Below are 115,343 nucleotides of genomic sequence, written 5' to 3' on the forward strand. Positions count from 1 at the left end.
CATCACTTTGCGCTACGCCTTTTCCTTTCTCATACATAACACCTAGGTTGCACTGAGCGCGCGCATTACCCTGCTCCGCCGCCAACTGGTAATACTCAACCGCTTTCATCACTTTGCGCTACGCCTTGACCATATTCATACATGAGACCCAAGTAGCACCGACCGCGCGCATCTCCCTGCTCTGCGGCCAGCTGGTAATACCTTCAACCGCTTTTCATCACTTTGCGCTACGCCTATTCCTTTGCCTCATACATAACACCTAGGTTGCACTGAGCGCGCGCATTTCCCTGCCCTGCGGCCAACTGGTAATACTCAACCGCTTTCATCACTTTGCGCTACGCCTTTTCCTCGTTCATACATAACACCCAAGTTGCACTGACCGAGCGCATTTCCTGCCCTGCGGCCAACTGGTAATACTTAACCGCTTTCATCACTTTGCGCTACGCCTTGACCATTTTCATACATGAGACCCGTTAAGTAGCACTGACCGCGCGCATCTCCCTGTTTCTGCGGCCTGCTGGTAATACTCAACCGCTTTCATCACTTGCGCTACCCTTACCATTTATATACACATAAGACCCAGGTTGCACTGACCGCGCGCATCTCCCTGCCCTGCGGCCAACTGGTAATACTTAACCGCTTTCATCACTTTGCGGCTACGCCTTTTCCTCGCTCATACATAACACCCAAGTTGCACTGACCGAGCGCATTTCCTGCTCTGCAGCCAAGTGGTAATACTCAACCGCTTTCATCACTTTGCGCTACGCCTTGACCATTTTCATACATGAGACCCAAGTAGCACTGACCGCGCGCATCTCCCTGCTCTGCGGCCTGCTGGTAATACTCAACCGCTTTCATCACTTTGCGCTACGCCTTTTCCTCGCTCATACATAACACCCAAGTTGCACTGACCGAGCGCATTTCCCTGCCCTGCGGCCAACTGGTAATACTTAACCGCTTTCTCATCACTTTGCGCTACGCCTTTTCCTCGCTTATACATAACACCCAAGTTGCACTGACCGAGCGCATTTCCCTGCTCTGCGGCCAAGTGGTAATATTCAACCGCTTTCTCATCACTTTGCGCTACGCCTTGACCATTTATATACATAAGACCCAGGTTGCACTGAGCATCTGCATCTCCTCTCTGAGCTTTTTCAATCAGTGCTTGAGTCTCTGGGGTTAATTCGGGGTTCTGTTCTAACATCAATATTCCTTTTAAACTGCTTAACCCCGTAAACATCATGATTGGGGCTGAATGCCCTTATTAAACGATATTTTGTGATGACTGACAATGGGATAGATTTTAATCAGTAAGTGTAGGTTGTCTGTACTAAGAGGGAATGCTTTCACGTAGTTTGGGCACAAGCGTGAAAATCGAAGAAGTCTCTGACCCCCACCTCAAATTTGGAAATCTTGTTATTGATACTTCGCTTCGTTAGGCTAGGGCTAAGAACAAATTTCTTTTGTATCAGCATCGAAGTTATTTGTCGCCATAAATGGCGACCTACATAAAATCGTGGCGTAAAGCCACTCCCACAATACTATTTGTGCGAAATCGCTGACACTCACCTGAAGCTTAGAGCTGCATTATCAGCATCGAAGTTATTTGTCGCCATAAACGGCGACCTCATAAGGTTGTGGCGTAAAGCAGCTTTCACAAACCGCTCCACATTGGCATCCACAAAAACAAAGATATATGGAAACATCAACTATGTGTCTCTCAATCTTGGATTGATTGAGCCGTAGTGCTCAAGCATGTAATCTATAAATAAGCGCAATCTGTACGGCATATTAACGCGGTCGTGATAGAGCATCATTAACCTTCTTGACTGACCCGCCCAATCACTAACCAATTGAATCATCAGGTTCTGGTCTATCTGATGTTGCGCTATAAAGCGGGGAATAAAACCGATACCCAGACCGTCCCTGACGGCTTGTGAAACCACGTTCAAGTCGTCCGCTTCCAGACGAATCATTGTACTGGGAGTATAGCTATACTGCTCTCCACTTTGCTGATTGTGTAACTTCCAGACTCGCACCGGATTACTAAGGATCACTGGCAAATCAAGTAACTGTTTGGGGTGCACTATGTCGCTATTGAATGCCATGTCCGGACTGGCACAAATTATGGATTCCACGGACCCCAGTGGCCTAGCTATCCAATCCTGGGGAAAATGCTCGCTAGCCCGAAATGCAATGTCGATATGCTCCCCCTCGATATCGATATTTCTGTTCGACAGTGATAACTCAATTTTAATTCCGGGATACGCATGTAAAAAGGCACTAAAGATATGGGCAAGCTGGTGTTGAGCGAGGTTGCTTGGAGCGGATATGCGAATGCAGCCGTGTGCTTCGTGCCTTTGCGCCGATAAGGCATCACTGATGTCTTGTAACTCACTTAGCAAAGGCCCACAGCGCTTGGCATACTGTGCCCCGCTACCAGTCAATGTTACACGATGAGCATCGCGGTTTAGCAGCCTCAGTCCGAGGGTATTTTCCAGCTGTTTGATTCGCCTACTCAGAGTTGAAACAGGCATGTTCAGGCTTTGCGCCGCCTGACTAAAGCTGCCGTGTTGTGTCACAACCCAGAACAAGCGCATATCATCTAGTGAATAGTTATTTTTCATTAATGGAATTTAAAGTCTCAAAAAACGGTATTTTTTACCTTAAATGGAAAATATAAACTAGCAGCTCAATAAGTCAATGAAAAGTAAGGATATATGAGTACACCAATTCGAACCACAGTGATGATGCTGATCTGCGTATTTTGTTGGGGCAGTGTTTTTCCCGTTGCCAAAGACATTTTGCTGCACATGTCCGGACTTTCGATGTCAATCTGGCGCTTTGCTATCGCGCTGATCAGCCTGTTTATTTTTATTCGTCTGGCCCGAATGCGCATGATACCTCTATCGTTAAGCAGGTATCTCATACTTGGCGTTATAGGTGTGATAGGCGTGGGCGGTCTGAATTTGGCGTTGTTCTCGGGACTGTCTCATACCTCGGCAACCAATGGCGCGTTAATCATGGCACTCAGTCCCATAGTAACGACCCTGATGGCTGCGTTACTGAACAAAACACTGATAGCCCGAGTTCAGCTTTTGCAGCTGATGGTCGCTTTTGGCGGTGTATTGCTGGTTGTGGTAAACGGTGACCTGAGGAGCCTTTTGAACTTACAGCTTAATCATGGAGATATCACTATTATGCTGGGCATGCTTGCTTGGTCAGGTTATACCGTGTGTGGTTCCAAGGTATCGAGCTGGCTGCCGCCGCTGGAATTTTCTTTGCTTACCATGGCTGCTGGTCTAATTGGGCTATCTGTTGCAAGTGGGTTTCAGGCAAAAGTACACCCAGTAAAAGAGCTGATTGCACTACCCTGGCCGTTATTGATGAGCATGCTGTACATAGGTGTGTTTGGCACTGTTGTTGGATATTTGTGTTGGAACAATGGAGTGAAGACACTTGGTTCTGCCAATGCCTCTTTGTACTTTAATTTAGTGCCAGTGTTCGCAGCTCTGGTTTCTTTGCTGATGGGGCAAAGTGTAACAGGGATTCAACTGGCAGGTATGTTGATTGTATTAACTGGCCTGACACTACCATTGATGATAAAGCAGGTGACAAGAAACCGAGCCGTAACTTTACCTTTTAAAAGTTGAGTGAATATATTAAACGCAAGTGAATAAGACACTTGCGTATTCATTCAGAATTATTTCATACCATATTTACAGCGCACCACTCAAATTTGAAGTTGCCTTATCAGCATTGATTCAGATAGTAACGGGTGTTATTTGATACTTCGCTTCGTCAGGCTAGGATTGGAACAAATTTCTTTTGTATCAGCATCAAAGTTATTAGTCGCCATAAATGGCGACCTACGTAAAATCGTGGCGTAAAGCCTCCCACAACGCTATTCGCACTGTGATGTAGGAGGCATAACTTGGCGCTAAATACTTTCCTCATAATCCAACACTTTCGCGTCATTGGCTTTGTTAAGCAGGCCTCGGCTTTGTGATAGGAAGTGTTTCGCGCTTTCTGAGAAATACTGTTTGGCTTGTGAGAAAGATTGCATTAGACCTTCTTTATCGCCTTGTTGTAGCTTGGTCAATGTCTGCTCAAAGGTATCTTGATAGCTTGCCAATAACCCTTCTACATCATTAAATTGCGCGAGCATAATATCTGAATAAAGTTCAGGGGATTGCGCAAATAGTCGCCCAACCATCATCAGCTCTAATTGGTAGATAGGCGATGAGCAGCTCCTTAGCTCTTTTAATGAATGGCACTGCTTAGATAAGAACTGACCGTATACAAACGTAGTTAAGTGGCGCATTACCTGAATGATCTGCATGGATTGGTCGTGTTTTTTAGCGTCCATCGGTACCAACTGGCTGCCCCAGATCTTTAGTTGCTTGATTAATCCTTCGCATTGCTTTGGCATACGTCCTTCGCACACCACGACAGTTTGCTTAACCCAGTGAGATATATCTGGACCAAACATAGGGTGTAGACCGACCACAGGGCCGTTGTGCTTGTTCATTAGTACTTTGAGCGGGGCTTGCTTCACAGAGGTAATATCTGCAAGAATACAATCATCAGGTAGCGCTGGTAACTCGTTAACGACTTGCTCTAGCGCGTTAATTGGTACGCTCACCAGCACCAATTTTGCATCACTCAGTAGCTCAGTAGCCTGTGATTGATTGTCTTTGTCTAAAATGCGTACTTCGTAGCCTGAGCGTCTAAACTGTTTCGCAAACAATTTACCCATGGCACCTTGGCCGCCGACAATAACGACCGGCGACATTTTTGGTGCAGCACAGGCGAGTTCACTTTGCTGGTTTTCGTAGGCTTCTCGCATCATGCGACGCAGAATATCTTCGACTAAATCAGGGTTTACCCCTTTGGCATCAGCTTCTGCGCGCCGGGCTTTGATCAGCTCAGCTTCGCGCTTCGGCACATGTAGCGGTGCGCCCTTTTGCTGTTTTATTTTTCCAACCTGTTCGGTCAATGCTTTGCGCTTTGCAAGTAGCGCGACAAGCTCGCTATCGCAATCATCTATTGCAACGCGTATTGCTTCTAAATCGTTAGCCCCATTCATGATGTAAACTTATATATACAGTAGTAAATTAAATAATACACCGAGTCTAACAAGAAGTACGCCGCTTTAAAAGTAAGCAACCATGAAAATATCGTGACAAGACGCCTGATATGTCAGTGAGTATTCACAGAATGGAAATAATGAGAGGGATAAAACCAAAACAGGCCGCATAAAGCGGCCTGTTTTATCTGCATTTGATAAATGCGACGTATTAGTTAAGTTTCTCTTTAATACGTGCAGATTTACCAGAACGCTCACGTAGGTAGTAAAGCTTAGCGCGACGAACCGCACCACGACGCTTAACTGCTACGCTGCTGATAAGAGGGCTGTGCGTTTGGAATACACGCTCAACACCTTCACCGCTTGAAATCTTACGAACAGTGAAAGATGAGTGTAGACCACGGTTACGCTTAGCGATTACAACACCTTCAAAGGCCTGTAGACGCTCTTTGTTACCTTCTTTTACGCGTACCTGTACAACTACTGTATCACCAGCGCCGAACGCAGGTACGTCTTGCTTAAGCTGTTCAGCTTCAAGCTCTTTAATAATATTTTGGTTTACTTTTGCCATTTTATTTCTCACATTCCTAGGTGTAACTGTCTTCTAGCCACAAGCTTGGCCATTCTCTTGCTGAAATTCAGCAAGTAATGCCGCCTGCTCCTCAGTCAGAGCTAGGTTACGCAACAAGTCAGGACGACGTTGCCAAGTTCTACCCAAAGACTGCTTTAAGCGCCATTTGGCTATTTCTTGGTGGTTTCCGCTGAGTAATACAGCAGGCACCTGTTTATCATCCAATGTTTCCGGCCGAGTATAATGAGGACAATCCAACAAGCCATCCGAAAATGAATCTTGTTCTGCTGATTGGTTATGACCTAACACACCTGGCACTAATCGTGCGACTGCATCGATTAATGTCATGGCTGGTAACTCACCACCGCTCAGTATAAAATCGCCGATGGACCACTCTTCGTCTATATAAGACTCGATGATCCGCTCATCAATACCTTCATAACGACCCGCTACTAAAATCAACTTTTCAGATTGCGCCAATTCAGTCGCACCTTGTTGATCTAGCTTTCGCCCTTGAGGGGACATATAAATTACTTTAGCGCCTGCTCCTGCTGCCGTTTTGGCATCAAGAATAGCTTTTTTAAGAGGCTCAACCATCATCAACATTCCCGGGCCACCACCATAAGGGCGGTCATCCACGGTTTTATGTTTATCAGTGGCGTAGTCTCTTGGGTTCCAACAATTAAACTCAATCAAGCCGTTTTTCACAGCTCGACCCGTTACGCCTTGCTGAGTTATCGCATCAAACATGTCGGGAAAAAGTGAAACCACTCCAACCCATAGCTTTTGCTGATCGCTCATTAAAACGCTGGATCCCAATCTACCGTAATTTTTCTCTCGTCATGATTAATATCCGAAATAACAGAATCTGTTAAAAATGGAATTAATCTTTCCGATTGGCCAAATGCATCTTTTTTGTTTGCTTTCACAACCAAAACGTCATTTGAACCAGTCTCCATCAAGTCATCAACTATGCCTAAGTCGTAGCCTTTATCGGTTACTACTGACATGCCGATGAGATCTCGCCAATAAAACTCCCCTTCAGGTAATTCAGGAAGCTGCTCAGCATAAACAGCGATTTCAGCATTGGTATAAGCCACTGCTTCGTCTCTGTCGTTTACCTGTGCAAATTTAGCGATATATCCCTTGTTGTGACGACGCCAGTCGCTCACTTCAAGGTTTTGCCATTTACCTTGTTGCCCTATCAACCATGGGCTGAAATCGAAGATCCCTTGGGGATCGTCAGTAAATGAATGCACCTTAAGCCAACCCTTGATGCCATAAGGAGCACCAAGCTTACCAACAACGATTGTCGAGGTTTTACTTTGACTCATGGTTACACTTACGCCTATTAAGCCGCTTTACGAGCGTCTTTAACCAGCTTCGCAACACGATCTGAAAGAGCTGCACCTTGACCTACCCAGTGATCAACACGAGATAAATCTAAACGTACTTTTTCTTCCTGACCTGCAGCGATAGGGTTAAAGAAACCTACCTTCTCGATGAAACGACCGTCACGCGAGAAACGGCTATCCGCAACCACGATTTGATAGAATGGACGCTTTTTAGCGCCGCCACGTTGCAAACGAATAGTTACCATACCGTCCTCTACATAGATTGACTGTTTTCATTAATAAGTTTGTACTTCCCATTACGGGAAGCTCGGGCATTTTACGCATTTTCACGCGCAATGCAAGTTAATTCCAAAGTTGATGCTTTATTAGACCCTGCTACAAAGTTACCGCTGAAGTTTCGCACGCCACATTCGTCCCAATAGTGGTACAAAAAATTGACTTTTTCAGCACTGCTGGAAAGTTGAGGGTCCCTGTTGTTTCATTTATAAGGAAAGCACACATATGAACCAAATGCGCAAAGCAAAACGTTCAATTAAACATCTACTTCTAGGTATACCACTCTTTTCTTTTGCGCTCGTTGCTACTTCAACACTTGCAGCAAGCAATGAAGAAATAACGGCTTGTAAACTGTTACGTTTTGGTGACTTCTCGCAGCTAGAGCAAGGTAATGCTGCAATGAGTATCACCAACGCAGAATATGTACCAAGCCAAACCCTAGATGCCGACACCGAACTCTGGACATATAAGTATAGTCGCCTATTGGGTGCACCTATACCAAAAGGAATAAACTCTTTACCTGAGCACTGTTTGGTTGAAGGCTATGCGGCACCGACGATACGTTTTCAGCTTAGGTTGCCAATGAATCAAGTTTGGAACCAACGTTTCTTACTCAATGCCTGTATGGGCTTTTGTGGCGAAGTATCCAACTACCCAACGATGGCTGGCGTTATGCGTAATTACGCGACCATGTCTCATGATGGCGGCCATACTGCTGCCGGATTCGATGGTTTGTGGGCTAAAAACAATGTGCCATTAAGGGAGGACTTTGCCTACCGAGCGAATCATGTGGTTGCTGTTGCAGCAAAGGTGGTTATTGAGCGCTTTTATAGTAAACAACTTACGTACTCATTTATATCGGGTTGTTCGAAGGGAGGTCATGCAGGGATAATGGCCGCAAAGCGTTACCCAAATGATTTTGATGGCGTGATTGCCAGAGGACCGACGATTAATTACACCAAAGTCAACCTAATTAACTGCATGGATAACGCAAAAGCTATTTTGGATGAAAACGATAACGCACTGTTCGATGCAAGCTACACTGACTTTATTTCACAGGCCGTCATGCAAGCTTGCGACCATAAAGATGGCTTAGTTGATGGATTAATAAGCGACCCAAGACGCTGCGATTTTGACCCGCAAACGCTCCTGTGCAGCAACAACACCACGGGTAAATGCCTGACACCTCGCCAAGTTAACGCAATTAAGGACATATATGCACCATCCTACGACCAACAAGGTAACGTCATTTATGGCGGCCTACCCTATGGCTCCGAGCCTGAATGGACAGGTTGGTTGTTTCCTGAAGCACCGTTTATCAAGCCTTATCACTATTATGCTGCAACCGAGTACTTAAAGTACTTGGCTTTTCCTCGAGAAAGATACAATCAAGGCAACTGGAGAGACTTTTCTTATAACAATGAGGTTGGCGAGCTTTCACTTATCTCAAGCTTTATGGACGCCGATCACCCTGATCTCACTGGATTTAAAAATAGCGGTGGCAAAATGATTGTATTACATGGATGGTCAGACGCTGCAATACCCGCATATGCAACTATTGATTGGTATAAGTCAGTTATCAACTATATGGGTAAAGACAACACCTACGACTTTGCTCGGCTATTCTTGCCACCAGGATTGGTGCATTGTGGTATCGAGGGACCTGGCGCTGAAACCTTTGATGCTATCACAGCGTTAGTGCATTGGCTTGATACAGGCATAGCACCGGATGCGCTTATGACACAAAAAGAAGATCCGCAGGGTAATATTCTTTTCACTCGCCCTGTTTACCCCTATCCACAAGAAGCCCAGTACATTGGTACAGGCGACCCTAAAAAAGCAGAAAACTTTAGGCCAATAGTGCCCAATTTTAAGAATAACTAAGTAACCTGAGGTTTGGATAAGGAATGTTCCAACTCATTGTTGCTAAAGCACAACTTAGTTTTTTCCTTGTCTAGCCAGCAAGTTTTAGGGAAAACAAGGCGAATTTACGCACCAATAGCTGGCTATTGGAAGTGAATTCAACGCAGTTAGCGCTAAAACTGGCTGCTAGAAAGGTATTAATTATCCGAAGCTCAGGTTAAGTAAACAAAAAGGCAAGCCCCATGGCTTGCCTTCACATTATACAAACTATAAAACGGTGTTAGAACTTAGGCCCACCGCCACCGAACATGCCCGGTGGCATCATGCCTTTCATGTTCTTCATCATTTTCATCATGCCGCCTTTGCCTTTCATCTTCTTCATCATCTTCTGCATTTGGGTAAATTGCTTCAGCAACTTATTAATGTCTTGCACTTGCGTACCAGAACCCGCAGCGATACGCTTTTTACGCGAGCCTTTGATGATTTCAGGACGTGCACGCTCTTTTGGCGTCATTGAGCTTATGATGGCTTCCATTTGGTTAAAGGTCTTATCGTTTACTTGACCTTTTACTGCATCTGGCAAGTTCGACATACCAGGCAGCTTTTCCATCATCGACATCATACCGCCCATGTTTTTCATCTGGCGCAGCTGCTCAGCAAAATCTTCCAGTGTAAAACCGTCGCCTTTAAAGACTTTCTCAGCCACTTTTTGGGCTTTGTCTTTATCGACTTTCATTTCGACTTCTTCAATAAGCGACAGTACATCGCCCATACCTAGAATTCGAGATGCAACACGGTCAGGGTGGAATGGCTCTAAGGCATCGGTTCTTTCACCCACACCGATAAACTTAATGGGTTTACCGGTAATATGACGAATAGACAGAGCCGCACCGCCGCGCGCATCACCATCCGTCTTAGTTAAGATAACACCGCTAAGTGGCAGCGCTTCATCAAACGCTTTTGCTGTATTTGCAGCATCCTGACCTGTCATTGAGTCAACGACAAATAAGGTTTCAATCGGATCAATCGCCGCGTGTAAATCTTTGATTTCGTCCATCATGTCTGCATCTACGTGCAAACGACCTGCGGTATCCACAAGTACCACATCAATGAACTTTTTCTTCGCGTGAGAAATAGCACCCGTTGCGATATCTACCGGCTTTTGTGAAATATCACTGGGGAAGAACTCGACGTCAACCTCTGCTGCTAGCGTTTCAAGCTGTTTGATAGCCGCTGGACGATAAACGTCAGCACTCACCACCAACACAGATTTCTTTTTGCGCTCTTTAAGGAATTTAGCCAGCTTACCAACACTGGTGGTTTTACCCGCACCTTGAAGACCTGCCATCATGACGACAGCTGGCGGCTGCGCGTTTAGGTTCAGCTCCTCGTTGGCCTCACCCATCGACTTTTCAAGTTCTTCGCGAACAATCTTGATGAAAACCTGGCCTGGGCTCAGACTCTTTGTGACTTCTACACCAACCGCGCGTTCTTTTACTTGTTTTACAAAGTCGCGCACAACCGGCAAGGCAACGTCAGCCTCAAGCAATGCCATGCGTACTTCACGGAGTGTTTCTTTAATATTGTCTTCAGTTAGTCGGCCACGGCCACTGATGTTTTTAAGCGTTTTTCCTAAACGCTCTTGGAGGTTTTCAAACATGTATCGGTTCCAAAATCTCGAAATTGTCGGGCATTATACTGATATGCGAGCCACTAATACAGTATTCAAGCCGATTGTTCTGCTTTTTACGCTTTCGTTGAACGAAAATAAGAATAAGTTAACGGATTGAAATAAAACCCTATGCAAGCGCAGAGGCTTTAAATACAATAGCTAAAAAAGGAAAGCAAAAATTAGGCACTTATTTTTATGTTGATTGTTAGCTTGTCATTAATCGCCTGTCTCTTTTACGTCATGGCCACTAGCCATGTTTTATCGCGCTTATTTGACAAACAAGGTCCAGATCAAAAGAAAACCTTAATATTAAGCACTGTCGCCATTTTGACTCATATGCTAGTGTTGGTGAATTCTGTGTTTACGCACCAAGGACAAGATCTCAGTACCGTCAACGTTGCCTTGTTAACCTGTTGGGTTATCGTTGTTTCCGTAACGACCGTATCTTTACGCTTCCCTGCAACACTATTGCTGCCTGTGGTGTATGGCTTTGCCGCCATTTTGTTATTGGCAAGCCTGTTTATTCCACACCACATTATTATGCATACAATAAACATAGATGTTGGTCTCGTTTTACATATTTCACTTTCTTTGTTGGCTTACTGCGTACTTATCATCGCCACCCTCTACGCCATTCAATTTATGTTTATTGATAAACGTCTAAAACAGCGGGATTTGGCGATTATGACCAGCCATCTACCGCCACTTATGCAAGTGGAAAGGCAGCTTTATCAACTGTTATTTGTAGGCACAGGTTTATTAACGCTGGCATTGGCATCCGGTTTTTACTTTTTAGACGGTATGTTCGCTAAAGAGACTATTCACAAAACCATTTTATCTATCGTTGCATGGCTTATCTATGTCGTCGTCGCCTTCGGGCATAGGCAGTTTGGCTGGCGCGGTAAGTCTGTGGTGATTTCAATCATAGCGGCTTCTGGCATCGTGACTTTAGGTTACTTTGGCAGTCGCTTTATACAAGAAGTGATTTTAGGCAGGTTTTAAACTTTAACTTGACTATCGTAACTCACTAACGCTTAATACTCTTTCGTAAGTAAAAAAGGGATCCACTGTTGGAAGACATATCGACCAGCGCCTTGTTTATCATACTCGGCGTGCTCATTTTGATGTCGGCTTATTTTTCTAGTTCAGAAACCGGTATCATGTCAATCAACCGTATTCGTCTACGCCATCTTGAAAAAGAAAATCACCGTGGTGCGAAGCGTGTAAGTAACCTCCTTAACCGTCCTGACAGGCTGATTGGTCTGATCCTGATTGGAAATAACCTCGTCAATATTGCCGCTGCGCAAGTGGCTACCATCATTGGATTACGCCTGTATGGCGATATGGGTATCGCAGTTGCTACTTTTGGTCTCACGCTTGTGGTTCTTATCTTCGCTGAAGTTACACCTAAGACTCTCGCGGCTTTATACCCTGAGAAAGTCGCGTTCCCAAGCTCTGTTATCCTCAAAGTATTGTTGAAGGTATTGTTCCCTTTAGTTGTGGCAACCAACTGGATCACCAATGGTATGTTGCGATTGGTCGGGATCACACCACAAGAGATTGAAGAGCACAGCCTAAGTAAAGAAGAATTAAAAACCGTGGTAAATGAGTCGAGCGCTATGTTGCCCTCAAACCACCAAAACATGCTCACTTCTATCTTAGACTTGGATCACGTGACCGTAGAAGACATTATGATCCCACGCAGTGAAATCAATGCGATAGATATCAATGACGAGTGGAAAGATATTGCTCGCCAGCTCACGAATGCGCAGCACACCCGAGTGCTACTTTACCGTGACCAAATTGATGATGCAGTTGGTTTTATTCACGCTCGTGATGCGCTACGCCTACTGACAAAAGAGCAGTTTGATAAGCCGTCACTACTACGTGCGGTAAGAGAGATTTACTATGTACCAGAGAATACCTCGCTCAATACACAGCTGATTAAATTCCAAGAAGCCAAAGAGCGTATTGGTCTTGTTGTTGATGAGTATGGTGACATTCAAGGTCTGGTTACACTCGAAGATATTCTTGAAGAAGTTGTAGGTGACTTTACCACCACGCAGACGCGTGCGCCGAGCGAAGACGTAAACATGCAGCGTGATGGCTCAGTTATGGTTGACGGCAGTGTAAACGTGCGTGACTTAAATAAGGAAATGAGTTGGGACTTACCTACCGAAGGTCCTAAAACCCTGAGTGGCCTGATTGTAGAGCACCTTGAAGATATTCCAGATGCGCCTCTTGGCTTAACGATTTCTGGTTATAAGATGGAAGTCATTGAGATAAAAGAAAACATGATCAAGATGGTGAAAATTTCTTCTAATACCAATTAGCTTAATTAAGTGGTCTATGTTGAGGCAAGAAAATCTTGTCGATAACACCGCTACCACGTCCTGCTATCGCCAAGGTACCTACATCCATATAGGCAAGGCAAAAATTTTACTATTTAACCTGAGGTTTGGATAAGGAATGTTCCAACTCATTGTTGCTAAAGCAGAACTTAGTTTTCTCCTTGTCTAGCCAGCAAGTTTTAGGGAAAACAAGGCGAATTTACGCACCAATAGCTGGCTATTGGAAGTGAATTCAACGCAGTTAGCGCTAAAACTGGCTGCTAGAAAGGCATTAATTATCCGCAGCTCAGGTTATTTAGTTGTTCTAAATGAGAAATTTTTAACGCAGTTAGCGTCAGATTTTATCCTTCAAATTGAGCAAGTATTAAGACTAATTGGTATAACTCTTAAGCAAGTAAACTCAATTGCGGTGTTGAAAGTAACACCGCAATTTCCTCAAGAAAAAATTCGCTCGAACCAGTTCTTATCTAAATCATCTTCACAGCGTTTAAGTTGAACGGCATAGCGCGCAGCTCGATGCTTTACCTTATTTGCGACTTGCATTAACCATTTCTTATTTTTATAAGTGCCACGACGATAACCGCCCCAGCCTTCATGATAATTGAGGTATTGTGCATAAGCGTCCCATTTTGACACGCCGTTTACTTTGTGAGTTTTGTATACGAACCAAGCCATAAAATCGATGGCGTCTTCAAAGTCATCGCGATCTGCACCTGAGTTTCCAGTTTCACGAATATAATCAGACCAGGTCGGAGTTTTGGCTTGAGAGTAGCCATAAGCAGAGCTCACTCTGCCAACAGGAATAAACCACAGGAAATATTCCATAGGAGGAGCCGCATCGTGACGAAAAGAGCTTTCTTGGTACATCATGCTCATCAGTACATGCTTTGGTGAGCCCCATTTTTCTTGAGCATCACGAGCATCATAATACCAATCTTCTTTTTCCTCAAAAATTTTACAAATATCATGAGGTTGTTTAGGTGGTGCAGTAGCACATCCGGATAAAACGGCGACGAGGCTAATTAAAATTAATTTTTTTTGCATTTTTTCGAAACCTAATGAACTTTTACAATTTGCATTGGTCTGAACTTATGAATGCAGCAGTTTAGCATTGTTTCATCCCTGAAATTTATTTGCGCAGCCTTATGGCTGCGCTTTTTTTTGCCTTGTGCATTATGCCCTTGAAAAATAATCGTCAAGGAAAGCCGTGAAGTCTACCGTATCCGCAGCTCTAACCGCAGCCTCATCCTCGAAAGACTGACGTGCAAATGACTTCAGCGTATCTTCATCGTAATAACCATATTTAATATCTTGATGAAGTTGCTTATATTTTTTCGCAAGTTCAATGCCCATTGAGCCTTGTTCTAAGGTACGACTCTTCAGTTGAGATAGCAACTGCCCAGAAAAAGTAAGTGCAGGCGTTTCAATTGACAACATTAATTTTTCCACCGTCGCCACATAGACTGATTGTTCAGTACTCGCATCTAACATTTTTGCGACTTTGAGTAAGTCTGTAAAAATCTCTGTGCCCCACTGTTTCACACTCACAGGCTCACCCGCTTTACTCAGTTCAAGTGCTGTGCAGCGACCTTGGTTAACCACCTGATGTAAATTCTTACCAGCGAGCTTCTGCGCTTCAAACGAAAGTTCAGGGCTTGGCTTTAACAAACAATAGGTTAAAAACACGTCTAGGAAGTGGATTTGCTCCAGACTCACACCGGTGTGCTCGAATGGGTTAACATCCAGCGCACGAATTTCGATATATTCGATACCACCACGTTCAAGTGCCTGAGTCGGCGTTTCACCAGACTTGGCATTGCGTTTTGGTCTAATTGGTGAGTAGAACTCATTTTCAATTTGTAAAATGTTGCGATTCAGCTGTTTTGGCTCTGCTGCTCGATAGTCTGGAATTTCATGATATAAGTCGGAGCGGCAACGAATGGCTTGTCGCAAGCCTTCAATATACTCATCCAGATCGTTATACATCACCTTAAGCGAGCTTTGTGCGCTATTGGTATAACCTAAATCACCCAGTCTAAGTGCGGTGCCATATTCAAGATATATGGAGCCATTTTCTAGCTTACTAAATGGCAAGTCGCTCTTTTTACCTTGCAAAAATGACGGACAAAGCGCAGGAGATGCGCCAAACAGGTAGCTTATCAGCCACATTTCACGCTTGAAGTTACGAATGAGGCCTAAATACTGCTGGGAGATAAATGATTGTTGAGGGTTATCATCTTCAGACATCACTTGCAGGCTTTGCCATACGGTCTCTGGAAACGAAATATTGAAGTGCACACCCGCAATGGCCTGCATCATACTGCCATAGCGATTTTTCAGCCCTTCACGATATAGGGTTTTCATTTTGCCGATATTAGAAGTGCCAAACTGTGCTAGGACAATATCTTCTTCATCCTCAATAAAGCACGGCATCGACAAAGGCCACAGTAACTCATCACCCATGTTAGCCAAAGTAAACTTCTGTAGATCAGAAAGTTGCGCTAATGTCTCTTGTGGGTCCTCACTCACTGGAGTGATAAATTCGAGTAGCGACTCTGAAAAATCAGTGGTGATATGACCATTGGTCAATGCATGGCCCGTCTTTTCTGGATGCGGTGTTTTCGCTATTTTTCCCGACCCTTGGATCCGCAATGCCTCACGTTCGATACCTCTTTTGATACCTTTGAAAACGCCGCGATGCGCGCCGTCAGACAATAAGTCCAGCTTAGTGTTTAAGTCTAATTGTTTCAAAAATTCTTCCTCGAACCTACAGGCCAATTTCAAGTTTATGGGGTCGAAACCAAATTATACCAAGTGTATTCATTAAATGAGTGATTTAAACCGAGCAATCAATTTAAATATGGTTACTTTTAGTATACTTAGGCCTTAATAATAACTTTGCCAACATGCTTACCACTTTCCATACAGTGATGAGCCAGCGCAATATCCGCCATCGCAAAGTAATGACTTACATTTATGCTGATTTTGCCAGCTTGGTACGCCTGATACAAATATTTAAGATCGTCTAAATTACTCGCAACCAACATCCCCTCAGCCCTTACACCCCTTGTCGTAGCTCGCTCACAGACCATTTCTTTGGTGACGCTGGGAATAGTCACTAGGTGCGAATCCGGCTTCATCGAGTCGACACACTGTAATGCAATATCGCCACCAATTAAGTCCAGTAAATCGCATTCAACTTGGTGCTGATAAAATTCGTCATAACTTATTGCCGTTACCTTAAGCTTTGACAACAATTCGTGCTCAGGCCGGGTCGAGACAGCAACTACCTTTCGACCTTCAAGCTGTGCTAGTTGAACTGCTAAATGCCCCACGCCACCGGTTGGTGCCAATACATATAGTGGACGATTATGATTCGAAAATTTATCTAGCGCTTGTTTTGCCGTAAGACCCGCAAGACAAAGACCTGCAATATCTGGATTTTCTTGCAAAGAAACCTTAATGAGCTCTGGCTCAAGCGCCACTACATAATCACTATAGGTTCCGGGGTTACTTGCAAACCCAATCATACCGATGACAAGGTCGCCTACTTTAAATTGGCTATCTGGGCCATAAACCTCAACCACCTCACCATACAGATCATATCCGAGCGGCAAAAAGGCATCTGCGCTTTTTTGCGCTGCAACATAACCAAGGCCTTGCCTGGTTTTCACTTCAATAGGATTAACGCTGGTACTGTTTACTTTTATGCGCACTTGGCCTGAACTAAGCGCTGGCAAAGAAATGGTGGTACTACACAGCTGATTGCTATCACCAAATTCGTAGATACCGTAAGTGGTTGACTTATTTATCATGTGCGGCTTTCTTAGAAGACAGTTTGTTATCTTTGTAGAATACGCGAAAGGGTAAAGAGTTTGAAGAAATTTACAGTATGGGAAAGAAAAACGCTCTTACAGTATGGCTGTAAGAGCGTTTAGCCATATTAGTGATTGAACACTATCTGGTCGTCGACAACCTCGATTTTAATGGTATCTCCAGTCACAAACTTACCTTGTAACAAGTCCTGCGCCAACGGGTTTTCAATATATTGTTGCACTGCTCGTTTTAGAGGACGAGCACCATATACCGGATCAAATCCGCTTGCAGCGATTTTATCAAGCGCGGCGTCACTGAGCTCAAGCACAAACCCTCTTTCAGTCAAGCGTTTACTTAATCTGTCTAACTGGATACTCGCAATTTCTTTAATATGTTCATTGATAAGCGGGTGAAACACCACAGTTTCATCAATGCGGTTAATAAATTCAGGTCTAAACTGACTTGCGAGCACGGCCATAACACGCTCCTTGAGTGTCGCGTAGTCGTTATTTCCTGCTTGCTCTTGAATGACATCCGACCCTAAGTTCGAGGTCATGATGATCACCGCATTTTTAAAATCAACCGTGCGACCTTGACCATCAGTCAAGCGACCATCGTCCAAGACCTGCAATAAGATATTAAATACATCTGGATGCGCTTTTTCCACTTCATCAAGCAAAATCACAGAATAAGGACGACGCCTTACCGCTTCTGTCAAATAGCCGCCTTCCTCGTAGCCAACATAGCCAGGAGGTGCACCAACCAAGCGCGCAACTGAGTGTTTTTCCATAAACTCGGACATATCAATGCGCACCATGGCGTCTTCTGTATCAAACATAAAGTTGGCTAACGCTTTGGTCAGCTCCGTTTTACCGACCCCTGTTGGACCTAAGAACAAAAACGAACCAATTGGGCGATTTGGGTCTGCAAGCCCGGCTCGCGAGCGACGGATAGCGTTGGCAACCGCATTAACGGCTTCGTCTTGACCAATCACTTTTTTGTGAAGCTCGTCTTCCATTTGCAGTAACTTTTCACGCTCACCTTGAAGCATTTTTGCGACTGGGATCCCAGTCCAGCGCGATAAAATTTCTGCAATTTCATCTTCACCGACCTGATTTTTTAAAAGACTCATTTCCTGCATTTCAGCCTGAGAAGCAAGGTCTAGTTTTCGCTCAAGCTCAGGGATCCGACCATATTGTAGTTCGGACATACGTTGCAAGTCACTTGCTCGACGCGCGACTTCTAGATCTAAACGCGCTTGCTCAAGCTCAGCCTTAATCACTTGTGTGCCTTGTAGTGAGGCTTTTTCGGCATTCCACACTTCATCAAGCTCTCGATACTCAGCTTCTAATTCATTAATGAGCGTTTGCATCTCAGTGCGACGCTTTTGACTCGCTTCATCTTTCTCTTTTGCCAGCGCGTTATCTTCCAATTTTAGTTGGATAATACGGCGCTCTAGTCTGTCTAATTGCTCCGGCTTTGAGTCAATTTGCAGCCGAATTGAAGACCCTGCTTCGTCTATCAAATCGATAGCTTTATCTGGAAGCTGCCGATCTGAGATATAACGATGTGATAAATTAGCCGCAGCGACAATCGCGGGATCGGTAATATCCACTGAATGGTGCAACTCGTAACGCTCTTTTAAGCCACGTAGAATCGCGATGGTGTCCTCTACGGTTGGCTCTGCAACAAATACTTTTTGGAAACGACGCTCAAGTGCCGCATCCTTTTCAATATACTGACGATATTCATCGAGCGTGGTCGCCCCCACACAGTGAAGCTCACCACGAGCAAGTGCGGGTTTTAGCATGTTACCTGCATCCATTGCACCGTCGGTCTTGCCAGCCCCTACCATAGTATGGATTTCATCAATAAAGAGAATAACTTGACCTTCTTCTTTAGCCAGCTCGTTCAATACCGACTTTAGGCGCTCTTCAAATTCACCACGGTATTTGGCTCCTGCCACCAATGCTCCCATATCCAGCGATAGTACGCGCTTACTTTTCAAACCTTCAGGAACTTCACCGTTGATAATACGCTGCGCGAGCCCCTCAACGATGGCGGTTTTACCAACGCCCGGTTCACCGATAAGTACAGGGTTGTTTTTAGTACGGCGCTGTAGCACTTGAATAGTGCGGCGAATTTCGTCGTCACGGCCAATAACAGGATCAAGCTTACCTTGCTCAGCACGCTCAGTGAGATCGATGGTAAATTTCTCAAGAGCTTGGCGAGTGTCTTCAGCATTAGGGTCATCCACTTTTTGACCCCCTCGAATAGCCTTAATGGCTTGCTCGATCTTTGGCTGGGTGATGTTAAGCGCTTTGAAAATCTCGCCTAATGGGCCTTTATCTTCGCACGCAGCAAAAACAAATAACTCGCTGGAGATATATTTATCTTTACGCTTTTGTGCATATTTATCACACAGATTGATCAGTGAAATAAGGTTATTTGAAAGCTGTACATCACCACCTACACCTTCTACTTTAAATAGCTTTTCAATGGCTTGTGACAACTTAGTATTAAGCTCGTCGGCGCTCACACCTGCTTGTGCTAATAATGCGCGCACACTCGAGCCGCTCTGTTGGAGCAAAGCATACATTAAATGAACAGGTTCAATAAATTGGTGATCGCGCCCAAGCGCTAATGACTGCGCATCAGAAAGCGCAGCTTGGAACTTGCTTGTAAATCTATCTAAACGCATGATTTATTTACCCATATAAAATATCGAATTACCTTATTTATGGGTATTAACTGAACGAAGATCAAGCGTAAAAGTAATAATTTACCCTGATTATTTGCGCCAAATCAAAGTTGCCATACGGCCCGTTGTTTTGTCTCTACGATAGGAAAAATACTGCTCGGACATAGTTACTGTACAGTGTTTATCGCCGTAAAAATTTTTTACACCTTGCTCGCGTAGTAACGATTGTGCAAGCTCGAAAATATCCGCAAGATATTTACCGTCTTTTTTGGCAACAAATGCCGTATTTCGTTGCGCCTCAAAAGCCTCTACTACGTCTTCGCCCACCTCGAATGCTCTAGGCCCAATCGCAGGGCCAAACCATACACAGATCTCTTCAGGTGCACAGTTAAACTTAGCCAGTGTTTGCGAGATAATTCCAGCCGCAAGAGGCTTCCAACCACCATGGATAGCGGCCACCTCTTCACCATCTTTTGATGCAAGCAGAATGGGTAAGCAGTCTGCTGTCATGATAGCCAGTGGTGTTTGACGCAATCGAGTGTATAAGGCATCGGCTTGATGGACCTGTGCGATTTCAAACTGCTCGTCGACCACCACCACTTCTGCGCCATGTACTTGCTCAAGCCATACAATCGGGTTGGCCACATAACCATGTAAAATTCGACGGTTTTCGGCTACATGTTCAGCATTATCACCAACATGAAAGGCTAGATTGAAGCTATCATACGGCGGCGCTGAAACACCGCCCTTACGCGTTGTTGATAATGTCCCAACGAATTGGGTTAATGGCCACTGAGCAAGTTGCATCTTATAACGTTAAATCCGGGTTTTCTTTGGTATCTTCTCTGAGCGCTGCCACCAACTTAATCATATCTTCAGGCACAGGCGCTTCCCATGTCATCTTCTCGCCAGTAATAGGGTGAGCGATACTCAATTTTATAGCATGCAATGCCTGACGTTTAAACTCTCTTAATTGTTCGGTTAATCCTTGAGTCGCATTTCTTGGTGGACGAGGACGGCCGCCATAGAGCTGATCGCCAATTAGTGGGTGATTTAAATACGCCATGTGTACACGAATTTGGTGCGTTCTACCGGTTTCTAGGCGCAGGCGCAATCGCGTGTGTGCTCTGAACTTTTCAGCAACACGGTAATGAGTGATAGCTGGCTTACCCATCTCATGTACTGCCATATGTGTACGCTTGGTTGCGTGACGACCGATTGGCTTTTCAATCATGCCACCTGCGGTCATCGTGCCATTACAGACAGCTTCGTATTCACGTGTGAAGTTTTCACGCGCTTGCAGATTCTTCACCAAGTGCGTTTGTGCTTGAATAGTTTTCGCTACGACCATTAGACCAGTCGTGTCTTTGTCTAGACGGTGTACGATACCAGCACGAGGCACGTTAATGATTTCTGGGTGATGGTGCAGTAGAGCATTTAACACAGTGCCATCTGGGTTACCGGCACCGGGGTGAACCACCAGCCCCATCGGCTTGTTTATCACAAGAATATCATCATCTTCGTAAACAATGTCTAACTCTATATCTTGCGCTTCGTATTCACGTTGTGCTTCGATAACCGTCTCGATAGCGACACTTTCACCACCAAGTAACTTTTCACGAGGGGTGTTGAATACTTCACCATCTACGGTGACTTTATCTTCAAGGATCCAAGTTTTTATTCTTGAACGAGAAAAATCCGGGAACAATTGCGCCAATATTTGGTCTAGACGTTTACCACCGAGTTCGACTGGAACCTCCGCTTGGAGGGAAATTTGCTCTGACATCTGAAACTTTACCTAATTTACCAGTGCAAGCCGTGCTCGACTGGGTTAGAATCGTATTAATGCATAGTTTACTCGGTTTTGCCGAGTTGGCCTAGCCGAAGAAAACAAAGGTAGTAAAATAAAATGATTAAAAACTTAAGGACACACGCCTTTAGGCTGGCGTTAGCCGCGTCTGTTTTGGGTTTGGCAGCCTGTTCATCCGCACCAGAACAAGAAGATATTGAACGCGTACCAAACAAATCCGCCCAAGCGCTTTATGAAGATGCTAAACAAACATTAGATTCAGGTTTATATGCCCGTGCCATTGAATTATTGGGCGCGATTAATGCTCGTTACCCGTTTGGCCCTTATGCAAGACAAGTTCAAATGGACTTAGTCTATGCATATTATCAAACAGGTAACACTGACCAAGCTCTTGCCACTATTGATCGTTTTATTCGCTTAAATCCAAATCATAAAGATCTAGACTACATGTACTACATGCGAGGCCTGGTAAGTATTAAAGCTGACGAAAACGCATTCCAAGAATATTTTGGTGTCGACAGAGCCGACCGCGATGCCAATCGCACCCGCGTTGCTTTTCAGGATTTAACCACGTTAGTTAAAAACTATCCAAACAGTCCGTATGCACCAGAGGCTAAAAAACGCTTAGTATGGTTACTAAACAAAATGGCTCGTTACGAACTGAGAGTCGCTGAATATTACTTCGAGCGTGAAGCATATCTTGCCGCAGCAAACCGTGGTAAATATGTAGTAGAGCACTACTCTCAAAGTAGTTATCTGACCCAAGCTTTTGACATTATGGAAAAAAGCTACCGCAAACTCGGCCTGCCAGACCTTGCAGATAACGTGAAAAAAGCCAAATCGGTTAACGCACGTAACAAATAAATAGAGTGCTAAGTCACGATATCACCGATGTCGTGACTTCTCTCCCAGCAGTACTCGCCTTCAAGCATCCTACAGCAGTAAAAAATACTTGTTTTCTGTACATAGACATCAGCCGTCAGCGTGTTTTATTTGATTCTAGTTGAATAAGGAAGGAACTAGGCTGCCCATAATAGAAGGTAAGCAGCCTTAAAAGGTAAGCATTTGACTTAACAGCGTATTAAATCGCTTCTTCGTCCTCTTCACCTGTACGGATCCGAACCACACGCTCAACATCGGTCACAAAGATTTTACCGTCACCAATTTTGCCCGTTTGCGCAGTTTTTAGGATAACTTCAATGGCTCTGTCAACGTCTTCATCTGCGGTAACAATATCAAGCTTTACTTTAGGCAAGAAATCTACCATATATTCAGCACCGCGATATAACTCAGTATGACCTTTCTGACGACCAAAACCTTTTACTTCACATACCGTCATACCTGTGATCCCCACATCCGAAAGCGCTTCTCGGACATCATCAAGTTTAAACGGTTTAATTATTGCTTCTATTTTCTTCATGACTATCTCGATTCCTTTGGTATAGCGTCGATTTTAGACAATCCGCTTGCCCAAGGCAAACAAAGACATTGAAAGTTGAGGTGATTTCACGCAATAATATTAATCATAAATTATTACTTTTTGGTTGTGAGGCGGTAATGAAACAATCAGCAGGATTCAATCTACTAGAACTGATGATAACCATCGCTATATTGGCTATCGTATTGGCCATTTCATTTAGCTTTGATGGCAACCTGCTGCAACGCAACCGAGCAGAGTCCTTCTTACAAGAATTACAGCGCAATATCGCTTTTGCTCGTGTAAAAGCAACCGCCGCAGACGAAATTGTCATTCTCTGCCCGGCCCCACCAGCAAATATTCAAGCTAGAACCGCATTTACTTGCCAAGATAATTGGGCAACGAACAGAATTAGCGTGTTTGTTGACAGAGATAAAAATGGCACATTTAGTAATGGTGATACTATCCATCGTACGATGGAGGTCGTAGACGATAACGACAGTATGGTATTCTCTGGTGACAATCGTCTGAGGTTTGATTCAAGTGGACTCTTGAGTGGTTCAAGCGCTGGTAATTTTACCTATTGCCCAGGCAGTGACGACAACAATCAGCAATTGAGTGTTTCAACTGCCGGCACAGCATTATACCGAGGGAATACGACAGATACCTGTGAATAGCCACAAAAATACTAATATCTCGAAGTGCCAATCTTGCCTTTAATATATAAACGACTAGGCTTAAAGAAAATATAATACGAGGCAAAGGATATGCATCGTCACATGGGTTTTTCCCTATTGGAATCTTTAGTATGTTTGGCGATTATCACCATCGTCAGTTTATTTTCTCTTCCCAGTCTTACGGCTTTATTTCAGTTTGATAAACCAAAAATGAAACTTGAAGCATTACGGCGAGCCATCAATTTTGCTCGTATTCAGGCTGTTGCAAGCGGTGCAACCGTTACTTTATGCCCACTGAAAAACAATCGCTGCGACGACAAAGAGTGGCACACTCAGTTAACGGTTTTTATCGACTACCGCCCCCAAGGTGAGTTTTCAGGCGATGATTATAAATTAGCGGTTGTGGACTCAGTAGACTCAGGTGACAAACTCACCTACCCAAGAAACGCCATTATATTTCGCCGCTTTGGCCATCTCGCGGGACTCTATAACGGTACTTTTGTCTATTGTAACGCAAGTTCTACCGTGGGGTTGTCGTTGTCAGTTAGCTACACTGGGAGAAGCACTCTAAAAGATACTGATGAGTGTCAAAAGTAAATAACCTAAGCTTCGGATAATTAATGCCTTTCTAGCAGCCAGTTTTTGCGCTAACAGCGTTGAATTCACTTCCAATAGCCCGCTATTGGTACGTAAATTCGCCTTGCCTACAGGATGTAGGTACCTTAGCGAGAGCAGGACGCGGAAGCGGTGTTAATCCCAAAACTTTCTGGCTAGATAAGGAAATAATTTAATGTAATATTAAAAACAATGAATTAGCTCATTCCTTATCCAAACCTCAGGTTAAATAACCTAAGCTCGGGGATAGTTAGTATGAATACAAAGGGGAGTTAGCTACTCCCCCCGAAAATTAACGTTCCCAGCACCTATCTATAGCGTCTTGATCCGTTGTCCCAGTCACACCACGAACCCCAAGTTCATCAATAGTTAAAGCTGGGCACTGTTCATCGCCTCGAACCGGCCCTGCTGCGGCTGTTGCAACGATTCTAAAGGTATCTGCAGTAACGTTTTCAAGTGTTACATTGAAATAACCATTTTCTGTTGCCGTCGCTACACCGATTGCCGCTAGATTATCGCTGTAAACTCTATTATCAACAAAAAACTGCTCTTGCTTATTCGCGGCGTCAAGTAACAAAGTCATGGCATCAGCCCTTGCCCCTCTTCTCACATACTCAGTGTAATTAGGGTACGCAATCGCAGAGAGAATACCGATGATCACCACCACTATCATTACTTCAATTAAGGTAAACCCTCTTTCGACTAAACAACCTGCGGAGTTATTTCTATTCATCTTTCCCTTTCTCATCGCTATCTTCTCTCTTATAGATATAAAGCTGTTTAGTCTTTATCTTTGTACTTTTGGTTGTGAATATTTCGACCGGCTCTTTAGAAGGTACTGGTTCACTAGGAATACTCGGTGGTGCAAAAGGAGTACTTGCATCAGGTCCTGCTTCAATCCCAGGACCTGGAATATACACAATATTGTCTCTTACTATGATCGAGGGCTTATCTGGTAAGTCTTGTGATGTAATATAGGTTTTTCCTGTTCCATAGTGTAGGTGAAACATATAGAGCTGCCCCTTACCGCCTGTGAGCGTACATTGCTGAGTAGTCTGGTCTGCTGGGGTAAATGACGTAAAATAAGCGACCCCACCAATCACTGTTGATTCTGCTAGCGACTTTTCTCCACCAGACAATTGATACTTCCAACCTTTAAATTGAGCCAGCTTAGCCTCTTCTTTAACGAATTTTTCCAAGTCATTTACCGCATTACCAAAAGGATCATCTTTCATTTCCATTAAATCGCTGATTACTATCGGTTCCGGGATATCCTCAACAAAGGATTTTGTCTTGGTATTCATATCCCTAACCATAAAGAGATAATCCGTTACGCTTGAATCTATTGGCTTTGCGCGATTTCCGCTCCCTATTACAATGGCATCAAACGGCGTATCTTTTCTATCCATTCGATAATCATCTTTTCCTGTGCCAAAGATAGTTTTCGTTACTTGGCTATAGAAGGTTCTTGCTATCGTAGGTTTATAGAAAAAACGTCTATCCTGATCAGCGGCTGTACTACCCAGTTGTGCAAGCTCAAAGTGTGTCCACGGCTCCGTAGGATCATTAGGGTTTGGTCCAGGCATATCTATTCGCCATATACTGCCTGCGGTATCCGCTAAATATATTCGGTCGCTAAAGCCATCGTAGTCCGAATCCGTCAATGCAGGTTGCGCAACGATGCTATGCTCCCCCTTAAACGCATCTCCAGTAAGCGACCAAACGATATCAGCATTGTTTGACATGATATCGACCATGTAAATACCAACACCTTTGTTATTCTCATCGACTGAGCGCGATACATTATCCTTGTTGGTGTTATAACCTGCAGCAAAAATCAATACGGGTCTATTCTTTTGCTTTTCAATAAAGCTGACGACAGGCTTAGACCACGTTTGTCCCAAATCTTTAAACTTATTTGAATCACCAGAAATAGGCCCACCCCAAAGTAATGATGGCGAATCAGGGTTAGTGATATCGAAACCATAGTACTTGTTTCCACCACGGCGCATACCAACAAAGGCCCACACCTTGTCACCAGACTCTACTTTTCGGTTTTTATTGATATCATGAAAATAGACAGTAATTGGGCCATCCATGCCATATAACTTGGTTTCTGCTTTTTCCGTTTTCACTGGGTTTAAGATAGATAAAAGCGACTTCGGAATAAATGCCCAACTTTCGCTTACACTGTTACCATTGTCTTTGAACATGTGTAACACACCAGCATTGGTGCCTACTAAGATGCGAACGTCACCATTCCCATAGTCAATTGATGCTGGCTTTGAATGAAGCGGATCTGCAAATATATCGGCTCTTCTATCCGAAGAAAAACCATCTCCATCGTCATCATCTACATCTTTGCCAATTACCCAGTTGAAGACTTCTTGTAACTGGCTTTTACTGGCACCACTTAGGCCCATCGCATCCGCTAATTGTGTTCGGCCACCGTATGCACTCTCTGCATTATCATAAGTAAATTCAACTAACGAGCCGCCGTCAAAATCCGACAGCACTTTTCTCGTTAGTTGATTTTCCAAAGCGTAGTTAACACCACCCTTTTCAATATTATTGCCATCCTTCGAGCCTCCAGCTGACCAAAAGGTGGTAATACTGTTTGAGATTGCGCCTTTTTCATCTATCGCGGGGGTACCTTCTTGGCCCACCACTTTTTTATTTTCAAATTTTAATTTTTTAAGGTTACCGCGCCAGCGAGTATGAGTTTCCGGCTTAAACTGAGTGTAGTATAAAGCGTTTCCAGTTTGTGTCGGGTCTTGTGCGTTGGCAGACACGGTTGGTGAACTAAAGCTTGCACTCACATTTCTGATATTGGTAATCGTGGTTTTGAGCACGTCCGACAAGTCGTTTGCGGTATGCGCATGAAGATATTGCCCACCACCTTGCGTCGCGGTTTCTTTAAGCAGATCTATGCCTGTACCCGACATACCATTACCAAAACCAATCGTGAAGACCCGTGCAAAATCGTGTTCATCAGGTGTAGAAGGATATAAGTCAACTTTAACTTGAGACGTACCGCGCATTGTTTTAGCTAATGCGGGTAAATAATTTTTAGTGACACCAGAACCTTCATTTATATCAAAGTAATTGGGATAAGAGCCATAGACTGAAAAATATTCATTCACTATGCTATTGTTTGAGCTAGTGTCACTGGTTGGATCTCCATCTGTCATTAAAATTAAATTAATTGAGGTATCGCAGCGTTCATCCGCGCCACGGGCTGGAGTAAACGCGGAGATATAATTACCACGACGCTCTATACTCTTATCTCTATCGTTTCCACCGTTTTCGCCCCAGTAGACATCTCCACCTTTAAGGTAGTTATACAACTCCCATAAGGTTTCAGATAACGGCGTTGAGCCAGACGCTGGTAATGCATTTATTTTTTCTACAATGTCATCACTACTACTACCAATACCATTTAATATATAACCGCCACTTGAAGAATATAGGCGAGATAAACCAAATTGGATATCTGCGTTGTCTCTCACCAGTTTACGCATCGCGTTTTGCGCAACTTTGAGGCGGCTATCAGCACAGCCCTGTACAGCTTGATTGTACTGATTTGCTTGATAACAGTTACTACCGTTAAAGCACTCTGTTTCTCGGTATCCATAACGTGTTTCATAACGCCAGCCAGTCCACACGCGATATGAGTAACGCTCATAACACGCCTTACCATTTTGTGAGTCCCACGCCATACTGCCCGATGTATCAAATAACATTAATACTCTGGGCTGCTCACGGGTAGAGACATTATGTTTAACGTAAAGCTCGATATCTTCGGCCTGAGCGATTTGTGTCAACGCGGACCAAGTAATTAAAATACAAAATAACTTTTTCATAATTTATATCCGAAGAAGTCTATAATTAATTTGAAACACTGACTATTTCTTGCCCAATACCCATCACAATAGTTACATTGTGACGACCTCTATCGCCGTAATCCACCGTCGCCTGGACTTCCGTCATGTTACAGACGAATCCATCCGTGTAATCAAATTGCCGAGGACAAAATAACTCAAGCTCTCCATTGTTTAAGTTCGTTACGGTCGCTTGTAAGCCATTGGGTGTTTGTACTGTTGCCCCATCGTCTGCTAGCTGCTGCCGTGAGCGTAAAAACACATTATTGGGGGCTCGCTGCTCTTGTCGTATTAATCTCTGCATTTCACCAAACAGTAAGCTCTCGGCTTCTTCTCGTTCCATCACCGCATGCGTCATTTTAATATCCAAGGTACTTGTGCTCATTAAAGTCACTGCAACCGCCATAACAGCAACCACCATCACCATCGCCATGATCAGCACTACACCTCGTTGCTTTACATTTCCCATGCTGAGCCTCCCATGTTGTACATCGAAATCGTGGTTGAGAAAACCGTTCTGCGAACCGCATCTGTATAAGTTAGCTCTCGACGAGCAGGATCATTACCAAGATAATATGTTCGCTTTTGCACCCCGAAATCTGCATCAGGCTGTAATACTCTAACTAAAACAAACAGCTGCAAAGACAAAATGCCTCGTGTTCCGCTCCAATCAGCCTCAGACATATTCGCAGTATGCCTGTATCTGTCTACGCGGCCGTCATAGTCGGTATCTAAACCAAACACAAACCGTATCTGTTCAACACCTTCAATCACTAGCTCATCAACCATTCCACCGCTAATTAATAGCCTCTTCCGCCTCAACACTGGAACAGTAATCGTACGATTATTAATAACTTGCTCTTCTTCACTCACATAGTAAACATGATGGCTATAGGGCCATAATGTGGCATTTACACTTGGCATATCGACAATGCTATTACCAGCAATAAACTCTGCTTGCTCCTGCTGTGCAATAAAATAGTACCTAGTCTTCTGTACCTCCCCTGCATTCGGAACTAATCCCGTGATACCTACAGGGTTACCTTCAAGAAATTTCATTTGCAACACCTCAGACTGAGGCACAGCTCGAGAGATACACCCTAGTGCTGATGCACCATTTGTGACTGTTGCCCATATAGGCCTAAAATTTGTTGGGTCATTGTTAGGGAAACTTCCGTTGTTAGGTCCGCCAGAACAATCGTTCCCGGGGTTTGCCGGTGCACTTTGATTAGTAGCAGTGAAACCCTTGTCGTAAAAAGTTCCCCAGAAACCTACTTGCTCAATATCACGGCGCATTATTGATAGAGCCAAGCGACCCTTTTCTTGTAACTCTCCAATTTGCATCGTGTCATTGGTGGTCGCCTTCATACCTATGTATGTTGCTATAACACCTGCCAATAACATTACACCAATGAACATGGCGATCATTATTTCTAATAAAGTAAACCCTAACATCCTTTTCATGGCACACTCCTAATTAAGACAAATGTGTCCATAACTACTGCTCTGCGTCTATCATCAACCGTGCCACAATCTCCCGCGGGATTATTCGCAAGGGCAGTCATGGCTTGACGACCTCGCCAAGTGACAATGACCTGTACATTTACCCCTGATGTATCACCGGCAACGGAGGTGGGGTTAATACACACTACCGCGTTATCCAATGAGCCTGTATTTTCCCTTGCTCTTATCGCTTGACGCCAATTAGCAATATCTGTTTTCGCAAGCGTTTCTGCATTACAGCGCTGTGTATAACACGTGGTGTTTGCCTGTACGTCTTCGGTACTATTAAAGTCAACATCGTAAAGTGTGGTTATATTTGCCGCATCATTACTACGAATACGATGCATAATGTCACTGGCAAGCTCGACCGCTGCTGCTCGCTGCATAGAATCAAAACTTGCCTGCTTAGCTTTTGCTTGTAATGCCACAGCACCAAGCAGCCCAAAGCTTAAAATCATAAACGCAATAAGCACTTCTAACAGTGTGAAGCCATGTTGCTTTAGCGAAATATGCATATCTCAACCAGAATTCAATTGTCCTAGCTTCAGTGTAAGCAGTCGTCTTTGAAACTCAATTCGGGATAGTATGAAAGGTCTATTGAGGCGATAAACGGTTTATTCACCGCTTAGCTTAACACTCAAAATAATGTTTTTAGTTGGGTGTAAGCTCTACGGCTAACTTCATAGCGATTGGGCAGCGACTTGAGGCAAACATAGTGCTTTTGTTCATGTAGTTCTAAAGCTGAAATTTCTGTTCGCTTAACTAATGTACTGCGATGGATTTGAATAAAATGTGTTGGAAACTTATCTAACAGTGACTTGAGTGACATGTCAATTAATGCTTGTAGGCCGGAATTCAAGGTTACTCGCGTATATTTTTCATCCGCCTCGGCAACAATAACATCCGAAACCTGAACGTAACGCAACTCACTGCCAACGTAATAGCTTAGCGTCTCCATACTCGGAAAGATAGTAGTCAATAAAGCATCAAGCTTATCACTATCTAGTGGCTTCACTAGATAACCATTGGCGTGCAGTTCAAATGCTTCTAACGCATATTCCGGATGCGCCGTTAGAAACACGATTTTCATCCTCGGAAATTGCAGGCGTAATTGACTCGCAAGCTCAACACCTGACTGACCCGGCATCGAAATATCAAGAAAAATTAGCTGTACAGGCTCCTGATTTAGTAGCGCTTCCACACCGTCAGCGCAGTCAACTTCACCGATACAACGAAAGCTTGCGTGCTTTTGCATTAATCGTTTAACGCGAGCTCTTGCCAACGGCTCATCATCCACAATAAGGTAAGATATTACTGTTTTCATAGCGGTAGCGAAAAACTGACGGTATAGCTATCTTGACTGGCTTCGGTTTTAAAATCAATTGGCTGATTGTAGTGTAAAGCCAAGCGGCGTCTGATGTTACTTATCCCAATGCCATGCCCTTGGTGCGTCGGCTTTAATTTTGCGTCATAGCTGTTAAAAATTACCACCGTTAAGGTGCGTTTACTACAGTGAATATGAATACGAATATCCGCTCCATTTGGGTTTGGCTCTACCCCATGGCTAACCGCGTTCTCCACCAATGGCTGTAATATCAACGCAGGGATCAAAACATTTCCCAAGACATTGTCTAATTCCCACTCTACCCTCAAACGCTCTGCAAAGCGCCACTGCTCAAGTGCTAAATACGCTTTGCATAAAGATATTTCACTTTCCAGCGGAACAATATTTTGTGTGGACATCGCAGCGCGAGATAAATCGGCAAGGGCTAATGCTGACTTTTCTGCTGCACTTGGATCGATATGAGTCAATTCGGCCACGGTATTGAGTGAGTTATATAAAAAGTGCGGCCGAATTCTCGCATGTAACGCTTCAAGTTCCGCTTGAGATAGCGCTTTCACCTTACGAATATTATCGGTAAAGATAGCTAAGAAATGCGCGAAAAGCGTGATAATGCAAAGACATATTGCGATGTTACGCCATAAGCTCAATTCAATTTTTGCCTCATCAATCCAACCGAGCAGTGTAAAACCATAGGGAAAAGCCGTACTAGTAACAACAGTACAAAGCACGAAGACAGAAATGAGAATACCTGCTTCAACTAGATCTGAGCGCTTCTCAACAGCGTGGCGCACAATCGCTATCACGGCAAGTGATAAAAAGGCGGTGAAATGAATAAATAAGCTAGTTAACCCAAGGGATTGCCAAAACGCAGTCGCGGAAATCAACGTATATAAAAAGGCTAGGATTTGCGAGGCAACTAGCAATGCTAGCACACCTCGCTCACTCAATAGTGCAGACAACAACCTGATACGCGGTGTCATCGTGCTAACTCTCTTATCTGAGTTCTACAGGTACGGCAAACACGACATTTTCTTCTTGTCCTGGGTTCTCAACTACCGTTTTCCCACCAAGTTCTTTAAGTCGAGAGATAACCTGTTGAACCAACACTTCAGGTGCAGATGCGCCGGCAGTTACACCTACCTTTGCAACCCCATCGAACCAAGTTTCTTCGATGGAAGAGGCATCATCGATAAGAAATGCTTTAGTTCCCATTTTATCCGCAAGTTCTCTTAAACGGTTAGAGTTAGAACTATTTTTCGCACCCACCACAAGCAATAAATCAACTTTGTCCGCTAAGTCGCGAACCGCATCTTGGCGGTTTTGCGTAGCATAGCAGATATCATCTTTTCGAGGACCACTGATGTTCGGAAACTTGCTACGCAGTGCGTCAATTACATCCGCAGTATCATCTACCGATAATGTTGTTTGACTGCAATAGAACACATTGTCAGCATCTTTCACTTCGAGTGCTGCTACATCCTCTGGTTTTTCAACGAGATAAATACCACCATTCGGATTGTCATACTGACCCATAGTACCCTCAACTTCAGGGTGCCCATGGTGCCCAATCAAAATACACTCTGTACCTCTGCGGCTAGCACGCGTCACTTCCATATGCACCTTTGTCACTAACGGACAAGTTGCATCAAAGACTTTTAACTCTCGGCGCTTCGCTTCATTACGTACTTGCTGAGAAACACCATGCGCGCTGAAAATAACAATACTGTCGTCTGGCACTTCATTTAGCTCTTCAACGAATACCGCACCACGAGACTTCAGACCATCAACAACATATTTGTTATGAACAACTTCATGGCGAACGTAAATAGGCGCTTCGAAAATATCGAGTGCACGCTCAACAATGCTAATCGCTCTATCTACACCTGCACAGAATCCTCTCGGGTTTGCCAGCAAGATATCCATTAGTTATTTACCTCAAGAATTTCAACTTCAAACGTTACTTTTTGGCCTGCAAGCGGGTGATTGAAATCGACAGTTACCGAGTCGCCAGCTACTTCTCGGATCAATCCAGGTAAGTCAGTACCATCTGGTTGCGTAAATGCAATGATGCTACCTACTTGAGCGGGGGTTTCTGCGCCAAATTTGCTTCTATCAACATAGTAGATATTGTCAGGATTTGGTTGTCCAAACGCGTCTTCTGGCTCTAGCTCAAAAGATTTCTCATCGCCCGCTTTTAATCCAAGCAAACACTTTTCAAAATTTTCCGTCAGGCTGCCATCACCCATAAACAACTTAGCGGGTTTATTATGAACTTTGGTAGAATCTGCTGCTGAACCGTCTGATAACTTGATTGAAAAATGGAACAAGACTTCAGACTTTGCTCCAATTAGTTGCTCACTCACGCATTTTTCTCCTGTGGTTTATCGCCACTGGTAAAGGCATCGAAAATTAATAGGGCAGCACCGCCGACAATGGCCATGTCTGCGACATTAAACGCTGGATAGTGCCAATCCTGATAATAGAAATGTAGGAAGTCAATCACATAACCATGAATAATGCGGTCGTATAAATTTCCTACCGCACCACCTAATACCAGCGCATAAGCTAATCCCAACTTCCAATTTGATGCTGGCAATTTACGAAGCCAAAAAATCAATAAAGTGCTAATAGCAACGGCAATGCCACTTAAAAAGTAACGCTGCCAGCCACCAGCTTCACTTAAGAAGCTAAAAGCCGCACCATAGTTATGCATATAGGTGAGATTGAATATAGGCAAAATATCAATGGACTCATAGAGTTCCATTTCAGCCATAACCAGTGCTTTGGTGAAATAGTCTACTGCAAAAAGCAGTAGACTAAGCCACAACCACACCAGACCACTTTTCTGTGTAGTTTGTGTCACGTTTTACTCCTAGGCGAATTGACGCTGCTCGCCGTCACCTTCAACGTTACTAATACAACGGCCACAGATATCTGCATGTTGCTCATTCTTACCTACGTCGTCCGTATAGTGCCAACAACGATCACATTTTTTAGCCGATGTTGCCGCTACACTAATGTATAAACCATCAATTTCTGATGAAATTGCATTTTCTGGTTTGTTGTTGACTACTTCTACCGTTGCTTTCGAAGTTAGTAAAACGAAGCGCAATTCGTCGCCAATGGCATTGAGCTGCTCAGCTAAGTCACCGCCAGTATATAGCGTTACTTCAGCCTGTAGCGTCGCACCGATCACTTCTTCTTTACGTGCATTCTCGAGTACACGGTTTACTTCATCACGTACCGCAAGTAGGTTTTGCCAGTACTCGTTATCTAACGAGCCTTCTGTCGCCCCTTCAATTGCATCATACCAAGTATCCGTGAATACAAACTGGCCACGCTCACCTGGTAATACTTCCCAGATTTCTTGTGCAGTAAAGCTCATGATTGGCGCCATCCAACGTGTCATCGCTTCGGCGATATGATAAAGCGCTGATTGACAAGAACGACGGGCATGGCTATCACTTTTCGCCGTGTACTGACGGTCTTTAATCACGTCTAGATAGAACGAGCCCAATTCACCAGTACAGAAATTCATAAGCTTCTGTGTTACTTGAAGCATTTGATACTTGTCGTACGCTGTTTTGATCTCAGTTTGTAGCTGTGCAGCACGCGCAACAATCCAGCGATCTAGCTCAACCATATCTTCAATTGCTACTAAATTCGTTTTTGGATCAAAGCCGCTTAGGTTCGCAAGTAGATAACGACTTGTGTTACGAATACGACGATAACGGTCAGCTGAGCGCTTAAAGATTTCATCAGACACAGTCATTTCGGCCGTATAATCGGTAGAAGCTACCCATAAACGTAAAATATCTGCACCTAGTTTGTTCATGATGTCTTGCGGCGAGATCACGTTGCCTAATGACTTAGACATCTTGTGGCCTTTTTCATCGACCGTGAAGCCGTGCGTTAACACTTGCTTATAAGGTGCATGACCATTGATAGCAACTGAAGTCATCATTGATGACATAAACCAACCACGGTGCTGATCCGAGCCTTCAAGGTAAAGATCTGCAGGACCTGTTAAATCTTCGCGTGCATCAACAACACACGCATGCGTTACACCTGAGTCAAACCATACGTCTAGCGTATCTTGTACTTTTACGTACTGTTGAGCATCTGCTTCACTTAATAGCGCGCTAGGCTCTAAGTCGTACCACGCCTGAATACCCTTTTCTTCCACTAATTTAGCAACGGCTTCAATAAGGGCTTCCGTTTCAGGATGTAGGCTACCGGTGTCTTTATCGACAAATAATGCGATTGGTACACCCCAAGTACGCTGACGTGAAATACACCAGTCAGGGCGACCTTCAACCATGTTTGCGATGCGGCTTTCACCCCACTCTGGTAACCACTCTGTCTTTTTGATTTCATTCAGTGAATCAGCACGTAGGTTAGCCTGATCCATGCTGACGAACCATTGTGGCGTCGCACGGAAAATAATAGGAGTTTTGTGACGCCAGCAATGCGGATAACTATGCGTTAGCGCCTTATGACGGAACAATACGCCTTTCTCAGTTAATAACTCAATGATGCTGTCATTTGCTTTAAATACGTGCTGACCTGCAAAAATCGGTGTATCTGGTAGATAAACACCATTTGCACCAACAGGGTTTGCAACTTCTAGACCGTAAGCCTGACCCGCTGCAAAGTCTTCTTGACCGTGACCAGGTGCTGTGTGAACGATACCAGTACCTGAGTCTGTTGTTACATGCTCACCTAAAATAACAGGCACATCGAAATCTAAGAATGGGTGTGCAACGTGCAGATTCTCAAGCGCAGCGCCTTTCGTGTAACCTAGTACGTGGAAGTGCTTAAATCCAAAACGATCAACAGCGTCTTTTACTAATTCAGAACCAAGCACAATACGCTGCTCTTGACCTTCATCTTCGATTTGTACCAGCGCATACTCTAGCGCGCCGTGTACTGCCACAGCGCGGTTTGCTGGTAATGTCCAAGGCGTTGTAGTCCAAATTGCGGTACTTACTTCGCCCTTGCCTTCATGGCCTTCGGCCAAGCCAAACGCACCAATGATTGCCGCTTGATCAGCAAACACAAATTTTACGTCGATTGCTGGCGATTGTTTGTCTTGGTATTCAACTTCCGCTTCAGCAAGCGCTGAACCACAATCCGTACACCAGTGAACTGGCTTTGCACCTTTGTGCAGGTGACCATTTTTGATGATACGACCAAGCACACGAATAGCATTGGCTTCAAAATCAAAGTTCATGGTTAAGTATGGCTTATCCCAGTCACCTAACACACCAAGGCGTTTGAAATCTGTTTTTTGGCCATCAACTTGCTTTTTAGCATAGTCGCGGCACTTTTCACGGAATTCAGCAGCCGATACTTTCTTACCTGGTTTGCCTACTTTCTTTTCCACCTGTAGCTCAATTGGAAGACCATGACAGTCCCAACCAGGTACGTAAGGTGCATCAAAATCAGAAAGCGTTTTTGACTTAATAATAATATCTTTTAGGATTTTGTTTACTGAGTGACCTAGGTGAATATCACCATTTGCATACGGAGGACCGTCATGCAAAATAAATGGCTTTTTACCTTTTTTCGCAATGCGAATTTGACCGTATAGGTCTTCTTCATACCATTTTTTCAGCATCTTTGGTTCGCGTTGCGCCAAATTACCACGCATCGGAAACTCAGTTTCCGGTAGATTTAAAGTATGTTTGTAGTCGCTCATTTATCCTACTTTCCGTATCGGCTACGTTAAAGAAAAACACTGTTTTGCATTGCTAACATCACGACTGATTTGTTCTGTTAACTGCGACAATGTTTCGAATTTTTGCTCATCGCGAAGCTTTTCAATTAGCTCCACTTTCATAAACTGACCGTAGATGGTCTCATTAAAATTAAACAGATGCACCTCTAAAAGGGCTTTCATTCCGTTTAGGGTTGGCTTAGTGCCAACATTCGCTACACCATAATGTGTTTTGTGATTCACAGTCGCTTTGACCGCATACACACCGCGCACAGGGCTCACTTGGCGTTTTAAGGCAATATTTGCAGTATGGAAACCAAGCTCTCTGCCTTTCTTCCAACCGTGAATAACACGGCCTGAAATGGCATAGGTATGGCCCAACATATCATGTGCTTGACGTAAATCACCAGCCGCAAGTGCCGTGCGGATCAACGTGCTACTTACACGACAATCTTGCTTGCGAAAACTTGCCGTGTCTTTTACTTGCATACCTAGCGGTTCGCCTACTTGCTTTAACATTGCAAAATCACCAGCACGTTCACGGCCAAAACGAAAATCATCGCCGACCGTGAGCGCCTTGGTTCCAAGCTTTGTCACTAGGACTTCTTTGATAAACTGCTCTGCATCTTGCGAGGCAAATTTGCGATTAAAGTTGACGCAAATGACCCGCTCTATGCCAAGCTCTTGCAACAGGACTAGCTTATCACGTAATCGCGTCAGCCTAGCCGGTGCTTTATCTTTGGCAAAAAACTCCAAGGGCTGCGGCTCAAATAACATCACTGTGCTTGGAAGTTGATAGTGTTTTGCGTCGCTAATTAGCCCCTTCAAAACCTCTACATGTCCAAGATGAACCCCGTCAAAGTTTCCAATCGTCAACACACAACCAAAATGATGTGGTCGAATATTATGGATCCCTCGGATTAGTTGCATAGTGCCGTGCCTTTGTGCAGCAAATATCAAAGAGCCCGATTATACCCAAGTTGCTTAAAAATGCGAATCAAGCATCTCGGATTGTGCTCAATCTTACCCCTAGTATAAATAGTAAACTAAAATAGCTCACCATTGCGGTTACTAATAATCCGCAAAGTAATAGCACCTGCTCCATCAGTCCCCACTCTAGCCATTCAAAGCGGGCGCCGAGAAAGTATACGCATGCTGCCATCATGGCCGCTGAAATAAAGCATTTGGCAGTAAAACCAAGAGAAAATGCGCTTAGCTGATACACACCTTGATGTGACAGCTGACGATAAAGTAAAAACGCATTACAAGACGCCGACAATGAAGTTGCCAATGCTAGGCCTAGATAACCAATAAACGGCGCTAAGATAAGATTGAAAACCATATTGAGTGCCATGGTAATAATACCAATACGAACAGGCGTTTTGGTATCTTGTCTGGCGTAAAAGCCCGGCGCCAGTACTTTTATCAACATAAAGCTTAACAAGCCAACGGAATATGCGGCTACCCCTAAGCTTACCTTATTTATATTGTCTGCATTTTGAGAAACAAACTCACCGTGTCCAAACAATACTGAAATAATAAGTGGGCTTGTCACCATCAGCCCTAGCATCGCTGGTAATCCCAAGAAGATGACAAAACGTACACCCCAATCTAGAGTTTTCTGAAAGTCTTCACTTTTTTCTCCTGCGTGTAATTTAGAAAGTGCAGGCAGTATCACGGTCGCAATACCGATACCAAATAGGCCGAGTGGAAATTCAATTAATCTGTCTGAATAATAAAGCCAAGCAATCGATCCCGTCACGAGAAAAGAGGCAATGACGGTATCCAGTAGTAAGTTAATTTGGCTAACAGAAACACCAAATAATGCTGGGATCATCAGAGTTCTTACTTTGGTTATTTCAGGGCTCCGCCATGCAAATTGAGGGCGACTCAAGACTTTTAAGCGCAACAAGAATGGGATCTGGAATAATAGTTGAACAATACCACCAATAAATACACCGAGTGCTAGAGCGTACGCACCTTGTGCAAATTTATCATGGAGAAAAATAGCGCAGCCAATAATCGACACGTTGAGTAAAACTGGCGTAAAGGCCGCTGCGGCAAAGCGATTATAAACATTCAGTACCGCCCCACTAAGTGCAACTAATGAAACAAAAAGTAAGTAAGGAAAGGTGAGCTTTAATAGTGCGCTTGCAAGCACAAATTTTTCGGCATCTGCACCACCTTGCCACCAGTCGAGAAACCAGCTTGTGCCAAATAATGCAGCGATCACAGGCGAGCCTATCACCCCTAAAATAGTAACAATAAGCAATACGGTCCCGAGTGTCCCAGCGGCTTGTGCAACGAATAACCTTACTCTATCGTCTCCATGCTTTTCTTTAATTTCTGAAAGTACAGGAACAAACGCCTGAGCAAACGCGCCTTCTGCAAATAACCTACGTAAAAAATTAGGGATCCGGTTGGCGAATAAAAAGACATCGGCGGCCAATCCTGCGCCCAATAGGTTTGCCACGACGGCATCTCGAACGAGGCCCAGAACCCGCGAAATCATAGTCATGGCACTGACAATCATACCCGATTTAAATAACCCTTTTGCCACCTTAACTCCTAAATTCAGTGAATCGCGGCAGATTATGCCACAGTCGTTGTGCATTTAGCACTAGGCGTGCCCTGTCAGCTTTGATACAATACGCGCCATTAACCTTGGTAGGCCTGTTTCACCTTGTGAAATTTGACTGTTTACTTTGGTTCAGACCTGAGATTTTCAAGGCACTTTGTGAAGCTACGCTTTACAATTTATTAGTGCAACTTGGGATATTACGGGTTTACTTGCCTGCTATAAAAGTAAAAATGTCGCATAGCAACGTTTTGATTTGTACAGGTTAAGAATTGAGAATAGCCCAAGTCGAGTCTTGGGTGTTGAACATTAGGCCGCGCTTGTTAATTTATATTGACTTTTGCGATTAAAACAGGCATATTCCTCGGCCTTTAAATTAAGCTTATTTTAAGATTGTTAGGAGCAAACCTTGGCTAACATCAAGTCTGCAAAAAAACGCGCTATCACTAGCGAAAAGCGTCGTAAGCACAACGCAAGCCGTCGTTCAATGATGCGTACATACTTCAAAAAAGTAATCGCTGCAATTGAAGCTGGTGATAAAGAAGCTGCAACTCAAGCATTCGCTGTTGCTGCACCTATCCTAGACCGTTACGCAACTAAAGGTCTAATCCACAAAAACAAAGCTGCTCGTCATAAGAGCCGTTTAGTTGCTAAGATCAAAGCACTTTAATTTGTTGCTGGATTGAAAAAACCGACATTATGTCGGTTTTTTTATGTCTGTAATTTATATACTTTGGTATCAAAAGATAAAATCAATGCCGTTTTAAACCAATTCTAAATCTGGGTAAAACTTCTTCAGCATAGCCGCGATTTTCTTTGGCGAAAATGGCTTAACAACAAAACCTTTAGCACCTCGCTCAATAGCATCTTTAACATTGTCTACCGTTGAGTGTGCCGACACCATAACGACATTAATATTCGGGTTTATTTCATTTAGAGTTGCAATTAACTCTTTACCATCACCATCGGGCAGCTCAATATCTAAAAAGACAATATCAAAATGTTGCTCTTCACATGATTTTACACACTGCGTTGCAGTGGAGGCTTCTCTTACATGATCAATGCCTAAGTGCATTAAGGTTTGATGTAAAAAGCTGCGAACTGTCCCTACATCATCGACGATTAAAATAGAGATATTTTGATCCATAGTCCTTTCCCGTAGGCTGTAGTGTAAAAATAAGCTATTATACTTAGCATAGAAGCATTATAGAGACCTGCAACTAAAAGGCTACTTAAAGCATGGCAAAACCATCAAAAAAACAATCGCTTTTAGGTCAAGTACAGTCCAATCAAAAGAAACGCACTAGTACAACAAAAAACCGTCGACCATCGCCACAACAAATTGCAGCGATAAAGGCTCAACAAACCGCGCAAGCACGGCAAACAAATACACCTCAAACACAAGCAGCTACAGATAACGATAAACCCAAGGGTAAAGGTAAGTGGATAGTGTTTGCTGTGATTGGTGTTTTATTTATTATCCTGCCAAAACCACAACTGATTACTTATGAAAAATTAGGCCTTGTGGCTAGTAGTGTATATTGGTCTGGTCTTCCTGGTATAGATCCTGTGCTATTCGATTCAAACTTACATCCAAAGCCTGCGCTTGAGCGCAATACACTATATTTATGCCACGATTTGAAAAATCCTGACTCCTGTCAGAAGTACCAAATCGTTAAGCAAGAAGGGTTTATTGCAGCCATGATGAAGCTGCTCCAAGGCTAAAGCGAAAAAGCAACGAAAATGCCTCTCTATTGGGGCATTTAAACCTTATACGCATATGTGAAACGCATTTACGAAAGGCCGAGCACCTCACAAGCAATTAATGAAAAGCGCGAGCCTTAATTGTCATCGCTGCTAGTAATTCACTTCTATCGATTAACCTACCAGCAATAACATGTACCACTTCACCCTCTTTCTCTACTATACCCTTTATTTCTAATAGCTGTGCGCCCATATAGGCTTGCTTTTGTGCTCGAGCAGTACCAGACCACACAATTACATTGATGTTGCCTGTTTCATCTTCTAAAGTAAAAAAGGTCACGCCTTTTGCGGTACCCGGGGCTTGCTTTCCTGTCACCAGCCCTATCACTGTTACTAACGATTTATGCGGTCGATAAAGCAGTTCATTGGCCTTAACCGTTCGGTGTATAAGCTTTTCTTGCTCAAGTTGCTTGATTGGGTGAGTGCGTAAAGAAACCTTAGTGCTATTGTAATCTTCCTGTAAGTTTTCAAACTCTGTGGCGCTAAAGTGACTATATTGCGACTCTTTCTCTTCAATATCGCTGAATAGTGGCAAGGTTTTACTTTGATCTGCAAGTGACCACCTAGCCGCATAACGGCTATCTACAAAGTGATGTAAAGCATCCGCGGAAATCAGCTTTTCAATAGTGCTATTAGTAATACCAGCTTGCTGTAACTGCACGATATTCCCAAACCCCTCTTGAGGTCTGCATTGTAATAATTGCAGTGCTTCTTCTTCACTTAACCCTTTTATAAGCCGAAGTCCTAAGCGGATCGCAAACGTTGCTTGTCTTGGCTCTTGTACGACTTGATGTTCGTAATCGGACTGGTTAACACAGATAGGTAAAATGCTAACCTCATGCCTTGATGCATCTTGCAACAGCTGTGAAGCCGAATAAAACCCCATTGGAAAGCTATTGAGTAGAGCGGTATAAAACATTGCGGGGTAGTAGTATTTCAACCACGCAGAGGCATAAGCCAGCACTGCAAAAGAAGCTGAGTGACTTTCAGGAAAACCATATTCACCAAAGCCGCAGATCTGCTCAAAAATCCGCTCAGCAAATTGTGCTTCATAGCCCCGATCCAGCATGCCTCGAATAAGCTTTTCTCTAAACTGCATTAGCTCCCCGGTTTTTTTCCATGACGCCATGGCTCGGCGTAGGCTATCCGCTTCTCCTCCAGTGAACCCAGCAGCAACCATAGCCAGTTTTATCACTTGTTCCTGGAAAATAGGAACCCCCATTGTCCTCTCTAATACCGATTTAACCGCTTCGGATGGATAAGTCACTTGCTCTTCACCATCCCGTCGCTTTAAAAATGGATGCACCATATCCCCTTGAATAGGGCCGGGACGTACAATCGCTATTTGGATCACTAAGTCGTAGTAATTCGCGGGTTTCAGCCTTGGCAACATACTCATTTGTGCACGAGACTCTACTTGAAACACGCCAACACTATCCCCTTTTTGCAACATCTTATAGACCAAAGGGTCGTCTTGCATACGAGTCAATTGGGCAAGATCCAGATTTCGCTTCGTATGCGCTGCAATATAGCCAAAACACTTACGGATAGCGCTTAGCATACCCAAGGCCAAGATATCGACTTTGAGTAACTTAAGGGTTTCAAGGTCATCTTTATCCCATTGAATAATGGTGCGCTCTGGCATAGCTGCATTTTCTACGGGCACTAATTCATGTAATGGACTTTCTGAGATAACAAAACCACCAACATGCTGCGATAAATGCCTTGGAAACCCCATAATGTCATTAACCAACTGAATAAAATGCTGACCTTTTAATGAGTTTGGCTCTAACCCTAACTCCACTAATTGGGCCTGCCAGTTAAGCCCTTTATCACGGCGGTTGAGGTGCTTAATAAAGTACTCTATTTGCGCCATTTCAATGCCCAAGGCTTTGCCAACATCACGCATGGCACTTTTTAAACGATACGTGATCACCGTTGCTGCTAATGCTGCGCGTTTACGACCATATTTTTTGTAGATATATTGGATCACCTCTTCACGACGTTGGTGTTCAAAATCCACATCTATATCGGGTGGCTCATTACGCTCTTTACTAATAAAACGCTCGAACAATACACCCACTTGCCGAGGGTCAACCGCGGTTATCTCTAAGCAATAACAGACCACAGAGTTAGCGGCTGAGCCTCGCCCTTGGTATAAGATTTGATGCTGTTTGGCATACATCACAATGTCATGAATAGTGATAAAGAAAAACGGATAATCAAGCGCTTCGATAAGCGCTAGCTCTTTATCAATAATGGCTTCTATATCTGGCGGCACGCCATCAGGAAAGCGAACTTGTTTACCCTTTTCGACCAACGCGCGTAAATAAGTCATTGGAGTAAAACCTTTAGGCACTAACTCCTGAGGATATTGATAATGCAATGAGTCTAAATTAAATACACATCGCTTCGCGATATTGGCACTTTCTTCAAGAAAGGTAGGTGAAAACAACTTATTAAGCTTAGAGATAGATCTAAGTGCCGACTCGCTATTGCTAATCATTTTCTCAGGGATCTCGCTTATCACACGATTCTGTCGAATGGCTGTCAGTGTATGCTGTAGCGCAAGTCTAGACGAGCAGTGCATAAGCACCCCACCAACAGCGCAAATAGGTATTTGGTAAGCTTTTGACAGTTTTACACAATGGGTAAAATAATGTACATCTTTTGCACTCAAGTTACGTCGGTAGCCAATCCATATTCTATTATGGTGATATTTACACAGCCATTGCAATGATTGAACATCTTGACTGTTTCCCTTTGGCAACCATAACAATAAGACATGCTTAAGCGACATAATATCCCACTCACTAAGCTGATATTGTCCCTTCTCCGTTCGCTGGCGAGCATTACTGATCACTCGACATAACTCTGTATAAGCGAGCTGGCAAGGACAAAGAGCAACCAACTCAATATTGTTGTACTTCAGTAAACTCCCAACTATCAGTTTTATCTTGAGTTTATGATCACGAATATAAGCATGAGCACGGACAATACCAGCCAAAGAGCATTCGTCAGTAATAGCTATTGCGCTGTAACCTAAAAAATCTGCTTGTTTGACCAACTCTTCTGGTCGCGATGCGCCAGTCAAAAATGAAAAGTTGCTCTGGCAAAAAAGCTCGGCATAAGACATTAGCTAAATACTCCATGAATATACCAATGATTATTTTGCTCTCGAAATACCCATAACCGCTGCGCTTGTTCATTTTGTACAATAAAATAATCTCGCTGGACCGGCTCACCGTCCCACCACCCCGAAGCGATACGCTCTGGACCAGAAATAATATTGACTCTTTCACATAACGGCTGTGGCTTCGGAAATAGGATAGTAGGTCTTAATTTACTCTTGAGTGTCGTGAAACGTGGCTCGTGGCTATAAGTGCTGGCCTTTTCAGGACGAGGATCGCCTGTAAGTTGTAAACCTTGCACTGCCTGCTCACCGAGCTTAGCACATAGAATAGCCCGCAGTCCTTGCGCAGACATCGCACTTTGCTGCGTTGAGAAGAGATCTTTTATTGTGGCATGCTGCGCTTCTAGTGCATCAGCTTTGAGTGAAACACTTTGTACGGGTGCATCTAAGGTTATGGATTCTAGCTTGAGGTTTAACAAGCGCTGCCAATTTGCCGCCTTATATTCAGGCTCCGCGCTGTTTAATGTGATCTCTAAAGCCTCTTTATCTCGAAGTGCTAAGGTAAAATAAAGCGTTCGAGTTACTAAGTTACGTTGCTGTAGGAATAACGCTAAACGCGATAGCAAATGCTCGATTGGCTTTTCTAACCAAGCCATTACTTCGACTTCGTAAAGTAAAGGTGCAGTAAGCTCAAAGGTTTCCACAGGTTGGTAATAGTTAAGGGTTTCCTTTAGTTTTCCAAACAAGCAGCCTACATAATGTACGAGTTCAGTATCAAAACGTTTGGCCAGTTCACTGAGTGAAAACTGCTCTAACTGCGCCACGTTTTTAACTCCGGTGCGAGCAAGCAGCTCAACCACCCGACTGTCTAGACTTGTACGTGTTAATCCTATCTTCCCCAAGTAATGACGCTTTTGGCACTGCGTTAACATAAGCGCATTGCAATGCTCTCGCGCTAAGAGCTTAGCCATTATTGTGGACTCACCCATGCCGTAATAATAACTCTTGCCAAGTTGCGCTAATTGTCCAGATATTACTTGCCAGTAACTTGGCAAATCATGATAGAGCGACAGCATAGAATCGACTTTAAGCACAAGGCCATTAGGTTCATCGATTACAATATCTGCACTTACTTGATAAAGCGTATTGGCAATTTCTAATAGCTGCTGTCTTTCTAGAAGGTCGTCGTAGGGCAAAACATGAAGCTGTGTACACAATGCACAAGCAGTCCCAAGGCCCATTCCTATTTTTATACCTCGCTGCTGCGCTGCATCATTGAGCTGCACTATCTGGTTTTTGCGGCCATCAATAATAACAACGGGTGTAACAAAATCACCGGAAACCGTTTGCTTTGTCATTCCCTCTAGTTGCAGCATAGGAAAATAGAGATATAACCACATAACTAGCTCGTTAAACGCCGCTCATAGCCTGTAAATGCAACTATATTATCGCTAACATGAGGTAGATTTGGCTTTTCAAGCTCTGGCCAATAGTGGGGGTTTTCTAGTTTAAGACTACGATGTGCCAAGTGCCCCTTGTGCTTCTTCACTATCACATCCAAGCCGCTGTGCTGTGCTTGTAAAGCCACTGAAAGCGTAAATGGTAGAGTTTGAGCGTACTGTGCTTGATGTAAAACAAATAACCTACAACCTCCCGTCTGTGCACCTAGCTGCAAACGCTTTACAGCGGCAATAGAAAGCGCTTCGTGCCAAAGTACAAGCGCACTACACGCACCACTTTTTACACACTGCTCCGCAGCCCACAGTGCTTCTTTTTCACTTGGTGGCTGCAATATCATAAATTCACTCAGGTCTAACGATAAATAATGCAATGCCGCGGCATGTATTTGTCCTGGTGGATTAATTAATACCTTCAAACGGTTATCATCCGCAAAGTGGGGCAATATCAACCTTAACTCCCCTATTCCCATTGCAGCTTTTACACCAATCACACCTTGTTGCGGCCAACCACCACACAGCACATCATCAAGTGCAGCAAAGCGAGTACTGACGACATCATGCTGCACGGCCTTTCCACGCCCACGCCAAAGCAAGTTTTTACGCTCAAGAAGATCTATATAATTCGCCATATATCACCAAACACTGTTTATACATACAGTATATTTAAATAAAGACAGATCGCAAGTAGATCGCTAGAAAAGAGACGAGTTAAAAAGTAACCATGGTTTACGCTTTAAGTTAATCGTGTTTTGCTTAGAGGATATGAGAGTTGCAATGAGTACGGCGCGTAGATAATCGTCTTAGGCCTAGTTATCTAAGACAAGAGCTAACCAACTGAGCCTGCCACTTTGCCACAACAGGCAAAGTTATGTCGACATTATTATAAGCTTATGTTGAAAAGTGAGCTGTTTGATTACGATGACAAAGGAAGGGCTAAAGTAAATGAGATTTTTGGATTTTTGGATTTTTGGATTTTTGGATTTTTGGATTTTTGGATTTTTGGATTTTTGGATTTTTGGATTTTTGGATTTTTGGATTTTTGTAAAGGAAGCTCGCTTAGAAGAGAAAATGCAAACTGGCCCAGTGGTCGGGATTCGAATCGAAGCGTCGAACCGCCGTAACCCGAGCGTGACAGGCCGTGCCCACTTCATATTGTTAATCGAGCTTAATAGGTACAACCCATAACTCATTGGTTTTATTTAATTTAATGCGCCAACACCGAATAAAAACTTTTATTTGATCACGAGTTTTGTAAAGTTTTATTTATCAGAGTTTGGAAGGCATAATATTACAGTTATCAATTATTATCTGAATTCGGGTATACTTACTGCAAAATTAAATTATCACTTATAATATTTGGCAAGTTTTTGACTAATATTTTTTCAATCGTTTAAATATTTTACGACTAGCTTTTACCAATTTTCCAACTTTTTTCTTTCTCGGTGAATATACTGGCAACGGTTTTGAATAGTCCAACACCACAGCTTGCGCCATTAAATCTAAATCATTGTTTTGCATATACCATTTCTTCTCAAAACGATAAAAACCCAAAACACCATTATTAACCAAATAGCAGTCAGTTAACTGTCTAAGTTCCCTGATTACTTGTGAGCCACCAGTACCTCCCTTATTCGCACTATTATGCATTAATTGTGTATTAGTATTAAGTAATTGAGCAGCAATAATACTATCTTTTTCACCATACAAACCAATTCTTTGTAAATCCAACATATGGGCCGCTGCCATTATATCACCCATCACATGAGGCTCAGCAAGATAATCACAAGCAGCAGTCAAAGCGTTGGCAAAATCATCTATTTGTAGTTGATCATCAAATAAACTTGAATATCGTGCAGCCTGACGAAAAAAGCCAACATCAGCACGGGCATAAGCTTGATAGTTTTCAGCAACATTCCCCTCACTTTCGCGTCCCGAGCGCTGAAATGCCCCCGTAAATTGCATTTGGCGGATAAACTTACACAGGTCTGTTTGAGCCGCAACCAATTGAACAATATCTTGTCGGAACTCATCAGGGTACTTACCCACCAAGCGAATAATATCTCCAGACAAACGACCTTGGCGAATACCATGATCTAATGGATGATTAGGCCTAAAAACTTCTACACCATACGCTTTTATTTTGTCATTAGGTTTTAGCAAATAAGGCCGACCAAAATGAAACTTAATCAAATCCAGTAACGTTCGAACAAACTCCCATTCAGTCTTAGCTCTGCCCGTTTGTTCAGCGTAGAGTTTCATCTTCTGCAATTGTTCAGGGCTATAACGACTGGTAACGGTCACTGCATTGCGATCAGGCTCTATTGAATGGAACTCATACAAATAGCCAGAGCCGAATGTACGACGGAAAAACAGCTCAAAATCAGTCTTATTAATATTACCAATTTGTTCTGTCAATTGCGGATGAGCCTGCTCAATTAAATGCAACTCAAGTCGCGACCAATTCAATTGAGTACCTAAACGCTGTGTAAGCTGTTTAAGTAATCGACTCTGTTTGACTTGGACAACAGGGCCTCTCAGCCTATACCACCAGCTAAAAATAAATAGCGATACCAGCACAATAACCAATAACACAATGGATTGATTCTCGTTCATTACAATAATATCCATAGCAAATAAAACTTAAGTGGGCCGCCTTTTACCAGAATGACCATACCACCCAACTTGCCGAATTGGTTTTTTCAACCAATATCTTACAGTGATCTCGGCTAGAAACAGCCCATATAAACCATATAAGCAACGTTTTACCAAACGAGTTTTAGCAGTGCTATGATGGGATTTATCCATCAATTCTTTAAAAATAATCTGATTAAATGCGTATTTTGCAGAGCTTTCATCCACTCTAGATAACACAATAAAATTGCTCAGAACCAAACGACGCAAGCGTTTTAGATTAGACAAGGGTGTCGCCCCCGATTGAAACTCCCCCACAGCCTGCTCAACAATAGCAATTTTATTCATAGGTTCGGCATCAATAAAAATATTAGCGAATGTAAGATAGGTATCATCACTAATAACCCCTGAATCGAATTGGTGATCAATTTTATCTAATTTAAACGCTAAATATGCTTGCGGATATTTATTAACCTTATTATGTGAATTTCGGATGCTACTCCATAGGGTTTGGCCTTTTTGCTCAATCAACACCTTACGGCAGCCTGCAAGATGGCAATCATCCGACTTAATTTTGTCCACCAACATACCCAAGCTTCCAGAAGACACTTTAATATCATCGTCACACCAACAGAAAAACAATGAGCCAGCTTGACGTGCCAATTCCACAGCAGTATTTATCGCATCAATTTTATTTGGATAATCCATACTAATGAGTAATGTAGTTAGGCCTACAATCGACTTCGATGCCAATAACCCTTGCAACAATTCAATGTAAATATCACTTTCATGCTGATGAGCAGGATGATATTGTGCAGCCACGACCAGCTGCACATCTGAGCAAATTTTCTTTTCTAGCACCAACTCGACTTCTGCAAACAAACTTTCAAGCGTTTTATACAAATCAATAAGACTATCGCTAGTAAGTAAACAAGGCACTAAAACAGTTAACTGTGCAGACTCAGCAACTCCTCCCCACTCTATTTGATAACCATTTTTCGGCGCATCATATTGATAAACTTCACCAATGACACGTCTAATTGTGTTTAACATGGCGATAACTCACCGAATAATTGTTGTTTAATAGCCTCAAGATGATGAACTTGCAAATAAGCCCATTCCATCTTAAACCAAGGAGTCACTTGCTGTTCATTAGCAGCAATAAAATCGGCGACACCATCAATATCAATATACTGATATGCAGCCACTTCATCGGTATTTGGTTTTGGCAAATCATCGCAAATAGCCCAAAACACGTGACACAACTCATGCTCATGACCAACATCCAAATATTTAGCGCGATACAAGAACTTATACAAGTATTCCACTGATGCCTCTAAGCCTAGCTCCATTTGAACACGGCACTGAGCAGAATCTTTAATAGCAACACCCACTGACGGATGAGAACAACAAGAATTAGACCAACTTCCCGGCCAAAGTGGTTTTGGCGCAGCCCTTTGTTGCAATAACAACTGCCCTTGACGATTAAAAATAAACACCGAGTAAGCTCGATGTAATTGACCTTCACCCAAATGGGCCGCCAATTTACTCTGATGACCAATAACTTGATCATTTTCATCTACTAAAAGTAACTGAGGATTAATATCACTCATATTGATATTCTCCATAATCCTGAGTATAGAGGTTCTTGATAAACACACTCACACGCTCCTCAAGCTCAACTTGAGTATTTACTTTCGATTGATTGTGTATCACTCCGACATCAACACCAAGCGGCGTCAACTCCTTGGACAATTGTTCACTATCTTCCATCTTTACCACACGATAATTGTTATCATTCAAAGCCTCTCGAATTTCTTCAGGCAAAATCGCATATTGTGGAGTTAAGTGTTTAGTATGAGGATACAAATGAGGTAACATTTTTAAAGCAAAAACATCAAAACGCACCGCCCGCAATCCAGCCAAAATATCGGCTACTGTGGTTTCTAAACTAAGTTCCATTTGCATCATGGCCAACAACATATATTGGCAATTTTGAATTTGAATTTTGCCATTATCATTACGTCTACCAGCATCGATAATTTTATCTTTATAAAAAGAAACGACCCTATCCACCGGATTTCTAACCAGTTGCAATATAGGCCAACCTTCATCGAACAGCGCCTTAAATTGGGCCAAGTCAATCTCTTCAAGAGTTTGCGCGCACGTTAAGCTGGTATACATCACCTTTTTATTGGTCACCAACAATTGCCGTTGCTTTATACTTTTAAAAAAAGCCATCACATCATCCCTTAATTTTCAATGGTATTGATCACCTGTTCAACGCCCATAGACAGCACCGACTCTTTCACTGCCACCACACCACCAAGAGCATCAATCACCAAATGATACAAGGCATCAATGTTTTCCATTCTCAGCTCTTGAGGATTAGGTGCCATAGCAGATTCAAATTGCTGGTGCACTTTAGGATCTATCGCTTTGAGTTGTCTTGTTGATTCGCGAAAGCCCTGTAGCCCCCAATGACAATGCAGACGAATAAAAGCATCAGCCAAATTAAGCAATAGTTTTGAACAAGCAAATTCAAAAAATCCGGGATGATCTTTAACCTGATGGATTTTGCGATGCAGGCTTTCAATCACCAGCGCTTTTTCCCGTCTGGCATCATGAGGAAAGGTCTCATCAATAGACTTGGCAGTAATATCTATAGCGTATTGCTTTAGTTTTTCAGCTATGCCGTTTGGATCTGACACAATAGTGGCTTCCAACATATGTTTGATGGTAGGACCATGCCTTCGGCTAAGCAGTTCAAGTAAGAAATCTTCAGTCACATAACGAAATTCAAATTCCAACCCTTCATTAAACACTTTCTTTTTATATGAAATATCTTCGCCATCGCGTATCAAAATCAAATCAATATCGCTGCCAGATTTAAATCTGCCTTTAAAATATGAGCCGTAGCCCATCACAGCAAGCACTTCATCGTCTTGTTTAAGTTTTTCGATTTCTGCATCGAATTTTTGATTCACTAATTCTAAACCCATCTTCATTTTCCCTAAAGTTGGTTACTCGATGTTATTGCTTCTATAGTTACCACTTCGACCAATGAGTCGAGTATGGGCCTGCCGAACATGGCAATATTCTCTACCACCTTCGAATTATTTTGTTGTTTAGCCTTAGGATCGATTTTTGCCAGAATAGTAGATGTAGCCGGATAGATAATGCCATCAAAACCAGCCTGTTTAGCCAACACCGCAATTCTGCGAGTCAGAGGATAAGAAAAACGACTAAACATAAATACCATATGCAAAGCTTTTTGCAGCGGTTCGGCTGCAATACAAGTCAAATCCAGCAATTTTAAATGTGACGTCGGGCGCAATGTCGCAACAAAAAGGCTATCATTTGCCGCCGCCCGGCACTCATGAATACATATCTGAAGATTTTGCGATGCATACATGACAGGCATGTTATCCGAATCAAGTCGTCCCGAACCCAACAATTCATCTGGAGGGCTATCATATTCTGCTGAATTTTGTGGCTGCTCTGGCGATACTCTTATACGGTAAAATTGATCTGATGGGGTTAAAACCCGAACCGGATAACTCTCTAACGCTCGCAGTAGTATCTGGGAATCAGTATTTTCCAAATAGGCATCATTAATGGCATTTTCAATGCACAATATATCCTGTTTCAGGGTTTTCCCCAGACTGCTTGACAACTTTTGCTGTTTATTGCGCTCTATATTCTTATCATTGTAATAAGCAGCCTTAGCTATTTCCCCGTGCAAAAAGCACTTATCAGCCAATTCAATAACCATAGCGCCACTTAAACAATGGCCTTCAGTCGAATCGCAATGAGGGCACCCAGCTAAATCAGCGACAAACAATTCCTCAACATATCTTTTCAAACCCGGATTGTTAAAACAATCAGAACACAATACAACAGCAGACATCCGCTATACCTTATAGCCTTGGCTCAACTGCCAATATCGATTCAACATCATCAGCACCTGAGCACTACAAAAGACGTCTTCATTTTTCTTGATTTTGACATTCGGATGAGGAAATACCCCACCATGCCAGCAACCGTTTTCACTTTGTTGGCTAAGCAACCATTTAAGGGCTTTTTGAACGTTAGGATCATCTAATTGAATGCCCGTCGCCAATAAAGTTTTTAGCCCCAATACCGTATGCAAAGACTCACTGATCTGATTTTCACCATCAGTTTGGCCACTAACCAGACGTCCATCACTTTGTTGCTCAGATAAAACAAAACGTTGCGCTTTAGCAAGATAACTATCAAAACGGCCATTATCATTTAAGCGCTGCAACAACTCGCAAATTGGAGCCATCAGATAAAACGGCGTTTCATAATATTGCCAATGTTGACCCCAAGTACCATTAGCCAACTGTCCTTCAGTTAAAAATGTCAGTGCTTGTAAAAAATATTTAGGCTCAGTATCAACCCTAAGCAAAGCCAACATGGCAAAAGCGGTGACACTAGGCAAGTGCTGTACATCTTCGCTTACCGCCGGATTTTCGATTCTCCAACGACCATCATTAAGTTGTTTCTCACAGATATATTGCGCTTGATTTATCACATCGGTGCGCTGAGGAAATTGTCGTTCTAGCAAGGTCTTTAATAATTGTAGATATTCACTGGAAGTCTCAATGCAATATAAATCCGTGCGTTTTGCTGAGTCTGGCACCATACCATCATCAGTTTCGCTACTGGCCAAAAACGCCATAGCGGCACTTAGCACAGCATCATTTTGCAAACTTTCCTGCTCAGCCCACAAAGTGATAGCCATAGCCGCTTCAATAGTTTCCCAAACATCAAAAGTGCCGTAATTAGCAGCTGTAATTGCTCCATTGGCTTTTTGTTGCTGACGCAAATAAGCCAACCCTTGTTCGCAGGCATCTTTGAGTTGTGTTGTAGAAATTCCTGTTGTCATATGTATCCCTTTTAAAATTCCTTCAAACTAAAATCTTCATCATTAGGCGTATTGCGATAAAACTCTTGGCTTAAGCCAGTTTTAATTTTCTTACGCAAATCGGCCATTTTCTGTTTATAAGCTGCACGTATAGGCGATTGATAGCCAGTCGTCTCATCGGTAGTCAACGACTTAGCTTGTTCTATTTTTACATAGAGAGGCTCACTTAAATTACGCACCTTTTTGCAATGTACAGCACGTAAGGTAAACTCATCGTCCGCACCAATTCGAGTAGAACCATCAAATCCACCTAAAGTGTCAAAACAGCTAAAGCGCACTAATTGAGAGGGTTGATAACTGATGTATTTAATCCCCACTTTATGGGCAAGATAAGGCATCTTATAAAACCGTTTAATGTAATAACTATCGCCTTTATCTAAATCCGACATGACTTCCATATAAGCAGAGCCAAGTATATCGATATTGCTGTCTCTCATCCCATCATATAAACGGTCTAAACGCATAGCCACACTGAAGTCATCAGCATCGTGAAAGGCCAAATATTCAGTATCCAACTGCTGGATAATGGCATTTTTCATCCGATAAGTACCAACATTTTTACTGGCACGAAACAAACGAATAGGATGTTTGCTTAGTTGTTTAGTTTTATCTAACTGCTGTTGCAACTGAGCAAAGACATCATCTGATGAGGCATCGTCCATTACCAATAATTGAATATCTTTAAGACACGTCAAAGACAATGACTCAATAGCCCTACTAATCAAATGAGGTTGATTATAATGAGGAATAGCAATACTGATACGGCTCATTCGTCACCACCAGATGAAGCAGACCACACAATTCGTTTTAACGGTTTGTCTATCAGCACTCTTAAAAGCAATTCAAAGGTCACTAACAAATAACCAAAATAGAGTAAAGACTTTACAACCAGTTGACGATTAAACTTCAAAGGCCGTGCAAACAATGGTGCAAACATAATATTGTGATAAATATATTTAGCTTTAGTCTTATCGAACTTATGCAATAAGATCATATGACTAAGACTGATACGGCGAAAACGAATTAACTTTTGTTTAAGATTCAAATCGGTCAAATAATAAATTTTGGCCGCTTCAATAACCTGTATTCCATTCATAGGTTGACCATCCAAACACAGATTGGCAAATGTTAGATAGCCATCATCACTGATATCTCTTTCATCAAAGTCATGCTCAACAGCATTGAGCTTAAACAGCACACAGCCTTGGGGGTATTTATTTGGTTTAGTCCTTGGAAGTTTTAAGTAACGCTGCTCAATAAAATCTTGCGGATTTTTAACTTGAACATGCACTGGACCTACGATGCAATTGTGTCGCACATAAATACTACCAATTAATGTTTCCATAATATTGTCAGACAACAGCAAATCACCATCACACCAACCAAATAATTCACTTTGTTTTTCTTTAGCACATTTAATTGCTCTTTTGATCATAGCGATTTTATTGGCTTTATTTTGCTTTATCAGTGTCACATGTACATTAGATTTAGCCAATTTAGCGCATAAATCAGCAATAATTTGCTGGTATACACTTTGTTGCCAATTTCCCTGAATGCCTAAAATCAACTGAGCACTAGAGATCAACCCACTTTCAAGCTGTGAATTCAATTGTTCACACACTTGACAAACACAACGATAAAACGCGGCAATATTATCATTTGGCAATACCAAAGGTAGTAAAAAACTCAATTGGGCAGTATCACCTTCGCGGATGAATTCAACTTGAGCATCAAAACGGCCAAAATCAGCTTGCCAAGTTTTCCCAATGAGCTTACGCATTTGATTAAATAAAAAAGACATTGATTAGCTACTTCCACAGGCGGCCAGCAACATCCCCCACTGGCGGCAAATTTTCATTTGATAACGGATAGAGTGTGCAGGGTGCCAACACAGCAGCGCCAATCTAACTAAATTAACCAAAAATCTGGCGAAAATTTTTAAGCCAAAAATGAAGCCACTGCGATTTTGATGAAAAATTTTGACATTAGTTTGGCCGACTCTAAAGCTACGCTTACGCACCCAACTTTTAGTTGCTCTTAGTTGATCATAATCTTCATAAGCCAAAGCCTTACCCTCATAGGCAAACTTAGCACCTAAAGCTTTAGCCCGGTGGAAAAAGTCGGTATCCTCACCACCTGAAATGCCAAATTGCAGATCGAACAATTGCCCGTGCATCTTTTGATAAATAGCCTTAGTTATCAAAATATTGCAAGAACTCAACGCCATTGAATCATGACTGCTCATCAATTGATGGCGATAGAAAAAAGGCACTTGACTCATCCAAGGTTCAACCTTAACTAAAAAGTTAGGAAGTGTATTACCCTGGACAATATCCGCTTCGCTTTGCAATTGACAATTAACCAACTGGTTAAGCCAATCACAATCTACTATTTCATCATCATCTACCATAGCAATGACACTAAAGTCATGTTCTTCAAATACCATCTGCAACAACATATTGCGAGCTACAGAAATATTGGCAGGCGCAACGGCACGAGTATGCAAAGTAAAACGATAATCGGCTAACCTGCTAGCCAACAAATTAACTGCTGATTGACTGTGATTATCATTGTCCACTACAAAAACACAAAATTGTGCAGAAAATTTCAGTTGATTAATTGAATCAAGCAAACGTAACAACGACTTTGGCCGTTGATAAGTTGGAATTCCTATGGCTACCTTATGCATCACAATACAACTAGCTATAAACTACCTTGGGACAAAGCAGCAGGCGCGTTGCCACTAATTAAACCAATACCATGCAGCAACAAATTATCACTGTGTTGATAGCTTTGATGTTTAGTCCATAAATAAACTCGGCTACCATGCTGTTGCGCTCTGGCAGCAAACTGTTCAGGCCACCCCCACAAGTATTCAGCAAATTCAGGTGACACAATAATGATGCGGTTTTTACACGAATTAGGATAAGACTCACTCCAACCAACCAGCGCGTAATCAATCAGACAAGTCTTTAAATCCCGTTGGGTAATACTGTTCACTTGCGGATTGAGGCTATGAATATAATCCACAACCTGAGCATTGCCGATATGTACAATTTGTTGCTGCATTTGAGGCTCTAAAGTATCGATAAACTCCAACAAAATACGCGATGCACGTTTAGCGGTGGTTTTTAGATTCAACCAGTAAGTAACATCTGGATCTGTAACTAAAGTCTCTAACAAAGCTATTCTTAATCCTTGATTGCGATAAGGAAAAGTTTTGCCGCCATCTAGGGTATAACCGTAGCCAGCATCTAAATCTTTTATTTGCTCCCAAGTCAATTGGTGAACTTTACCTTCACCATCAGTAGCACAGCTCAAGTCATTATCATGAAACGCCACCAAACGGTTATCACGAGTTAACTGCACATTCAAATGAATATTACGTACACCGTTTTTGATTTGTTGCTCAACCGCCGCCAGCGTGTTTTCGATTAAACCACTTTCACTTGCCGTAATACTTTGAGCCATACAACCAGTTTGCTTGAGTTTAAGATAGTCCACCACCAAACCACCGCCACGATAAGCAACAACATCACCTTGGTGGCGCAATTGAAACTCAGGGCTTTTAAAAAAACCAACAATGACTGTACCAACCAATGCCAATATCAGCAGTATGTTAGCAAGCTTCTTCATCTTTGATCCTCGGAATATTTTTCATTAAAGCGCTGTTGCAACCAATTAAAGTTGTTAATGAAGCTAGCGTGATCTTCTCCTGTTGCACTACATTGACGATAAAACTCTATACCTTCAACACAACCCCGTGCAACCCATTGCGCATATTCAACATCCTCTTTAACATTGGACCACTGTCCTAAGCGTTGTTGACGTATAAATTCTTCCCGCACTCGCTTTCGCGGCACACTCAATTTAACCGACTCGCGAAACGCTGCACGCCACGCATGAAAGGCGCTAGCATTAATAATAGTGGTAGAAGCAACCACATCCACTGGCTTGTATCGCTTACTTAGCGACATTGTCATATCGCCCCAAAACTCATCGACCGTAGCAAAAACTCGTTTATTAAACAGTTTTACCCCACCATTGCCATAACACAACCCATTGACCGAATTGATACAACGCCAAACATAAGTGGTGTCGTCACACAACTGTGATTCAGGTAAGGCAAAATCAAACTCAGAATGAATTTTATTATCACCATCAACAACAAAAAACCACTCACCACTAACCGCTTGAGCTGCTAATTTATGCGCATTGAGAATACCATCAACACCATGAACCCGCTTAACTTTTGGAAAACGTCTGCGTAAATTTAGCCAGTTATCCTCAGCACACAGCTCATCATATGAAATAAAAACAATATCGTACTGCATCATAATTCTCGCAATAAACTAGCCAAGGCATGAGATTGCTTGCCTTGGTTAAATAATTGACTAACTTTAGCTACAGCCTGTTGCCCAATATGAAGACGCATATCAGATGTAAAATTAGCTATTAGTTCAATCTTCAACGAAAGCCCTTCAATATCACCTTCTGCAACCAAAAAACCATTCTCACCATCATCGACCAACTCACCAATCCCCGAATGAAAACTCGACAACACAACTTTTTTCATGGCCATAGCTTCCATCAACACTACTGGCACCCCTTCCATATCACCGTTATCCGCAGTCTTAGAAGGCAACAACAAAACATCAGTTTGCGCCATAAGCTGCAAAGTTTTGTGATGGGCCAAAGCACCGTGTAATGTCACTCGATCCTCAAGTTCTAGTTCTCTAACCGAATTTTCACAAATTAGGTTTAACTCGCCATCACCGACAATATCAAAATGAAAATTGACTCGATTAGAAACTCTGGCCAAAGCTTCAAGAGCATCCAGTATCCCCTTCTTTTGAGTCAGGCGACCAACAAACAGGACACGCAATAACCCCGCATCCATTTTATGGTACTCAGCCAATTGAGCTAGTTGTTCAATATTCACTCCCATATGCATAACATCAACTTTCTCTCGCGCACAGCCCAAAGACGTGATCTTATCTTGCATAAAACGGCAGACCGATAACACCTTATCCGCTTGAGTAAATAACTTATGATAATGTGGTGTTAAATCTTTAAACGCTGGAAGCTTAGTAAGTTCATAGGCATGTAAAACACTAACTAACGGCCCTTGTATATAGCCAAACTGCTTTAACTGTGCCGCCATAACGCCTGCTCCCCCAAAATGAGTGATGACAATCTCATCAGCCGCAATACGCTTAGGACCTGAAACAATTTTATACAGTAACTTAGTGCGGTAATGTTTAGCATTTAAATTATCCCAGCGCTGTTTAAACTTACCTTGAGAATAAGGATGTAATAACCAACGAAGCATACGCCCTTTTGAATAAACTAAATCTTGCTCACCAATAACATCGACTTCACACCGAGCCAACAGCGGATGCTCGTTAGCCAAATCCACATGATTACTCTGTTCTGAACAAGCTACTGTGACCACTCGAACGCTAATCCCCTGCTGCAACAAACCCAATATTTCTTGGCGAATAAAGGTTTCACTCAGCTCCGGAAATCTTTCGAGAAAATAGACTATTTTCATCCGTTTAAACCAAATTTATCCAGCCTTTAACCGACGCTCTGGTAAATCTGTCGCAACACCGTGTAAAACTGGACACATGATCGAATCGGCTATATCAACATAAAAATTCGGTTGTGGCGGCTCGTTTGTAACATGAATAGGATCGCTAAACAGCAACTTGTTATGCTCAAAACGCAAATGCAATACAAAAGTTTTACGGGTACGACCTGAGAGTAAATTATCAGTGGCATGGATCAAACGACTATCATGAAAAGTCACATCACCACGCTTAGATAGATATTCCACCACATTCCACTTAATACCTGTCTTTTGGGCAAACTGCTGTCCCAATTCATCCAACGGTTTACGGAAACTGAATCCAGACACTTCGCGCTTATTCAGCGGCTCAAGTCGGTGAGAATTTTCAACATAAAGAATTGGCGCATCATCACTGTTAACATCTTCAAGAGCGATATGAGCTGTAATCCAGTGACCACTAAACAAATGTTTACCGTATTGACCGTCTTGATGCCAACTTATGTTGTACTCTAAACCTTCACCGGGCACCTTGTTAACCAAGTGAATAAAAAATGCCTGAGCAAAATCACTATTCATCAAGCGACTAGACAATACCCCAATCCCAGCTTCCATCAATAAACCAACCAAAGCAGGATCTGCCACAGTAGGATAAGAAACACGAGTAAGGTATTTTTCTGAATCTTTCGGAGGGTGAGTACGACGAGGTGGCGGATTACCACTAACATATTCTCCAGCCATAATACGGTCATAACAAGCCTCTAGCTTATCTAGCATTTGCTCGTTAAGTAGCCCTTCAAATTTTACCAAGCCAGTATCATTCAATTGCTTTTGATGAGCAGACATATCATAGTATTTATCAAACACAGTTTAGTTCCTCAAATGTTTGTTTAGGCGCAGCAAAACCGACCAAATCAGTAGCAACACCATGAATTACCGGACACATCAATTGATCGGCAAAGTCCAAGTAATAACTAGTTTGTGGCGGATTATTCCGAATTAAAAACGGTTCGTTGATCACCAACGGGTTATGACTAGTACGCATATGAATACTAAAGGTCTTACGGGTTTTACCACTGCGTAGATTGTCCGAAGCGTGAATTAAACGACTGTGATGAAAATTAACATCACCGCGCTTAGAAGTATGATACTTAACCTTCCAAGGTACATTTAAACGCTCAGCTAATACCAAGCCATGCTCATACAAATCAGCCTTAAAGGCCTGCCCAGTAATTTGTCCTTTATGTAAACCTTGTTTGAAAGTCGGTAAATGATGTGAATCTTCAATATACAATACTGGCGCATCATCTTCATTAACATCAGATAAAGTAATGTGAGCGGTGATCCAATCTCCTTCAAATAACCAAGGAGAATATTGTCCATCTTGATGCCAGCCGATATTAAACTCAGGCCCCTCGCCGGGCACCTTATTAATCAATTGAATACCCCAAGCCTGAACAAAATCACTCTCGCTTAATGCATTGGCCACAACCCCAATTCCAGCTTCCATTAATAAGCTGACCATTTGCGGATCTGCAATTGCCGGACAAGAAATTCTGGTCAAATTATCGTATGAGTCATTTGGCATATGAGTGCGATTAGTCGGTGGCACACCTGTTAAATAATTACCTTCAATAATACGGTCAAAACAAGCTTCAAGTCTTTCAAGCAAATCTTCACCTATTAATTTTTCGAAACCAACAACACCATTATCTAGATAATGTTGCCGCTTTTGATTAAAATCATATTGGCACTCAAACAAAATGCCCCCTCCTTGCAATCAAATCACCAAATACATAAACATCAACATCTCTGTCGGCAAAATCATTGATTACATCTTCTGGTGTCAAACAAATTGGCTTGCCACGACCATTAAGAGAAGTATTAATCAACGCCCCAACACCACTAAACTTTTCATATGCTAGTAATAACTCATGAACTTTAGCATTATCTGTTGAGCTAACGATTTGCAAACGCGACGTGCCGTCAACATGAGTAGCCTCTGGGATTAAGTCCGAGTCAATATCATAATTAAACAACATATATTTTGACGGAAATATATCATTGGTGATTTTAGCCAAAGACTCTTCAGCAACTATCGCCGCTAAAGGGCGATACCATTCACGAGACTTAACCATATGATTGAGTCTATCTTTCATTCCATGAGCCTGACAACTTGCAAATAATGAACGATTACCCAAAGCTCTTGGTCCCATCTCAGATTTACCCTGATACCAAGCAACAACCTCATGATTGTGTAGATATTTTGCTAATTTTTGCGCTGTATAGTCCTCGACAATAAAACCTTGCTTTTCAAGCCAGTCACGCTCAACTGTATAGCTTTCACCACAGCTATATACAGACACAGGCTCAAGTAAATGACCTTTCAATTGTAACTGGGCAAATATCGCCGCTCCCAAACTTTGACCTGAGTCATTGCAAACAGGAGGTACAGAATAACGTTCACCATAGCGCTGCCACAGCAGAGTATTCACCATAAGATTCAATGCGCAACCACCAGACATGGAAACTGAGAGGTCCTCATCAGTAACAATGTGACTAACATGCTCAACCACTGTCTGAGCGAACAATTGTTGTAAAGTCGCCGCCAAATTAGCCTTAACTTTAAACGTCGGTTGCCCTATATATTGTTTAAACAACTTAGCTAAAAACTTAGGTCTTTCAACTACTGAATAATCATAAAGATTATGTGGTGCAGCCAAAATCATCTCAGCATATCTCGGTTCATATTCACCATATGCCGCCATACCCATCACTTTGCCTGCAGCTGAAGGAGATTTTTCTATGCCCATCATAACCGCAAGAGAAGTCCAACCCATACCAGAGCCAAACCAAGGCAATTCATTGCAATGAGTAATAGTTAATTGTTTGCCATCACGACGAACCACACAATTACGTGAAAAATGCCCCCGCCCTTCATTAACAAAACACAGCTGTTTTTCCGCAGGTTTAGCATATTGAAAGCCAACCATTGCATGGCACATTTCATGGGCAACAACAAAACATTTAACTGACTTTCCTGTAATCAGAGTTTTAGACTCAAAATAGAAGTTATGCTGGTCAATACCTTGATTCAACGTTTCAAAATCATCGATTTTTGCGACCTTATTGCTAACGTGAGTACTAAAAGAAACCACATCGACCCTTTGCAACAAATCGGCCTTATGCTCTTTTAGATAATCCAGGGTAGTTTGAATTTTTCCATCGTGTTTGACCCGAGATAATCGCTCGGTTTCAATCGACCAAATCAATTCTCCATTTTCAACAAAGCTAACAGCCGAGTCATGACCTATTGAGTGAACCCCCATAATCAACATGATGCTGCTTCCTGCGCTTGTTTGGCCGCAACCCATTGTTCATGCATCATTGCTAATAAACGCACAGTCCGATTAGTGGTCAGGCGCAAAGCTCCAAACTCCTCAATATACATTTGACTAATCTGTTCGATATTGAGCTTTTGCAACAGCAACACCAAATCCTCTGGTGAAGTAACAACTTTGTCAGTCAACTGAGCATCAACAAACATATTCATCATTGCCTTAGCGCTATCTGTCATCTCAACTTGATGCTCAGACATTTTAGCTTCAAGACCAGCAATCAGTTGAACCTTGCACTGACCTATTTGCCCGAGAACTTTTTGCTCTTCGGTAGGTGGTTGTAACCACGCTAAGTTAGGCCTTAAATTAATCGAATCACCAGCCAAATACTTCAATACATTGGTTCTTAGTTCACAATAAGCCTGTGGCGAGTCAACCAACTCAGCAATCTTGTTGTAAATATCTTTCCAATCATCTCTGATACAACCAAGTTGATGCTGCTCAAGGTACTGTGCTCCCCACTCTTCCATTGGCAATCCAGAACGCAAACCCAACACAGGTTGCTTACCAAGTACAGCTTCGATCAATGTATTAATACTACCTTTACCAACATACACAGTGCCTTTTTTACCAAGTTCGGCCACTAAAGCTAAAAAATCCTTTTGTTGCAGACCATCAAGGACTTTTGCACGGCCCGGATAATCACGGGCGCTTTGTTCAGCTACCGCCAGCTCTTCAGCATCATTGATCACAATATAATGAAGGTTTAAATTGGTGTTTTTCAACAACTCTTGATACAACAATGTATATTTACGCCCACCGCGATTACTTACCAAAATCACATCTGTCAATTCACTAACTTGCTGCGTATCAGCTAAATTTTCCATTTGCACCGAAGAGATATAACCAAAATCATGAATTTGTGTTGCAGGCACTTTCACTATATCGCGCAGATATTCAGTTGCAGCAGGTAAACGAGTCAGATATTTCATACCGCTATCAATTGCACTACGGTGAACATCCATACTAAAGTGACCGTGATTAGTCACATAGTTATATAATTGTTCCGGCATTTTCTTAATTTTCTGGGCTGCTAACATACGAGCCACCACACCTTTAGTGCAGATAACGGTCGTAGGTTTACGCTGTTCAATCGCCTCAAGCAAAGGCAAATATTCAGAAAAATCTTGCTCTTCGGTTTGCTTAGCCACCCTATGATCTAAACGGGTAACAATATTCAAATAATTATCAAATACTTCATCAGTATTAGCGGCACTCTTTACCGCCATCTTAATGTCTTGACCCACTTGAACAAAATTGTCAATATAATCATCACCAGCAATCAAATCCACAAGCTGACCCGAGGTCTTAGTCAAAAACGCCTGCAACTGTTTAGCAGCCAGAAAATTCCCAAATTCTCCCCAGGACTTCATACATACAATTAAAATCATCCTCAAGTCCTCTTATTGTGCATTCATAGTAGTAGTAATGTAATCAACTATATCCAAACGAATTTGAGCAAATTGCTGCTGACAATCTTGACTCCATATGCTTTCAAGCAGTTTGCTCAAAGTACTGTATTCCCTATCAAGAACTTGCAAAGCAGCATTAATGCGGATTTGAACGTCAGATTTAGATTGCTCAAAAGTCGCCTTATCCATAACTTCAAAAATAATATTCTCACCTTGGATTTCGACATCTTTAGTAAAATCAATGGCATCATCAATCAAACAACAAATACGACCGAAATAACGGGTCGCTTCAATGAGGTTATGGTCATTTTGTTGTGGTAAAGCATCAACAAAATCTCTGGCAATCATCGCGAAGAAACTACCGATGCGGTCAGTAGAAACATATTCGTCACCATTTTCCCCCTTTGCTTGGGCTATTTTACTTTGAATAATGGAGTCGTAGAGTCCTTTACAAGTCTGCTTAATATTATCTAAACGACTTTTCTCACCGCAGCTTCTTTCAGCAATTGCTAACATCATGATGTAAAAGACATACATATCTTTATCGCCGACCCTTTCGTCGCCATCAATAAAGTCGTCGGCGATACTAGTAGACAAGCTAAACAGTAAACTTTGCATCACACTTTCAATGCGCTCAGGCCATTGCTCTTGAGGAATATCGCAAACACGAAATAAAAACCAAATTGATGGGTATCCCATGCACTTTGACGAAAAGTATTGAGCCGACTGACCCAATACAGAACTAATAAGAGGGCCGTATTCTTGCAAATGCTCACAAACCTGTTGAGATACTTGATTGCGGACAGGTGTCGCATCCAAGATGCGCTCAAGCGCATCAGAAACATATTTATCCATGGACTATTCCTTATTATCAATGACAAATTAAACGATATACGGGAAGAAAATCCCAAACACATACTCATAGAGTTTTACCCCTTCAAGGGTAATAAAGGCTTGAGTTGAATTACCATGAACTAACTTAAAGTCTTTCATATCCACAATATCAATAATCACTTCAGCACGACCATCCTTTACTCCCATAATGGTTTTAACCTTTCCTTTAATAGAACCATACTTAAGATAATTATATGCGCTGAGTTTAACTTCAACCTCTTTACCCAAGGCGATATCGAGAATGTGCTTTTCATCGACATAACCTTTGGTAACAAAGTGCTGTCCTTCAGGGTAGATGGTGTAAACCAATTCGCCTTTTCTATATTGGGTTTTGCGAATGCCATTGAGACTTTCAAACTCAACTCGGCCATCAACTTCAGCCTTGCCCTGCAAGCGGTTATGATTTTTTTCCAATTGCGCTAACTCTAATTCTTTAAGTTTTAGGCTATCGGCAAACACTTTAGCTTCGTTTTCCAATACAGATAAAGTCACCGCCATATCGCGCTGACGGGTTAAACCTATCTGTTGTTGGCTTTGTTGATTTTTTAATTGCGCCAATTTCAGCTGTTGTTGATGAATATCTTGCTCCATCTCAATGATTTCCGCTCGCTTATGGAATAAATCCTGTTGATAGCGGATTTTGCGGTCTTTAGAGATATGACTTAAATTAGTCACTCCTTCGACAAAGGTCGATTGCTTAAGATAATCCTTATTAAGTAAAGTCAATTCTTGCTTCAACCTAACCAGCAGGTCTTCGATCATGATAATCTCAGCCTTTATACTTTTGACTTCAACCTCTTCAAACTGACTGAGCATAGCCACCGAACTTCGAGTTTGCTCTATTTTCTGCTTTAAAGCCTGCGCTTGCACTTGATCGCGGATCTCTTCTTGCCGAAGCAAAACCAACTGATCCTTAAGCTGAATATTTTCCGCTTGGTACATAGACATATCGGACACCACTTTACTCCCATCAGGCACCTGATATTGATCAATAATAATATCTCGCTCAGCGTAATGAAGGACAGGTTCGGGAACGATATAAATAAACGCTTCTTCCAGCACCACTCGCAATTGAATCGTTACCGCCAATGACGCCACTAATGCAATAGAAAATAACCAAAAAGTCACTTTTAACAACTTAGAGCGAGCTTTTCTCAATTCACCGTGAATATTGTCATTGACCTCATGCATATGCCACATCCTTGCGTTTATCAGTCTGTTTACTATCCGACAGACGTTTAGTTAACGTCAGAAGTTCACTGCGTTCACTATCAATAGTAAAATCATGGGCAACATAAAGAATGATACAGTTTGTTTTCTGATTAATAAGCTCACCAACAATCTTACTAGTGTGCTTATCTAAACCACGAAACACCTCATCAAACACCAATATAGGCTTATTCGACAAATACACTCTCAAAAACAAGATAATCTGTCTTTGTCCCTCAGAAAAAGGATTCACCCTATCACTAATTTGCGTATGCAATTGCTCCGGCAAAGCTGCAATTACAGACCATAGACCTATTTTCTTAAGTAAATCAACGACCGTTTCTTGTTCGATTGCTTGGCCTAAAGTAATGTTTTCCCACAGCGTAGTAGTAAACAGAATGTCATGGGGAAAGTACGCCGCACAATGGTTAATACGACGGTTTGAGTTAACCAAACGCTCGCCAATTTTAAAAGAAAATTCGCCATCAATGGGGTCAAACAAACCGACCAACGACTTACAAAAAGTCGTTTTACCTGCACCATTAGCACCAACCAATTTATAAATTCGATTAAGTTTAAAGGTAGTATCAGGTACATCACAAACAGCCTTACCATTAACCCCAACCTTAAGACCACAAACACTTACTTGCTCAATTGGCTGACATTCAACAGGTTTATCATTCAACTCCTTTTCATTGATACTGACACTATCCAAAAACTCCCGATAACGCTTTAGAGTTATACTAGTGCGCTTCAATTGCATAAAAGACATCAATATTTGCATTGTGGTTTTCATCGAAATTTCAGAAAATGCCATTAAAGTCAACATTTCACCTAAAGTGAACTTATTTAAAGACAAAATACTTATCACCACAATTGCTCGGATAGCAATACTGCTAACAGTACGGACGACAGAAGTACTAGTTTGAATTTTTTGCTGTAAAAACGACACATCCCGCTCACGATTGAGAAAATCCTCCATACGAGCAGTACATCGTTTAAAGACTTGACTTTTATAATTATTAGCGCGGATAGTTTCCCGCCCATCAACAATATCATCGACTACAGACAAAAAATCTGATTTAATTTGAAAACGCTGGGTTTCATACTCAACAGTTTTAGGAACGGCTTTAAGGTAGATCACCACCAACAACCCCAAACTGATAGCCATCACCAAACCTATCAGAGGGCTCATATACAAAATAATCGAACTAAGAACAAAGATGGTCAAAAAGCTAACGGCGATATCAACTTGCAAAGTTAAATAATACTTTTTGATATTCTGAGCATCATAAATCCTCTGAATCAAACTGCCCTTCTTATAACTGTTTAATTCAGGGATTTTGGCCGTAAGTAAGGCCACCAAATACTTATCTAAATGATGGTAATCGAGAAATTTTTCTAACACCACTCGATAACTTCTAGACAAATACCCGATAGTCAAATTTAGAGTTTCGTAGCAAGCATAAAACATTAAGAAGATTAGCAAAAATCGCATATCCCCCGACGGAATAACGCTATCGATAAGATACTGGGTAAAAAACGCCGTAAACGAGCCAATTAAACTAATTAGCAAAGCGAAAACAAACAATACCCGAATATGTTTGGAGTAAGAAAAACTAAGTTTTAAACGTTTAAAAAGCATAGACAAAACCAGATATAATACTCACAAACTAAATCGTATACTTAGTCAACATATGCCAAACGTAAGCATCTAAGTCACTCAGCGCTTGAGTATTTGGAGTATCGATTCGAGCAAGAAGAGCATGTGCCGCCTCTCGATGTTCAGCAAGAGTCACTTGAATCGCCTTTTTCACTTGTGTTCTGGTCATTGATTTTAAGTCATCTTTGTTACTGACCAAATCCACAATAGTCTTTTTACCATTTAACCGATCAAGCCCCGGCGTTTTACTTGTTTTCTCATCACCAATAAAGGCATCATAAAAATCATCTAGAATCTGCAAAATACGAGCAACTTCTCGGGCGTAATCAAACAAATGCTGACTAAGCTGTTCATTTTCATTAATCACACCAAGAATTTTCATCGGAAGAGAGATAATCGAGGAAGTTTTACCATCAATGAGTTTATAATAACTATCGAGATCTTCGGTATCAAAAGCATTAATATCCAATAGCTGACCATCAACTAATTCCATGCAAATATCACACAAATACAAACTGCAACCTGCAGCATATTTTGCCTTAACAGAATTAGCCAATTTAAATGCCAGACTAATAAGAAAGTTACCAGCCAAAATGGCAGTATCGGTACCATATTTTTTGTAAATTGTTGGCTCATTACGACGATAATCAGAATTATCCATAATATCATCATGTACTAACGCTGCCGCGTGTAACATTTCAATAGCAACAGCAACTTTCATTGCATCAGAAGCAGATTCTTGAGGTTTGTCATATACTTGGTTGGCCATGAGAACCAAAATCGCTCGAATACGTTTACCACCTTGAAGAGCATCACAAATCGGTTGATAGATATTTAAAAAACGAACCTTGTCCATTTCTTTTAAGATTTCATCATCAATTCTTTTTCTAAAAGATAACCAAGATTTCCCTTCCAAAACATCATTTGGTTGCTTAACTACGTCCATATCATCCATCATGCTTGCATATCCTTTTAATTTTCGAGACGCGGAATTATACCCAACTTTCTAAGTTTTACTACTAAAAAATCACATTTTACTTTCAGTTCACCCCTCATGCTTAACATAAAAACAACAACCAACCAAACTAAATAAACAGTCAAACAATCAAGAGTTCAAGGTAAAACAAAATTGAGCTTACTGCGCCCCTTCGCCATGTAGTGGGCTTTCCCCACCTCGCACTACTACGAGCGCTCCGGCCAATATATTTATCGATTTCAGACAGGTTCGTGGTTCAATTTAAAACATCCTTGTTAGCCCTGAACTCCGGGCACACGGTAAGTTATATCCCATGACTAAACTTCATTCGGTGTAGCAGCTGTAAAACTCGTGGGTTTAGCCACTTTTCTCAGTGCTTTGCTGCGACCACGATGATGTAATTGGTTTTCAGCCTTAAGCACACGATAGAAGCTTGACACTGAGCCAAGATAGATATTGTTATCTAACAACCTAGGCACTATCTGTGAAGGCGGTAAGCTAGCAAATTCAGGCTCATTACAAACATCAACAATGGCTTGTTGCTCATGCACGGTTAGTTTATTACTTGGCACTGGACGCTCTGCCTCTGGGCGTTTGTCTGTTTGTACTATGCCTTGCTGATACCATCGTCTATACGTTCTCAAGCTGATATCCATTTCTCTGCAAGCTTTCTCTACAGCGCAACCCGATTGTTTTGCTTCTTGAATTAAATCAATGTATTGCTGCCTATGGTCAAGCTCTGTTAATCGCCCTCTGAGTCCTCCCCGAATAAGGGCACAGACGTTATCGTAAAGGTTGCCGAAGCAAACGTGTCATCATCCTAAATCGGGTTGGCATTGAGCATAAACCTGCGATTGTTGACATTAAAACACGGTTTGGTGATTGGGAAGTGGATACTGTACTTGGCAAGCATGGCACGGGTGCAATCGTTAGTCTGGTCGAACGTACAAGTAAGTTTTACCTGATACGCAACGTTCCAGCAAAAAGTGCAGCGCAAGTGAGCAGAGCGATGAGAGGCATGCTGTGGCGCTATCGACGTCATGTTCATACGATAACTGCAGATAATGGGAGTGAGTTTTGCGAGCATGAATATGTCTCAGATAAGCTAAAAACCGATATCTATTTTGCTAACCCCTACTCCTCATGGGAGAGAGGGTTGAATGAAAACTTTAATGGTCTGCTGCGTCAATATATTCGCAAAGGAACAGATTTACGAACGGTGACAGACAAGCAAATTGCGCATATAGAGCGGGCGCTCAATGCGAGGCCGAGAAAATGTATAGGGTTTAGGCAACCTGTGGTGATATTCAATGAATTACGCAAAGCAGCCTAATTTAGCGAGTGGTGCACTTCGGACTTGAATTCGCGAGTAACAATGAAGAGAAATAAAACAAAGATAAAAGATAGATATGCTAAGAAAAAACAAAGTTGATCATGAAAACCAAACCGCATTCTCGTGACCAATGAATACCATTTTTAAACGCCCACGGTCACCAAATGGTGATCATCTGATCACAGGATCAAATAACAATACAATAGAAAAAGAAAATTAGGAGGTAAGTAATTGAAATATGAGAAGAGAAATTGCAAACTGGCGGAGTGGACGGGACTCGAACCCGCGACCCCCGGCGTGACAGGCCGGTATTCTAACCAACTGAACTACCACTCCGCAGTGATAGATTTGCAAGATATCTTAAATGGCGGAGTGGACGGGACTCGAACCCGCGACCCCCGGCGTGACAGGCCGGTATTCTAACCAACTGAACTACCACTCCGCAGAGATATCTTAATGACATTATTTTACTCGTTTTAGTGTTGGCGGAGTGGACGGGACTCGAACCCGCGACCCCCGGCGTGACAGGCCGGTATTCTAACCAACTGAACTACCACTCCAGCGAGTAAACAAGCTGTCATAAAGCTTGAATATAGTTATGCGATACATTGGCGGAGTGGACGGGACTCGAACCCGCGACCCCCGGCGTGACAGGCCGGTATTCTAACCAACTGAACTACCACTCCACTGAGTATTCGCATTTTTTGCTTCGAAGTGTTGGCGGAGTGGACGGGACTCGAACCCGCGACCCCCGGCGTGACAGGCCGGTATTCTAACCAACTGAACTACCACTCCATAAGAAGCAAATGCACGTTTGTAATAAGTATTGGCGGAGTGGACGGGACTCGAACCCGCGACCCCCGGCGTGACAGGCCGGTATTCTAACCAACTGAACTACCACTCCAGCGCGACTTATTGATACCACGAAGAAATTTGGCGGAGTGGACGGGACTCGAACCCGCGACCCCCGGCGTGACAGGCCGGTATTCTAACCAACTGAACTACCACTCCGCGTCATATTCTTGCAGTGTTTGCTGTAAGGTGTGCTCCCTGACAGCGGCGTGAATAATACGAATGACCCCCTCATGAGTCAACCGTTTTTTGAAAAAAAACCGTGTTTTTTAGTTATCTTTCATTGAAAGGTTCAAAATATCACCTGATTTATCATTTTTTGAACCATTCCCTGCTGCGTTATTTTCAGATGGTCCTAAATCATCAAGATCAATGACTTCTTCGGTTTTCTTAAATGGATTCTTTGGCATTGGTACTTTTAGTCTAATTGGCTTTTTTTGCACCAGAACACGAATGGCTAACCAACCGAGCAATAATACAACTAAGTTACCAGCAACAATAATACTGACTAATAGCGCTGTACTTATAGTCGGCTCTGGTTCTGGCTCGGGTTGTATCACTGCCGGTAACGCAGCGGCTTCCAATTCAGGCACTTTTTCAATGGGTCTTTCAATTTCAAAATTGTAGTTTGGCAACGTTGCCATAAACTCACGGCCATTGATATTTTCACCAAATACGGAGATTTCTACACTATAACGCCCCCAATCATAATTCTTGATTGGCAGCTGACGATAAAGCCGTTCTTCTGCATCTAAGGTAAACATCTGCTCTTCACCATTAGGGTAAAAGATTTTACCCTGTAGCAATATGGTCTCAGGTTTCACAACCGTGTCGTCTATCGTAATAGTAAGGCCATGTTCAAGCTCGTTTTCACCCGCTAGCATCAATTCAAAGTTGAATGGCGGCTCAGCGATAACAATAGGTGATTTGATCACTCTTCTTTTTAGAATGGGCGTTTCTATGAAAAATTCAGGCTGCCACTCTCCCGCAGGAAAGTTTAATTTAAACTCACCAGTAAAAATTCCATCCAAGGGTCTTTCATCAAACTCTCGGCCATCATCTTTAAAGTCGGTCACGCTTTGCGTACCTGCACCAAAGTTGGCATATTCATCGTTATTGGTACTAGAGAACTCCACATACAAAGTCACGACATCCCGGAAGTAACCCACATCTATCTGTTTGCCATCATTAGTCACGCGCCCTGTTACCTTCAGCACTTCACCACGGAATAATAGCGGGGGCAAAGCTTCAACTTCGAGTTCAATGTCACCAAGCACCATTATGCGGCTGTTTTTTTGGATCTGTCCGATGACTTGCCAAGGGCCTGGCGTTGGGTTCTTTAGAATGATCAAGTCATAACTGACTTCGTCATACCATCGTAGTGCATCATTATCCAGTGAACTGGTCGCATAATATTTACTACCATCAGGCTTCACAAGTACCACGGCGGGAGCGCCTGGGGCGCGAAAAAACAGTAAAGTGATCTCTTCAATATTATAATCAATACGAAAACGGTTATCTAAAAGAGGGATTTCATTTACCTTACCGTCCCGCTGCAACATCGTTATCTGTGGTGTTTGAGCGCCAACAACCGTACTTACTAGCAGTACAAACCCCAAGATAAGCTGTTTTAGATTCATGTATTAACCCTACATTGCGTTGATGGCCTGAGTGATCTTTTTTTGGGACAAAGCCCCTAGTTAAGCGTCTACTCCACCCCAACGATACCGATTATATTCATAATTGTTGCCACAGACTTTGTCCACAAGCTTTGTTTACAAGCTCTAAACGTTCTGTATGTGCTTGTTCTTCATCGGCAGAAGCACGTAAAACTTTAAGTGCAGGACGATTGCTGTCTAAACGAATAATGCCACCGGCTGAGTTAGCCTGATCACCTTTATTTTGATTTGCCAAATTCAGCTTTTTTTGGCCTCCCGTCATCGACAGGTAAACATCAGCAAGGATCTCGGAATCCAGCAAAGCGCCGTGCAGCGTACGCTTTGAGTTATCGATATCGTAGCGACGGCAAAGCGCATCTAGGCTGTTCTTCTGGCCCGGATGAAGATCCCTTGCCATCACCAAAGTATCTAGCACTTGACAATAGTCATGGGTTGCCGGAAAGCCTTGATTTAACTTAGCAAACTCGTGATCCATAAAGCCGACGTCGAACGGCGCGTTATGAATGACAAGCTCAGCTCCTTTAATATAGTCAAAAAACTCTTGCGCAATTTGATGGAAAAAAGGTTTATCACGTAAAAATTCGTTGGTGATACCGTGAACATCAATGGCTTCTTCTTCAATGTCGCGCTGAGGGTTGATATATACGTGGAAGTTATTCCCCGTTAGTCTGCGATTGACTAGCTCAACACAACCAATTTCAATGATCCTGTGCCCTGCTTTAGGATCAATACCTGTGGTTTCTGTATCCAGTACTATTTGCCGTGTGTGCATATCGTTGCTCGCTTAACTTTGCTATTATTTTGCCCTATTCGCACATTTTACATAAAAATAGGCAATTCAGTGCAAAAAACCGTAGAGATTTATACCGATGGCTCGTGTTTAGGCAATCCAGGTCCAGGTGGTTATGGTGTTTACCTTTCCTATCAAGGACATGAAAAAGAAATGAGTGCAGGGTATAAACTCACAACCAATAATAGAATGGAAATGCTTGCGGCTATTGTTGCACTCGAAACATTAAAGCGCCCCTGCGATATCATTCTGTATACCGACAGCCAATATGTTAAGCAAGGCATTGAGTCTTGGCTTGAAAACTGGAAAAAGCGCAATTGGAAAACCGCAGCCAAACAACCAGTAAAAAATGTCGATTTATGGCAAAGACTGGACGCTGCCACCAGCCGACACACGATCCAATGGCGCTGGGTAAAAGGCCACGCTGGAAATAAATATAATGAGCTTGTTGATGACTTAGCGCGTGAAGCGGCTTCAGGTCCAAACCTACTTGTAGATGAAGGCTACGAAGCCAGCGTCTAACTAAGGGATCATTCAATAACAAATAACAGCTCCCTTAAGATTTATATTAAGTAATAATACTCGTTATTCTTTATCTTGGCAGGTTTGTCTGAGTCCAGCCCCTTTCACAGCGGGTGTCCACTTAGGCTTTACATGCCACTTAGGTTTGATTGGAGTGAGCGGCATCACCCGCTTTCTTGCCACCAACATATACACGCTTCCCATCGGCTTTAAGTAATGACGGCAAAAACGACGCCATGGCGCAAAACGAGAAAGCCTCGAGCCTCGCGCTAAAGACGCATAAATAAAGCGCTCGTCACCAACAATCTCAAACCCGAGTAAATCTAGCCAATCCTTCACCCGCGATGGAGTAAAGAAGCGCCCTGACCAAGGTAGTTTTTCTTTACTAAAGGGAAGCATTTGCGCCACACCACATAAACTAAACGGATTAAAACCTGAGATCACAATATAACCTCCAGGAATAAGCGTTCGGTGGGCTTCGCGTAGAATATGATGCGGATCAGAATGATATTCTAAGCACTGACTTAAAATACAAGCATCGACTGAGTTTTCGTAAAAAGGTAGCTCGTCAATTTCAGCAAATACTCCGACACGTTTGCCTTGTGGGGCAACACAAACTTGATGCTTAATCGGGCTGGCAGAGGTATTCATTTGACCGCTCAAACAGCCGAGTTTTAGCATGTGGTAACCAAACATTCTTGGTAGCCATTCATCCAGTCGTTTTTGGATCCCCACCTTTAAATATTCACCGTGAGGAAAGTCTTGCCACTCATCGGGTTTGGGTCCTTGTAAAAAACTTAACGCTGGTTTCATTTACTAAGCTCGTTATACTGGTGTTATTAATCACTTTATAGAGCATTGCGTTATGGTGCAAGTCGATGCAATCAAAGCATTTGATGACAATTATATCTGGGTGATAAAAGACCCTCTACGTTCAAACTGTTGGGTGGTTGACCCAGGTGACGAACAACCTGTTTTAGATTACCTCGCCAAGTTTGATTTAACACTCCAAGGCATATTAGTCACCCATCACCATTGGGATCATACTGATGGCATTGCCCCGCTTTTATCACATTTTCCCAGCTTAACAGTCTACGGGCCTAAAAATGGTAAATATAAAGGCATTACTCATGGCCTTAGTGAACACGATAAGATCACACTTTTTGATACCACGCTGAACATTATTGCCACCCCAGGTCACACGTTAGACCATATCTGTTATGTAAATGATGAACTGGCTTTTACGGGTGATACATTATTCAATGCTGGCTGCGGCAGACTTTTTGAGGGAACACCTAGCCAAATGTGGCACTCCTTTGAAAAGCTACTCACACTACCTGACACATGTAAAGTGTATTGCACGCACGAGTACACACTCGCGAACCTTGCTTTTGCTGAGGCCGTTGAGCCCACTAACCAAGCACTGATCCAGTATCACCAACAAGCAAAGTCATTACGTGCCAGTAACGAGCGCACGGTACCTACGACAATTGAACAACAAAAAGCAATCAATCCTTTTGTACGTGCCGCAAATGATGCCATTCTCACCCATGTTCCAACGCAATTTATCGCGTCAGAAAATACACCTGAAGCTCGCTTTAGTGCACTGAGAAAATGGAAGGATAACTTCTAAAATATTCAATAGTGACCTAATGTAACGCCAAAATGACGCTTTTTTGGCGTACTTACATAGGAAGTATTGAATAAATTATCCATTTTCTTTGCAATACCGCCAAAGATAAGCATTTCTAACGATTTTTAGGAAGTCGAAATAAAATAATAAAGAAGCTTTAAATGCTGATACAAACTCGGTAATATTGCCGAGTTTTTGTCCGAACCCCCAAGCAAAAGAACGCATTTATGAAAAAGCTCGCCTTTATTGTTGCTTCATTAGCAATGTTAAGTGGTTGTGAAATCACGCAAGAAACCCCGTTGGAAACTGCAACTGAACAAGTGAAGCAGGCCAACTTAGATCACGCGAGCCCTTATGATATCTCCCAAACACTCAGTACCTCATGGCAAGACGAAGATGAAGAGGCTGTGCCTGTATTTGACGACGTATGGGAGCGGATCCGTTATCAGTTATCTATCGAAGTGCCACAAAATAGACCTGTGGTCGCCGAACGTAATTACTATCAACGTCACCAAGCCTATTTAGACCGTATCGCAAAACGTGCAGAACCTTACCTCTACTACATTGTTGAAGAAGTAGAAAAGCGCAATATGCCGGTAGAAATCGCGTTGTTACCTATTGTGGAAAGCGCATTCGATCCATTTGGCTATTCACACCGCACCGCTTCCGGTATTTGGCAATTTATGCCTCAAACCGGTGAACGCTTTAACCTCAAACAAAATTGGTGGTATGACGGCCGTCGCGATATTATTGCATCAACGCAGGCTGCATTAGATTACCTCACCTATCTCCATAAAACACTGGAAGGCGATTGGTTAAACGCAATTGCCGCTTACAATTCAGGTGAAGGTCGATTGCTCAGAGCAATCCGAAAAAATCGTAAAAAGCATTTGCCTACCGATTTTTGGTCTCTCGATTTACCTCGCGAAACCACCGCGTATGTGCCTAAATTACTTGCCTTATCCGACCTCTTAAAACGTTCAGATGAGTTTAAGGTCGCGTGGCAACCTATAATCAATGCCCAAGTTGTTGATACCGTTGAGGTAGGGTCACAAATTGATTTAGCGCTTGCCGCTGAAATGGCCGATATTTCTTTAACTGAACTCTATCGCTTAAATCCAGGTTTTAATCGTTGGGCCACCGATCCAGATGGCCCACACCAGTTATTATTACCCATGGAAAAAGTTGACGCTTTTCAAGAGAAATTAGCTAAAACTGAAGTAAAAGATCGACTTCGTTGGCAATATTATACAGTGCAAAAAGGAGATAGCCTGTCGGTCGTTGCGACTAAGTTTAATACTAGTATCGGCGCCATTCGCTCACTCAATAGCATCGATGGCAATATGATCCGTGTTGGCCAGAAGTTATTGGTGCCACTCAGTGATGGCGAATTGCAAAGTGAGCATTTACCACCAGAAGTGCGCCTTGCCGCCAACAAAGTAACTAAGAAAAAACTCAGCCACACAGTAAAATCAGGTGATACATTGTGGGATATCAGCCGCGAATATGATGTTACCGTTAAGCAATTAGCTAGCTGGAATAAGTTAAAAACCAATGCCGTTTTGCGCCTTGGACAAAAGCTTACTGTCTTTAAAGATGAAAAAGCAGCAAATCAAACCGTCCTCGTCAACACCGAGCGCACAATCACTTACAAAGTGCGTAAAGGCGACTCATTGGCACGTATCGCCACTAAGTTTAACGTCAGCGTGAATGAAATCGTCAAATGGAACAACCTGACTGGACAGAAGTATCTTCAGCCTGGTCAAAAGTTAAAGCTGAAAGTTCAGACGAAACGTGTTTAGCGCTAAGAACCAGGGTTTAAAAATAAAAATCCAATATCAGTAATGATATTGGATTTTTACATATTAAAGCAGCACTTTTGACTCACTTTTCCTTAAAGATTACGACAGTTCTATCGTTTAAATACACAGTTTTTCAACGTCGCTTACAGCTGATTTAAACCCAAAAATTTGGTTAGGCTTCAATGCTGATTAATATTATCTAAAGGAAGTTTCATAAAGAACTGATATCGTTAGTACATTATTGGCGTACCACCAATCCTCCTGCAAATTCTCGATGCGTTATCCGCATCTCGATAATCAGAAAAAGAGTCAGCCCATAACAACTCACCATTTTTGTAACATTCAAGGTAAATTTCTTCGAATGCGGTAGTATTAGACGACATTGCGGTGGCGAAAATAGCAGATACAGCAAATAGAATCGGTTTAATCATTGTCTTTTCCTTTTCATTATTTTGAACTTTATAATATCGGTCACTTTTCATACAACCAAGACCAATGTCACACAACGTAACCAAAATGTAAATATTTATATTTTTCCGTTACTATAACTATGCTGATGAGTTTGCTATTTGAGCTGGCAACGCGGCCTATTAAGCCGCGTAAATTGAAAGGTAATGCTTGAACAGAAGATAAAACCTAAAGGTTTTTTGCCAATGATTGAAGCCAAGCCTCTGCCGGCTCCCAAGGCTCAAAATATTCACAGGCATCGATGTCTAGACGCGGTTGTGCTCGAGTGGCGTTCAACTCTTCAATCAGGGCATCAATTTGCTTTCCAGCACCACAATAAGTATCGCCATAACTAGAATCCCCCAATGCGATGACCGCTACTTTCTTGCCCGTTAGCATCGGAAATTCGCTTTGCATTTGCAAAAATAAAGGCAGCAAGTTATCGGGAATATCACCAGATCCGGTAGTAGAAGAAATAAATAAAATGTTTTCAGCTTGCGTTACATCAACGATGGAAGCAGGCTCAATAACACTTGCCTCATGACCCGATTTATTCAAAAACTCAGCACTGTCGTTTGCCAAGTTTTCAGCATTGCCGTACATACTTCCCACAAAAATGGAAACTTTTGCCATTATTTATAATCCTTCTCGTTGTCTGACCAGCCGAGCTGAGCGAAGACAGCCAATGCTTCTTCTCCCAAATCCGCGGTAATTGAAATCGTCGTGTTGGTATAAGGATGTACAAATTCCAATTTAGTTGCAAATAACATCAACCGACGTAAGCCAAAATGATCGACAAAAAAGTGGTTGTGTTTATTATCACCGTGATTGACATCACCAATAATCGGATGTGCTAAATAGTTAAGGTGGCGCCTGATTTGGTGTTTTCTACCCGTTTTAGGAAAACACTCCACCAATGAGTAGCGAATACTTGGATACTTACCAAAAGGAATTGGCAAGCTACCCTGCAATAAACAATTTATCTGTGTTTGCGCCTCCTGCGGAGCTTTATCCTGACAGGCAAACTTATCAGCAATTTTATCAAGTTCTTCTTTGAGTGGTCTGTCGATGAATCTAGATTCCGGAGCAAATCCGCGAACAAGCGCTAAATAGCGTTTTTGAATATTACCGCTAATAAAGATTTCATTCATGTCTCGCGCGGCCTCAGAGCTTAGTGCAAACAGTAGCACGCCTGACGTTGGCCTATCTAAACGGTGAACGGGGAAAACATGTTGACCAAGTTGATCACGTAGCATTTGCATCGCAAATTGTGTTTCTCGCTTATCCAAAAATGAGCGATGAACCAATAACCCTGACGGCTTATTTATCGCAACATAATGTGCATCTTGATATAAAATCTCAAGCATTACGCGCTCTTTGCAATTGTATTATCGAGGTTTTTTAAACACTGATGCACCGCATTAAAATAAAGATGTTCACTCAGCACCATTTCAGCCATTGGCGCAATCGCCATATTTTCCGGTAATGCTTCACCACTTTCTACCATTGTTCGCATTTTGCCCAAGAATACAAATTGCAACCACTGCGCGAAGGTCATCGTATCGCAGCAAAATGGCTCCGTAGAGGTAAGTGCCTTAGCCGAAATTGGCTCGTCTTGCCAAAGACCCGTCGCCTTTAAACAAGTCTCAAGTTCGTCTAACTGAATCAATAATTCCGAGTTCATCGGTCCTGTCTCTTTCTCAATTTTTTACATTATAGCAATTTGCATTATTTAGGAGCTAGCCAATTCTCTCAAGTGCACCTTTTTCATAGGCTTATCAGCGCTCCCAAAAGTAGCTATAATTGCCGCTATTGAAAATATAAGTAACATATAGAGCATTCATGACAGCGCAAATTTCAACTTTAGGTGAATTACTAACAAACGCCGGAACGCAGTGGCGGGCCTATGATCTGGGTCGACGTATCACAAAAATAGATAAGAAGCAGTTTGCGCAAATCGAGAGTACTCAAGTCCCTTATCCTTACCCGCTTGGCGGCCATGCCATCATGGCGATTCAATTTTGGGATAATGAGGCGACCGCTGATCCTTATGTGTGGTTTTTAAAGTTTCCACTGGATGAGCAAAGCAAGCTCATTATCGCCAGCCGTGACCACTTTGCCTCCATGGTACTCGAAGCATTAGGTACTCAACTCACGGGCGAAGCCGCTCAAGGGAAACTTGATAACAACCCTTATGTCTTCACGCCAAACGCGAACAAACTCGCGGCATTCAATGCGCTATTAAAGCGTGAGCTTAATCGCCCGGCTTCTCAATATTACGAGCACGCCGAACTCTACTTCTCTGGCAAGCTTGGATTCGAACGCTGGCAAGAAATAGCGCTACAAGGTATTGCTGACTTTGCCCTACGTCTAGACCACGGTCATAACGCGAGCAACCTGCAACAGGCGTGGTCTGTTTTGCCAGCAGAAGTTAAGACACCATTAGCCGCAATGCTTGAACACGTTACCATCTCAACATCTCAAACCGAAGACTTTTTAGCCGCTTTAACCCATGCATGCCAACAGCAAGATAAGGACGCCACGGTCACCAATTTGCGTGCGATGTCGGGAAGTCACGCGCTTGGTCTCATCGCACATGCTGTAGACGCCATTTTAGCATCCGAGTTGGGATCAGATGCAGATTGCTTACTCACGATTGCTGGGCGTGCTTGGGAGACACTAACCGACCAGCAAAGGCTCTTTACCTATATGGAAAAAGCCGCTGAGAATAATCAAATCGATGGACTTTTCAGCAGTATTTTCGCAGACTTAGTTGCAATACCTATGTTACGCCCACATGTTTTAGGTATTATTAGAGCAGAAAATCGCAGTGAAACTCTGTCTCGTGCAATTGGAAGGTTATTTTCTTAAATGACAACGCTTTGGCTTTTTATCATCGTTTCCTCTGTTATCGCGCTATTTTGGTATAGTCGCCAGATCGCAGAAGCGGCAAATAGGCATGCACAACATCAAACTGAAAGTTTGCAAGTGCAACTGTTAAGTGTTGCCTGTATTAAGCGCCGTTTCGGGGTATTAAAGGACGGTAAGCTTGGAATAAAAAGCCAATTTATGTTTGAGTTTAGTTCAGATGGCGAGTCAGCCTATCAAGGTAAGCTTTACTTAGAAAATGAACGATTAGTCAAAAAAGAATTGCCCGCTTATAAAATCGCAAGTTAATCCGATGGGTGCGAAAGTAGGCACTTAAATTCATATAAATACAAGTGCCTGCTCTGAATTTATAATAGTACAACTATTTTAAACATACCCTTTGACGCTTGGCCCGTAGTCGTTTTCACCAACCTCACTATCCATGGTGGTGAAATATATAATCACTAATAAACCGACGATAGGCACAAAGCTCACTAAAAGCCACCAGCCCGAGCGTCCAGTGTCGTGAAGACGACGAATAGATACTGCAACTATCGGTACTAGAACCACCAAATAATAGATACCTGTCAAAAACAGAGTGCCAAAAAGCCCGTCGACAATACCAATTGCAAAGCCTATCAACGCATTTATTAAGATAAACATCCAGTATTCTTTGCGTCTTGAACGTCCACTAAAATCGGAATATCTTTTTAATACTGTTAGATACCATTCCATTTCTTTTTCCTTAACTATTGCGCCAACATCGCGCACTAAAAAACAATACCAATTCGCTTAATTAAGTGATCTATTTTGAGGCGGGAGAATCTTAGCGATAACACCACTACCGCGTCCTGCTATCGCCAAGGTACCTACATCCATGCAGGCAAGGCAAGGCAAGGCAAGGCAAGGCAAAAATTTTGCTATTTAGTTGTTCTAAATGAGAAATTTTTAACGCGGTTAGCGTCAGATTTGCTCCTTAAAATTGAGCAAGTATTAAGACTAATCAGTATAAGACTAAAATGAGAGTGGAATAATCTAGCAAGGAGATCGAAAGATAAGAATGAAACTGCAAGCGGAGAGTTTTGAGAACTTCAACTAAGTTACTAGGAAAATATACATCAAATTTACAACCGTCACAAAAAACTAAGGCGCTAGCCTATCTGCTGCGCCTCAATCCTGACGATTATCCCAAGAGGTATCCAATTCCTCTGCTTTACAACCCAAAAGCCATCCGCCAATTCTTCTTCCCCTGAACGGGTATGTACTCCGACCTACCCGAATCCCATCCTTGTGTCATCCATTAGCACTTCCAATGCATCTCCATTTTAGCCACCTTGGCCTCCTCTTCGCTTCCCGCGCTCCAACGCCACCTTGGCTCCGCTTCACATAATCCCTATGTGCTCCCTATACATTGTTACGTCCAGTGTAACCCATCCACTTCGCAATCATCCAGATTGCGCTCCCTCATCCTAGAGCCTTGCTCGTCCTTATCTGCTCTTCCTTGCTCCACTACGCTTCCCGCGCTCCTTGACACTCCATGTGTCTCCTTATCCCTAGTGAAGCTCCGCTTCACACTCGCTTCCTCGAGTTCCTGATCTTCCTTGCCCTATGCAATACATCCTTCTCTTGTTGTCAAATTCCTTATCCTTTGACGCTGAGCTCCTGCTCTTGTGTTTCCTTACATTGTTAAGTTTACGGGGATTGAGCACTTTTGTTAGATAGCTCCGAACAATCTTTTTGCTGTCATTTAAAAGAAAAACAAAGTAACTTCTTTAAAAACAGAAGGGTAACTAAAAATCACACTACAAATTCGGTACTACAAAGCGCCTTAACCCACATTCTCGTACGAGATCTCTTACATGGTAATTTCCATTGTTGCTATTTGCTCTTAAATAGTAATGTGCCCTCTACTGAGCTAAACGCCATCTTTTGCAGAACTTGATAACCGTGACCCGCAAAAAACTGCGCTTGTTCTGGCTTAGTAATAAATACTGCCATCCCTTTCGTTTCTTCACTTTGTGCAATTAAATCATCCAACGCAGTGAGTAAATAGTGGCCATAGCCAAGCCCTTGAACATGTGGGTCAACGGCAATTAGAGATAAAAAGTGACACGGCTCTTGCGTTTGCAACGCTTGTCTAATCGACTTTTCTTTATCGATAAGCTGCTGCGTTTGCAAATATCCCGCACTCATCATGAGTCGTAATCGCCAATGCCACTGCCGATTTGCGTCCAATTCATCGCCATTTGCAATAACGCATGCTACCGCGACCAATCTATCTTGATGGTATAACCCCACCATCGGCTGCCCCGTTTGACCAAATGCCGACAGCTCTTCTCGTATTAAGGCTCTGAGTTTTTTTTCAAAAATTGCTTCTTGTTTTGCCTCCAATACCTGCTTGAGTAACGGATCATCATGGTAAGCCTGATACAACACACTCGCGGCTACGTTGATATCTTCTGGATTCAAATATCTAACGATTAATTCATGTTGAGAAGTTTCTACTGACATCATGGTTCCTTATTGTTATTGCCCCAAGCTTCTGATAATCATGCCGAAATACTACTTAATATCAAAACCTCAGAATTTTTTCTGTGTACTTTAATAATGTACGGCTACTCGCTAGTGATAGATATTGATACAAGTCACAATTTATTCAGTCGTGGACAGGTATATTTATCCTCGCATTAGTCATTATGGTTTTTATCGATGATGACTTGCTAAAGGTTTTACAACCACCTTTACTATAGTTAGTGAGTAAAATTCAAGCAAACGAGGGAGAACGAAATGGATACTAGTCGCCACACTATGAGTACTTTATTTGCCCAACTTGGGCTCGACAACAATCCCAAGGCGATCGAAGGGTTTGTCAAACAACACCGCCTTCCTGACGATATGCTGTTAAGCCAAGCACCATTTTGGAATGAAGGGCAACGTCACTTTATTGAAGAATCGCTAAAAGAAGACGCCGATTGGAGTGAAATCATTGACGAACTAGATGCGATGTTAAGATAGCTAAAGCAATCGCTCCTTACGTAACTTGGTGCTATGATCCACTCCTATGATTAAGGCGTTTAGGAACCTCTATGCATCCTGCCGTTGCCAGAGCTATCAAAAAATTAGTCGATAGTGGGAAGACTCCAACTGTCGCGCTAACAAAAAGCAAATTAACTCAAAGCGTCGCAATGCCAGACGTTATCTCAGGCATTGCTGCGTACAAACAAGACCCTACCTGTATTGAGCACTATCAAGAGGTTGAAGAGGTCGTCAAAACAAGTTCACAAAGCCAATTAGATAGAATTGAAGCTAAGCTTGATAAGCTCATTGCCTTATTGGAGAAGTCGTAGTGTTTGTTGTCGACTTAACTTTTGATTGCTATGAGGAAACCACCTTAGATGCTGCCGAGCAGGCCATTAACCGGGTGGTCAATGCGCTTCGCTTTAATGGTCAAATCATTGGTGACGAATTTCCAACTGTACTTAAAGATGGCTATTTCGTCACTCGTGTGATGTGTCCAGAAGAAGACGCTTTGCATCCATTAAACCATAGTCCTTTTGTGAAGTTTGCGATTGACCAGCTACAGCAATCAGGCTTGCTTGCACCTAAGGTTAAAGTTTTTGGGCAAGATATACATGCCAACAGCGCTGATGCCTGTCATGAGCCGTCAAGCTACATTCTCTACACCACATACGTACACACTTGTAGTCCACTGTATTGTGGCGACGACTTTTTACCAGTGCCTTTATATAAAATCCCTGCTATTGCCAATGGTGATTACAAAACACTGATCAAATGGAAAGAAGATTGGCAAGCCTGCGATCAAATACAGATCAATGGTGCGACTCGCTGCGAATTTGCTGCACTGGAGGAAATTTCCAGTACGGGTAGTGATTTGTTTAGACGTGGCATGGATTTGAGCAAACGTATTCGCTATCTCACGAAAAAACCGGTTTACTATTATCTGTATCGTGTTGGCGGCGAAAACCTCGCCGCAGAAAAAGCAAGAAAATGCCCAAGCTGTCAGGGAGACTGGTTACTCGAGGAGCCTTGGTTCGGCCTTTTCGACTTTCGCTGCGAAACTTGCCAATTGGTCTCGAATATTTCGTGGGACTTTCAATAAGGAGCGCAAGCTCCTTGATACCAACTAGCTATATTGGATAGTTGACTGTCAGTTTTTCTACAAACTCCGCGATAGAATCAGCCAAAACATGATGCTGTTTCTTACCGACAAACTCTAACCCAACTTGACCCGTAGCGACATCGACCGACACCAATAAGTCGTCTGCTTCTGTTAAGCCAATAAATACGGTTTCAGGTTGTTTGAGCCTGCGCTTCATTAAAATATGGCCGGTGATATTTTGCTGCAAGCGCTCGAAGTCATCTTCGTTCCATGCTTGCAGTAGCTCAATTTGCTTACCCTCAATAAATGCCACGATATTGCCAGCAAAGAAATCACCATACAGTCCGTTCAATCCCTCAGGAAATTGCGTTTCCAACGCTCTGGCTAAATCATTTAGATGTCCCGCTGGCGAGCGCGCTACCGCTAGCCATTTTATCTCGTTAAGCTTGTTCGGTTCACCCTGCTCACATGGGCTAGGCCAACTTTCATCATGCTCGGTACTCGGTAAATCTTTGAAGGTCTGTTGATGATAGTCTACATAGGCTTGATGCAAGCGCGCCATATTTACGGGCTGAGTCATATATAAAGCTCTCTTTATTTTTCTCACCTCGGGCTGAATACTTGTTTCGTGTAATTAAGCAAATTGCTATTAATCCCGAGGTGAACATTCGTTATAATGACCGCATTGTAACGAGATTTGAATTAACATGACAGACTACAGTAATTCGCCAGAGCTGCAATCTTCTGTGCTTGGTAAAACCACAGAATATGCCAGTGTTTATACTCCAAGCCTGCTACACCCCATTGCACGTAAACTCAATCGTGACCAAATCAATGTTGATGAGTCCGCTTTACCATTCAAAGGTGAAGATACTTGGACAGGCTACGAATTGTCTTGGCTCAATAACAAAGGTAAGCCTCAAGTTGCGGTTGCCACTTTTGTGTTTCCTTGCCAAAGCTCGCATATCATTGAGTCAAAATCGTTCAAACTTTACTTGAATAGCTTTAACCAAAGTCGCTTTGATACGATGGAAACCGTGCGCCAAACGCTAGCTGCGGATCTTTCCACGGCATCAAATAGCCAAGTTAGCGTGACTTTATTTGGCGCAGACGAATTCGATTGTATTCCTTTCTCGCGTCTCCCTGGTGAGTGTATCGACGAGCTGGATATTGAAGTTGATAGCTACACACCAAATAGTAACTTACTACAACTTGCCTCTGAGGATGTGGTCGACGAGACGCTTCACAGCCACTTACTCAAGTCAAATTGCTTGATCACCTCACAGCCAGACTGGGCAAGCGTGGTGATAAGTTACCGTGGTAAGCAAATCGACCGAGAAGCGCTGCTTAAGTACCTAATCTCATTCCGTGACCACAACGAGTTCCATGAGCAATGTGTGGAGCGCATTTACTGCGAGCTTTGGCGCACCTTTAACCCTGAAAAATTATCGGTTTATGCACGCTATACTCGCCGTGGCGGGTTAGATATCAATCCATATCGTTCGAGTGAACAAGATCAGACTCCGTATACGGTAAGAACTAACCGACAGTAAAACGTAAAAAAGCCATGTTCTCACATGGCTTGGCTTTTTATCACATCTAAGTATTGCTATTTAACCTGAGGTTTGGATAAGGAATGTTCCAACTCATTGTTGCTAAAGCAAAACTTAGTTTTTTCCTTGTCTAGCTAGAGAGTTTTAGGGAAAACACCGCTTCCGCGTCCTGCTCTCGCTAAGGTACCTACATCCTGTAGGCAAGGCGAATTTACGCACCAATAGCTGGCTATTGGAAGTGAATTCAACGCAGTTAGCGCTAAAACTAGCTGCTAGAAAGGCATTAATTATCCGCAGCTCAGGTTATTTATTCCCCTGTCGTGTCTTCCATTTCAACAGGGACGGGGACCGAACATATATCGGTGTGATTTGGCGTATCAACAAACCAATCTCCCGCTCTATTTTTACGTGCAGCAATTAGCGACTCAAAAATCGGCGTATTTGTCTTTAGCCTTTTAAAAGAAGGTGCACCTTTTACATCAGCAAGTACCGTAACGCCTTTGATAATATTATACGCTTGTCCAGCAACTGGTTTACGATCTAGATGCTGAACATGTTCCATTCCCGATAACAACTGCCCAAACACGGTGGTGTTTTTGTCTAGGTACCGCTGCGGCGTCAACGTGATGTAAAACTCGGTACCACCACTATTAACATCATTGGTTCTGGCCATGGCAAACGAACCAACGCAGTGTGTCATCCAGGTTTTAGTTCCAGCTTCATTTTGTCCTACGGCAAAACCATTTAAAAACCCGGTACGCGGCGCGTAGCCGTCTACAGCAGCAAGAGGTGTGATCTTCAAGGTTGATTCTGTGCTATGAAAAAACTCAGCGGCAATCGCTTTTTTTCCTTTTTGCGGCATTTTATTGTCCGACATATCGCCGCCTTGGGCCACAAAGTTTTCCACGAACCGATACATACTCAAGTTTGTGTAAAACCCCTCTCGTGCTAACGCTTTAATATTTGCCACATGATTGGGCGCAAGTTCAGGGTTAAGCGCGATATAGACCGATCCTGTTTGTAATTCTATTTTAAGAATATTTTCAGGGTCCAGCTGCTGCCAGTCGCTGCTTTTGGCCTCAGCAACGACTTCCGATGGTGACTTTGTATAAGGTTTTGCAAAGACAAGAGATGAACTTATGCCAAGCGCAATAAGTAGTAAGGTTTTTTTCATTATTATTTTCCTTGTTTATACCAATAAAATGGCACCTCCAACGGCGCACTGGGTGGCAGGTTTGGGTTGTCTAATTCTATGACTGTTTTGTTTTTAAGATCTAGCTTTTCAAGACGAGTGGAAAAGTGTTTTAAAAATAACGCCTCGAATCGGCCATCTTGCAGTGCGCTTTTAAGGCCTTTCTCAATTTGGCTATGGAGCAACGGGTTGTCGTGAGAAACAAAAAAATATACCGCCGAAGGATAGTAAAACACCACATGCTGATCTGCCACCAAATCCGTGTCACTCAGGGCAGCTTCAATACTCACTAAATCGCTTGGTAGCACATCAAAACGTTTTTTCAACAGCATGTCGTAACCACTGTCTTCTTGTGAGAAAGAAGTCACACTGAGGCCATTACGCTCAAAAATCTGATGGTCTGGCCAATCTCTGCGTAAACCAAAAGTAACTCGGCGCAAGTCGCCAATGTAGCGTACTCCGCTCAGTAAGGCTTGATTATGTTTGTGCACTAAAGGAATGCGATAACCCAAAATCCCTTTCACTAGGGGAATGCGAATTGCACTCGCGGCCTTTTCGCGCTGTGAGTTAGTCACTAACCAACTGACATCCAGCCCCCCTTTTTCTCCAAGTAGGCGCACCGCTCTGTCTTGAGAAGGAATACTTCTCACTGATACGAGCCTCGCTGACTCTACCTGGTAGGATAAACTCAAAGTAAGCAGCTCTATAATGTACGGATCGGCACCAGCGCTGATTCTAATTTCCGTTGTTTCTTGTGCTTTGAGAGGAAATATCACAAAACCTAGAACGAGCCAAAGCAGTTTCATTTATCATCCCAATCAAATTTGTATAAGAAGTCTATACTGTTGTACAAACCGCTCGTGGCTTCAACATAAAACTTCGAAAAAACACGATAACGCAGCGCAATTTCGTTAATAGACTCAAATACCCCAACACGATAACTGACCTGAACATTGGGAGTGATATAGCCTGACACCTCGACCTGTGTATCGTCACCACTGCCTTTTGCTGATAGGTTAACATCCGAAAGTCCAAGCGATTCCCCCGCCTTACTAAAGAATCCTTCACTGCGGTCAATTCCCTGTGAGAGTAAAAACTGCGTGAGTAGCGCATTATTAGAGGTTTCAGACTCCCCTAAAGGCTGACCGTTAAGTAGGTATGACAGTGCCTTGGCTTGGTCCATTGCTGGCTCTGAAAATACAGTCAAACGCGGCTTAGCAATATTGCCCGTGAGCTCAACACCGGCTATCACATCATTGGCGGTTGTCGCTGGATTTCGAATAGCTCGAATGTTCAAATATGGCTTATCTAATGCGCCATTGAAGCCAATTTGTCCTGTACGGATCAACAAGTCTTGGCCAAATGCACGATATTTCCCCTCTCGCAATTGCAACTCTCCCGTTGCTAACATTGGCGACTCAACTTGCTTGTCAATTTCGATTGCACCGGTAACAAAGCTATCTAGCCCAAGCGCCTTCACCCTAAAGTTATCTTTAACGGTCAGTTTTAAATCTATTTCGTGTTGAACTGGCACCGACATCTGCTTTTTCACTTTGGCATCAACAATGACCTCATCATCGCTTGGAGATGTGACTCCCTCAGGCAGAGATTCAATGTTTACTCGGCCAAACGGCACCACAATTTCTCCAAGTACTCGCGCAATCTTATCTTTATAGGCAAGTGTTAGATCCGGGCTTGCGGTTAGTTCAATCTGTGAGTCTGGTTGCACATAAATATTTTCGCCCTTTATTTTTACTTCAGCAGAGAGCTCGGGCGACCAATAGGCTTCGCCAGTTAGTGCTACCTTGCCGCCTTTTGCTGCTGTTAACTCAGCCTCAAGTTGAGCGGAAGTGGCATTAAAATCAAGATTGATGTGACCTTTATCAATTTCAACAGGCAAAGAGTCAGAAGACATAAATAAGCGCTGAGCAGTTAGTTTACCGTTCACTTCAGGGGCCGCGAGGCTACCTGAAATATTTATATCCCCTAACACTTCCCCTTGCAGGTCAAAACTTTGTTCCGTTACTCGGTTTAGTAGCGCTGACAACTTAGCCAGCTCAATTGACTCTATTTTTACGTTACCAGCTAATTGGGGGGATTGTTTATCTAGCGGCACACGCGTATCACCACTGAACTTACCTAAGGTTTCGGAGGTCATGCGCCAATCAGCGTGGATTTGTTTGTTATTGGTTTTTAGTAACGCTTTAAATTCAGAAATTGAAAATGTTTGCCCATGAGTCGTAACGCCGGCATCAACAATGTTCAGCTCGCCATCGGCTCGCGTTACTTGGCCATTTTGCCATGCAAGTTTAGCCACGGCCTGAGTTTCACCAGTTACTTTGAGCTCTGCTGGCAACCAAGTTTGTAGTTTAGCAAGTGCCAATTTCTCCAGTTTAACATCGGCTTGCCCTTGTGTGCCTTGTTGCTCGGCTGCAAAACACAAATCAGTATCATCCATCCGCCAACACTGCTTTGCAATGCGTTGACTGACTTCACTGATCACGATTGCGGCAGGACTTTGCAATGCTATCGTTTGCCCTTGAGAAGTTACCTCTCCAGACGATAATTCTCCCTGCCAAGTGGACTGTTGCAACTTGCCATTGACTTCAAAGCTTGCAACCACTCGCTTATCACGAATATCCAATGTCGCGTTATGTTGCTGCTGATTGCCTTTCACAGCTAAACGAATGTCTTCAACCATTTCAGAGTCAACAATCAAACGGTCTAATGCCAGTTTAATTTGCCCAGTCACTTCATTGGCAATATCAACCGTGCCTTTCGTCGTTAAGCCATGTAGTGCTATATTCTGGTAACGCACAGAGTCAAACTTAATATCGGTCTGAATCCTTGGCTTGAGGTGGTCGCCCTGAACAAAGATTTCACCACTGCCCTTTAAGTCAGCTGGAATAAGCGTATTTGCCGCCTGCTCAAACTGAAAGTCAATATCGAGATCTAACTGCTGACCAAGCTCACCGCTTACCGTCAGGCTATTTTTGCCATAATTCAGGCGTGCATGGCTAAACTCACCTAGCAGGCTTTCATCCACAACGACCTTAACGTCCGCATTAAGTGGTGTACCCGCTACTTTACCATCGAGCTTAAAGCGCTCAACATTAACCTGCCACTGTTCACCTTGACTCATAAAATCAAACGCGAATTGCCCTGCCAGCATATCGTTTTTCGTCAGGCCTGCATCGTATTGCACTAGCCCTAGTAATCTATCGACTGGTAGCTGAGAAAAGTCCCCGTTCACTTTACCCTTCACCCCTTGCGACCAGTTCACTTGTCCCGCGATTTGCGCTTGCGCTTTTTCAAGCTGAAGCTTTGCTTTAGCTAATGTAAACGCTTGTAGTCCACCTTGCCCTTCAAGTGTCGCGGTAACATCACCAAACTGCACAGTATTAACAGCGATTGAGCCTGACAAATTGTATTTTGAGGCATCCCCGCTCAAGCCGAGTGTCGCACCTTTTAAAGTCGTGGGCTCTGAAGGAATAACTAATTTATCTATTTGACCCTGTAAATCAAAAGGCCAGTTTGTCGCTGTCAAATCCGCATGGGCTTGCAGTTTTGCAAACGCCATTCCCTCGCTATTCAAAGTAAGCGTGAGATCGTGAGGGCGACCCGCCAGTGTTAAACTGGCTAACCCCTGTGGCGCACTCAAGGTTGACCTCAGATCAATAGTCCAGTCATTAAGCAAGATTTTTGCCGCTGCTGATATAAACCATTCTTGATAGTTAAGCTGAACCTGCTCCACGTCCACATTTTCATCCACTACAACTTGAGAAAGCTTGATATTCTCAAGTGTTTGCTCATCTACCGCGAGATTGTTAATCTTTAACTCGCCGAGCTCAGCGGTTAGCGGCAGATCTATCTTAGGCAGTTGGAGTGGCGCTATTGCATTAAGTGGTGCTGGCGATTTTGCAGGCACAGGCTGTTCAGTTGCCTTTGTGGTCAACTTCACACTGTCTAACAGCAAAAAAGGGACATTAAAATGTGAGCCAGAACCTGAAAACTGCGTGTCTAAGCCTTGCAATCGCACAGTAATTTCCGGCGTGTCCAACGAGAATTGCTGAACTTGAGCACGTTTTATTGCAATTGGCAGTGGTAACTCAACTTGGCTACTTTCAGTAGTTTCCTCTTCGCTGACACTTTTCTGCTTTTGTACGATCGCTATCGTTTTTGCGTCTAGCGCAATGCAAACGCTGGCACAGGTCAACCACTCAACAGTGACTTTGGTGTCTCTAAGACGAATATCTATATTGTCATTGTGATAACGCAACGTAAGATTGGCGCCAGATAACAAGCGCTTATCTAAGCCATCGATTTCTAACCCTGAAACCGTTTTATTCGCTGTCCAAACCAGTAACTTTTGCCCAGGCAAGGTAAAGCATAAACAAACCAAAAGTAAAAATAAGCTAATAATGGCAGTAATGATTTTGATTCTTAAGCTTCTGAACTGCATTAGATTTCAGGTCCTATAACAATACTGAGACGGGTGCTTTTACTTTCTTTGGTCAGCCCCCAAGCATGATCGAGCCGGATTGGACCAACGGGGGTTAAATAACGAAAACCAAACCCAGCTCCAACTTCCCAAGCGTCCGAGAAATCGTTCGTTGCAGTACCCGCATCAACAAACAAAGCAGCTCGCCAACTTGGATGGAATTGATAGTTATATTCCACTGTACCAGTGGCTAAATATCTGCCGCCAAGTATGCGCCCTTCGTCATCGCGAGGGCCGATAGATTCATAGGCAAAACCACGGATACTCTGATCCCCCCCAGCAAGAAAACGATGGGTAAACGGAATTTGGTCAATATCCTTTGTCACAATCGCCCCTAAGTCTAAACGACCAAAAAACAAGTGCTTGGTTTCAAAGCTTCTTAACCATTCATTGTTCCATCTCACTTTCAACATATTTGCAGACGATAGTACAGAATCTGCTGCAGCTTCAATGGAGATCAGGCGCTCGTTCCCCCAATAAGGTAGCGCGCCACCTTTACTTTCTTTCTTTAAGTAGCTAATACCTGGGATCAACATTTCCGTCCGTTGTTTTTCGCCTAGCTGTTCCGTAGTTTCGTGTTCACGTTTCAAAAACGCCGTCCTCACCCACTCGTCATCCGTTAGCCATTGTCGCTGTACTTGTACGTTCCAAATCCGGCTGTTGATCCCTTCAGTTACTTCATCCTGCACCTTATAACCGCCTAACACACGCCATAAATCGTCGTTAGGATTGTCTACTGGAATGGTATAACTGGCAGTGATATCTTGTTGCTTTTGCGACAGCCTCAGATTGGATTCAAAGGAATGCCCATCCTCGGTGATCCAAGGTTTAGTCCACTTAAAACGGGTTTTTGCACCCACATCATCACTGTAGCCAGCACCCACTTCAAAGCTATTTGCGGGTTTGTCTTCAACACTCACTCGAACGGGGATCTGATCGCTCGTCCGGTCCTTTAACAGCGGATAAACCTTTATCGCACTAAAATAAGGTGTGGCATTTAAAGACAGATTAAAATCAGACAAGAGGCTAGCTTCAAACGGCTGCCCTTTCGAAAATGGGCTTAGCGAACGTATATAGTTAGCCGCTTTGGTGTTTCCCTCAATAGCAAGGTCGCCAAATTGATAACGTTTACCTGTGTTGAGAAGTAGTCGCACGCCAGCATAGCGATTCGCTTTGTGAACAAGCAACTTGGACTCCTGCCATTGATAATCAAAATATCCAAGTTCTAGTAGCTCGCTTTCAAAGCGGCTTTTCGTTGCCTGATAATCACTATGATTAACTTGCTTGCCAACTTGGATTGGTACATCTTTGATAAGCGAAACTAAATCCGCATTGTCCTTCCCCGTGCCCACAAGCTCAATATTAATATCTTTCCATTTCAGTGGTGCTTCAAGTTTGACTTCGGCTATGACGTTTTGCCCTGCTCCACTGAGTTGAATATCAAAATGATAATAACCTAAAGCATGCAAAGCGCGACGTATGTCCGCACGTACCTCTTTCATCACCCGAGGGACTTTTGGCTTACCTTTGTAAGATTTTAAAAAACCAGTGATGTTGTCTTCTACGTCGCCGTTTTCGACTTTGACTTCAATGTTGGAGATTTTTACTGATGCAGGGCGAGACTCCGCACCTGCGTTAAACGAGGAAAAGCAGCACAAAAAAAGCGCTAGTGTTAAACAAGAGAAATACGGCTTCATTAAAATAAAACGACCTAAATATCGCGACTTATGGGCATCGATAACGCCATTGTGCTTGTGAAAATGGATACTGTAAAACGACTTTTCAGAGAAAGTGCAATTTTACTGAGCTTAAGCTGAACATAGGGTGTATTTTGATGTAACGCAGTGGCTTTATCGCACATTTATTTACATTCATCCTTTTTATTTTCTTGCAGATGACGGACAATAGCAGCAATTGAACCTGCAGAGTGAAATTATGCAATTCCCAAATGATGATAACGGTGAACTTTTAGCTGAGATTGCCGCTGCTGGCGTTGATCTGACGCAAATGCAGAATATCGATTTTTATATTCTTTTCGAGCAAGCCGATGATGCTAAGCGCTTCAGTAGCGCGATTGAGAAAGATGAATTAGCACCTAAAACCCAGTTACAACAATGTCCTGATACTGGCGTTTGGGAAGTGATCACCACAGTGACTATGGTCCCTGTGCACGAGCTGCTGAGTCAGACAGAGCAATACCTAGAAAGCATAGCCAATGGCTATGAAGGATATGGTGATGGCTGGGGCTTAATGGCCTCGGAAGAATAAACTTGCTACAGAAAAGCTAACTTTTGTCGGCCTTTCTGTAGCTTCCTTGATAATCAAACAGCTTTTCAGAAACCTGCCAACCAAACTTCTTGTGTAATTTAGCAATCACAAAATCCGGTGCAATTAAGTCAGTATCTATCACTTCTTCAGCTGACTGCCATTGCGCAGGTGCCGATGTTGACTTTCTCCGCTTTGCAAATTGCTGGTGGAATATAAATAGGCTCTTTTGATTAGAAAAGTCATAGACTTCACTGCAACTTGCCCCATCCTCATCAAAGTAAGTAATTTTTAATTTATTGCCACCGAGTACTTCGCTACATAGCCCGCTACAGCGTAATACTATTGCATGTTTTAAATTCAGTGCCGCGCGCAGCTTATCATCTGGGTCTGCCATTACTGCGCCGCACTGATGACATTGCCTTGCAGCAATATCATTTTCTGCACCGCACTGCTCACATTCTTTAAACTTAAAACGATAATCACATTGCTGTGAGTGACCTTCATCGTCTTCAAGCAACCCCTGACAGCGCCTACCAAAATGCTCAATAAGCTTGCCTTGCTCGTCTACCTTGCCCCAGAAAATATTGGCAAAGCCACAACCAGGACACAGCACCTGTACGGGCTCATTGTCTGAATTAGGCTTTTTACTTCCCACTTCAGGTGCAAATAAGTCAAAGTCATTGCCAGCATAATCAATGACAAAGCAATCTTCTTTATTTTCGTCTAACCTAAGTCCTCTGCCTACAATCTGCTGATAGAGGCTCACGGACTCCGTGGGTCTCAAGATAGCGATAACATCAACATGGGGCGCGTCAAACCCGGTAGTCAGCACAGAAACATTCACTAAATACTTAATTTCTCTATTTTTGAACTGGACGATAAGTGCATCTCTCACGGCAGATTTGGTTTCACCCGTTATTAGCGCACTATATTGCTCAGGTAAATAGCCGAGAATTTCTTTTGCATGCATAACCGTCGCGGCAAAAATCATTACGCCGACCCTATTCTCACTTAGCGCTAGTAAGTGCGAGATAATGCTTTTTGTTGCACGGGTTTGAGCCTGTAATAATGTATTCATATCAGATTCTGAATAACGCCCAAACGAATCTGTACTTAAACTAGAAAAGTCATAATTTTCAACCGCTGGATCAATTTTTTTAGGTGGCGTTAGGTACGAGTTTTTTATCATATATCTGAGCGGCAGCTCATAAATACACCGCTTAAATGGTGATTCTGCTTTCCCCCTCACAAAACCGTGATAATGCTTATGATATATCCATCCCATACCCAAGCGATAAGGTGTTGCTGTTAAGCCCAGTAACTTTAATTCAGGATTAAATTCAGTCAGCTGGTTTAAAATTTGCTGATACTGACTATTATCATCACCACTTACTCGATGACATTCATCAATGATAACTAATGAATAGAATTGATTAAGTTGTGACAAATTTCGAGACAACGACTGCACACTGGCAAAAGTCACCTGATGCTGTAACGACTTTTCTTTTAATCCAGCAGAAAAAATGCTCGCTTGTAATCCATAGCTTTTATATTTTTGTGCATTTTGTTCTACAAGCTCTTTAACATGAGTCAACACTAATATTTTGTGCCTAGCAAGCCGTGCAAGCTCCGCAATAACTAAACTCTTTCCGGCGCCAGTAGGCAAAACAATTACTGCAGACTCGCTAGATTTACGAAAGTGGAGCAGTGTATTTTGTACCGCTTCCTGCTGATAAGGTCTTAAAACGTAAATAAGCGCCTCAGGGGATATATAATTAAGTCAAAAAAGGCGTACCTACTAAGGTACGCCTTTTATTTAAGCAATTTAAACAAAGGTTGTTCAATACCGAACCACCTTCATAATAAAGCCTTATTAGATTAGATAATCATCTAGGTTAACACCTTGGAATACTTTAGGTGTTTTACCACGGCCAGTCCACTCGATTACCTCACCGTCTTTTTCAATACGGTATTTTGCTTTTACTTTAGAACGACGGTCAGCTGACGTAGTGCCTACTAAATCATCAAGCGTAAGTCCTTTTTCTTTCAGCATAGCCAATACCTCTTCTTTAGCTTGCTGTTGTTCCTTTTGCTCGTCCAGTGCTTTTTGGATAAGCTCTAACGCTTTTTCTAAATCACCGTAGCTTGCATTTTTAATAAAAGACTTGATCTCACGCATTGATACTCTCTCAATTAAGCTTAGTTTTAATATTTATATTGAATACTATATTAAAATTAATAAAAAACAAATTGTATTCTGTGAATTTTAATTTTGTTACGAAAAAAGCGCCATAATAGCGCTTTCTAGTTAGGATTAAGAAGATTTAATTACATTTTGTTTAAATCTCATTCAACTTTCCAGTCAATAGTTGTACCCGCTTTAATCGGAACAACAGATCCTTCACCTAATTTGTATGCATCAGGCACTTGCCAAGGAGACTTAGTCAGCGTAATGGTATCTGTATTGCGTGGTAAGTCATAAAAGTCCGGACCAAAGTGACTCGCAAAGCCTTCTAATTTATCAAGCTCTCCCGCGTCTTCAAATGCTTCGGCGTATAGCTCTATTGCGGCATGTGCAGTGTATGCACCGGCACAGCCACATGCGGCTTCTTTTTTATCTTTCGCATGAGGGGCTGAATCAGTGCCCAAAAAGAATTTCTTACTTCCGCTTGTCGCCGCTTCAATTAGCGCTTGTTGATGTGTATTACGCTTTAAGATAGGTAAGCAATAATAGTGAGGGCGAATACCACCAGCCAACATATGATTGCGGTTATAAAGCAAGTGATGAGCAGTGATAGTTGCTGCAACGTTGTCAGGTGCTTGATTGACAAAATCAACGGCATCTTTTGTTGTGATATGTTCGAGTACGATTTTTAGCGCTGGAAAGTTATCAACGACTTTAGATAGCTTCGTCTCAAGGAATACTCTTTCTCTATCAAAAATATCAATAGATGAGTCCGTCACTTCACCGTGCACAAGCAGCAACATGCCAACTTCTTGCATCGCTTCAAGTGCTGGATACACGTTTTCAATATCCGTTACCCCCGACGCTGAGTTTGTCGTCGCACCGGCTGGATACAACTTAGCAGCAACGATATGACCGGTTGCTTTCGCTTTTTTTATTTCTTCAGGAGTAGTGTTATCCGTAAGGTACAACACCATTAGAGGCTGAAAGTTACCTTGAGGATTAGCGGCCATTATGCGGTCACGATAAGCCAAAGCAGTCTCTGTGCAAGTTGCTGGTGGGACCAGATTTGGCATGATAATCGCGCGGCCCATATAGCGACTAATATCTCTTACCGTATCGACCAATACATCACCATCACGTAGGTGCACATGCCAATCATCTGGTCGTGTAATCGTTAGCGTTTGTTTGCTCGTCATTGCTCTCTTCCACTGCTGAATTTGCCCGATCATAGGCTGCACATGGGTGTTAGTAAAGTTTTTCAGGCCAACCGCAGATTATTTCACTTTGTGAGTTTACTTTAGCGCGTTTTCATTTTTCACAATATTGGTAAATATGTACAATTTAAGTTAACTTAGTAGCATCTTTTCATGAGAAATATGTATGCTATCTGAGAACCAAAAATTAGAATCAAAAACTGAGCAGCTTAGCATCATTAACCAGTTTTCTTCGTCGCTGCTGCATCTAACCAAACTTGACGAATTATTTGAATACGTTACGACACAGGTTGTCAACCGACTGGGGTTTGTCGATTGTGTTATCTATCTCGCTGATCCTTACCAAGAATACCTAGAAGTCGCTGCAAGTATGGGCGTTTCCCATACTAATGGTGATTATCGTGTTGAACAAACCAAGATAAAGATTGGTTTAGGTATTACTGGTCAAGTAGCAACGACTAGAGCGCCCTTTATTTCTGGAAACGTCGCCGCTCACCCTATGTACATTGCTGATTTACGACCCGCCATGTCAGAGCTTTGTGTACCACTTGAGTATGACGGTCATTTAATCGGTGTGATTGACTGTGAGCATCCAGAGGCCGATTATTTTACCTCCGCGCATTTACAGATATTATCGACGGTCGCACATCTGCTCAGTGCCAAAATCCATCAGTTACGTACCTTAGAAAACCTCCAAACCACGATTGCCCAGTTACACCAAGCACAGAATTTAGAAAAGTCCCTGCTTAAAATTGCAAACATCACTTACCGCTTTGAGAACCTTGAAGCTTTTTATGATGACTTATATAAAATCATTGCCTCTCAGCTTTGCGCCGAGAACTTCTTTATCGGCCTTTATGATACTCAACAGGATATTTTAGAAATCGATTATTTGATTGAGGGAAGCGAAAAATGTAATGCACATCAAAAAGTATCAAAAGATCAGATTAAGCATACTGCATCCTACTATATTCTGAAGAACCAACGACCACTGCTGTGTGATAACAATCAATTTAGAATGCACATTACGCGGGGTGATTTTAAAATGGTGGGCCGCTCGCCGCGCTCTTGGTTAGGCGTACCATTTTTGGTTAATGATCAATATCAGGGCGTGATTGTACTGCAAAGCTACAATAACGACCAAGCTTTCGTGAATCATGATTTATCTATTTTGACTTATATAAGTCGCCAAGTCAGCATGGCCATAGACCGGCAGCTTTCACGGCAAGCGTTAGAGCATAGAGCCTTACATGACGATTTAACGGGTCTTGCCAATCGCTATTTATTGTTAGAGCGGATCAAGCATGCCATTTTGAGGCTTGCACGAATCGAGTCCTCTAATTTGCACTGCCTAATTTATCTGGATTTAGACAGATTTAAGAGCATTAATGACTCACTTGGCCACGATGTTGGTGACCATTTCTTGATTGCTATTGTCGAGATGATAAATGGCTGTATTCGCAAAACCGATACATTCGCGCGGCTCGGGGGTGATGAGTTTGCAATTTTTATGGAAAATGTCCAAGACAGGCAACAAGTCACTCTGCTACTTGATAGGATCACCACAGCAATAACCAAGCCCCTTCATATAGATGGTCATGTTCTGCAAGCTTCTGGCAGTATTGGCGTTGCGTTCACTGATAACGAGTCCGATAGCGCAATTAATTTACTGCAGCAAGCAGATGCCGCCATGTACGAAGCAAAATCTTCGGGTCGGGGTCAGGTCTGCTATTTTAATAATGCCATGCGCAAGCGCCTAAAACAGCAAGCCGATATTGAAAATGATCTGCAACATGGCATAAAAAACAATGAATTTGCGCTGTACTATCAGCCGATATTTTCTCTCACGACTGGCGCTATTGTGAGCTTTGAAGCCCTTGTCCGTTGGTTTCACCCCAAAAATGGTCTCGTCTCTCCAGATGCTTTTATTCCAATTGCAGAGCAAACCGGACAGATCATTGAACTTGACTTACATTTGTTGGAATTAGCAGCCAAACAACTCAAACGTTGGAAAGCGCAAAAGCTGCCGAAAACTCGCGTTACGGTAAATGTTTCATCGCGACATTTCGCAAGCTTAGAGTTCGTAGATACAATTCAGCAACTTTATCATCATTATGAGCTTACACCTGGCTCTTTATGTTTGGAAATCACAGAATCTGGATTAATAGCAAACTTAGCCCTCGCAACCAAAATTATTCAAGGATTAGAATCCCTTGGAGTGAAGCTTTATCTTGACGACTTTGGCACTGGTTACTCTGCTTTAGGTTATTTGCACCAGCTCCCCATTCATGTGCTTAAAATTGATAAGAGCTTTATTGACCAACTAACTGAAAGAGAAAACCCCCTAGTTGATGCGATTTTGAAGCTTGCACAATCACTTAACCTGACCGTTGTCGCTGAAGGTATCGAGCTCGAAACCCAGTGGCAGCTATTAAAGCAAAAAGGTTGTCAGTTTGGCCAAGGTTATATTGTTTCTAAACCACTCGCCGCAGATCAAGCGATGGCATTTTTACTGAGTAGAAACTAGCAAATACCTCATTGTTTATAAACAATGAGGTGTTTGAACCGGTTTAGTTTAACTTCTACCTAATTCGCTTCTAAGCTCCTTGGTTGCTGCCACCATATTCTCAAGTGCAGCCCGGGTTTCTGTCCATCCTCGGGTTTTAAGCCCACAATCAGGATTCACCCATAATCTTTCTACTGGGATTTTCTTCGCTGCTTTGTGAATTAAATCTTTTATCCATACCACCTCAGGTACGTTTGGCGTGTGAATATCATAAACGCCAGGCCCGATGTCATTGGGGTAGTCAAAATCTTCAAAGGCGTCGAGTAAGGTCATATTTGAACGTGACGTTTCAATTGTGATCACGTCCGCATCCATATCCGCTATGGCGGCGATAATATCGTTAAACTCCGAATAACACATATGCGTATGGATCTGTGTTTCGTCATTCACACCACTTGCAGATACCCTAAACGCATATGCCGCCCACGCTAAGTAAGTTTTCCACTGACTGGCTTTGAGTGGCATCCCCTCTCTAAATGCAGGCTCATCGATTTGGATCACCTTAATCCCTGCATTTTGCAAATCCACTACTTCATCTCTCAGTGCTAAAGCTATTTGATTCGCGATGCTCGGCTTGTCTAAGTCATCTCTGACAAACGACCAAAATAAAATAGTCACCGGCCCTGTTAGCATGCCCTTCATCGGTTTTTTGGTTAAGCTCTGTGCATAACTCGTCCACTTCACTGTCATTGGTGCTGCACGCGAGACATCTCCCCAGATCACAGGGGGTTTAACACAGCGCGACCCATAACTTTGCACCCAACCAAACTGCGTAAAGGCAAAACCTTCGAGTAATTCACCAAAATACTCAACCATATCATTGCGCTCTGCTTCGCCATGTACAAGCACATCTAAGTTAAGCGCTTCTTGTTCTTCAACGGCATAACGGATCTCAGCTTCCATCTGGCTTTGATAAGCATCAGTACTCAACGTACCCGCTTTATAATCACGTCGCGCCTTACGAATAGCTTGGGTTTGTGGGAAAGAGCCTATCGTTGTGGTTGGCAATAAGGGTAAATTTAGCGATTGTGCTTGTTTTTTAATTCTGGTTGCGAATTCACTCGTGCGTTGACCGTCTTTTGCTGTAAGCGCTGAAACACGCTGCTGCACCTCATTATTATTCACTCGAGTAGAAGTCAAACGCGCTTTTACAGGCTTAGAATATTCGACCAACTGGGTAATATCACGCTGCTCCAATGCATTTTTCAATAATGCCAGCTCTTGCCCTTTTTGTTTGGCAAATGCGAGCCAAGACTTTAACTCACTATCAAGCTTTTGCTCTTGCTCTAAGTCGACTGGCGTATGTAATAATGAGCACGAAGGAGCGAGCCAGAGATTATCACCGCGACGTTCATGAACCAGAGCAAGTTGCTGATATACACCTTCGAGATCCGAGCGCCAAATGTTACGACCATTCACAATCCCGAGAGACAGTACGCTATCTTGCCCAACTACTTCCTCTAACGCAGCCAAGTCGTAGTTTGCCGTTACGCAGTCAAAATGCACGCCTTCTACGGGGTAAGATTGAATATCTTCAACATGCGCTTGTACGGAGTCAAAATAACTGGCCAACAACACTTTTACTCCTTGGCCACTCAACGCATCAAAACTCCGGCGCAGCGCGTTACGATAAGCATCGTCGATTTCCAGTGCTAAAATAGGTTCATCAATTTGTACCCACTCAACACCTTGAGCTGCAAGCTTGGCAAGTACCTGCTGATATACAGCCAATAACTTATCTAATAAAACTAATTTATCAAACTCTTGGCCAACACATTTAGCTAAGTAGAGATAGGTTACCGGGCCGACCAAGACGGGTTTTGCTCGGTAGCCAAGTAATTGTGCTTCCTCTACTTGAATGAATAACTCAGTCCAAGTCAGAGCAAACTCCTGTGTTTGAGTTAGCTCAGGGACGATGTAATGATAATTGGTGTTGAACCATTTTGTCATTTCACTTGCAGCACACGCACAGCCGCTTGGTGCTCGCCCTCTGCCAATCCGAAACAAAGTATCGAGATTTACAGACTCATCATTTTTGTGACGACTAGGAATAGCGCCGACAAGTAATGAAATATTCAACACGTGATCATACCAAGCAAAATCGCCGACAGGGAGAAGGTCAACACCAGCATCGGCTTGCAATGCCCAATTTTCTGCACGAATGCGCTTTCCTTCCGCGATTAAGTCGTCTTGCGTTAAGTCCCCTGACCAATAGCGCTCTACTGCAAATTTAAGTTCACGTTTTTTGCCTACGCGTGGAAAACCCAAATTATGTGTTAATGCCATGATTTTAATTCCGTCTAGATGTATGGATGTCTAAATTTAATTATCATAATCAAAAACAACAATTGATGCTTTTTCAGATTTCATATGAATAAAATTAATTTGTAATTTTTTGCAAAATTTTTACAGAAGTAGTGACAACGCTGTCATTTTTAGTGTTATAGTGGATTTGTGAATTTTTGAACAATTCACCGTAGGTATTTAGACGTCTAGACATTGATAATAACTAAATAGAATCGTAATATTGAGTAATGCTGAGATTTGCTCACTTCAAATATGAGAATTGTTGATAATGATTGATATAAAGCACCTAAAGACTATCTCCACCTTGAAAGAAACTGGTTCTCTTGTGAATACAGCACGAGAGCTATTCCTGACTCAATCCGCTTTATCTCATCAGATCAAAGATCTAGAGAACAAACTCGACTGCCAACTATTCGAGCGCAAGACCCAACCGGTACGCTTTACCCCTCAAGGCATGTTGCTATTAGAGCTCGCCAATGATGTATTGCCTAAAGTTGAAGCAACAAAGTGTCGTTTGAAGGAAAGCCTTAACCAGCCCATCTCACAACTCAGATTAAGCGTGGAATGTCATGCTTGTTTTCACTGGTTGCTGCCAACGATTAAAGAATTCAATACCTTTTGGCCTGACATTAAAGTCGATTACGAACGAGGCTTTAGCTATGATGCGATTCCTGACCTTATTGAAGATGAGCTGGACTTAGTGCTTACTTCGGACATTCGAGAACCAGAACAGCTCGAATACGCGCATCTTTTTGACTTTAAATTAAAGTTAATCGTTGCACCAGATCACGAATTGGCCAAGAAGGCCTATGTCACAGCACTCGACCTAAAAGATGAAACCATCATTTCTTACCCTATTCCTCGCGAGCGTCAGGACATATTTAAGCACTTTATTCAAAATGCACGCTTTGATGGTACGCTAAAAACCGTCGATCAAGGTTTATTAATCTTCCAACTTGTGAGTGCAGGTATGGGGGTTGCGGCATTACCAGACTGGTTGGTCACACCGTATGAAAGCCAAGGGCTGATTAAATCGATTCCTCTAGGCGCTCTTGGGCTAAATCGTCCAATGTATTTAGCAATGAAGAAAAGCATGAAAGATAACCCTGTTTATCGCCATTTCCTCAATACTTGCCGTAAAACCACGGCAAGATAGTTGACTGGGCTCTTTTTGAGCCCTAATTGTTATACATTTCTACAGCTCCCATCTCATGCTAGCATTGCGTCAGGCTTATCTAAATCTAAGGCATGTTTAAATGTTTGAAGTCAAAAAGGTTATCGGTCAACTTCTGATGCCGTTACCGTTATCTTTGGTTGCACTTATGGGGCTCATGTTTTTTATCGCCAAAACACGCAAAGGGTCGTATATCGCAGTCTGGTTGGTCCTACTAACTACTTGGAGCATATCCACTCCTTATGTCGCGCAACACATTATCGAGTGGGATAAGGGCACGCTCACCGCATTCAATCCAAGCAGGCACAAAAACATAGACAGAATTGTTGTGCTTGGTTGTAATTTATACCCCGATGATTCCCTCCCCAGTAATGCTCAATTAGGTAGTTGCGGTTTAGCTCGACTAGTTGAAGGCATTAGACTTGCTAATATTTACCCAAAAGCCCAGCTGTATGTTTCTGGTTATGGCTATGGCAACGCAACAAGCGCAGGACTCATGGCTAAAACTGCACAGAGCTTAGGTATTTCCGCTACCCGTATCAAGCAAAACCACAATGCCAAAGACACCGCAGACGAAGCGAAAATGCTCGCGCCCGTTTTGGTAGATTATGATGTTGCACTTGTCACGTCAGCTTCGCACATGAAACGCGCAAAAAACCTATTTGAAGCACAAGGCGTTGAAGTATTCCCTGCCCCGACAGAGTTTTATAATTTTAAGTCACTCCCATTAAGTCGGCAGTTTATCGCAAATGATAAGGCGCTAGATATAGTCACTCGAATTTGGCATGAACAAGTTGGTAGTATGTGGATCACGATACGTCGCATTATCGACCCTGAAGCACTTTAAGCGTCGAAAAAGGCATCAAAACCAGGCTAAAGTTCGATAAATTGGCGCTGAAAAACGTAAAAAATTGAAAATTTGCGCAAATATGGGTATAAATAGAGTTTAATCTTAACCCGCGTATCCGCGTACAACACGACTAGGATCTACGATGAGTAAACTAGATAAAACTGAAGTACTAAGCGCTTTCGAAGCTGCGTACGAAGCTGCACATGGCAAAAAGCCTGAAATCACTGCAAAGCCAGGTTGGTATAGCATCGATGGTGGCAAAAACATGCGTCTTGCTGAGGTAGCTGAATTAACAGAAGAGCTAACTTCAGGGTCAGCTGTAGCAAGTGAGACAACGCAGGCGCCTGCCAAAAAAGCGAAAACGACTAAGAAAGCGCCGAAGGCAGCAGCTGTAAAATCAGCAAGCTTTACTATCGTTACAGAAAACGAAGATGGCTTCAAAGCGGAAGAACAGTGGATTGCTGAACTAGCAGCAAAAGATCACGACTGTCGCTTACCTCGTGGTGTTGTGTAAGCACAGTTTCATGAGTGAAGAAACCTCGCAGCTGCGAGGTTTTTTTTGGTCTGCAACAATCAATACCGATTCAACCTGAGCGAAGAAGAGCTATTTTTATGACGTAAATTGAGCAGGGCGGCGCTCCAAACCAGGATAATCAAGCAAGTTAGTGACACCCAGCCTAATAAAAAAGTCAACGAAGCAAGCGGCAATTCCGGCCACTTTCCTGCCATACCATAACCCGCAATTGTGCGATGGGCGTAAAAACAAATACATAAGACCAATCCGAAACTCAACGCTAGTGATACCATTACACCTCGGTACTCATCTTTGCGGCGCAATTTAAACTGCCGCTTGATATACATGTAAGTACCACTGAGAACCAAAAATGAGAGCACAACCCCAAATATAAACCACAGTATCTTCCCCCATATCCCCGCAAAATTGCCAAAATGTAGAGGGTCTGCGGTGTCGGATAATCGCCAATATAGCCCTTGGCTCGATGCTGTTTGGCTATAAACAACTTCCCCCGTGTAAGGGTTGACATAGATCTTGTTTGCCCTATCCCGAACTATCCAATCCTGCGATTGTCCTTCAGCATAAAAATAACCCCCAGAATAGCGAATAGCTTTCACCTCAAGATCGGGTCTCGTCGCTTTTACTATTGCGAATAATTCCACAACAGACAATTGTGGTTTATCCTGTCTCGGCAGTTCTGCCAAGGGATTAACGGCAAAATCCCCAACATCAGTATAAGCTGTTTTACCATCGACCATATCCATTCGTACAAACTCAAATAGATACCAGATACTCGTAAGCGAAATAACAACCGCAAGCCATAAGCCCCACGCCCCACTTATTTTATGCATACTTGCCATTTTGGCACGTGCATCCCCGCTAAACGTAAATACAAATAACTTTTTCCACCAGAGGCGATATACATAATGCGCACTCACGGTCGAAATACACAAAGGAACTGCAAAGATAAGCACAAGATAGTATGAAATGATGCTGTCAAACACGCCGAAAAAATGCATGTGGAAATCGCGAAAAAAGCGCTGAATATTAAAAAAACTACTTTCACCTTGGATAGCTCCTGAAAGTGGATCGACATAAACGTGTTGCCAAGGACTATCAGGCATCCGCATCACGATATCATACGAAAAATAGGTATCAGGACCTGTAAAGGCAATCCCTATTCGGGCGTCAGGATACGCCTTTTGTACCATCTCGTAAGCTGCTGCTAAGCTTATGTTTGATTGCCCGTCTACTGCCCTCACCTGATCGTTGAATAGCCAATCTAGTTCGTGGGCAATACTCGCAAACGCGCCAGTCCAGCATATTATGAACAGCAACACCCCAAACCACACGCCACTCAAACTATGCCAGTTGAACCATTGTTTTGCCGTCATGGACCACCCAATAGCGAAGACATAAAACGACTTCACTTCCTTGCCTTGTATTAATATTCAAACATAGATAAGCCCCTGTGACAGCGCTATCCAACCTAATTGACATCCCACCTAACAATCAGATCCTAACAACTATGAGATTTGGGTAAGCCATTATTTTTGCAATAATTCATTTTTTGCATTACCCCTTATAGTAACAAAAAGAATTATCATTTAGAATTGAAAATAATTTCTGTTTTCAGTTAGAACTATTCAAAAGCTTGGTTCAATCTCAGAAAAATAGCTCCTACATATCATAGGAACTTTCATCTTTATCTCTTGTGACGAAAAAACAATTTAGGAAAGGAAACACCCATGCAAACCAAAGCGCATCAATCTACAGCACTAGCTCTGATGTTATCACTCCTTTATTTTTCTCCAAATGCGGCAGCAAAAGCCGAGCGCGACAATATTGAACGGATCAGTGTTGTAGGCCAGCCAATCAAGCGTAACTCGGGTCCAACAGGACTTGACCTTACCATTAAAGAAACCCCCCAGTCTGTTACCGTGTTAAGCCACGACTACATAAAAGACTTCGAACTGAATGACCTTGAGGACATCATGGTACAGGCAACAGGTATCTCAAGATACAAATTTGGCGCGGGTGATAATACTGAGTTTACTTCTCGTGGGTATCTCGTCAATGCATTGGTTAAAGATGGCTTACCGACCTCAATTGCTGGACCACAAGAGAGTCGCTTAGACACTATTGTCTATGACCGAGTAGAGGTTCTTCGGGGCGCTGCGGGGTTAATGGCGGGTGCAGGACAACCATCGGCAACCTTAAATGTCATCACAAAACAACCAGACCGAGGTGGATTTGTTAAAGTTGGTGCCGAGATTGGCTCTTGGAATAAAGTGCGTACACACATAGATGCAACAGGCTCCCTAACGAAAGATGAAGCATTGGCCGGACGAGTTATTCTTGCCTATGAGGAAAGAGATAGCTTTGTCGACAAAGAAAATAGTAATAAGATCGTCGCATACACCCAGTTGCATCATTATTTTTCTGAAGATACCGAAGCCTCTTTTAGTGTTCATTATCAAGACAATGAACTGAAACTATCACCGTGGGGATTACCCATTTTTTACTCTGATGGTAGTTCCGTTGAAATAGACAAGAAAACAAATTTATCATCGCCAGATAGTCACAACGGCAATACCCACCAAAGTTATCATTTAAAATTATCTCACCAAATCAATTTAGATTGGGAACTTAACTTTGGCGCACAATACAGTAAAACAGAAGCTGACATTACCTTGACCTACTTTAGTGGTAACCCAGACAAAGAAACAGGCCTTGGCCTTCAAGGCGGTGACAGACGCTGGGTTGAAACGGTTGATGGGACTAATTTTATTTTGGGACTGGTTGGTCGGTTTGAGTTATTTGACCGCGCACATCAGGTGAATATCACCTATTTAAATGCCGATTTTGAGTCCACAGACGATCGCTTCGAAGAGCTGGATGAAAACGCGAGAACAGTATTTTATCCACTCCAATCGATTAATAACCTTCACCCAGCCGCTCATTTAACTGCGACAGATAAGCAATTTATTGGCTATTGGGACAAAACGACGAAAGAACAGAGTATTGCACTCAGCAGTAAGTTAACGTTAACGGATGACCTTCATGCCATTGTTGGTGTCAAATTTTTTGATTATGAACGTACCAATGAACGTGACTTTGCTTGGAGCGGGTTCTCAAGCGACAAAGGTGAAGAAACGGGTGAGAGCTTATACTTAGGGCTGGTTTACAATCTCAATGACCAGATCAGTACGTATGCAAGTTATACCGATGCTTATGAGCCGCAACTGGATAAAGTGGATGCCAATTTAAATCAATTAGCACCAATCACCGCTCGGAACTTAGAAGTCGGCATTAAAACCACACTTTGGGATGATAAGCTACGTCTAAACGTCGCTTACTTTGATAGTTTAAAGGAAGACTTCGGTGTTGTTATCCCCGAATATGCAGACGAAAGACCTGCTAGGTATCGACCCGTAGATGGTGCAGAAGCTGATGGATTTGAAGTTGAATTAGAAGCAAAACTGACTGATGATTGGCAAGTAAACTTTGGTTACAGTGATTTTGATGTTGTCGATGAGCATGGCGAAGATATTAACTTGTATGCACCAAGACAAACGCTCAATGCGAGCACCAAGTATACTTATGGGGCTTGGCGATTAGGGCTAAATGCAACTTGGGATACGGACAGAAAAGTCGATATTTTAAACGTCCCGGGTGTTGACCTTGGACTTCCAACAGGTGGTCGTCGGGGCGCTGTGCGCGCAGAGCAAGATAGCCAGCTTTTACTAAATGCGCACGTCAAATATCAATTATCTAGCCAGCTGAGCGTTAAACTGAATATCAGTAATCTCACAGATGAAAGCTATTACGATACATACGGTTTCGTGCCGAAAAAGTACAGCGAGCCTAGAGCATACAATTTAAGTATGGAATATCTGTTTTAACGTAAAGCACTATGCAAATGCTGTGGCGTGATAGGGTTACAACGCCTTTAAACTTAGCTGCAGCAGCAAAATGCCTATAATACCAATTGAATTAATTCTCTAATCAATTTGAAGGGTGAAATAGCATATTAGCTTCGTTAAAAATTTCTCATTTAGAACAACTAAATAGCAAAATTTTTGCCTTGCTACTAAAGCTATTTCCCCGCTTCAAGATAGATCATTTACTTAATACAACTGGTATAAATAAAGCGCGGGTTTCTGACTAGAAACCCGCGCTTTTCTATCTCACACCAATTAACGTAACTGTGTTTTCAAGCCCAAAAGCGAAACCTCTCAAATTAAGTGCTTAGTCGAGTTGCCATTAAACCTTAAATACCGACACTTGACCGTTTAACTGCTCAGCTAACGCCTCTAAGTCATTACTCACATCTGCATTACTCTGCGCACTTCGAGTAATTTCAGAAATACTGCTACTGAAATCATTAATATTTTCGCTGATTTCCGCAACCACCGTTGTTTGTTCTTCCGTTGCCGTTGAAACCTGAATATTCATACCGACGATTTCATCCACCGCCTTGTCTATATCAGTCATGATTTGAGCTGACTCATTGGCCCTATCAACTCCTGCAGCTGCACTCGACTGTGCATTCTCCATTGACGACACGGCATTTTGTGCCATGCCCTGTAGCTTGCTGATCATATCTCGGATAGATTCCGTGGCTTTTTGCGTATTATGTGCCAATTGCCTGACTTCATCGGCAACAACCGCAAAACCTCGGCCTGATTCCCCAGCTCTCGCAGCTTCTATTGCAGCGTTTAACGCCAAAAGGTTTGTTTGTTCAGCCACACCTTGGATCATTAACACCACTTGGTTGATTTCATTCGACTGGTCATTCAACGCTTTAATTAACTGCGCGTTATCACCGACTTCACTAGCGAGGCGTTCAATAGCCTGAATATTTTGCGAAATAACATCCATCCCTTGTTTTGCAAGCTGACCTGACATTTCGGCCTTGTTCGCGGTATTCATCGCATTATGTGCAACCTCCTGAATTGCACTACTCATTTCTGTCGCTGCGGTTGCGATCATTACCGTTTGCTGCTCTTGTTCTTGTGAAGTGCCCGCAATTGACTGACTAATTCCATTTAGCTCATTGGATGTTGAGGACAGACTATTCACCATCGTAACTAGGTTGGTAACTAACTCATGTAAGCTCGACACCATAGTATTGAAGTCGTTTCCTATCTCACTCAGCTCGTCCTGCCCCTCAACCACTACACGTTGGGTTAAATCAGCATCTCTTGCAATGTTGCCAATACGCATACGCAAACGACTGAGTGGTTCGTTAATTGACCTAAATATCAACATACCAATCAGCACCATTACGATCACAATAGTAACGGAAGAGATAATCATCGCCGTTTTTGTCGCACTGGCTTCTGAGCGGCCAACATCTCTTAGTGCACTTGCCTCTGCAAGTTGTAACTCAATTAGTGCATTGTAGCTTTCACTTAGGGGGTCAAAGGCGGCATAGAGATCGTGTACAAATTTATCATAAGGAATTTCTTCAAAAGTATTCGTATTAACACGACTCGTGTAGTTGGTAAGTAATTGTTTAACAGCAAGCTCAGCGGATTCAACCTGCTTCACCAAACTTCGCTCTTCACTCGTCAATTCTGTAGATAAATATTGGCTCCATTCTTTTTCAGCGATATTTTTAGCTTCTTCGATTTGCTTTAACGCGGCACTGTTGGATAATTGATGGCCTCGTAACTTGTGAAAAGTATCTACAATAACCACCGCATAGTTGTCTGACACTACTTTTATTTGCCTCAGCGGTACAACTCTGTCGTCATAAATACGGTCAATGTAATTGATAAGATTTGATAATGTTCCAATTGTAAAGATAGTAGCGAGAATAAAAAACACAGCAGGTATGCCCGAAAGCGACAACAATCTGCTTTTAACTGAAACCCTATTTAGCATAGTCTGATTTTTATTGAGTAAACATAGAAATAAAGTATTACTCAAAGTTCATAGATTACAATAATAATTGCAAATTAAGCAGCGCATTATTGATATGCATCATACTTCGTAACTGTGTCTCTTAACTGTATAGGTTTGATTTTTAAACCTATTACAAAAAAAGAGGAGAAGCTTTTATCGGCTTCTCCTCTTTTATTCCACGTCGAAATCACTTTCGCTTAACACTCTTCGTTTTCAGCGTTCATGTTCTCTTTTACATCTTCACACGCGTCTTCCACGCTATTTTCTACTTCCTGAACTGTTTCATCGAAACGCTCACCAGCATCTTCCGCCGGACCTTCGCTACAACCAAAAAGTGCTAAAATTGAAACAAAACCAAATGCTTTTGCTAATGTAATTGCTGATTTCATAATCTATCTCCTAAAACCGTTTTTGTACGTTAATTCCCTTTTACCTGGGAGCTCGTGCTTTGCCAAAAATAAACGAAATAATCATAAAGGCGATAAACACAAAGAATAGAATTTTCGCCATACCTGCCGCAGCGCCAGCGATTCCAGTGAAACCTAGCACGGCTGCGACAAGTGCTAGGAATAAAAACATTACAGCCCAACTCAACATAACATTCTCCTTAGGCAGTTAGCTCTTGCAACTGCTTCATTTGATCGTGACAAGCTTGCATTCTGGTTTGAATTTGCAGTAATACACTCTTGCATTTAGGTGGAAGATCTTTGCTTAATGCTTTATCAAGCTTGCTTAACACTTTGTCTTCCACTTCTTCTAGCTGAGAAATATAGGTGTGCTCTTTGTCGGTGCTCACCATACCAACCAACTTGGTGTACGATTCACGAATGTCGATGCTAAGCGCTGAATCTGTCTCAATTTCACCTTCGTCAATAAGAACAAATGGTTGTAGATCCGAGATTGCTTGCGCTTTATCTACAATCATTTGGTCAAATACGCGGTTTAATTCGATATTATCTAGCTTCTTTTTAGCTTCAGTGTAAAAATCAACACCACCATTTAATACTTTGATGAGCTCTTTTACCGGCCCCATGTCGTAATTTGAATCTGCCATAAATAACTCCTTTCGTTGCGATATTTAATAAGTGCATTTTGCAAATATTATTTTCTGTCCCTTTCACTAATGCAGATTAAATGCCAAACCATAAACCTTTATTATATAAGGCTTTTTAATCTAAGCACCTTCAGACCGGTGAAAATATTACAAACTAGATGTAAATTATTCCTGTGATAATTGCGTACTTAAGGTTGTGCTCCCTTTAGCATTGAAATCCATAGTCCTAATTGGGAAAGGAATTAAGATATCGTTATCAGCTAATACACGGTTAATGGTGCAAATTGCTTTGTGCCTGACCACCATAAAGCCCGGATCTGCTGGGTAATCTATCCAAAACCACACTAATAGATTAATAGAGCTGTCACCAAAAGACTCTGCATAGACATCTGTTTCTTTTTGGCTTACTACGAAATCAAGCTTGTTAATTGCCTCAACAATCACCTCTCGGGCTTGCTCTGGGTCGTCCGCATACGAGATACCAACTGGTACTTCTATTCTTCGCTTGCCAAGCTTAGTGTAGTTTTGTAACTCATTCTTAAAGAGAATTTTGTTGGGGATATAAGACAGCTGGCCATAAAAGTTTTCTACTAAGGTGTTTCTCAAATTGATTTTGCTTACCGTGCCAAAGCAATCCTTGGTTCTTATAATGTCACCGACCATAAAAGGTTTTCTGACCCCCATCACAAATCCAGCGATGAGGTTCTCGGTCATGTCTTGGAATGCAAAGCCAATAGCAAGGCCAATGATCCCCGCCCCAGCCAACAATGACATTACAGCACCTGATAGTTTTACTATATCTAAAGCGAAGAAAATCCCAATGGCAATAATAGAGACTTTAAATATGGAACTAATAAGTGAAGCCACTTGTTCTGTCTTTATTGCTTTTTTAATTGCCTTTGAAAACCAAATTGAAGATATTTTAGCCAAAACAGTGAAGAATATGAGTATCATTAAGGCTAGGATCATATTCGGTAGTAACTGCACACCGGATTCAAGCCAAGAGATTAACTTATCATTAATTAACGTCCAGAATTTTTCTAAATTCATAATCAAATATTCCTATTTAAGTACTCGACAAATCTAGAATGCAGTAATCATTCCTAGTTATATTAATTAGCCGTTCATGGAAAAGGTAATTATTACAAACTAATTTACACATCTTCTCGGTAAATTCTTCCTTAAAACTTACTCTATAAAAATAAATCACATAATTATCAATAAGTTAATGGTTGGCACAACAACTGCAACAGATAATTCGACTACGAAATTAAAGGAGTTTAATTATGAAAAAGACATTAATTGCAACTGTACTAGTATCTTCACTTACTACTGCTTCAGCATTTGCTGCTGATAACTCTTGGGAAAAAGAAGCGAGTGACGCTTGGATAGACGGTAAAGCAGAAGCAACACTGCTTTTCAACGGTGAACTGAACAACTTTGACATTAACACTGATGTAAAGAACGGCGTTGTAGTGCTAACCGGTAAAGTTGAACACTCAGTAGATAAAAAGCTAGCTGAAGAACTGGTACTAGGTATCGATGGCGTAAAAGAAGTGAAAAACGACCTGACTATCGTAGATATGTCAGATGAGCGCAAAAAAGAGCGCAATTACGAAAGCGATAGCGGTTTTACTGACGCAAAAATCGCAACAGTAATTAAGTCTCGCTATCTGTTCGACACAGATGTAGATGGTACTGACATCGATGTTGATGTGGAAGGTTTAGTCGTAACACTAAATGGTCATGTAGGTAGTGAAGCAGAGCGCAAACTTGCTGTGCAAATCGCGAAAAACGCCAATGACGTTAGAGATGTAAAAGATAACCTTCGCGTTACCACAAAATCATAAGCCAATTTTGATTTGAGGGGGGCTTTCCCCCTCCCATACTTATATTGATTTAAGGAGTAAAGATGAAACAATTAACAATTGCTGCTGCGCTACTTGCCTCTCTAGGTCTTGCATCCACAGCCGCTCACGCGGAGTCTGATTTTGGACTAGATGATTATAAAATTTACACAGGTATCGGCTATGGCCAATACTCTTTCCAATGGGAAGATCGTGAGAATGACACTTCATTCGACGACGACTCTTCTATGCTAAAAGCGTATGTGGGTACAAAAATTAATCCATATTGGAGTTTTGAACTTGCCTATGAGAACTTCGACGAAGCAAGTGACATTGACAACTCTGCTGAAATAGACGGTATTTCTTTATCTACACGTATTTCAGCTCCACTAAACGAACATTTCTCAGTGTATGCAAAAGGTGGTTGGCTTGAGTGGGATGCTGATATCTACGCGGATATTCCAGCTGTAGGTCGAGTTTCATCTAGCCTTGAAGGTGGCGACTGGCTCTATGGTGCCGGTGTTGAGTTTCACCTCAATGAAAACGTTAACATGCGGTTAGAATACACTCGCTATGAACTTGAAGACAATATCGACCCTGATATGGACGTAGCTGCCGTCTCTATCGAATATCAGTTTTAAGCAGTAATTTTGGCTCTATAGCCTCCCAATTATTTCCCCTTTGACTCAGTCCTGGCTCTTCCACAAGAGTCTGGTTTTGGCGCTACCACTTGGTAGCGCTTTTTTTGTTTCTTCCTTCATAGTAATCCCATACTAACTTACTCATTTAAGTAACTAAACCAAGGCAAGAAAACCGGACTCGTAATTCCGCCGTAGCTCGCTATCGCTAAGGCCGAAATTTATATAGGCAAGGTAATAAATTTGCTACTTTGTTACTCGAAATAAGAAGTTTATACCTATCCAACATCAGTCGAAATCTCTCATCGAGCACGAAGGTTACTAAATAAAAATCCACTGTTGCAGATCCCTGTAATCCTGCTGAGTAAAAGATACGAATGGGTTATCGCTGTTGTGAGTCAATGTAAAAGCTGCAAGCTTTGTGACCACAATACCCTGTAGGTTCTGCTATGTAACATTTACACCCTTCATTTCGCATCTACCGACAAACGATACCGGAAAACATTAACCTTATGAATTTAAACAACTTTCAAGTTGGCAAAGGGTTTGCAACCTATATAGTGAACTAAACGAATAAGGAGTAGTTTATGAGTAATCAAGCAAACCAAACACAGACAAGCAATACAGCTAAACCACAGCCAAATGGCCAAGACTCTAGCCATCCTGTTACGGATCAAATTGCAGATACATTGCATGCATCAGTAGATTCACTGCACGCTTCGGCATCTCGTACTGAAACCTCACTACGTGAAAAAAGCCATAATTCGAGTGAAGCGATTGGTGCCAAGCGCAAGGAGTGGGAACGTGCGTGGAATACATCAGGTGTGAAAAAGTATGCAACGGAAAACCCAGTAAAAACGGCTGGTATCGCATTCTCACTTGGTATGTTAGCAACTATGCTGTTAAGGAATAAGTAATCATGCAAGACCAAGCTCAAATAAGAGACCGTCAAGCAGCAGCTCACGAGCGCACTCCAGCGCTCGCTGAGCTTAAAGATTCTGTGTCTCTATTATTCAACAGCTATCAGCAAATCGCAGAAGCACAACTAAACCTATTAGGTGCTAAGTTTAGAGCTAATCTAAAAACCTTATGTATTGCGCTCGGGTTAATTCTATTTTCTCTAATCTTGACAGCAATGGTGTGGGGAAGCTTGCATGTGTTATTTGCTTACGCGTTAACCTACGCGGGACTAAGTTGGTTTGTTTCGGCGGGTATCGTA

109 protein-coding genes, 7 tRNA genes and 1 pseudogene (2 of these 117 running past the window's edge) are annotated in these 115,343 nt (G+C 42.6%); 30 read left to right on the forward strand and 87 right to left on the reverse strand.

Features of this window, described 5'->3' with window-relative positions:
- From PNC201_RS11880 to PNC201_RS11890, 4 genes are all read right to left on the reverse strand, one after another.
- A protein-coding gene (locus tag PNC201_RS11880) for a tetratricopeptide repeat protein (RefSeq protein ID WP_102057169.1) crosses the window boundary here: on the reverse strand, positions 1–109 show its 5' portion. 89 nt of this gene lie to the left of the window's left edge; the window shows 109 of its 198 coding nt (coding positions 1–109); its start codon is at positions 107–109; its stop codon lies off the left edge, out of view.
- A gap of 629 nt (positions 110–738) precedes the next feature.
- The gene (locus PNC201_RS23260) at positions 739–858 is read right to left on the reverse strand and encodes a hypothetical protein (protein WP_233525253.1); all 120 of its coding nucleotides are present in this window, start codon (positions 856–858) and stop codon (positions 739–741) included.
- A complete protein-coding gene (locus PNC201_RS11885) occupies positions 845–1,204 on the reverse strand; it encodes a tetratricopeptide repeat protein (protein WP_199539659.1) in 360 nt (119 codons plus the stop codon). The genes PNC201_RS23260 and PNC201_RS11885 overlap by 14 nt, the downstream gene beginning before the upstream one ends.
- A gap of 505 nt (positions 1,205–1,709) precedes the next feature.
- Positions 1,710–2,627 carry a LysR family transcriptional regulator gene (locus PNC201_RS11890; protein WP_102057171.1) on the reverse strand — a complete coding sequence of 306 codons (918 nt, stop codon included), beginning with the start codon at positions 2,625–2,627 and terminating at the stop codon, positions 1,710–1,712.
- Between the two features lie 93 nt (positions 2,628–2,720).
- Here PNC201_RS11890 and PNC201_RS11895 point away from each other — a divergent pair, with 93 nt between their 5' ends.
- Positions 2,721–3,653 (forward strand): DMT family transporter, encoded by a 933-nt coding sequence (locus PNC201_RS11895; RefSeq protein ID WP_102057172.1) that lies wholly within the window; start codon positions 2,721–2,723, stop codon positions 3,651–3,653.
- Positions 3,654–3,940: 287 nt separating this feature from the next.
- On the opposite strand, the gene tyrA is transcribed toward PNC201_RS11895, so the two are convergent.
- The 5 genes from tyrA to rpsP form a co-directional block, all read right to left on the reverse strand.
- Entirely contained in the window at positions 3,941–5,089 is a 1,149-nt protein-coding gene (tyrA, locus tag PNC201_RS11900) for a bifunctional chorismate mutase/prephenate dehydrogenase (RefSeq protein ID WP_102057173.1), read from the reverse strand.
- Positions 5,090–5,300: 211 nt separating this feature from the next.
- Positions 5,301–5,660: a 50S ribosomal protein L19 gene (gene rplS / locus PNC201_RS11905; protein ID WP_017216162.1), complete on the reverse strand. Its 360-nt coding sequence runs from the start codon at positions 5,658–5,660 to the stop codon at positions 5,301–5,303.
- 33 nt (positions 5,661–5,693) lie between these two features.
- Positions 5,694–6,461, reverse strand: coding sequence for a tRNA (guanosine(37)-N1)-methyltransferase TrmD (trmD, locus tag PNC201_RS11910; protein ID WP_102057174.1), 768 nt, complete (start codon positions 6,459–6,461; stop codon positions 5,694–5,696).
- Positions 6,461–6,994 (reverse strand): ribosome maturation factor RimM, encoded by a 534-nt coding sequence (gene rimM, locus PNC201_RS11915; RefSeq protein WP_010371053.1) that lies wholly within the window; start codon positions 6,992–6,994, stop codon positions 6,461–6,463. Before rimM ends, trmD begins: the two co-directional genes overlap by 1 nt.
- Before the next feature lie 17 nt (positions 6,995–7,011).
- The gene (gene rpsP / locus PNC201_RS11920) at positions 7,012–7,260 is read right to left on the reverse strand and encodes a 30S ribosomal protein S16 (protein WP_010371051.1); all 249 of its coding nucleotides are present in this window, start codon (positions 7,258–7,260) and stop codon (positions 7,012–7,014) included.
- Positions 7,261–7,516: 256 nt separating this feature from the next.
- Here rpsP and PNC201_RS11925 point away from each other — a divergent pair, with 256 nt between their 5' ends.
- Positions 7,517–9,175 (forward strand): tannase/feruloyl esterase family alpha/beta hydrolase, encoded by a 1,659-nt coding sequence (locus PNC201_RS11925; RefSeq protein WP_102057175.1) that lies wholly within the window; start codon positions 7,517–7,519, stop codon positions 9,173–9,175.
- Between the two features lie 259 nt (positions 9,176–9,434).
- Here PNC201_RS11925 and ffh read toward each other — a convergent pair whose 3' ends face one another.
- Positions 9,435–10,814 (reverse strand): signal recognition particle protein, encoded by a 1,380-nt coding sequence (gene ffh, locus PNC201_RS11930; protein ID WP_010606686.1) that lies wholly within the window; start codon positions 10,812–10,814, stop codon positions 9,435–9,437.
- Positions 10,815–11,021: 207 nt separating this feature from the next.
- On the opposite strand from ffh, the gene PNC201_RS11935 reads away from it, so the two are divergent.
- Together PNC201_RS11935 and PNC201_RS11940 are read left to right on the forward strand one after the other, a co-directional pair.
- Entirely contained in the window at positions 11,022–11,828 is an 807-nt protein-coding gene (locus PNC201_RS11935) for a cytochrome C assembly family protein (protein WP_102057176.1), read from the forward strand.
- A 68-nt stretch (positions 11,829–11,896) separates the two neighbouring features.
- Positions 11,897–13,159 (forward strand): HlyC/CorC family transporter, encoded by a 1,263-nt coding sequence (locus PNC201_RS11940; protein ID WP_010606684.1) that lies wholly within the window; start codon positions 11,897–11,899, stop codon positions 13,157–13,159.
- Between the two features lie 453 nt (positions 13,160–13,612).
- Here PNC201_RS11940 and PNC201_RS11950 read toward each other — a convergent pair whose 3' ends face one another.
- The 6 genes from PNC201_RS11950 to rluD form a co-directional block, all read right to left on the reverse strand.
- Positions 13,613–14,221: a transglycosylase SLT domain-containing protein gene (locus tag PNC201_RS11950; protein WP_010606683.1), complete on the reverse strand. Its 609-nt coding sequence runs from the start codon at positions 14,219–14,221 to the stop codon at positions 13,613–13,615.
- Positions 14,222–14,350: 129 nt separating this feature from the next.
- On the reverse strand, positions 14,351–15,928 hold the full coding sequence (gene gshA / locus PNC201_RS11955; protein WP_010606682.1) for a glutamate--cysteine ligase: 1,578 nt from the start codon (positions 15,926–15,928) through the stop codon (positions 14,351–14,353).
- 128 nt (positions 15,929–16,056) lie between these two features.
- Positions 16,057–16,992, reverse strand: coding sequence for an NADP-dependent oxidoreductase (locus PNC201_RS11960; protein WP_102057178.1), 936 nt, complete (start codon positions 16,990–16,992; stop codon positions 16,057–16,059).
- A 128-nt stretch (positions 16,993–17,120) separates the two neighbouring features.
- Positions 17,121–19,694: an ATP-dependent chaperone ClpB gene (gene clpB / locus PNC201_RS11965; RefSeq protein ID WP_102057179.1), complete on the reverse strand. Its 2,574-nt coding sequence runs from the start codon at positions 19,692–19,694 to the stop codon at positions 17,121–17,123.
- 90 nt (positions 19,695–19,784) lie between these two features.
- The gene (pgeF, locus tag PNC201_RS11970; RefSeq protein WP_102057180.1) at positions 19,785–20,501 is read right to left on the reverse strand and encodes a peptidoglycan editing factor PgeF; all 717 of its coding nucleotides are present in this window, start codon (positions 20,499–20,501) and stop codon (positions 19,785–19,787) included.
- Position 20,502: 1 nt separating this feature from the next.
- Positions 20,503–21,480 carry a 23S rRNA pseudouridine(1911/1915/1917) synthase RluD gene (gene rluD / locus PNC201_RS11975; protein ID WP_010371027.1) on the reverse strand — a complete coding sequence of 326 codons (978 nt, stop codon included), beginning with the start codon at positions 21,478–21,480 and terminating at the stop codon, positions 20,503–20,505.
- Between the two features lie 123 nt (positions 21,481–21,603).
- On the opposite strand from rluD, the gene PNC201_RS11980 reads away from it, so the two are divergent.
- Positions 21,604–22,368, forward strand: coding sequence for an outer membrane protein assembly factor BamD (locus PNC201_RS11980; RefSeq protein ID WP_010371025.1), 765 nt, complete (start codon positions 21,604–21,606; stop codon positions 22,366–22,368).
- A gap of 217 nt (positions 22,369–22,585) precedes the next feature.
- Here PNC201_RS11980 and glnB read toward each other — a convergent pair whose 3' ends face one another.
- On the reverse strand, positions 22,586–22,924 hold the full coding sequence (gene glnB, locus PNC201_RS11985; protein ID WP_010371023.1) for a nitrogen regulatory protein P-II: 339 nt from the start codon (positions 22,922–22,924) through the stop codon (positions 22,586–22,588).
- A gap of 137 nt (positions 22,925–23,061) precedes the next feature.
- Between glnB and PNC201_RS11990 the strand changes: the two genes are divergently transcribed.
- Positions 23,062–23,598, forward strand: coding sequence for a GspH/FimT family pseudopilin (locus tag PNC201_RS11990; protein WP_233525168.1), 537 nt, complete (start codon positions 23,062–23,064; stop codon positions 23,596–23,598).
- A 90-nt stretch (positions 23,599–23,688) separates the two neighbouring features.
- Positions 23,689–24,195, forward strand: a complete 507-nt coding sequence (locus tag PNC201_RS11995) for a GspH/FimT family pseudopilin (protein WP_233525169.1) — start codon at positions 23,689–23,691, stop codon at positions 24,193–24,195.
- A gap of 310 nt (positions 24,196–24,505) precedes the next feature.
- Here the strand turns inward: PNC201_RS11995 and PNC201_RS12000 are convergent, their stop codons facing one another.
- The 13 genes from PNC201_RS12000 to murJ all read right to left on the reverse strand — a co-directional run bounded on the left by PNC201_RS12000 (position 24,506) and on the right by murJ (position 39,221).
- Positions 24,506–24,946: a type IV pilin protein gene (locus PNC201_RS12000; protein WP_102057183.1), complete on the reverse strand. Its 441-nt coding sequence runs from the start codon at positions 24,944–24,946 to the stop codon at positions 24,506–24,508.
- Positions 24,939–28,076 carry a pilus assembly protein gene (locus PNC201_RS12005; protein ID WP_102057184.1) on the reverse strand — a complete coding sequence of 1,046 codons (3,138 nt, stop codon included), beginning with the start codon at positions 28,074–28,076 and terminating at the stop codon, positions 24,939–24,941. Before PNC201_RS12005 ends, PNC201_RS12000 begins: the two co-directional genes overlap by 8 nt.
- A 25-nt stretch (positions 28,077–28,101) precedes the next feature.
- Positions 28,102–28,563: a hypothetical protein gene (locus PNC201_RS12010; RefSeq protein ID WP_010606674.1), complete on the reverse strand. Its 462-nt coding sequence runs from the start codon at positions 28,561–28,563 to the stop codon at positions 28,102–28,104.
- Positions 28,551–29,558, reverse strand: coding sequence for a PilW family protein (locus PNC201_RS12015; RefSeq protein WP_102057185.1), 1,008 nt, complete (start codon positions 29,556–29,558; stop codon positions 28,551–28,553). The genes PNC201_RS12010 and PNC201_RS12015 overlap by 13 nt, the downstream gene beginning before the upstream one ends.
- Complete coding sequence (pilV, locus tag PNC201_RS12020) at positions 29,555–30,112, reverse strand: type IV pilus modification protein PilV (protein WP_102057186.1); 558 nt, start codon at positions 30,110–30,112, stop codon at positions 29,555–29,557. Before pilV ends, PNC201_RS12015 begins: the two co-directional genes overlap by 4 nt.
- Before the next feature lie 122 nt (positions 30,113–30,234).
- Positions 30,235–30,921: a LytR/AlgR family response regulator transcription factor gene (locus PNC201_RS12025; RefSeq protein WP_102057187.1), complete on the reverse strand. Its 687-nt coding sequence runs from the start codon at positions 30,919–30,921 to the stop codon at positions 30,235–30,237.
- On the reverse strand, positions 30,918–31,922 hold the full coding sequence (locus PNC201_RS12030; RefSeq protein WP_102057188.1) for a sensor histidine kinase: 1,005 nt from the start codon (positions 31,920–31,922) through the stop codon (positions 30,918–30,920). Before PNC201_RS12030 ends, PNC201_RS12025 begins: the two co-directional genes overlap by 4 nt.
- 13 nt (positions 31,923–31,935) lie before the next feature.
- Complete coding sequence (ispH, locus tag PNC201_RS12035; RefSeq protein ID WP_010606669.1) at positions 31,936–32,865, reverse strand: 4-hydroxy-3-methylbut-2-enyl diphosphate reductase; 930 nt, start codon at positions 32,863–32,865, stop codon at positions 31,936–31,938.
- Complete coding sequence (fkpB, locus tag PNC201_RS12040; protein ID WP_010370993.1) at positions 32,865–33,305, reverse strand: FKBP-type peptidyl-prolyl cis-trans isomerase; 441 nt, start codon at positions 33,303–33,305, stop codon at positions 32,865–32,867. Before fkpB ends, ispH begins: the two co-directional genes overlap by 1 nt.
- Complete coding sequence (lspA, locus tag PNC201_RS12045; protein ID WP_010370991.1) at positions 33,302–33,805, reverse strand: signal peptidase II; 504 nt, start codon at positions 33,803–33,805, stop codon at positions 33,302–33,304. The genes fkpB and lspA overlap by 4 nt, the downstream gene beginning before the upstream one ends.
- Positions 33,806–33,814: 9 nt before the next feature.
- Positions 33,815–36,643, reverse strand: coding sequence for an isoleucine--tRNA ligase (gene ileS, locus PNC201_RS12050; protein WP_102057189.1), 2,829 nt, complete (start codon positions 36,641–36,643; stop codon positions 33,815–33,817).
- A gap of 21 nt (positions 36,644–36,664) precedes the next feature.
- The gene (gene ribF / locus PNC201_RS12055; protein ID WP_102057190.1) at positions 36,665–37,591 is read right to left on the reverse strand and encodes a bifunctional riboflavin kinase/FAD synthetase; all 927 of its coding nucleotides are present in this window, start codon (positions 37,589–37,591) and stop codon (positions 36,665–36,667) included.
- Positions 37,592–37,658: 67 nt separating this feature from the next.
- Positions 37,659–39,221, reverse strand: a complete 1,563-nt coding sequence (gene murJ, locus PNC201_RS12060; RefSeq protein WP_102057191.1) for a murein biosynthesis integral membrane protein MurJ — start codon at positions 39,219–39,221, stop codon at positions 37,659–37,661.
- Positions 39,222–39,648: 427 nt separating this feature from the next.
- Here murJ and rpsT point away from each other — a divergent pair, with 427 nt between their 5' ends.
- Positions 39,649–39,909, forward strand: a complete 261-nt coding sequence (gene rpsT, locus PNC201_RS12065) for a 30S ribosomal protein S20 (protein ID WP_010370978.1) — start codon at positions 39,649–39,651, stop codon at positions 39,907–39,909.
- 93 nt (positions 39,910–40,002) lie between these two features.
- Here rpsT and PNC201_RS12070 read toward each other — a convergent pair whose 3' ends face one another.
- A complete protein-coding gene (locus PNC201_RS12070; RefSeq protein ID WP_010370975.1) occupies positions 40,003–40,386 on the reverse strand; it encodes a response regulator in 384 nt (127 codons plus the stop codon).
- A gap of 92 nt (positions 40,387–40,478) precedes the next feature.
- Here PNC201_RS12070 and PNC201_RS12075 point away from each other — a divergent pair, with 92 nt between their 5' ends.
- Entirely contained in the window at positions 40,479–40,964 is a 486-nt protein-coding gene (locus PNC201_RS12075; RefSeq protein WP_102057192.1) for a hypothetical protein, read from the forward strand.
- Between the two features lie 97 nt (positions 40,965–41,061).
- On the opposite strand, the gene PNC201_RS12080 is transcribed toward PNC201_RS12075, so the two are convergent.
- The 3 genes from PNC201_RS12080 to imuA are packed head-to-tail and all read right to left on the reverse strand — an operon-like array spanning position 41,062 to position 46,225.
- The gene (locus tag PNC201_RS12080; RefSeq protein WP_102057193.1) at positions 41,062–44,139 is read right to left on the reverse strand and encodes an error-prone DNA polymerase; all 3,078 of its coding nucleotides are present in this window, start codon (positions 44,137–44,139) and stop codon (positions 41,062–41,064) included.
- Positions 44,139–45,536, reverse strand: coding sequence for a Y-family DNA polymerase (locus tag PNC201_RS12085; RefSeq protein ID WP_102057194.1), 1,398 nt, complete (start codon positions 45,534–45,536; stop codon positions 44,139–44,141). Before PNC201_RS12085 ends, PNC201_RS12080 begins: the two co-directional genes overlap by 1 nt.
- Positions 45,537–45,538: 2 nt before the next feature.
- Complete coding sequence (imuA, locus tag PNC201_RS12090) at positions 45,539–46,225, reverse strand: translesion DNA synthesis-associated protein ImuA (protein ID WP_102057195.1); 687 nt, start codon at positions 46,223–46,225, stop codon at positions 45,539–45,541.
- Between the two features lie 313 nt (positions 46,226–46,538).
- Here imuA and PNC201_RS12095 point away from each other — a divergent pair, with 313 nt between their 5' ends.
- Positions 46,539–46,781, forward strand: coding sequence for a hypothetical protein (locus tag PNC201_RS12095; RefSeq protein ID WP_102057196.1), 243 nt, complete (start codon positions 46,539–46,541; stop codon positions 46,779–46,781).
- Positions 46,782–46,967: 186 nt separating this feature from the next.
- On the opposite strand, the gene PNC201_RS12100 is transcribed toward PNC201_RS12095, so the two are convergent.
- From PNC201_RS12100 to PNC201_RS12205, 22 genes are all read right to left on the reverse strand, one after another.
- Positions 46,968–48,062, reverse strand: a complete 1,095-nt coding sequence (locus PNC201_RS12100; RefSeq protein ID WP_158299121.1) for a SidE phosphodiesterase domain-containing protein — start codon at positions 48,060–48,062, stop codon at positions 46,968–46,970.
- Positions 48,063–48,236: 174 nt separating this feature from the next.
- On the reverse strand, positions 48,237–49,280 hold the full coding sequence (locus PNC201_RS12105; protein ID WP_010606659.1) for a hypothetical protein: 1,044 nt from the start codon (positions 49,278–49,280) through the stop codon (positions 48,237–48,239).
- Positions 49,274–49,840, reverse strand: coding sequence for an isopentenyl-diphosphate Delta-isomerase (gene idi, locus PNC201_RS12110; RefSeq protein ID WP_010606658.1), 567 nt, complete (start codon positions 49,838–49,840; stop codon positions 49,274–49,276). Before idi ends, PNC201_RS12105 begins: the two co-directional genes overlap by 7 nt.
- Positions 49,833–50,468 carry a sulfotransferase family 2 domain-containing protein gene (locus PNC201_RS12115; RefSeq protein WP_102057198.1) on the reverse strand — a complete coding sequence of 212 codons (636 nt, stop codon included), beginning with the start codon at positions 50,466–50,468 and terminating at the stop codon, positions 49,833–49,835. Before PNC201_RS12115 ends, idi begins: the two co-directional genes overlap by 8 nt.
- An 11-nt stretch (positions 50,469–50,479) precedes the next feature.
- On the reverse strand, positions 50,480–51,229 hold the full coding sequence (locus PNC201_RS12120) for a nucleotidyltransferase domain-containing protein (protein ID WP_102057199.1): 750 nt from the start codon (positions 51,227–51,229) through the stop codon (positions 50,480–50,482).
- Between the two features lie 11 nt (positions 51,230–51,240).
- Entirely contained in the window at positions 51,241–52,137 is an 897-nt protein-coding gene (locus PNC201_RS12125) for an RES family NAD+ phosphorylase (RefSeq protein ID WP_010606655.1), read from the reverse strand.
- A 3-nt stretch (positions 52,138–52,140) separates the two neighbouring features.
- Positions 52,141–53,139 carry a prenyltransferase/squalene oxidase repeat-containing protein gene (locus tag PNC201_RS12130; RefSeq protein ID WP_102057200.1) on the reverse strand — a complete coding sequence of 333 codons (999 nt, stop codon included), beginning with the start codon at positions 53,137–53,139 and terminating at the stop codon, positions 52,141–52,143.
- A gap of 11 nt (positions 53,140–53,150) precedes the next feature.
- The gene (locus PNC201_RS12135; protein ID WP_102057201.1) at positions 53,151–53,948 is read right to left on the reverse strand and encodes a glycosyltransferase family 2 protein; all 798 of its coding nucleotides are present in this window, start codon (positions 53,946–53,948) and stop codon (positions 53,151–53,153) included.
- Positions 53,945–54,979 (reverse strand): hypothetical protein, encoded by a 1,035-nt coding sequence (locus PNC201_RS12140; RefSeq protein ID WP_010606652.1) that lies wholly within the window; start codon positions 54,977–54,979, stop codon positions 53,945–53,947. Before PNC201_RS12140 ends, PNC201_RS12135 begins: the two co-directional genes overlap by 4 nt.
- A 3-nt stretch (positions 54,980–54,982) precedes the next feature.
- Positions 54,983–55,810, reverse strand: a complete 828-nt coding sequence (locus PNC201_RS12145) for a glycosyltransferase family 2 protein (protein ID WP_233525170.1) — start codon at positions 55,808–55,810, stop codon at positions 54,983–54,985.
- Between the two features lie 71 nt (positions 55,811–55,881).
- Entirely contained in the window at positions 55,882–56,814 is a 933-nt protein-coding gene (locus tag PNC201_RS12150) for a glycerophosphodiester phosphodiesterase family protein (protein WP_010606650.1), read from the reverse strand.
- Positions 56,811–57,515 (reverse strand): hypothetical protein, encoded by a 705-nt coding sequence (locus PNC201_RS12155; protein WP_010606649.1) that lies wholly within the window; start codon positions 57,513–57,515, stop codon positions 56,811–56,813. Before PNC201_RS12155 ends, PNC201_RS12150 begins: the two co-directional genes overlap by 4 nt.
- On the reverse strand, positions 57,512–58,732 hold the full coding sequence (locus PNC201_RS12160) for a glycosyltransferase (protein ID WP_102057203.1): 1,221 nt from the start codon (positions 58,730–58,732) through the stop codon (positions 57,512–57,514). The genes PNC201_RS12155 and PNC201_RS12160 overlap by 4 nt, the downstream gene beginning before the upstream one ends.
- Positions 58,733–58,747: 15 nt before the next feature.
- On the reverse strand, positions 58,748–59,614 hold the full coding sequence (locus PNC201_RS12165) for a phytanoyl-CoA dioxygenase family protein (RefSeq protein WP_102057204.1): 867 nt from the start codon (positions 59,612–59,614) through the stop codon (positions 58,748–58,750).
- On the reverse strand, positions 59,607–60,509 hold the full coding sequence (locus PNC201_RS12170; RefSeq protein ID WP_102057205.1) for a phytanoyl-CoA dioxygenase family protein: 903 nt from the start codon (positions 60,507–60,509) through the stop codon (positions 59,607–59,609). The genes PNC201_RS12165 and PNC201_RS12170 overlap by 8 nt, the downstream gene beginning before the upstream one ends.
- Positions 60,502–62,085, reverse strand: coding sequence for a carbamoyltransferase C-terminal domain-containing protein (locus PNC201_RS12175; RefSeq protein ID WP_158299122.1), 1,584 nt, complete (start codon positions 62,083–62,085; stop codon positions 60,502–60,504). Before PNC201_RS12175 ends, PNC201_RS12170 begins: the two co-directional genes overlap by 8 nt.
- On the reverse strand, positions 62,079–63,536 hold the full coding sequence (locus PNC201_RS12180; RefSeq protein ID WP_102057207.1) for a hypothetical protein: 1,458 nt from the start codon (positions 63,534–63,536) through the stop codon (positions 62,079–62,081). Before PNC201_RS12180 ends, PNC201_RS12175 begins: the two co-directional genes overlap by 7 nt.
- Positions 63,537–63,548: 12 nt before the next feature.
- Positions 63,549–64,412: a hypothetical protein gene (locus tag PNC201_RS12185; RefSeq protein ID WP_102057208.1), complete on the reverse strand. Its 864-nt coding sequence runs from the start codon at positions 64,410–64,412 to the stop codon at positions 63,549–63,551.
- A 27-nt stretch (positions 64,413–64,439) separates the two neighbouring features.
- Positions 64,440–65,642 (reverse strand): hypothetical protein, encoded by a 1,203-nt coding sequence (locus PNC201_RS12190; protein WP_010606642.1) that lies wholly within the window; start codon positions 65,640–65,642, stop codon positions 64,440–64,442.
- Positions 65,635–67,305, reverse strand: a complete 1,671-nt coding sequence (locus tag PNC201_RS12195; protein WP_102057209.1) for an ATP-binding cassette domain-containing protein — start codon at positions 67,303–67,305, stop codon at positions 65,635–65,637. The genes PNC201_RS12190 and PNC201_RS12195 overlap by 8 nt, the downstream gene beginning before the upstream one ends.
- Positions 67,306–67,333: 28 nt before the next feature.
- Positions 67,334–68,281: a polyprenyl synthetase family protein gene (locus PNC201_RS12200; protein WP_102057210.1), complete on the reverse strand. Its 948-nt coding sequence runs from the start codon at positions 68,279–68,281 to the stop codon at positions 67,334–67,336.
- Between the two features lie 335 nt (positions 68,282–68,616).
- The gene (locus PNC201_RS12205; protein WP_158299123.1) at positions 68,617–68,943 is read right to left on the reverse strand and encodes a hypothetical protein; all 327 of its coding nucleotides are present in this window, start codon (positions 68,941–68,943) and stop codon (positions 68,617–68,619) included.
- A gap of 128 nt (positions 68,944–69,071) precedes the next feature.
- On the opposite strand from PNC201_RS12205, the pseudogene PNC201_RS12210 reads away from it, so the two are divergent.
- A pseudogene (locus PNC201_RS12210) lies at positions 69,072–69,632 on the forward strand (IS30 family transposase); the annotation flags it as partial.
- Between the two features lie 259 nt (positions 69,633–69,891).
- Here the strand turns inward: PNC201_RS12210 and PNC201_RS12215 are convergent.
- From PNC201_RS12215 to dnaQ, 9 genes are all read right to left on the reverse strand, one after another.
- A tRNA-Asp gene (locus PNC201_RS12215) sits at positions 69,892–69,968 on the reverse strand.
- Between the two features lie 29 nt (positions 69,969–69,997).
- Positions 69,998–70,074: transfer RNA gene (locus PNC201_RS12220), tRNA-Asp, on the reverse strand.
- 41 nt (positions 70,075–70,115) lie between these two features.
- A tRNA-Asp gene (locus tag PNC201_RS12225) sits at positions 70,116–70,192 on the reverse strand.
- Between the two features lie 49 nt (positions 70,193–70,241).
- Positions 70,242–70,318: transfer RNA gene (locus PNC201_RS12230), tRNA-Asp, on the reverse strand.
- A gap of 32 nt (positions 70,319–70,350) precedes the next feature.
- Positions 70,351–70,427: transfer RNA gene (locus PNC201_RS12235), tRNA-Asp, on the reverse strand.
- Positions 70,428–70,459: 32 nt separating this feature from the next.
- Positions 70,460–70,536: transfer RNA gene (locus PNC201_RS12240), tRNA-Asp, on the reverse strand.
- Between the two features lie 30 nt (positions 70,537–70,566).
- A tRNA-Asp gene (locus tag PNC201_RS12245) sits at positions 70,567–70,643 on the reverse strand.
- A gap of 110 nt (positions 70,644–70,753) precedes the next feature.
- Positions 70,754–72,124: a TIGR03503 family protein gene (locus PNC201_RS12250; RefSeq protein ID WP_102057212.1), complete on the reverse strand. Its 1,371-nt coding sequence runs from the start codon at positions 72,122–72,124 to the stop codon at positions 70,754–70,756.
- Positions 72,125–72,221: 97 nt separating this feature from the next.
- On the reverse strand, positions 72,222–72,935 hold the full coding sequence (dnaQ, locus tag PNC201_RS12255) for a DNA polymerase III subunit epsilon (protein WP_102057213.1): 714 nt from the start codon (positions 72,933–72,935) through the stop codon (positions 72,222–72,224).
- Positions 72,936–73,004: 69 nt separating this feature from the next.
- On the opposite strand from dnaQ, the gene rnhA reads away from it, so the two are divergent.
- On the forward strand, positions 73,005–73,475 hold the full coding sequence (gene rnhA, locus PNC201_RS12260; RefSeq protein ID WP_010606636.1) for a ribonuclease HI: 471 nt from the start codon (positions 73,005–73,007) through the stop codon (positions 73,473–73,475).
- A 63-nt stretch (positions 73,476–73,538) separates the two neighbouring features.
- Here the strand turns inward: rnhA and PNC201_RS12265 are convergent, their stop codons facing one another.
- A complete protein-coding gene (locus tag PNC201_RS12265) occupies positions 73,539–74,288 on the reverse strand; it encodes a class I SAM-dependent methyltransferase (RefSeq protein WP_102057214.1) in 750 nt (249 codons plus the stop codon).
- Positions 74,289–74,340: 52 nt separating this feature from the next.
- On the opposite strand from PNC201_RS12265, the gene gloB reads away from it, so the two are divergent.
- Positions 74,341–75,108, forward strand: a complete 768-nt coding sequence (gene gloB, locus PNC201_RS12270; RefSeq protein ID WP_102057215.1) for a hydroxyacylglutathione hydrolase — start codon at positions 74,341–74,343, stop codon at positions 75,106–75,108.
- Positions 75,109–75,335: 227 nt separating this feature from the next.
- The gene (locus PNC201_RS12275; protein ID WP_102057216.1) at positions 75,336–76,910 is read left to right on the forward strand and encodes a lytic transglycosylase; all 1,575 of its coding nucleotides are present in this window, start codon (positions 75,336–75,338) and stop codon (positions 76,908–76,910) included.
- Positions 76,911–77,140: 230 nt separating this feature from the next.
- Here the strand turns inward: PNC201_RS12275 and PNC201_RS12280 are convergent, their stop codons facing one another.
- The 4 genes from PNC201_RS12280 to PNC201_RS12295 all read right to left on the reverse strand — a co-directional run bounded on the left by PNC201_RS12280 (position 77,141) and on the right by PNC201_RS12295 (position 79,041).
- A complete protein-coding gene (locus tag PNC201_RS12280; RefSeq protein ID WP_010606633.1) occupies positions 77,141–77,341 on the reverse strand; it encodes a hypothetical protein in 201 nt (66 codons plus the stop codon).
- 205 nt (positions 77,342–77,546) lie between these two features.
- Positions 77,547–77,990: a flavodoxin gene (locus PNC201_RS12285; protein ID WP_010606632.1), complete on the reverse strand. Its 444-nt coding sequence runs from the start codon at positions 77,988–77,990 to the stop codon at positions 77,547–77,549.
- The gene (truC, locus tag PNC201_RS12290) at positions 77,990–78,724 is read right to left on the reverse strand and encodes a tRNA pseudouridine(65) synthase TruC (protein ID WP_102057217.1); all 735 of its coding nucleotides are present in this window, start codon (positions 78,722–78,724) and stop codon (positions 77,990–77,992) included. Before truC ends, PNC201_RS12285 begins: the two co-directional genes overlap by 1 nt.
- Positions 78,724–79,041, reverse strand: coding sequence for a YqcC family protein (locus PNC201_RS12295; RefSeq protein ID WP_010370929.1), 318 nt, complete (start codon positions 79,039–79,041; stop codon positions 78,724–78,726). The genes truC and PNC201_RS12295 overlap by 1 nt, the downstream gene beginning before the upstream one ends.
- Positions 79,042–79,199: 158 nt before the next feature.
- On the opposite strand from PNC201_RS12295, the gene PNC201_RS12300 reads away from it, so the two are divergent.
- Both PNC201_RS12300 and PNC201_RS12305 read left to right on the forward strand, forming a co-directional pair.
- Complete coding sequence (locus PNC201_RS12300) at positions 79,200–80,228, forward strand: DUF3549 family protein (protein WP_102057218.1); 1,029 nt, start codon at positions 79,200–79,202, stop codon at positions 80,226–80,228.
- Positions 80,229–80,534 carry a DUF3301 domain-containing protein gene (locus PNC201_RS12305; RefSeq protein WP_102057219.1) on the forward strand — a complete coding sequence of 102 codons (306 nt, stop codon included), beginning with the start codon at positions 80,229–80,231 and terminating at the stop codon, positions 80,532–80,534.
- 78 nt (positions 80,535–80,612) lie between these two features.
- On the opposite strand, the gene PNC201_RS12310 is transcribed toward PNC201_RS12305, so the two are convergent.
- Both PNC201_RS12310 and PNC201_RS12320 read right to left on the reverse strand, forming a co-directional pair.
- Positions 80,613–80,960, reverse strand: coding sequence for a DUF805 domain-containing protein (locus tag PNC201_RS12310; protein ID WP_102057220.1), 348 nt, complete (start codon positions 80,958–80,960; stop codon positions 80,613–80,615).
- 1,143 nt (positions 80,961–82,103) lie between these two features.
- Complete coding sequence (locus PNC201_RS12320; RefSeq protein ID WP_010606625.1) at positions 82,104–82,736, reverse strand: GNAT family N-acetyltransferase; 633 nt, start codon at positions 82,734–82,736, stop codon at positions 82,104–82,106.
- A gap of 276 nt (positions 82,737–83,012) precedes the next feature.
- On the opposite strand from PNC201_RS12320, the gene PNC201_RS12325 reads away from it, so the two are divergent.
- The 3 genes from PNC201_RS12325 to PNC201_RS12335 all read left to right on the forward strand — a co-directional run bounded on the left by PNC201_RS12325 (position 83,013) and on the right by PNC201_RS12335 (position 84,345).
- Positions 83,013–83,240: a DUF2789 domain-containing protein gene (locus PNC201_RS12325; RefSeq protein WP_010370914.1), complete on the forward strand. Its 228-nt coding sequence runs from the start codon at positions 83,013–83,015 to the stop codon at positions 83,238–83,240.
- 71 nt (positions 83,241–83,311) lie between these two features.
- A complete protein-coding gene (locus PNC201_RS12330; RefSeq protein ID WP_010606623.1) occupies positions 83,312–83,572 on the forward strand; it encodes a hypothetical protein in 261 nt (86 codons plus the stop codon).
- Positions 83,572–84,345, forward strand: coding sequence for a Zn-ribbon-containing protein (locus PNC201_RS12335; protein WP_102057222.1), 774 nt, complete (start codon positions 83,572–83,574; stop codon positions 84,343–84,345). Before PNC201_RS12330 ends, PNC201_RS12335 begins: the two co-directional genes overlap by 1 nt.
- A 28-nt stretch (positions 84,346–84,373) precedes the next feature.
- Here PNC201_RS12335 and syd read toward each other — a convergent pair whose 3' ends face one another.
- Positions 84,374–84,925 (reverse strand): SecY-interacting protein, encoded by a 552-nt coding sequence (syd, locus tag PNC201_RS12340; protein WP_102057223.1) that lies wholly within the window; start codon positions 84,923–84,925, stop codon positions 84,374–84,376.
- A gap of 127 nt (positions 84,926–85,052) precedes the next feature.
- Here syd and queF point away from each other — a divergent pair, with 127 nt between their 5' ends.
- Positions 85,053–85,898 (forward strand): NADPH-dependent 7-cyano-7-deazaguanine reductase QueF, encoded by an 846-nt coding sequence (gene queF / locus PNC201_RS12345; RefSeq protein ID WP_102057224.1) that lies wholly within the window; start codon positions 85,053–85,055, stop codon positions 85,896–85,898.
- Positions 85,899–86,205: 307 nt separating this feature from the next.
- Here queF and PNC201_RS12350 read toward each other — a convergent pair whose 3' ends face one another.
- From PNC201_RS12350 to PNC201_RS12365, 4 genes are read right to left on the reverse strand one after another with little or no spacing between them, the layout of a single operon-like run.
- Positions 86,206–87,072: a peptidylprolyl isomerase gene (locus tag PNC201_RS12350; RefSeq protein WP_102057225.1), complete on the reverse strand. Its 867-nt coding sequence runs from the start codon at positions 87,070–87,072 to the stop codon at positions 86,206–86,208.
- 2 nt (positions 87,073–87,074) lie between these two features.
- Positions 87,075–87,896, reverse strand: coding sequence for a transporter substrate-binding domain-containing protein (locus tag PNC201_RS12355; protein WP_102057226.1), 822 nt, complete (start codon positions 87,894–87,896; stop codon positions 87,075–87,077).
- Positions 87,893–91,552 (reverse strand): autotransporter assembly complex protein TamB, encoded by a 3,660-nt coding sequence (tamB, locus tag PNC201_RS12360; protein WP_102057227.1) that lies wholly within the window; start codon positions 91,550–91,552, stop codon positions 87,893–87,895. The genes PNC201_RS12355 and tamB overlap by 4 nt, the downstream gene beginning before the upstream one ends.
- Positions 91,552–93,288, reverse strand: a complete 1,737-nt coding sequence (locus PNC201_RS12365; RefSeq protein ID WP_102057228.1) for an autotransporter assembly complex protein TamA — start codon at positions 93,286–93,288, stop codon at positions 91,552–91,554. Before PNC201_RS12365 ends, tamB begins: the two co-directional genes overlap by 1 nt.
- Before the next feature lie 238 nt (positions 93,289–93,526).
- Here PNC201_RS12365 and PNC201_RS12370 point away from each other — a divergent pair, with 238 nt between their 5' ends.
- Complete coding sequence (locus tag PNC201_RS12370; RefSeq protein WP_102057229.1) at positions 93,527–93,859, forward strand: ribonuclease E inhibitor RraB; 333 nt, start codon at positions 93,527–93,529, stop codon at positions 93,857–93,859.
- A gap of 16 nt (positions 93,860–93,875) precedes the next feature.
- Here PNC201_RS12370 and PNC201_RS12375 read toward each other — a convergent pair whose 3' ends face one another.
- From PNC201_RS12375 to pyrC, 3 genes are all read right to left on the reverse strand, one after another.
- The gene (locus tag PNC201_RS12375; protein WP_442793314.1) at positions 93,876–95,612 is read right to left on the reverse strand and encodes a DEAD/DEAH box helicase family protein; all 1,737 of its coding nucleotides are present in this window, start codon (positions 95,610–95,612) and stop codon (positions 93,876–93,878) included.
- A gap of 120 nt (positions 95,613–95,732) precedes the next feature.
- Positions 95,733–96,038 carry an H-NS histone family protein gene (locus tag PNC201_RS12380; RefSeq protein ID WP_010606613.1) on the reverse strand — a complete coding sequence of 102 codons (306 nt, stop codon included), beginning with the start codon at positions 96,036–96,038 and terminating at the stop codon, positions 95,733–95,735.
- A gap of 167 nt (positions 96,039–96,205) precedes the next feature.
- Entirely contained in the window at positions 96,206–97,243 is a 1,038-nt protein-coding gene (gene pyrC, locus PNC201_RS12385; RefSeq protein ID WP_102057231.1) for a dihydroorotase, read from the reverse strand.
- Positions 97,244–97,427: 184 nt separating this feature from the next.
- Between pyrC and PNC201_RS12390 the strand changes: the two genes are divergently transcribed.
- Positions 97,428–99,788, forward strand: coding sequence for a bifunctional diguanylate cyclase/phosphodiesterase (locus tag PNC201_RS12390; RefSeq protein ID WP_102057232.1), 2,361 nt, complete (start codon positions 97,428–97,430; stop codon positions 99,786–99,788).
- A 48-nt stretch (positions 99,789–99,836) separates the two neighbouring features.
- Here PNC201_RS12390 and metE read toward each other — a convergent pair whose 3' ends face one another.
- A complete protein-coding gene (gene metE / locus PNC201_RS12395) occupies positions 99,837–102,113 on the reverse strand; it encodes a 5-methyltetrahydropteroyltriglutamate--homocysteine S-methyltransferase (protein WP_102057233.1) in 2,277 nt (758 codons plus the stop codon).
- Between the two features lie 289 nt (positions 102,114–102,402).
- Between metE and PNC201_RS12400 the strand changes: the two genes are divergently transcribed.
- From PNC201_RS12400 to PNC201_RS12410, 3 genes are all read left to right on the forward strand, one after another.
- Positions 102,403–103,290 (forward strand): LysR substrate-binding domain-containing protein, encoded by an 888-nt coding sequence (locus PNC201_RS12400; RefSeq protein WP_010606609.1) that lies wholly within the window; start codon positions 102,403–102,405, stop codon positions 103,288–103,290.
- Between the two features lie 100 nt (positions 103,291–103,390).
- Positions 103,391–104,155, forward strand: a complete 765-nt coding sequence (locus PNC201_RS12405; RefSeq protein WP_102057234.1) for a YdcF family protein — start codon at positions 103,391–103,393, stop codon at positions 104,153–104,155.
- A 145-nt stretch (positions 104,156–104,300) separates the two neighbouring features.
- Positions 104,301–104,672: a hypothetical protein gene (locus PNC201_RS12410; RefSeq protein WP_010606607.1), complete on the forward strand. Its 372-nt coding sequence runs from the start codon at positions 104,301–104,303 to the stop codon at positions 104,670–104,672.
- Positions 104,673–104,731: 59 nt separating this feature from the next.
- Here the strand turns inward: PNC201_RS12410 and PNC201_RS12415 are convergent, their stop codons facing one another.
- Positions 104,732–106,102: a PepSY-associated TM helix domain-containing protein gene (locus tag PNC201_RS12415; protein ID WP_233525171.1), complete on the reverse strand. Its 1,371-nt coding sequence runs from the start codon at positions 106,100–106,102 to the stop codon at positions 104,732–104,734.
- Between the two features lie 318 nt (positions 106,103–106,420).
- Between PNC201_RS12415 and PNC201_RS12420 the strand changes: the two genes are divergently transcribed.
- On the forward strand, positions 106,421–108,577 hold the full coding sequence (locus PNC201_RS12420) for a TonB-dependent siderophore receptor (protein WP_102057235.1): 2,157 nt from the start codon (positions 106,421–106,423) through the stop codon (positions 108,575–108,577).
- Positions 108,578–108,938: 361 nt separating this feature from the next.
- On the opposite strand, the gene PNC201_RS12425 is transcribed toward PNC201_RS12420, so the two are convergent.
- From PNC201_RS12425 to PNC201_RS12445, 5 genes are all read right to left on the reverse strand, one after another.
- Positions 108,939–110,507 (reverse strand): HAMP domain-containing methyl-accepting chemotaxis protein, encoded by a 1,569-nt coding sequence (locus tag PNC201_RS12425; protein ID WP_233525172.1) that lies wholly within the window; start codon positions 110,505–110,507, stop codon positions 108,939–108,941.
- A gap of 275 nt (positions 110,508–110,782) precedes the next feature.
- Positions 110,783–110,974, reverse strand: a complete 192-nt coding sequence (locus PNC201_RS12430) for a hypothetical protein (RefSeq protein WP_010606603.1) — start codon at positions 110,972–110,974, stop codon at positions 110,783–110,785.
- A 40-nt stretch (positions 110,975–111,014) separates the two neighbouring features.
- The gene (locus PNC201_RS12435) at positions 111,015–111,182 is read right to left on the reverse strand and encodes a DUF1328 domain-containing protein (RefSeq protein WP_010378934.1); all 168 of its coding nucleotides are present in this window, start codon (positions 111,180–111,182) and stop codon (positions 111,015–111,017) included.
- Positions 111,183–111,192: 10 nt separating this feature from the next.
- Positions 111,193–111,639, reverse strand: coding sequence for a PA2169 family four-helix-bundle protein (locus tag PNC201_RS12440; RefSeq protein ID WP_102057237.1), 447 nt, complete (start codon positions 111,637–111,639; stop codon positions 111,193–111,195).
- Positions 111,640–111,804: 165 nt separating this feature from the next.
- Complete coding sequence (locus PNC201_RS12445; RefSeq protein ID WP_010606601.1) at positions 111,805–112,689, reverse strand: mechanosensitive ion channel family protein; 885 nt, start codon at positions 112,687–112,689, stop codon at positions 111,805–111,807.
- A gap of 236 nt (positions 112,690–112,925) precedes the next feature.
- On the opposite strand from PNC201_RS12445, the gene PNC201_RS12450 reads away from it, so the two are divergent.
- The 4 genes from PNC201_RS12450 to PNC201_RS12465 form a co-directional block, all read left to right on the forward strand.
- Entirely contained in the window at positions 112,926–113,489 is a 564-nt protein-coding gene (locus tag PNC201_RS12450) for a BON domain-containing protein (protein ID WP_010606600.1), read from the forward strand.
- Positions 113,490–113,551: 62 nt separating this feature from the next.
- Positions 113,552–114,127 (forward strand): outer membrane beta-barrel protein, encoded by a 576-nt coding sequence (locus PNC201_RS12455; protein WP_010606599.1) that lies wholly within the window; start codon positions 113,552–113,554, stop codon positions 114,125–114,127.
- 584 nt (positions 114,128–114,711) lie between these two features.
- Positions 114,712–115,041: a hypothetical protein gene (locus tag PNC201_RS12460; protein WP_010606598.1), complete on the forward strand. Its 330-nt coding sequence runs from the start codon at positions 114,712–114,714 to the stop codon at positions 115,039–115,041.
- 2 nt (positions 115,042–115,043) lie between these two features.
- Positions 115,044–115,343 carry the 5' portion of a hypothetical protein gene (locus PNC201_RS12465; protein WP_010606597.1) on the forward strand. The gene runs 138 nt beyond the window's last position, so the window shows 300 of its 438 coding nt (coding positions 1–300); its start codon is at positions 115,044–115,046; the stop codon falls past the right edge of the window.

This window comes from Pseudoalteromonas sp. NC201 (genome assembly GCF_002850255.1).
Lineage (GTDB): Bacteria > Pseudomonadota > Gammaproteobacteria > Enterobacterales > Alteromonadaceae > Pseudoalteromonas.

What these genes read in the sequence shown, in the direction of transcription:
- PNC201_RS23260 (WP_233525253.1), bottom strand. Translation starts at nt 858, where the DNA reads ATGAAAGCGGTTGAGTATTACCAGCAGGCCGCAGAGCAGGGAGATGCG.
- PNC201_RS11885 (WP_199539659.1), bottom strand. Translation starts at nt 1,204, where the DNA reads ATGTTAGAACAGAACCCCGAATTAACCCCAGAGACTCAAGCACTGATT.
- PNC201_RS11890 (WP_102057171.1), bottom strand. Translation starts at nt 2,627, where the DNA reads ATGAAAAATAACTATTCACTAGATGATATGCGCTTGTTCTGGGTTGTG.
- PNC201_RS11895 (WP_102057172.1), top strand. Translation starts at nt 2,721, where the DNA reads ATGAGTACACCAATTCGAACCACAGTGATGATGCTGATCTGCGTATTT.
- tyrA (WP_102057173.1), bottom strand. Translation starts at nt 5,089, where the DNA reads ATGAATGGGGCTAACGATTTAGAAGCAATACGCGTTGCAATAGATGAT.
- rplS (WP_017216162.1), bottom strand. Translation starts at nt 5,660, where the DNA reads ATGGCAAAAGTAAACCAAAATATTATTAAAGAGCTTGAAGCTGAACAG.
- trmD (WP_102057174.1), bottom strand. Translation starts at nt 6,461, where the DNA reads ATGAGCGATCAGCAAAAGCTATGGGTTGGAGTGGTTTCACTTTTTCCC.
- rimM (WP_010371053.1), bottom strand. Translation starts at nt 6,994, where the DNA reads ATGAGTCAAAGTAAAACCTCGACAATCGTTGTTGGTAAGCTTGGTGCT.
- rpsP (WP_010371051.1), bottom strand. Translation starts at nt 7,260, where the DNA reads ATGGTAACTATTCGTTTGCAACGTGGCGGCGCTAAAAAGCGTCCATTC.
- PNC201_RS11925 (WP_102057175.1), top strand. Translation starts at nt 7,517, where the DNA reads ATGAACCAAATGCGCAAAGCAAAACGTTCAATTAAACATCTACTTCTA.
- ffh (WP_010606686.1), bottom strand. Translation starts at nt 10,814, where the DNA reads ATGTTTGAAAACCTCCAAGAGCGTTTAGGAAAAACGCTTAAAAACATC.
- PNC201_RS11935 (WP_102057176.1), top strand. Translation starts at nt 11,022, where the DNA reads ATGTTGATTGTTAGCTTGTCATTAATCGCCTGTCTCTTTTACGTCATG.
- PNC201_RS11950 (WP_010606683.1), bottom strand. Translation starts at nt 14,221, where the DNA reads ATGCAAAAAAAATTAATTTTAATTAGCCTCGTCGCCGTTTTATCCGGA.
- PNC201_RS11960 (WP_102057178.1), bottom strand. Translation starts at nt 16,992, where the DNA reads ATGATAAATAAGTCAACCACTTACGGTATCTACGAATTTGGTGATAGC.
- clpB (WP_102057179.1), bottom strand. Translation starts at nt 19,694, where the DNA reads ATGCGTTTAGATAGATTTACAAGCAAGTTCCAAGCTGCGCTTTCTGAT.
- pgeF (WP_102057180.1), bottom strand. Translation starts at nt 20,501, where the DNA reads ATGCAACTTGCTCAGTGGCCATTAACCCAATTCGTTGGGACATTATCA.
- rluD (WP_010371027.1), bottom strand. Translation starts at nt 21,480, where the DNA reads ATGTCAGAGCAAATTTCCCTCCAAGCGGAGGTTCCAGTCGAACTCGGT.
- PNC201_RS11980 (WP_010371025.1), top strand. Translation starts at nt 21,604, where the DNA reads ATGATTAAAAACTTAAGGACACACGCCTTTAGGCTGGCGTTAGCCGCG.
- glnB (WP_010371023.1), bottom strand. Translation starts at nt 22,924, where the DNA reads ATGAAGAAAATAGAAGCAATAATTAAACCGTTTAAACTTGATGATGTC.
- PNC201_RS11990 (WP_233525168.1), top strand. Translation starts at nt 23,062, where the DNA reads ATGAAACAATCAGCAGGATTCAATCTACTAGAACTGATGATAACCATC.
- PNC201_RS11995 (WP_233525169.1), top strand. Translation starts at nt 23,689, where the DNA reads ATGCATCGTCACATGGGTTTTTCCCTATTGGAATCTTTAGTATGTTTG.
- PNC201_RS12000 (WP_102057183.1), bottom strand. Translation starts at nt 24,946, where the DNA reads ATGAATAGAAATAACTCCGCAGGTTGTTTAGTCGAAAGAGGGTTTACC.
- PNC201_RS12005 (WP_102057184.1), bottom strand. Translation starts at nt 28,076, where the DNA reads ATGAAAAAGTTATTTTGTATTTTAATTACTTGGTCCGCGTTGACACAA.
- PNC201_RS12010 (WP_010606674.1), bottom strand. Translation starts at nt 28,563, where the DNA reads ATGGGAAATGTAAAGCAACGAGGTGTAGTGCTGATCATGGCGATGGTG.
- PNC201_RS12015 (WP_102057185.1), bottom strand. Translation starts at nt 29,558, where the DNA reads ATGAAAAGGATGTTAGGGTTTACTTTATTAGAAATAATGATCGCCATG.
- pilV (WP_102057186.1), bottom strand. Translation starts at nt 30,112, where the DNA reads ATGCATATTTCGCTAAAGCAACATGGCTTCACACTGTTAGAAGTGCTT.
- PNC201_RS12025 (WP_102057187.1), bottom strand. Translation starts at nt 30,921, where the DNA reads ATGAAAACAGTAATATCTTACCTTATTGTGGATGATGAGCCGTTGGCA.
- PNC201_RS12030 (WP_102057188.1), bottom strand. Translation starts at nt 31,922, where the DNA reads ATGACACCGCGTATCAGGTTGTTGTCTGCACTATTGAGTGAGCGAGGT.
- ispH (WP_010606669.1), bottom strand. Translation starts at nt 32,865, where the DNA reads ATGGATATCTTGCTGGCAAACCCGAGAGGATTCTGTGCAGGTGTAGAT.
- ileS (WP_102057189.1), bottom strand. Translation starts at nt 36,643, where the DNA reads ATGAGCGACTACAAACATACTTTAAATCTACCGGAAACTGAGTTTCCG.
- ribF (WP_102057190.1), bottom strand. Translation starts at nt 37,591, where the DNA reads ATGCAACTAATCCGAGGGATCCATAATATTCGACCACATCATTTTGGT.
- PNC201_RS12070 (WP_010370975.1), bottom strand. Translation starts at nt 40,386, where the DNA reads ATGGATCAAAATATCTCTATTTTAATCGTCGATGATGTAGGGACAGTT.
- PNC201_RS12075 (WP_102057192.1), top strand. Translation starts at nt 40,479, where the DNA reads ATGGCAAAACCATCAAAAAAACAATCGCTTTTAGGTCAAGTACAGTCC.
- PNC201_RS12080 (WP_102057193.1), bottom strand. Translation starts at nt 44,139, where the DNA reads ATGTCTTATGCCGAGCTTTTTTGCCAGAGCAACTTTTCATTTTTGACT.
- PNC201_RS12085 (WP_102057194.1), bottom strand. Translation starts at nt 45,536, where the DNA reads ATGTGGTTATATCTCTATTTTCCTATGCTGCAACTAGAGGGAATGACA.
- imuA (WP_102057195.1), bottom strand. Translation starts at nt 46,225, where the DNA reads ATGGCGAATTATATAGATCTTCTTGAGCGTAAAAACTTGCTTTGGCGT.
- PNC201_RS12095 (WP_102057196.1), top strand. Translation starts at nt 46,539, where the DNA reads ATGAGATTTTTGGATTTTTGGATTTTTGGATTTTTGGATTTTTGGATT.
- PNC201_RS12105 (WP_010606659.1), bottom strand. Translation starts at nt 49,280, where the DNA reads ATGTTAAACACAATTAGACGTGTCATTGGTGAAGTTTATCAATATGAT.
- idi (WP_010606658.1), bottom strand. Translation starts at nt 49,840, where the DNA reads ATGAGTGATATTAATCCTCAGTTACTTTTAGTAGATGAAAATGATCAA.
- PNC201_RS12115 (WP_102057198.1), bottom strand. Translation starts at nt 50,468, where the DNA reads ATGGCTTTTTTTAAAAGTATAAAGCAACGGCAATTGTTGGTGACCAAT.
- PNC201_RS12120 (WP_102057199.1), bottom strand. Translation starts at nt 51,229, where the DNA reads ATGGGTTTAGAATTAGTGAATCAAAAATTCGATGCAGAAATCGAAAAA.
- PNC201_RS12125 (WP_010606655.1), bottom strand. Translation starts at nt 52,137, where the DNA reads ATGTCTGCTGTTGTATTGTGTTCTGATTGTTTTAACAATCCGGGTTTG.
- PNC201_RS12130 (WP_102057200.1), bottom strand. Translation starts at nt 53,139, where the DNA reads ATGACAACAGGAATTTCTACAACACAACTCAAAGATGCCTGCGAACAA.
- PNC201_RS12135 (WP_102057201.1), bottom strand. Translation starts at nt 53,948, where the DNA reads ATGAGCCGTATCAGTATTGCTATTCCTCATTATAATCAACCTCATTTG.
- PNC201_RS12140 (WP_010606652.1), bottom strand. Translation starts at nt 54,979, where the DNA reads ATGTCTTTTTTATTTAATCAAATGCGTAAGCTCATTGGGAAAACTTGG.
- PNC201_RS12150 (WP_010606650.1), bottom strand. Translation starts at nt 56,814, where the DNA reads ATGAAGAAGCTTGCTAACATACTGCTGATATTGGCATTGGTTGGTACA.
- PNC201_RS12155 (WP_010606649.1), bottom strand. Translation starts at nt 57,515, where the DNA reads ATGATGCAGTACGATATTGTTTTTATTTCATATGATGAGCTGTGTGCT.
- PNC201_RS12160 (WP_102057203.1), bottom strand. Translation starts at nt 58,732, where the DNA reads ATGAAAATAGTCTATTTTCTCGAAAGATTTCCGGAGCTGAGTGAAACC.
- PNC201_RS12175 (WP_158299122.1), bottom strand. Translation starts at nt 62,085, where the DNA reads ATGTTGATTATGGGGGTTCACTCAATAGGTCATGACTCGGCTGTTAGC.
- PNC201_RS12180 (WP_102057207.1), bottom strand. Translation starts at nt 63,536, where the DNA reads ATGATTTTAATTGTATGTATGAAGTCCTGGGGAGAATTTGGGAATTTT.
- PNC201_RS12185 (WP_102057208.1), bottom strand. Translation starts at nt 64,412, where the DNA reads ATGGATAAATATGTTTCTGATGCGCTTGAGCGCATCTTGGATGCGACA.
- PNC201_RS12190 (WP_010606642.1), bottom strand. Translation starts at nt 65,642, where the DNA reads ATGCATGAGGTCAATGACAATATTCACGGTGAATTGAGAAAAGCTCGC.
- PNC201_RS12195 (WP_102057209.1), bottom strand. Translation starts at nt 67,305, where the DNA reads ATGCTTTTTAAACGTTTAAAACTTAGTTTTTCTTACTCCAAACATATT.
- PNC201_RS12200 (WP_102057210.1), bottom strand. Translation starts at nt 68,281, where the DNA reads ATGATGGATGATATGGACGTAGTTAAGCAACCAAATGATGTTTTGGAA.
- PNC201_RS12250 (WP_102057212.1), bottom strand. Translation starts at nt 72,124, where the DNA reads ATGAATCTAAAACAGCTTATCTTGGGGTTTGTACTGCTAGTAAGTACG.
- dnaQ (WP_102057213.1), bottom strand. Translation starts at nt 72,935, where the DNA reads ATGCACACACGGCAAATAGTACTGGATACAGAAACCACAGGTATTGAT.
- PNC201_RS12265 (WP_102057214.1), bottom strand. Translation starts at nt 74,288, where the DNA reads ATGAAACCAGCGTTAAGTTTTTTACAAGGACCCAAACCCGATGAGTGG.
- gloB (WP_102057215.1), top strand. Translation starts at nt 74,341, where the DNA reads ATGGTGCAAGTCGATGCAATCAAAGCATTTGATGACAATTATATCTGG.
- PNC201_RS12275 (WP_102057216.1), top strand. Translation starts at nt 75,336, where the DNA reads ATGAAAAAGCTCGCCTTTATTGTTGCTTCATTAGCAATGTTAAGTGGT.
- PNC201_RS12280 (WP_010606633.1), bottom strand. Translation starts at nt 77,341, where the DNA reads ATGATTAAACCGATTCTATTTGCTGTATCTGCTATTTTCGCCACCGCA.
- PNC201_RS12285 (WP_010606632.1), bottom strand. Translation starts at nt 77,990, where the DNA reads ATGGCAAAAGTTTCCATTTTTGTGGGAAGTATGTACGGCAATGCTGAA.
- truC (WP_102057217.1), bottom strand. Translation starts at nt 78,724, where the DNA reads ATGCTTGAGATTTTATATCAAGATGCACATTATGTTGCGATAAATAAG.
- PNC201_RS12295 (WP_010370929.1), bottom strand. Translation starts at nt 79,041, where the DNA reads ATGAACTCGGAATTATTGATTCAGTTAGACGAACTTGAGACTTGTTTA.
- PNC201_RS12300 (WP_102057218.1), top strand. Translation starts at nt 79,200, where the DNA reads ATGACAGCGCAAATTTCAACTTTAGGTGAATTACTAACAAACGCCGGA.
- PNC201_RS12305 (WP_102057219.1), top strand. Translation starts at nt 80,229, where the DNA reads ATGACAACGCTTTGGCTTTTTATCATCGTTTCCTCTGTTATCGCGCTA.
- PNC201_RS12310 (WP_102057220.1), bottom strand. Translation starts at nt 80,960, where the DNA reads ATGGAATGGTATCTAACAGTATTAAAAAGATATTCCGATTTTAGTGGA.
- PNC201_RS12320 (WP_010606625.1), bottom strand. Translation starts at nt 82,736, where the DNA reads ATGTCAGTAGAAACTTCTCAACATGAATTAATCGTTAGATATTTGAAT.
- PNC201_RS12325 (WP_010370914.1), top strand. Translation starts at nt 83,013, where the DNA reads ATGGATACTAGTCGCCACACTATGAGTACTTTATTTGCCCAACTTGGG.
- PNC201_RS12330 (WP_010606623.1), top strand. Translation starts at nt 83,312, where the DNA reads ATGCATCCTGCCGTTGCCAGAGCTATCAAAAAATTAGTCGATAGTGGG.
- syd (WP_102057223.1), bottom strand. Translation starts at nt 84,925, where the DNA reads ATGACTCAGCCCGTAAATATGGCGCGCTTGCATCAAGCCTATGTAGAC.
- queF (WP_102057224.1), top strand. Translation starts at nt 85,053, where the DNA reads ATGACAGACTACAGTAATTCGCCAGAGCTGCAATCTTCTGTGCTTGGT.
- PNC201_RS12350 (WP_102057225.1), bottom strand. Translation starts at nt 87,072, where the DNA reads ATGAAAAAAACCTTACTACTTATTGCGCTTGGCATAAGTTCATCTCTT.
- PNC201_RS12355 (WP_102057226.1), bottom strand. Translation starts at nt 87,896, where the DNA reads ATGAAACTGCTTTGGCTCGTTCTAGGTTTTGTGATATTTCCTCTCAAA.
- tamB (WP_102057227.1), bottom strand. Translation starts at nt 91,552, where the DNA reads ATGCAGTTCAGAAGCTTAAGAATCAAAATCATTACTGCCATTATTAGC.
- PNC201_RS12365 (WP_102057228.1), bottom strand. Translation starts at nt 93,288, where the DNA reads ATGAAGCCGTATTTCTCTTGTTTAACACTAGCGCTTTTTTTGTGCTGC.
- PNC201_RS12370 (WP_102057229.1), top strand. Translation starts at nt 93,527, where the DNA reads ATGCAATTCCCAAATGATGATAACGGTGAACTTTTAGCTGAGATTGCC.
- PNC201_RS12380 (WP_010606613.1), bottom strand. Translation starts at nt 96,038, where the DNA reads ATGCGTGAGATCAAGTCTTTTATTAAAAATGCAAGCTACGGTGATTTA.
- pyrC (WP_102057231.1), bottom strand. Translation starts at nt 97,243, where the DNA reads ATGACGAGCAAACAAACGCTAACGATTACACGACCAGATGATTGGCAT.
- PNC201_RS12390 (WP_102057232.1), top strand. Translation starts at nt 97,428, where the DNA reads ATGCTATCTGAGAACCAAAAATTAGAATCAAAAACTGAGCAGCTTAGC.
- metE (WP_102057233.1), bottom strand. Translation starts at nt 102,113, where the DNA reads ATGGCATTAACACATAATTTGGGTTTTCCACGCGTAGGCAAAAAACGT.
- PNC201_RS12400 (WP_010606609.1), top strand. Translation starts at nt 102,403, where the DNA reads ATGATTGATATAAAGCACCTAAAGACTATCTCCACCTTGAAAGAAACT.
- PNC201_RS12405 (WP_102057234.1), top strand. Translation starts at nt 103,391, where the DNA reads ATGTTTGAAGTCAAAAAGGTTATCGGTCAACTTCTGATGCCGTTACCG.
- PNC201_RS12410 (WP_010606607.1), top strand. Translation starts at nt 104,301, where the DNA reads ATGAGTAAACTAGATAAAACTGAAGTACTAAGCGCTTTCGAAGCTGCG.
- PNC201_RS12420 (WP_102057235.1), top strand. Translation starts at nt 106,421, where the DNA reads ATGCAAACCAAAGCGCATCAATCTACAGCACTAGCTCTGATGTTATCA.
- PNC201_RS12430 (WP_010606603.1), bottom strand. Translation starts at nt 110,974, where the DNA reads ATGAAATCAGCAATTACATTAGCAAAAGCATTTGGTTTTGTTTCAATT.
- PNC201_RS12435 (WP_010378934.1), bottom strand. Translation starts at nt 111,182, where the DNA reads ATGTTGAGTTGGGCTGTAATGTTTTTATTCCTAGCACTTGTCGCAGCC.
- PNC201_RS12440 (WP_102057237.1), bottom strand. Translation starts at nt 111,639, where the DNA reads ATGGCAGATTCAAATTACGACATGGGGCCGGTAAAAGAGCTCATCAAA.
- PNC201_RS12445 (WP_010606601.1), bottom strand. Translation starts at nt 112,689, where the DNA reads ATGAATTTAGAAAAATTCTGGACGTTAATTAATGATAAGTTAATCTCT.
- PNC201_RS12450 (WP_010606600.1), top strand. Translation starts at nt 112,926, where the DNA reads ATGAAAAAGACATTAATTGCAACTGTACTAGTATCTTCACTTACTACT.
- PNC201_RS12455 (WP_010606599.1), top strand. Translation starts at nt 113,552, where the DNA reads ATGAAACAATTAACAATTGCTGCTGCGCTACTTGCCTCTCTAGGTCTT.
- PNC201_RS12460 (WP_010606598.1), top strand. Translation starts at nt 114,712, where the DNA reads ATGAGTAATCAAGCAAACCAAACACAGACAAGCAATACAGCTAAACCA.